This is a genomic window from Hymenobacter negativus (genome assembly GCF_017571495.1).
Lineage (GTDB): Bacteria > Bacteroidota > Bacteroidia > Cytophagales > Hymenobacteraceae > Hymenobacter > Hymenobacter negativus.
The window spans coordinates 461,372-573,372 of sequence record NZ_JAGETZ010000003.1; the positions used below are offsets into that span (position 1 = coordinate 461,372).

At 60.2% G+C, this 112,001-nt stretch carries 111 protein-coding genes and 3 tRNA genes (1 of these 114 cut by a window edge); 41 read left to right on the top strand and 73 right to left on the bottom strand.

What is annotated here, in order from left to right:
- The first annotated feature begins 432 nt into the window (after positions 1–432).
- The 4 genes from J4E00_RS30240 to J4E00_RS08770 all read left to right on the top strand — a co-directional run bounded on the left by J4E00_RS30240 (position 433) and on the right by J4E00_RS08770 (position 4,820).
- Positions 433–567 carry a T9SS type A sorting domain-containing protein gene (locus J4E00_RS30240; RefSeq protein ID WP_410779750.1) on the top strand — a complete coding sequence of 45 codons (135 nt, stop codon included), beginning with the start codon at positions 433–435 and terminating at the stop codon, positions 565–567.
- Positions 568–1,706: 1,139 nt separating this feature from the next.
- A complete protein-coding gene (locus J4E00_RS30245; protein ID WP_410779751.1) occupies positions 1,707–2,201 on the top strand; it encodes a tail fiber domain-containing protein in 495 nt (164 codons plus the stop codon).
- Positions 2,202–2,257: 56 nt separating this feature from the next.
- On the top strand, positions 2,258–3,754 hold the full coding sequence (locus tag J4E00_RS08765) for a hypothetical protein (protein ID WP_208174760.1): 1,497 nt from the start codon (positions 2,258–2,260) through the stop codon (positions 3,752–3,754).
- 70 nt (positions 3,755–3,824) lie between these two features.
- Entirely contained in the window at positions 3,825–4,820 is a 996-nt protein-coding gene (locus J4E00_RS08770) for a hypothetical protein (protein ID WP_208174761.1), read from the top strand.
- A 37-nt stretch (positions 4,821–4,857) separates the two neighbouring features.
- Here the strand turns inward: J4E00_RS08770 and J4E00_RS08775 are convergent, their stop codons facing one another.
- Positions 4,858–6,105 carry a hypothetical protein gene (locus J4E00_RS08775; RefSeq protein ID WP_208174762.1) on the bottom strand — a complete coding sequence of 416 codons (1,248 nt, stop codon included), beginning with the start codon at positions 6,103–6,105 and terminating at the stop codon, positions 4,858–4,860.
- On the bottom strand, positions 6,105–7,526 hold the full coding sequence (gene hisS, locus J4E00_RS08780) for a histidine--tRNA ligase (protein WP_208174763.1): 1,422 nt from the start codon (positions 7,524–7,526) through the stop codon (positions 6,105–6,107). Before hisS ends, J4E00_RS08775 begins: the two co-directional genes overlap by 1 nt.
- A 216-nt stretch (positions 7,527–7,742) precedes the next feature.
- On the opposite strand from hisS, the gene J4E00_RS08785 reads away from it, so the two are divergent.
- Positions 7,743–8,321, top strand: coding sequence for a helix-turn-helix transcriptional regulator (locus J4E00_RS08785; protein WP_208174764.1), 579 nt, complete (start codon positions 7,743–7,745; stop codon positions 8,319–8,321).
- A gap of 132 nt (positions 8,322–8,453) precedes the next feature.
- Here the strand turns inward: J4E00_RS08785 and J4E00_RS08790 are convergent, their stop codons facing one another.
- The 6 genes from J4E00_RS08790 to J4E00_RS08815 all read right to left on the bottom strand — a co-directional run bounded on the left by J4E00_RS08790 (position 8,454) and on the right by J4E00_RS08815 (position 18,643).
- The gene (locus tag J4E00_RS08790; protein WP_208174765.1) at positions 8,454–10,406 is read right to left on the bottom strand and encodes a M28 family peptidase; all 1,953 of its coding nucleotides are present in this window, start codon (positions 10,404–10,406) and stop codon (positions 8,454–8,456) included.
- Between the two features lie 148 nt (positions 10,407–10,554).
- Entirely contained in the window at positions 10,555–13,089 is a 2,535-nt protein-coding gene (locus J4E00_RS08795) for a TonB-dependent receptor domain-containing protein (protein WP_208174766.1), read from the bottom strand.
- Between the two features lie 594 nt (positions 13,090–13,683).
- The gene (locus J4E00_RS08800) at positions 13,684–15,105 is read right to left on the bottom strand and encodes a toxin-antitoxin system YwqK family antitoxin (RefSeq protein ID WP_208174767.1); all 1,422 of its coding nucleotides are present in this window, start codon (positions 15,103–15,105) and stop codon (positions 13,684–13,686) included.
- A gap of 229 nt (positions 15,106–15,334) precedes the next feature.
- On the bottom strand, positions 15,335–16,519 hold the full coding sequence (locus J4E00_RS08805; RefSeq protein ID WP_208174768.1) for an acetyl-CoA C-acyltransferase: 1,185 nt from the start codon (positions 16,517–16,519) through the stop codon (positions 15,335–15,337).
- A gap of 142 nt (positions 16,520–16,661) precedes the next feature.
- Positions 16,662–17,669, bottom strand: a complete 1,008-nt coding sequence (locus tag J4E00_RS08810; RefSeq protein ID WP_208174769.1) for a hypothetical protein — start codon at positions 17,667–17,669, stop codon at positions 16,662–16,664.
- Entirely contained in the window at positions 17,666–18,643 is a 978-nt protein-coding gene (locus tag J4E00_RS08815; RefSeq protein ID WP_208174770.1) for a VWA domain-containing protein, read from the bottom strand. The genes J4E00_RS08810 and J4E00_RS08815 overlap by 4 nt, the downstream gene beginning before the upstream one ends.
- Positions 18,644–18,853: 210 nt before the next feature.
- On the opposite strand from J4E00_RS08815, the gene J4E00_RS08820 reads away from it, so the two are divergent.
- The 7 genes from J4E00_RS08820 to J4E00_RS08850 all read left to right on the top strand — a co-directional run bounded on the left by J4E00_RS08820 (position 18,854) and on the right by J4E00_RS08850 (position 22,876).
- A tRNA-Ser gene (locus tag J4E00_RS08820) sits at positions 18,854–18,941 on the top strand.
- 108 nt (positions 18,942–19,049) lie between these two features.
- Entirely contained in the window at positions 19,050–19,256 is a 207-nt protein-coding gene (locus J4E00_RS08825; RefSeq protein ID WP_208174771.1) for a hypothetical protein, read from the top strand.
- A 124-nt stretch (positions 19,257–19,380) separates the two neighbouring features.
- Positions 19,381–20,265 (top strand): DUF4747 family protein, encoded by an 885-nt coding sequence (locus J4E00_RS08830; RefSeq protein WP_208174772.1) that lies wholly within the window; start codon positions 19,381–19,383, stop codon positions 20,263–20,265.
- A 1-nt stretch (position 20,266) separates the two neighbouring features.
- Positions 20,267–20,956 (top strand): hypothetical protein, encoded by a 690-nt coding sequence (locus J4E00_RS08835; protein ID WP_208174773.1) that lies wholly within the window; start codon positions 20,267–20,269, stop codon positions 20,954–20,956.
- Positions 20,957–21,464: 508 nt separating this feature from the next.
- Positions 21,465–21,737, top strand: coding sequence for a hypothetical protein (locus J4E00_RS08840; RefSeq protein WP_208174774.1), 273 nt, complete (start codon positions 21,465–21,467; stop codon positions 21,735–21,737).
- Positions 21,737–21,964, top strand: coding sequence for a hypothetical protein (locus J4E00_RS08845; protein WP_208174775.1), 228 nt, complete (start codon positions 21,737–21,739; stop codon positions 21,962–21,964). Before J4E00_RS08840 ends, J4E00_RS08845 begins: the two co-directional genes overlap by 1 nt.
- Before the next feature lie 120 nt (positions 21,965–22,084).
- Positions 22,085–22,876: a T9SS type A sorting domain-containing protein gene (locus J4E00_RS08850; RefSeq protein ID WP_208174776.1), complete on the top strand. Its 792-nt coding sequence runs from the start codon at positions 22,085–22,087 to the stop codon at positions 22,874–22,876.
- Positions 22,877–22,929: 53 nt separating this feature from the next.
- On the opposite strand, the gene J4E00_RS08855 is transcribed toward J4E00_RS08850, so the two are convergent.
- The 23 genes from J4E00_RS08855 to J4E00_RS08965 form a co-directional block, all read right to left on the bottom strand.
- Positions 22,930–23,784, bottom strand: coding sequence for a phage baseplate protein (locus J4E00_RS08855; RefSeq protein WP_208174777.1), 855 nt, complete (start codon positions 23,782–23,784; stop codon positions 22,930–22,932).
- Positions 23,781–24,290: a hypothetical protein gene (locus J4E00_RS08860; RefSeq protein ID WP_208174778.1), complete on the bottom strand. Its 510-nt coding sequence runs from the start codon at positions 24,288–24,290 to the stop codon at positions 23,781–23,783. Before J4E00_RS08860 ends, J4E00_RS08855 begins: the two co-directional genes overlap by 4 nt.
- The gene (locus J4E00_RS08865; RefSeq protein ID WP_208174779.1) at positions 24,280–25,107 is read right to left on the bottom strand and encodes a hypothetical protein; all 828 of its coding nucleotides are present in this window, start codon (positions 25,105–25,107) and stop codon (positions 24,280–24,282) included. The genes J4E00_RS08860 and J4E00_RS08865 overlap by 11 nt, the downstream gene beginning before the upstream one ends.
- Entirely contained in the window at positions 25,108–28,059 is a 2,952-nt protein-coding gene (locus tag J4E00_RS08870) for a fibronectin type III domain-containing protein (RefSeq protein ID WP_208174780.1), read from the bottom strand.
- A complete protein-coding gene (locus J4E00_RS08875; protein WP_208174781.1) occupies positions 28,059–28,349 on the bottom strand; it encodes a LysM peptidoglycan-binding domain-containing protein in 291 nt (96 codons plus the stop codon). Before J4E00_RS08875 ends, J4E00_RS08870 begins: the two co-directional genes overlap by 1 nt.
- Entirely contained in the window at positions 28,346–28,657 is a 312-nt protein-coding gene (locus J4E00_RS08880) for a hypothetical protein (RefSeq protein ID WP_208174782.1), read from the bottom strand. The genes J4E00_RS08875 and J4E00_RS08880 overlap by 4 nt, the downstream gene beginning before the upstream one ends.
- 3 nt (positions 28,658–28,660) lie before the next feature.
- Entirely contained in the window at positions 28,661–28,891 is a 231-nt protein-coding gene (locus J4E00_RS08885; RefSeq protein ID WP_208174783.1) for a hypothetical protein, read from the bottom strand.
- Between the two features lie 3 nt (positions 28,892–28,894).
- Positions 28,895–29,341, bottom strand: a complete 447-nt coding sequence (locus J4E00_RS08890; RefSeq protein ID WP_208174784.1) for a hypothetical protein — start codon at positions 29,339–29,341, stop codon at positions 28,895–28,897.
- Positions 29,338–30,378, bottom strand: a complete 1,041-nt coding sequence (locus J4E00_RS08895) for a hypothetical protein (protein WP_208174785.1) — start codon at positions 30,376–30,378, stop codon at positions 29,338–29,340. Before J4E00_RS08895 ends, J4E00_RS08890 begins: the two co-directional genes overlap by 4 nt.
- Positions 30,375–31,076, bottom strand: coding sequence for a DUF6046 domain-containing protein (locus J4E00_RS08900; protein WP_208174786.1), 702 nt, complete (start codon positions 31,074–31,076; stop codon positions 30,375–30,377). Before J4E00_RS08900 ends, J4E00_RS08895 begins: the two co-directional genes overlap by 4 nt.
- A gap of 27 nt (positions 31,077–31,103) precedes the next feature.
- Complete coding sequence (locus J4E00_RS08905; RefSeq protein ID WP_208174787.1) at positions 31,104–32,747, bottom strand: tape measure protein; 1,644 nt, start codon at positions 32,745–32,747, stop codon at positions 31,104–31,106.
- 3 nt (positions 32,748–32,750) lie between these two features.
- Entirely contained in the window at positions 32,751–32,903 is a 153-nt protein-coding gene (locus J4E00_RS08910) for a hypothetical protein (protein ID WP_208174788.1), read from the bottom strand.
- 50 nt (positions 32,904–32,953) lie between these two features.
- Entirely contained in the window at positions 32,954–33,367 is a 414-nt protein-coding gene (locus J4E00_RS08915) for a hypothetical protein (protein WP_208174789.1), read from the bottom strand.
- Between the two features lie 3 nt (positions 33,368–33,370).
- On the bottom strand, positions 33,371–33,799 hold the full coding sequence (locus J4E00_RS08920; RefSeq protein WP_208174790.1) for a hypothetical protein: 429 nt from the start codon (positions 33,797–33,799) through the stop codon (positions 33,371–33,373).
- Positions 33,800–33,805: 6 nt separating this feature from the next.
- Positions 33,806–35,005 carry a DUF2586 family protein gene (locus J4E00_RS08925; RefSeq protein ID WP_208174791.1) on the bottom strand — a complete coding sequence of 400 codons (1,200 nt, stop codon included), beginning with the start codon at positions 35,003–35,005 and terminating at the stop codon, positions 33,806–33,808.
- 2 nt (positions 35,006–35,007) lie between these two features.
- Positions 35,008–35,241 (bottom strand): hypothetical protein, encoded by a 234-nt coding sequence (locus J4E00_RS08930; protein WP_208174792.1) that lies wholly within the window; start codon positions 35,239–35,241, stop codon positions 35,008–35,010.
- Positions 35,238–35,828, bottom strand: a complete 591-nt coding sequence (locus J4E00_RS08935; protein ID WP_208174793.1) for a hypothetical protein — start codon at positions 35,826–35,828, stop codon at positions 35,238–35,240. The genes J4E00_RS08930 and J4E00_RS08935 overlap by 4 nt, the downstream gene beginning before the upstream one ends.
- A complete protein-coding gene (locus tag J4E00_RS08940) occupies positions 35,825–36,124 on the bottom strand; it encodes a hypothetical protein (protein ID WP_208174794.1) in 300 nt (99 codons plus the stop codon). The genes J4E00_RS08935 and J4E00_RS08940 overlap by 4 nt, the downstream gene beginning before the upstream one ends.
- Before the next feature lie 9 nt (positions 36,125–36,133).
- On the bottom strand, positions 36,134–36,601 hold the full coding sequence (locus tag J4E00_RS08945; RefSeq protein ID WP_208174795.1) for a glycoside hydrolase family 73 protein: 468 nt from the start codon (positions 36,599–36,601) through the stop codon (positions 36,134–36,136).
- The gene (locus J4E00_RS08950) at positions 36,598–36,744 is read right to left on the bottom strand and encodes a hypothetical protein (protein ID WP_208174796.1); all 147 of its coding nucleotides are present in this window, start codon (positions 36,742–36,744) and stop codon (positions 36,598–36,600) included. The genes J4E00_RS08945 and J4E00_RS08950 overlap by 4 nt, the downstream gene beginning before the upstream one ends.
- Positions 36,745–36,747: 3 nt before the next feature.
- Complete coding sequence (locus J4E00_RS08955; RefSeq protein WP_208174797.1) at positions 36,748–37,023, bottom strand: hypothetical protein; 276 nt, start codon at positions 37,021–37,023, stop codon at positions 36,748–36,750.
- Between the two features lie 102 nt (positions 37,024–37,125).
- Complete coding sequence (locus tag J4E00_RS08960; protein ID WP_208174798.1) at positions 37,126–38,067, bottom strand: hypothetical protein; 942 nt, start codon at positions 38,065–38,067, stop codon at positions 37,126–37,128.
- A 37-nt stretch (positions 38,068–38,104) separates the two neighbouring features.
- The gene (locus J4E00_RS08965) at positions 38,105–39,208 is read right to left on the bottom strand and encodes a Clp protease ClpP (protein WP_208174799.1); all 1,104 of its coding nucleotides are present in this window, start codon (positions 39,206–39,208) and stop codon (positions 38,105–38,107) included.
- Between the two features lie 215 nt (positions 39,209–39,423).
- Here J4E00_RS08965 and J4E00_RS08970 point away from each other — a divergent pair, with 215 nt between their 5' ends.
- The 10 genes from J4E00_RS08970 (at position 39,424) to J4E00_RS09015 (ending at position 46,771) form a co-directional block, all read left to right on the top strand.
- On the top strand, positions 39,424–39,918 hold the full coding sequence (locus J4E00_RS08970) for an ArsR family transcriptional regulator (RefSeq protein ID WP_208174800.1): 495 nt from the start codon (positions 39,424–39,426) through the stop codon (positions 39,916–39,918).
- A complete protein-coding gene (locus J4E00_RS08975) occupies positions 39,902–41,425 on the top strand; it encodes a hypothetical protein (RefSeq protein ID WP_208174801.1) in 1,524 nt (507 codons plus the stop codon). Before J4E00_RS08970 ends, J4E00_RS08975 begins: the two co-directional genes overlap by 17 nt.
- A 2-nt stretch (positions 41,426–41,427) precedes the next feature.
- Complete coding sequence (locus tag J4E00_RS08980) at positions 41,428–41,916, top strand: phage protein Gp36 family protein (protein WP_208174802.1); 489 nt, start codon at positions 41,428–41,430, stop codon at positions 41,914–41,916.
- Positions 41,917–41,920: 4 nt separating this feature from the next.
- Entirely contained in the window at positions 41,921–43,447 is a 1,527-nt protein-coding gene (locus J4E00_RS08985) for a DUF935 family protein (protein WP_208174803.1), read from the top strand.
- Between the two features lie 56 nt (positions 43,448–43,503).
- On the top strand, positions 43,504–44,973 hold the full coding sequence (locus tag J4E00_RS08990; protein WP_208174804.1) for a phage minor head protein: 1,470 nt from the start codon (positions 43,504–43,506) through the stop codon (positions 44,971–44,973).
- A complete protein-coding gene (locus J4E00_RS08995) occupies positions 44,970–45,185 on the top strand; it encodes a hypothetical protein (protein WP_208174805.1) in 216 nt (71 codons plus the stop codon). The genes J4E00_RS08990 and J4E00_RS08995 overlap by 4 nt, the downstream gene beginning before the upstream one ends.
- Entirely contained in the window at positions 45,178–45,615 is a 438-nt protein-coding gene (locus tag J4E00_RS09000; RefSeq protein ID WP_208174806.1) for a phage virion morphogenesis protein, read from the top strand. Before J4E00_RS08995 ends, J4E00_RS09000 begins: the two co-directional genes overlap by 8 nt.
- A gap of 86 nt (positions 45,616–45,701) precedes the next feature.
- Complete coding sequence (locus J4E00_RS09005; RefSeq protein ID WP_208174807.1) at positions 45,702–45,983, top strand: hypothetical protein; 282 nt, start codon at positions 45,702–45,704, stop codon at positions 45,981–45,983.
- Positions 45,984–46,036: 53 nt separating this feature from the next.
- Positions 46,037–46,561, top strand: a complete 525-nt coding sequence (locus tag J4E00_RS09010) for a hypothetical protein (protein ID WP_208174808.1) — start codon at positions 46,037–46,039, stop codon at positions 46,559–46,561.
- A 27-nt stretch (positions 46,562–46,588) separates the two neighbouring features.
- Positions 46,589–46,771: a hypothetical protein gene (locus tag J4E00_RS09015; RefSeq protein ID WP_208174809.1), complete on the top strand. Its 183-nt coding sequence runs from the start codon at positions 46,589–46,591 to the stop codon at positions 46,769–46,771.
- 38 nt (positions 46,772–46,809) lie between these two features.
- Here J4E00_RS09015 and J4E00_RS09020 read toward each other — a convergent pair whose 3' ends face one another.
- From J4E00_RS09020 to J4E00_RS09045, 6 genes are all read right to left on the bottom strand, one after another.
- Entirely contained in the window at positions 46,810–47,289 is a 480-nt protein-coding gene (locus J4E00_RS09020; RefSeq protein WP_208174810.1) for a hypothetical protein, read from the bottom strand.
- Positions 47,290–47,301: 12 nt separating this feature from the next.
- Positions 47,302–47,487: a hypothetical protein gene (locus tag J4E00_RS09025; RefSeq protein WP_208174811.1), complete on the bottom strand. Its 186-nt coding sequence runs from the start codon at positions 47,485–47,487 to the stop codon at positions 47,302–47,304.
- A 328-nt stretch (positions 47,488–47,815) separates the two neighbouring features.
- Complete coding sequence (locus J4E00_RS09030) at positions 47,816–48,028, bottom strand: hypothetical protein (protein WP_208174812.1); 213 nt, start codon at positions 48,026–48,028, stop codon at positions 47,816–47,818.
- A gap of 4 nt (positions 48,029–48,032) precedes the next feature.
- Positions 48,033–48,509, bottom strand: coding sequence for a VirB3 family type IV secretion system protein (locus J4E00_RS09035; RefSeq protein ID WP_208174813.1), 477 nt, complete (start codon positions 48,507–48,509; stop codon positions 48,033–48,035).
- Positions 48,510–48,512: 3 nt separating this feature from the next.
- Positions 48,513–48,683: a hypothetical protein gene (locus tag J4E00_RS09040; RefSeq protein WP_208174814.1), complete on the bottom strand. Its 171-nt coding sequence runs from the start codon at positions 48,681–48,683 to the stop codon at positions 48,513–48,515.
- Positions 48,684–48,804: 121 nt separating this feature from the next.
- Positions 48,805–48,996: a hypothetical protein gene (locus J4E00_RS09045; protein ID WP_208174815.1), complete on the bottom strand. Its 192-nt coding sequence runs from the start codon at positions 48,994–48,996 to the stop codon at positions 48,805–48,807.
- 125 nt (positions 48,997–49,121) lie between these two features.
- On the opposite strand from J4E00_RS09045, the gene J4E00_RS09050 reads away from it, so the two are divergent.
- Positions 49,122–49,667 carry a hypothetical protein gene (locus J4E00_RS09050; protein ID WP_208174816.1) on the top strand — a complete coding sequence of 182 codons (546 nt, stop codon included), beginning with the start codon at positions 49,122–49,124 and terminating at the stop codon, positions 49,665–49,667.
- Positions 49,668–49,731: 64 nt separating this feature from the next.
- On the opposite strand, the gene J4E00_RS09055 is transcribed toward J4E00_RS09050, so the two are convergent.
- From J4E00_RS09055 to J4E00_RS09125, 15 genes are all read right to left on the bottom strand, one after another.
- The gene (locus J4E00_RS09055) at positions 49,732–50,136 is read right to left on the bottom strand and encodes a hypothetical protein (RefSeq protein WP_208174817.1); all 405 of its coding nucleotides are present in this window, start codon (positions 50,134–50,136) and stop codon (positions 49,732–49,734) included.
- A gap of 2 nt (positions 50,137–50,138) precedes the next feature.
- Entirely contained in the window at positions 50,139–50,384 is a 246-nt protein-coding gene (locus J4E00_RS09060) for a hypothetical protein (RefSeq protein WP_208174818.1), read from the bottom strand.
- A gap of 26 nt (positions 50,385–50,410) precedes the next feature.
- Positions 50,411–50,827 carry an HNH endonuclease gene (locus J4E00_RS09065; protein ID WP_208174819.1) on the bottom strand — a complete coding sequence of 139 codons (417 nt, stop codon included), beginning with the start codon at positions 50,825–50,827 and terminating at the stop codon, positions 50,411–50,413.
- Entirely contained in the window at positions 50,827–51,030 is a 204-nt protein-coding gene (locus tag J4E00_RS09070; RefSeq protein ID WP_208174820.1) for a hypothetical protein, read from the bottom strand. The genes J4E00_RS09065 and J4E00_RS09070 overlap by 1 nt, the downstream gene beginning before the upstream one ends.
- Entirely contained in the window at positions 51,027–51,329 is a 303-nt protein-coding gene (locus J4E00_RS09075; protein ID WP_208174821.1) for a hypothetical protein, read from the bottom strand. The genes J4E00_RS09070 and J4E00_RS09075 overlap by 4 nt, the downstream gene beginning before the upstream one ends.
- Positions 51,330–51,433: 104 nt before the next feature.
- Positions 51,434–52,381, bottom strand: a complete 948-nt coding sequence (locus J4E00_RS09080; RefSeq protein WP_208174822.1) for a hypothetical protein — start codon at positions 52,379–52,381, stop codon at positions 51,434–51,436.
- Positions 52,382–52,482: 101 nt separating this feature from the next.
- Positions 52,483–53,022, bottom strand: coding sequence for a hypothetical protein (locus tag J4E00_RS09085; RefSeq protein WP_208174823.1), 540 nt, complete (start codon positions 53,020–53,022; stop codon positions 52,483–52,485).
- A 4-nt stretch (positions 53,023–53,026) separates the two neighbouring features.
- Positions 53,027–54,265: a hypothetical protein gene (locus J4E00_RS09090; protein ID WP_208174824.1), complete on the bottom strand. Its 1,239-nt coding sequence runs from the start codon at positions 54,263–54,265 to the stop codon at positions 53,027–53,029.
- On the bottom strand, positions 54,252–54,653 hold the full coding sequence (locus tag J4E00_RS09095; RefSeq protein WP_208174825.1) for a hypothetical protein: 402 nt from the start codon (positions 54,651–54,653) through the stop codon (positions 54,252–54,254). The genes J4E00_RS09090 and J4E00_RS09095 overlap by 14 nt, the downstream gene beginning before the upstream one ends.
- Positions 54,650–55,543 (bottom strand): hypothetical protein, encoded by an 894-nt coding sequence (locus J4E00_RS09100; protein WP_208174826.1) that lies wholly within the window; start codon positions 55,541–55,543, stop codon positions 54,650–54,652. The genes J4E00_RS09095 and J4E00_RS09100 overlap by 4 nt, the downstream gene beginning before the upstream one ends.
- Before the next feature lie 78 nt (positions 55,544–55,621).
- Positions 55,622–56,740: a hypothetical protein gene (locus J4E00_RS09105; protein ID WP_208174827.1), complete on the bottom strand. Its 1,119-nt coding sequence runs from the start codon at positions 56,738–56,740 to the stop codon at positions 55,622–55,624.
- A gap of 27 nt (positions 56,741–56,767) precedes the next feature.
- A complete protein-coding gene (locus J4E00_RS09110; RefSeq protein WP_208174828.1) occupies positions 56,768–57,001 on the bottom strand; it encodes a hypothetical protein in 234 nt (77 codons plus the stop codon).
- Between the two features lie 2 nt (positions 57,002–57,003).
- Complete coding sequence (locus tag J4E00_RS09115; protein ID WP_208174829.1) at positions 57,004–57,441, bottom strand: hypothetical protein; 438 nt, start codon at positions 57,439–57,441, stop codon at positions 57,004–57,006.
- 54 nt (positions 57,442–57,495) lie between these two features.
- A complete protein-coding gene (locus tag J4E00_RS09120; protein WP_208174830.1) occupies positions 57,496–57,828 on the bottom strand; it encodes a hypothetical protein in 333 nt (110 codons plus the stop codon).
- Positions 57,829–57,830: 2 nt separating this feature from the next.
- Positions 57,831–58,046 carry a hypothetical protein gene (locus J4E00_RS09125; RefSeq protein ID WP_208174831.1) on the bottom strand — a complete coding sequence of 72 codons (216 nt, stop codon included), beginning with the start codon at positions 58,044–58,046 and terminating at the stop codon, positions 57,831–57,833.
- Positions 58,047–58,112: 66 nt separating this feature from the next.
- Here J4E00_RS09125 and J4E00_RS09130 point away from each other — a divergent pair, with 66 nt between their 5' ends.
- The 13 genes from J4E00_RS09130 to J4E00_RS09195 all read left to right on the top strand — a co-directional run bounded on the left by J4E00_RS09130 (position 58,113) and on the right by J4E00_RS09195 (position 75,855).
- Positions 58,113–58,922, top strand: a complete 810-nt coding sequence (locus J4E00_RS09130; RefSeq protein WP_208174832.1) for an XRE family transcriptional regulator — start codon at positions 58,113–58,115, stop codon at positions 58,920–58,922.
- 2 nt (positions 58,923–58,924) lie between these two features.
- Positions 58,925–60,223: a tyrosine-type recombinase/integrase gene (locus J4E00_RS09135; RefSeq protein ID WP_208174833.1), complete on the top strand. Its 1,299-nt coding sequence runs from the start codon at positions 58,925–58,927 to the stop codon at positions 60,221–60,223.
- A 231-nt stretch (positions 60,224–60,454) separates the two neighbouring features.
- Positions 60,455–60,528 (top strand) — tRNA-Pro (locus J4E00_RS09140).
- Positions 60,529–60,547: 19 nt separating this feature from the next.
- Positions 60,548–60,621 (top strand) — tRNA-Arg (locus tag J4E00_RS09145).
- Between the two features lie 297 nt (positions 60,622–60,918).
- Positions 60,919–62,406 (top strand): T9SS type A sorting domain-containing protein, encoded by a 1,488-nt coding sequence (locus J4E00_RS09150; protein ID WP_208174834.1) that lies wholly within the window; start codon positions 60,919–60,921, stop codon positions 62,404–62,406.
- Positions 62,407–62,643: 237 nt separating this feature from the next.
- Complete coding sequence (gyrB, locus tag J4E00_RS09155) at positions 62,644–64,638, top strand: DNA topoisomerase (ATP-hydrolyzing) subunit B (RefSeq protein WP_208174835.1); 1,995 nt, start codon at positions 62,644–62,646, stop codon at positions 64,636–64,638.
- A gap of 150 nt (positions 64,639–64,788) precedes the next feature.
- Positions 64,789–64,986: a Rid family hydrolase gene (locus tag J4E00_RS29475; protein ID WP_317196604.1), complete on the top strand. Its 198-nt coding sequence runs from the start codon at positions 64,789–64,791 to the stop codon at positions 64,984–64,986.
- 152 nt (positions 64,987–65,138) lie between these two features.
- Positions 65,139–67,490, top strand: coding sequence for a polyphosphate kinase 1 (gene ppk1 / locus J4E00_RS09165; RefSeq protein WP_236049641.1), 2,352 nt, complete (start codon positions 65,139–65,141; stop codon positions 67,488–67,490).
- Positions 67,491–68,251: 761 nt separating this feature from the next.
- Positions 68,252–70,291 carry a T9SS type A sorting domain-containing protein gene (locus J4E00_RS09175; protein ID WP_208174837.1) on the top strand — a complete coding sequence of 680 codons (2,040 nt, stop codon included), beginning with the start codon at positions 68,252–68,254 and terminating at the stop codon, positions 70,289–70,291.
- Between the two features lie 94 nt (positions 70,292–70,385).
- The gene (locus J4E00_RS09180) at positions 70,386–72,410 is read left to right on the top strand and encodes a T9SS type A sorting domain-containing protein (RefSeq protein WP_208174838.1); all 2,025 of its coding nucleotides are present in this window, start codon (positions 70,386–70,388) and stop codon (positions 72,408–72,410) included.
- An 84-nt stretch (positions 72,411–72,494) separates the two neighbouring features.
- Positions 72,495–73,079 carry a TlpA disulfide reductase family protein gene (locus tag J4E00_RS09185; RefSeq protein WP_317196605.1) on the top strand — a complete coding sequence of 195 codons (585 nt, stop codon included), beginning with the start codon at positions 72,495–72,497 and terminating at the stop codon, positions 73,077–73,079.
- 96 nt (positions 73,080–73,175) lie between these two features.
- A complete protein-coding gene (locus J4E00_RS09190; protein WP_208174839.1) occupies positions 73,176–74,828 on the top strand; it encodes a DUF6029 family protein in 1,653 nt (550 codons plus the stop codon).
- A 70-nt stretch (positions 74,829–74,898) separates the two neighbouring features.
- Positions 74,899–75,855 (top strand): Omp28-related outer membrane protein, encoded by a 957-nt coding sequence (locus J4E00_RS09195; protein WP_208174840.1) that lies wholly within the window; start codon positions 74,899–74,901, stop codon positions 75,853–75,855.
- Positions 75,856–75,925: 70 nt separating this feature from the next.
- On the opposite strand, the gene J4E00_RS09200 is transcribed toward J4E00_RS09195, so the two are convergent.
- From J4E00_RS09200 to J4E00_RS09210, 3 genes are all read right to left on the bottom strand, one after another.
- Complete coding sequence (locus J4E00_RS09200) at positions 75,926–76,915, bottom strand: Ppx/GppA phosphatase family protein (RefSeq protein ID WP_208174841.1); 990 nt, start codon at positions 76,913–76,915, stop codon at positions 75,926–75,928.
- 91 nt (positions 76,916–77,006) lie between these two features.
- Positions 77,007–79,397, bottom strand: a complete 2,391-nt coding sequence (locus J4E00_RS09205; RefSeq protein WP_208174842.1) for a TonB-dependent receptor — start codon at positions 79,395–79,397, stop codon at positions 77,007–77,009.
- Between the two features lie 246 nt (positions 79,398–79,643).
- Positions 79,644–83,369, bottom strand: coding sequence for a hypothetical protein (locus J4E00_RS09210; RefSeq protein WP_208174843.1), 3,726 nt, complete (start codon positions 83,367–83,369; stop codon positions 79,644–79,646).
- Between the two features lie 111 nt (positions 83,370–83,480).
- Here J4E00_RS09210 and J4E00_RS09215 point away from each other — a divergent pair, with 111 nt between their 5' ends.
- Positions 83,481–84,998, top strand: coding sequence for an FAD-dependent monooxygenase (locus tag J4E00_RS09215; protein ID WP_208174844.1), 1,518 nt, complete (start codon positions 83,481–83,483; stop codon positions 84,996–84,998).
- A 63-nt stretch (positions 84,999–85,061) separates the two neighbouring features.
- On the opposite strand, the gene J4E00_RS09220 is transcribed toward J4E00_RS09215, so the two are convergent.
- The 9 genes from J4E00_RS09220 to J4E00_RS29815 form a co-directional block, all read right to left on the bottom strand.
- Positions 85,062–85,610: a metal-dependent hydrolase gene (locus J4E00_RS09220; protein ID WP_208174845.1), complete on the bottom strand. Its 549-nt coding sequence runs from the start codon at positions 85,608–85,610 to the stop codon at positions 85,062–85,064.
- A 172-nt stretch (positions 85,611–85,782) separates the two neighbouring features.
- Complete coding sequence (locus J4E00_RS09225; protein WP_208174846.1) at positions 85,783–86,025, bottom strand: hypothetical protein; 243 nt, start codon at positions 86,023–86,025, stop codon at positions 85,783–85,785.
- 330 nt (positions 86,026–86,355) lie between these two features.
- Positions 86,356–87,039 (bottom strand): SIR2 family NAD-dependent protein deacylase, encoded by a 684-nt coding sequence (locus tag J4E00_RS09230; protein ID WP_208174847.1) that lies wholly within the window; start codon positions 87,037–87,039, stop codon positions 86,356–86,358.
- Positions 87,040–87,142: 103 nt separating this feature from the next.
- Entirely contained in the window at positions 87,143–90,094 is a 2,952-nt protein-coding gene (locus tag J4E00_RS09235) for a hypothetical protein (protein WP_208174848.1), read from the bottom strand.
- A gap of 115 nt (positions 90,095–90,209) precedes the next feature.
- Positions 90,210–94,364 (bottom strand): YCF48-related protein, encoded by a 4,155-nt coding sequence (locus J4E00_RS09240; RefSeq protein WP_208174849.1) that lies wholly within the window; start codon positions 94,362–94,364, stop codon positions 90,210–90,212.
- A gap of 260 nt (positions 94,365–94,624) precedes the next feature.
- Complete coding sequence (locus J4E00_RS09245; protein WP_208174850.1) at positions 94,625–96,394, bottom strand: T9SS type A sorting domain-containing protein; 1,770 nt, start codon at positions 96,392–96,394, stop codon at positions 94,625–94,627.
- A gap of 1,076 nt (positions 96,395–97,470) precedes the next feature.
- Positions 97,471–97,929, bottom strand: coding sequence for an SDR family NAD(P)-dependent oxidoreductase (locus tag J4E00_RS09250; RefSeq protein WP_208174851.1), 459 nt, complete (start codon positions 97,927–97,929; stop codon positions 97,471–97,473).
- 110 nt (positions 97,930–98,039) lie between these two features.
- Positions 98,040–98,873, bottom strand: coding sequence for a formyltetrahydrofolate deformylase (gene purU / locus J4E00_RS09255; protein ID WP_208174852.1), 834 nt, complete (start codon positions 98,871–98,873; stop codon positions 98,040–98,042).
- 56 nt (positions 98,874–98,929) lie between these two features.
- Positions 98,930–99,097: a LuxR C-terminal-related transcriptional regulator gene (locus J4E00_RS29815; RefSeq protein ID WP_317196606.1), complete on the bottom strand. Its 168-nt coding sequence runs from the start codon at positions 99,095–99,097 to the stop codon at positions 98,930–98,932.
- 91 nt (positions 99,098–99,188) lie between these two features.
- Here J4E00_RS29815 and J4E00_RS09265 point away from each other — a divergent pair, with 91 nt between their 5' ends.
- The gene (locus J4E00_RS09265; protein WP_208174854.1) at positions 99,189–100,364 is read left to right on the top strand and encodes a T9SS type A sorting domain-containing protein; all 1,176 of its coding nucleotides are present in this window, start codon (positions 99,189–99,191) and stop codon (positions 100,362–100,364) included.
- A 299-nt stretch (positions 100,365–100,663) separates the two neighbouring features.
- A complete protein-coding gene (locus J4E00_RS09270; protein ID WP_208174855.1) occupies positions 100,664–100,993 on the top strand; it encodes a hypothetical protein in 330 nt (109 codons plus the stop codon).
- Here the strand turns inward: J4E00_RS09270 and J4E00_RS09275 are convergent.
- The 9 genes from J4E00_RS09275 to J4E00_RS09315 all read right to left on the bottom strand — a co-directional run bounded on the left by J4E00_RS09275 (position 100,946) and on the right by J4E00_RS09315 (position 110,183).
- The gene (locus J4E00_RS09275) at positions 100,946–101,755 is read right to left on the bottom strand and encodes a helix-turn-helix domain-containing protein (protein ID WP_208174856.1); all 810 of its coding nucleotides are present in this window, start codon (positions 101,753–101,755) and stop codon (positions 100,946–100,948) included. The genes J4E00_RS09270 and J4E00_RS09275 overlap by 48 nt on opposite strands.
- 100 nt (positions 101,756–101,855) lie before the next feature.
- Positions 101,856–102,755: an oxidoreductase gene (locus tag J4E00_RS09280; RefSeq protein ID WP_208174857.1), complete on the bottom strand. Its 900-nt coding sequence runs from the start codon at positions 102,753–102,755 to the stop codon at positions 101,856–101,858.
- 133 nt (positions 102,756–102,888) lie between these two features.
- The gene (locus tag J4E00_RS09285) at positions 102,889–105,612 is read right to left on the bottom strand and encodes a fibronectin type III domain-containing protein (protein ID WP_208174858.1); all 2,724 of its coding nucleotides are present in this window, start codon (positions 105,610–105,612) and stop codon (positions 102,889–102,891) included.
- Positions 105,613–105,885: 273 nt separating this feature from the next.
- The gene (locus tag J4E00_RS09290) at positions 105,886–106,302 is read right to left on the bottom strand and encodes a pyridoxamine 5'-phosphate oxidase family protein (protein WP_208174859.1); all 417 of its coding nucleotides are present in this window, start codon (positions 106,300–106,302) and stop codon (positions 105,886–105,888) included.
- A gap of 112 nt (positions 106,303–106,414) precedes the next feature.
- Positions 106,415–107,122 carry a hypothetical protein gene (locus J4E00_RS09295; RefSeq protein ID WP_208174860.1) on the bottom strand — a complete coding sequence of 236 codons (708 nt, stop codon included), beginning with the start codon at positions 107,120–107,122 and terminating at the stop codon, positions 106,415–106,417.
- A gap of 608 nt (positions 107,123–107,730) precedes the next feature.
- On the bottom strand, positions 107,731–108,441 hold the full coding sequence (locus J4E00_RS09300) for a pirin family protein (protein ID WP_208174861.1): 711 nt from the start codon (positions 108,439–108,441) through the stop codon (positions 107,731–107,733).
- The gene (locus J4E00_RS09305; protein WP_208174862.1) at positions 108,438–109,031 is read right to left on the bottom strand and encodes a nitroreductase family protein; all 594 of its coding nucleotides are present in this window, start codon (positions 109,029–109,031) and stop codon (positions 108,438–108,440) included. Before J4E00_RS09305 ends, J4E00_RS09300 begins: the two co-directional genes overlap by 4 nt.
- 50 nt (positions 109,032–109,081) lie before the next feature.
- Entirely contained in the window at positions 109,082–109,411 is a 330-nt protein-coding gene (locus tag J4E00_RS09310) for a hypothetical protein (protein ID WP_208174863.1), read from the bottom strand.
- 55 nt (positions 109,412–109,466) lie between these two features.
- Positions 109,467–110,183 (bottom strand): pirin family protein, encoded by a 717-nt coding sequence (locus J4E00_RS09315; RefSeq protein WP_208174864.1) that lies wholly within the window; start codon positions 110,181–110,183, stop codon positions 109,467–109,469.
- A gap of 253 nt (positions 110,184–110,436) precedes the next feature.
- On the opposite strand from J4E00_RS09315, the gene J4E00_RS09320 reads away from it, so the two are divergent.
- Positions 110,437–111,099, top strand: a complete 663-nt coding sequence (locus J4E00_RS09320; protein WP_213017932.1) for an HAD family hydrolase — start codon at positions 110,437–110,439, stop codon at positions 111,097–111,099.
- 256 nt (positions 111,100–111,355) lie between these two features.
- On the top strand, positions 111,356–112,001 hold the 5' portion of the coding sequence (locus J4E00_RS09325) for a M15 family metallopeptidase (protein ID WP_208174865.1). It continues 131 nt past the right edge of the window; only the first 646 of its 777 coding nucleotides appear in the window; it begins with the start codon at positions 111,356–111,358; its stop codon lies off the right edge, out of view.

Here is a 112,001-nt window from a genome sequence, read left to right on the forward strand (position 1 = left end):
CCATGGCCACGAGCAGCGGAGATGATGAGTTGACAGTGCAATACGGCACCGATTGCGAGGTTTTTAGCAACGTAATGGGCATGAACTACACCAGCGGCGACTTGCAAGTAGCCGGGCAGGCCAGCCAAAACGGTTTCGTGCCAACCTCTGCCAGCCAGTGGAAAACCCTGACGCTGCCCCTGAACCCAGCCTATATTGGGGCAAGTACGTGGGTCCGGTTCGCATTCAAAACAAAGGGTGGCAATCCATTCTACCTCGACCAGGTGCGCATCAACACCACGGCGGCGCTGAGCACGGGCCAGGCAGCGCTTGCCCACCTCGCCATTGGCGTGTACCCCAATCCGCTGACGGCCGAAACGGCGGTGCATTTCACCCTGCCCACGCCGTGCGGCCATTCGCCTTACCGACCTGCTGGGCCGCGAGGTAGGGCAGGTGCCCACCAAAGACTACACCGCCGGCCCCCAGGCCATTCGCTTGCCCGGCGGCAATGCCCTGGCCGCGGGGGTGTATGTGGTGCGCCTCACAGTTGGCGAGCAAACATATTCGACCAAGGTGCTGCTGCCCTGACGGGTGGGTCGCGCTACTCTTACTGCCAGTCAGCAAATAGGTTCTTCCATTCTTTCCTGCTTCGAATGCAAACCCATTCCTTTCGTTGGGCTACTGCCCTGTTACTATTATTGGAACTGCCCTCGCTGGGACGCGCCCAATCGGTGGGCATCGGCACACCCACACCCGACGCCCAAGCCGCGCTCGACATCAAGGCCAGCGACAAGGGCCTGCTCATTCCGCGCCTCTCTGCCGCCCAGCGCACGGCCATCGCCGCCCCGCCCCAAGGCTTACTCGTCTACCAGACCGACGGCACGACCTCAGGTGGGGTTGGCACCGGCTTCTGGTACTACGCCGGCAGCCCTGCCGCCTGGGTCTTCCTTAACCCAGCCGGCGGCGCGGCCGACAACCTGGGCAACCATACGGCCACGACCACCCTCAACCTGCAAAGCAACGCGCTGGTGGGCACCGGGGCCAGCCTCGGCACGACCGTGGGTGTAGGCGTGCGCGCCGATGGTGGCCTGAACCTGGGCCAGAATGCGACTGGCAACAACGTCTACCTCGGCTACCAAGCCGGGCAAAACAATTCGACGGGCGCCCTCAACTACTTCAGCGGCTACCAGAGCGGCGCCAATAACACGACGGGCTTCAACAACCACTTCGAGGGTTACCAGAGCGGCCTAAGCAACACAACCAGCAACAACAACCAGTTCATTGGCAATGAGAGTGGCTATGCCAACACGACGGGTACCTTCAACTACTTCAATGGCTACCGGAGTGGCTACCGCAACACGACGGGCAGCTACAACTACTTCAGCGGCATGCTGAGCGGCCGCAACAACACCTTGGGTAGCAACAACCAGTTCAGTGGCTACCAGAGCGGTTTCAGCAACTCGACGGGCAACAACAACGTGTTCAGCGGCTACCAGAGCGGCTACGTCAACTCGACGGGCAGCGAAAATGTATTTGTGGGGTATCAGAGTGGGGGAGATGGTGTCAACAGAAATGGCAATACCGCCCTCGGGGCCTACAGCGGCACGTACTACAACAATATCACGAACTCCACGGCCCTGGGCTACAACACCGTCCTCTCCACCAGCAATACCGTCAAGCTGGGCAACGACGATACCCGGCTACTGTCTTGCGCGGTCGGGCTGTCGATGTATTCCGACGCGCGCGTCAAGACCGATGTGCGGGCCGACGTGCCGGGCCTGGCCTTCGTCACCCGCCTGCGCCCCGTCACTTACCTCTTCGATGCTGCCCGGCTGGCCGCCCTCATCCAGGTGCCCGCGCGGCCGCGCCGGGCCGAGGGCCCCGCTGCCGACCTTACCCGCCACACCGGCTTTCTGGCCCAGGACGTGGAGCGCGTTGCGCAGGAACTGGGCTTCGACTTCGACGGGTTGCACCGTCCGGCCCACGCCCGCGACCCTTACGCTCTGGGCTACGCGCAATTTGTGGTGCCCCTCGTGCGCGCGGTGCAGGAGCTGAACGCCGAAGTAGAAACCCTCAAAGCGCAGAACACGGCCATGCAGGTCCAGAACGCCGCCCTGCAGACTCAGGCCGCTACGGACCGGGTAGCAGCAGCGGCTCAGTCCGCCGGCTTTGCCCAGCGCCTGCAGGCCCTCGAAGCGGCCGGCGCCGCGGCCAGCCGCTAGCTCCTGGTCCAAACAGTCGTGCCACCACTTCTTATTGCCTTTTCCGCGCAGTTCTTATGAAAAACGTTGTCCTTCTGTTGCTTATGTTAGCGGCTCTGCTGGCCCGTTCCACGCCGGGACGTGCCCAATCCGTGGGCATCGGCACGGCCACGCCCAACGCTTCGGCCGCGCTCGACATCAAAGCCAGCGACCGGGGCTTGCTTATTCCGCGCCTCACCGCCGCCCAGCGCACGGCTATTACGGCCCCGCCCCAGGGGCTGATGGTGTACCAGACCGACGGCACGCCCGGCGGTGGCCCGCAAACGGGCTTCTGGTACTACGCCGGCACGCCCGCTGCCTGGGTGTTCCTCAACCCGACCGGGGGCGGGGCCGATAACCTGGGCAACCACACGGCCACCCAGGCCCTGAACCTGGGGCCTAATCCGCTGACTGGCTCTGGAGCCTCGGTGGGCACCGCCGTGGGCGTGGGCGTGCGGGCCGACGGGGGGCTGAACCTGGGCCAGAACACGACCGGCAACAACGTCTTTCTCGGCTACCAGGCCGGTGCCACCACTACAGGCAGCTTCAACACGTTCAGTGGCTACCAGGCTGGGGCCGCCGCCACGACGGGCAGCTTCGATACGTTCAGCGGCTACCAGGCCGGCGCCCGCAATACGACAGGCAACTACAACCTGTTCAGCGGCTACCAGAGCGGCTATTCTAACACGACGGGCAGCAACAATACGTTCAGCGGCGGCTTTCGAAGCGGCTTCTACAACACGACGGGTGGCAACAACACGTTCAACGGCACTGATAGTGGCTTCAACAACTCGACGGGCAGCAACAACGTGTTCAGCGGCTACAGCAGCGGTTTCTTCAACCGGACGGGCAGCAACAACCTGTTCAACGGGTATCAGTCCGGCTACAACAACTCGACGAGCAGCAACAACCAATTCAGCGGCTACCAGAGCGGCTACAACAACACGACGGGCGACCAGAACCAGTTCAGCGGCTACCAGAGTGGCTACGTTAACACCACGGGCTTCCGCAACCTGTTCGTTGGCTACCAGAGCGGTATCAGCAACACGACGGGCTCTAGGAACTGGGCTTTTGGCTACCTGGCCGGCCCCAACGCCACCAACCTGACCAACGCCGGCGCCATTGGCTACCAGGCCACGGTCAGCCAGAGCAACAGCTTGGCGCTGGGCGGCACCGGCGTCTTCGCCGTGAACGTGGGCATCGGCACGAGCAGGCCCAGCCAGCGACTTGAGGTGAACGGCAATATACTGGCAACCGGCACCGTCAATATGGGCTGGACGCAGTTATCCGGCACGTATACCCTGCCCGGTCACATCCAAGCGACTTATACACTTACCTGCCCCAATGGCACGCGGGCGCTGGGCGGTGGCGGCGGGCACCGCGACGACAACATAGGTGCCTCTAATATTGCCATCTACTACTCCGGTCCCGACCCCGCCGACCCCGAGCACAAGTGGCGCGTCATACTCGGCAACAGTGCGAACAACGACCGCGCCGTCCGTGTCTATTGCAACTGCGCGCGCATTGCGCCATGAACCGGGCGACCAGTGCGGCGGCCGTCGTTTGGGCCCCTTGCTGCTGATTCTCCACTTTTAGCCTCGGTTTATGTTCTCAAAGGTGTTTACCCTGGCGGGCCGCTTTTTCTCACTCTTGGGTGCGCTCGTCTGGACCGCGCTGTTGGGGGTGGCTGCGCTGGCCGCCTGGCATTTTTACCAGGATGAGCACCTGCGCGGCCAGCTCGAAAGCCACGGCCAGGCCGTGACCGTGCGGGTGGAGCACACCGACCGCGACCGACGGCAGGCGTGGGACAACTTCGGCAATTTCATCTACGTGGGGTTCACCTACCACGGCCGCTCCTACGAGGCCCGCTGCGTGTCCGACACGGCTTGTCTGGCGCCCGGCGACCAGTTGACACTGCGCTACCTGCCGCAGCAGGACGTATTTGGCCAGTTGGGTCCCAGCCTGATGCACGGCCGGGACCCGGCCAAGTCACGGCTGCTGCGCTGGTCCGTCATGCCGGATGTGTCCCCCGAAAATCGGGCGCTGCTCCTTTTCGGCCTCCTGTTGGTGATGCTGTTCTTTGTTGTGAGCGGGTTGCTGGCCTCGCTCACGGGCTGGCGGGGCATTCCAACCATTGCCCGGCCGGTGGGCTTCGTTGTGCTGGCCCTGTTGGCCGGGTATTGCACCTACGACGCCGTGGCGTACTACCGCTACGCCGCGGCATTGCAGCGCGACGGCCGTCCCCAGGAGGTATTAGTGCAGCACGCCGACCAACACAATTACTTCACCGGCCCGATAGGCCGCCGCAAAGTTGGCCGCGGCCGGCTGCCTGACTACATCTACGACGCTACCTTTCTCTTCCAGAGCCAGCCCCGAGCCGTGGCAATTGAGGAGTCCGAATACGAGCGCCTGAAAGCCGGTGCCACTCGCCTGGCCGTGCGCTACGATGCTGCCCGTGACGACTTCATCGCCGCCGATTACACCCCGCGCTGGGAGCCCGTGCTGCCGCCGCTGGTTCTCTGGCTGCTGGTAGTGCTGTTGCTTCGTCGCTCCCGGAAGCCGGATGCGCAACCCACTCGCGCAGACGTTTACCAGTCCTAGCATCTCTAATCTGGAAGTCGGCTGATGACGTGACACGCTACATTCTCCGAGCCGCCAGCATGCGGGCCAACGGGGTGCCGGGCCGCACCAGCGGGCGCAGCTCGCGGTAGGGAATAATAACCGAGGTTCCCCACCGGCGTAGCATCTGGGAACCGTACGTTGCCTCCAGCCCGTCGACCGTGAGCGTCAGGGCGCCACCATCATCCTCACCGATATCGGGCAGACTTACCAACTGGCTGGGGTTTTGCCGGGCATCGTGCCATTCCCATCGGTTATCAGATGTGTAATCTGCGAACTGCTCATCGTGCAGAAGATGCTTCGAAAGCAGGCGTCGAAGAGGCAGTGCGTAACCGGGTTGCAGCTGGCTGGCAATGGTCAGAAATTTACTGGTGCGCAGGTCGACAAGCCAGCTGGTAGTCCCGTCGCTGACCGTGCCGCCAATGGGGTTCTCGGTATAGGAGGTTTGGTAGCTTAACAGGTCAAAATCGTTGAGCCGAACTTGGTCTTCGTACCACATTTTACAATCTCCCTGATAATCAGCTTGTATTTGGCGGTGGCGTGCAGCCAACGACGGCGCCAGCCGCCGCCGCAACGCCGCCCGGCCGGCCGGAGGGCTGAGCACCACCAGAAAGTTGTGGCGCTCCCAAGGCTGCTCGCAATGGTAGGACGCAAGGCCACTTCCGACCAGCAGCAGGGGCTTAAATGTGTACCGAACGGCTTGGGCATAGCTTTCGCGCATCACGATGCGTTGCGAATGGCCATCTCCCTGCCAAGTGCCAGCCAGCATGGTGCTTATCGCGCTACTCAACCGCCATTGGCTCTGAGAATCCTCCGCTCCCACCTCTAGTACCACCTGCCCCGGATGCTTCCGGTAGAAGAATAAGTCCTTTTCCCGGCTGCCCCGGTGCATGTAAAAGCTGCCCGTTATTGAGTCGGGATTTTGCCATTGTAGTACAGCTGTAGCCGCCTGGCCGCCAATAGTACCCACGTAACGGCGCACTACCCACCGCCGCCGCAGGGCGGGGTTACTCACAAATCCACTTTGCTGGGACGGGCACTTGAGTGTTTCCTCCGGCTCGGCCGCGACTACGGGAGTGGGCGTTACCGTAACGGAGGTATCGGGGTAGGAAGCCTCCTGTAATTGGCCCGCCCGAGGTTGCGCCGGTTCTGGTTTTGTCGCCATCCGGGCCGGCTCCTTTTTTGGTCGTTCGGGCTGACAGCTAGCCAAAGCAGCTACGAGAAGTAAGCCGCCAGCCAGTTGCCAGCCCGCGCGGGTCCGTTTCATTACTCCGCCGTCAGGGCTGTTACTACTTCGCCTATGGGCAGAACACGCTCTGTACCGGTTTGCATGATTTTGACCTTTACCACACCGGCCGCTATCTCTTCGGGCCCCATGATGATAACCAGCGGAATGCCCTTGGCATCGGCGTACTTGAATTGCTTTTGCAGCTTGCTGGCGTCGGGGTACAGCTCGGCGGGAATGCCAGCGGCACGGAGTTCGGCCAGCAACGGCAGGGCAGCCCGGCCGCTGGCCACGTCGAAGTGGGTGATAAGGCAGCGGGTGGGCGTTTCGCCCGTCACGGTGAACAAATCCAGCGCCTCCAGGCAGTCATATAGCCGGTCGACACCGAAGCTAAAGCCCACGCCCGACACGCCAGGCAGCCCAAACGAGCCGGTGAGGTTGTCGTAGCGCCCGCCGCCGCTCACGCTGCCCATCTGCACGTTGTTGATTTTGACTTCAAAAATGCAGCCCGTGTAGTAGGAGAGGCCCCGCGCCAACGTCGGGTCAAACTCCAGCCGGTCGAATTGCTTGAAACCGGACGCCGTGAGCAGGTCGCGCACCTCGGCCAGCTCGGTCAGGCCGCGGTAGTTGGCAGTGTCCTGGCCGTCCTCGGCTGCGCTGGGGCGGGTGCCGTCTGGCTCCACGCCAGCTGTCACAAAACCCGCCAGTAGCCGCTGCAGCTTCTCCTCGTAGCTGCCTTCTACCGTGAGCAGCGCAAAGAGCGTGTCGATGGTCAGTTCCGAAAAGCCGCGTTCCAGCAGTTCTTTGGTCACGCCCTCGCGGCCGATTTTATCGAGCTTGTCGATGGCCACGAACAAATCTGTCTCGCGCCCTTCACCGCCCAGGGCTTGGTAAATGTTGCGCAGCACGCCGCGGTGGTTGATTTTGATGGTGAAGTCATGCAGGCCGAGGCCGCCCAGTACCTGGGCCATCATCAGCACGATTTCGGCTTCGCAGAGCAGCGAGTCTGTGCCCACTACGTCGGCGTCGCACTGATAAAACTCGCGGTAGCGGCCGCGCTGGGGGCGGTCGGCGCGCCACACGGGCTGCATCTGGTAGCGCTTGAAGGGGAAGGTGAGCGTGCCGCGGTTCATGGCCACGTAGCGGGCGAAGGGCACGGTGAGGTCGTAGCGCAGGCCTTTTTCGGCCACTTTGGGCAGCAGGGCTTTCGAGCCGCTGGCTAGGTCCTCGGCGGTCACGTCCTTGGCAAAGTCGCCGGAGTTGAGGACTTTGAACAGCAGCTGGTCGCCCTCGTCGCCGTACTTGCCGGTGAGCACGGAGAGGTTTTCTAGCGTCGGTGTTTCGAGCGGCGCAAAGCCAAACGACTCGAACGTGCGGCGGATAACGTTGAAAATGTGCTGGCGGCGCGCCACCTGCGCGGGGCCAAAATCGCGGGTGCCCTTGGGAATACTCGGTTTTTGCATACACAAAAGTAGGGGCAACGCAAGCCGACAGCGAATGCAGCATACCCTAGTGGTTATATTAATCCATCGTTTCCTGTCACATAAAACTTAAAATCGCTTCTATTTGTGACGGTATCTGTCACAAAATCCTTTAATAAGAAAAATATTGTGACAACCTTTGTCACCTTTTTATCTGTTTTAATGTAAAGTGTGACAACCTTATTTTGGTGTGTCCTCATGCATTATAGCGATTCTTCCCTTCGAGCCGTCCGCAACCATTTTGGGCTTAGTCAAGCTGATTTGGCGCAGTATCTGGGTATCGACCGCAGCCTGCTCACTCATGTCGAAGCCGACCGCCGCTCCCTGCCCATGGCTGCTACCTGGCGCTTGCTGCCCTTGCTTGGGTTGATGCCACCGCCACATGGCACCGCCCCGGCCGGCCCGCTTCCGCCCGACCCGGCCGAAGTCACAGCCGCCACCCTTAACGCGTTGCAAAAGCGACTGAGAGCTTGCCGCCACGAGGCGAAGAATCTCGAATATGACTTGGAGAACCAGTTGCCGCGCCTGGAGGCTGCGCGGCACCGTCGGTCGTTGCCGGCGCGGCTGGCTGCCCTGCCACCCCGTGCGCCCCTGGCCGCCCTCCCCAACGAGGCCGCCACCCCCGACCTGGCTTGGGCTGCCCGCATGGCCGAAAGCGCCGTGCCGGATTTGGCCCGTTTCGGTGTGCCGGCCCGCGCCCTGCTCGAAGCCCGCCTGATTGGCTTGAAGGCCGAAACTGCGTATTTGGAAGAAGCATTAGGAGGGACAGGCCATTGAACAGCGTAGGGGGTGGGGCTTACCACAGCCCCAAGCCGGCCAAAATGCGCCCGCCCGAAGTTTCCCCAAACACAAAAACCCGCCGCCGGATGAACCGGCGACGGGGCTTTCGCAGAAAAAAGGTGGCCTGAGTTATTCCTTCTTGAAGTCGTATGCGCCGCCGCCCTGCTTGAGCTTAAAGGCAGGCTGGGTTGCGTCGAACTCTACACGCAGGCCGGCCGGGTCGAACTTGAACACGTCTTTGCTCACAGCTTCCATGGCGAAAGCGGGCTGGCCGGTGGCCTGGCATTTGAGCGCCGTACCCTCGCGGGTGAGGGTGATTTTTAGCGGGAACTGGGCACTGGCGTAGGTGCCAGCGTAGCGGTCGAGGTCGGTGGGAGTGGGGGTGAAGCTGCTGGGCAGGAACTCTGGTTTCAGGGCCACGCGGGTGTCGCGTGCGGCCAGGGCCCAGGCCGTGTGGAAGATGAGCTGGTCGCGGCGGGTCATGGCCGGGAAGTCAATTTTATCCACGTCGTCGGTGGCCTTGTGGTAGTCGGGGTGCTCGCCGCTGGTGTAGAAGATGACCGGAATGTTGTGCTTGGCGAAGTTGTAGTGGTCGGAGCGGTAGTAGGTGCGCTCCGGGTCGTTGGGGTCGTTGAGCTTGTAGTCCAGTGCCATCGGGTTGTATTGCTGGTTGGCCGCTTCGCTCACCGTGTGCAGCTCGTCGGAAAGCCGGTCGTCGCCCACCAGGTACACGTAGTCGCCCTTGCCGATGTGGGCTGAGTCGACCCGGCCCACCATGTCGATGTTGAGGTCAGTCACGGTCTTTTCGAGGGGAAACACGGGGTGGTTGGTGTAGTACTTTGAGCCCAGCAAGCCTTCTTCTTCGCCGGTATTGGCCAGAAACAGGATGCTGCGGCGCGGGCCATGCCCGTCCTTTTTGGCCTGAGCAAAGGCGCGGGCCATTGCCAGCACGCTCACCGTGCCCGACCCGTCGTCGTCGGCCCCGTTGAATACCACGCCGTCCTTAATGCCCAGGTGGTCGTAGTGGGCCGATACCACCAGCACTTCGTCTTTCTTGTCGCTGCCTTCGAGGTAGCCCAGCACGTTTTCGGTGGTGAAGGTTTCGGCTTTCTGCACCAGCTGCACCGTAGTAGAGGCGGGCTTGAAGGGCGAAGCAATGGCCTTGCCGGTCTTGGCCACCGCTTTGTGGTACTGGCTCAGGCCGGCCGGGGTAGTGCCCAGCAGCTTCGCGCCCAGCTCCAGCGACACCAGCATCACGTTCAGGCCCCGCCGCGGCTTGCCGCCCACAAACGAAAGCCGCTCCTGGTCAATCAGCTCCTTGTAATTGGCCGGGACTTTGGCAAACGCCTCGGCCGTGGGCAGCACCATGATAACGGACCGGGCCTGCAAAGAAAACACCGCCTTTTCGCGCGCCTGCAGCCCTTTGATGTCGGTGCTGGCATATGCGCTGGGCTTGCCATCTGTTCCAAGCAAGGGTTTGCCCTGCGCATTCAGCGGCTCGCTCAGCAGCAGAATAACGTCTTTGCCGCTGTAGTCGGGCGTACCTGAAAAGTCCGAATACGCGTCTTCCTTGATGCTGTAGCCAATAAACACCGGCTGTAGGGCAGTGGGCTGGCCGAACGTGTCGTCGGTGCTGAAGGCGTAGAAATCCTGGTTGCCCCGGTAGGTTTTGCCGCCTACCACCTGAGTCGAAGCCGCCGCGTCGAGCGCTGCCCGGTTCATGTCGAAATGCTGGAGATATGGGTTGTCGGAGCCCGTGACCGGACCGGCCAGGCCATCAGCCGCAAAGGCTTTGGCGATGTAGTCGGCAGCCATCTTCTGGCCCTTCTTGCCGGTTTCGCGGCCCTCATAAGCGTCAGAAGCCAGGATACTCAGGTCAGCTTTCAGGCCCTCGGGCGTGATGCTGTTGGCGTAGGTTACCGACCAATCGGTAGGCGGCGCTACTGGGGCCGGCGCGGTGGCCGTACGGCCGGGTTTGGTTTTGGTTTTAACCTTGCCCGTTGGGGTAGAGGTGGTGGGCTGAGCGGCCAGCGTACCAGCCGCCAGTAGCAACGCAAAAGTCAGATGCAGAAGTCTGGACATGTGGGGAAAGGGTGAAAGCAGTTTTGCAGAAAGGGTGAGAAAAGCAGTGGTTTGAAAGAGCAGAACGGGTACCTCGAATTTCTAATTTGGCGCGTTGCCCGATTGGTAGTGGGGCGGGCCGAATTGAAAATTTGGAGTACCCGTTCTATCAGCCGCCGAAGCCGCCACCGCCCTGGGGCGCGGCCTCAATGCGGCCCGGCTTGGCCTTGCTGGCCCCGATGTACCAGGTGAAGCCCAGCCAGCCCACGCGGGTTTCGTCCTTGCTATAGCGGGTGTTATTCAGCACATCGGTGGCGATTTCGGTGCGGTAGGCATTCATGTTGAACAGGTCCGATACGCGGAGGGTGAGGGCGGCGCGGTCGGAGAACAGGCGCTGGCGCAGAGCCACATCAACCTGGCCCCAGGCCAGTTGCCGGCCCTGGGCCGTGAGCGAGGCCGAGCGCACGTTACCGCTCAGCTGCATCTCCAGGGTGGGGCGAATCGTGAAGTTGTTAGCCAAGCGGGCGGTACCCACCAGCGCCGTGCGGTTGCTGGCAATGCCGTTGCCGGCAATCTGGGCGCGGTAGAGGCTCGTGCTGGCATTCAGGCGCCACCACTTGGCCAGGGGCTGGTTGAGGCTGAACTCGGCCCCGAGGTTGGTGGTAGTACCCAGGTTGTCGTAGGTTTCGGCGGTCACGAGGCCCGCGCCGGCCCCGGCCAGACGAGTGGCCACCGTGTCGATAAAGCGCAGGCGCTGGATGGAGTTGGTGGTGATGCGGGCAAACACGGTGCTGGTAATCGTGGCCTGGCCCACCGTCAGCTGGTGGCCCAGCTCGATGTTGTTGCTGAATTCAGCCTGCAAGCGCGGGTTGCCGAGGCGGTAGCTGCGCGGGTCCTGGTAGATGGCCAGCGGCAGCTGCTGCATGAAGTTGGGGCGGTTGAGGCGGCGGGCGTAGCTCAGCTGCAAGCGGTTTTGGCCGGGTTCCTTGCCAAACTCCCGGTTGATGGTGGCCGAGGGGAAGAAACTGAGGTAGTCCTGAGCCAGGCTGCCACGTTGGGCAATGCCCTCGCCGCCCTCAATGGTGCCGCTGAGGTAGGTATATTCCGAACGCAGGCCTGCTTGGGCGCTCCATTTCGTGCCTAATGGGCGCTGCACTGTTACGTAGCCGGCGGGCACCACCTGGTTCGAGGTGTAGGTGAGCGAGCGGGCGGGGTCGTTCACGAAGTCGTCGGGGCGGCTTTCGTTGGGAGCATAGCCGAAGGAGTTGCTGCCGTGGTTGCTTTGGCGCTCTACTTTGGCGCCCAGCTCCAAGCGGCCCTTGCCATCGGCAAAAGGCCGGGTGAAGTCAAGCTGCCCGTACTGCACGTTGCTCAGCAAATCGAGCTGCTGGCGAGTGCCTGGCTGCGGCACCCCCACCGAGCCGGCCTCGGCATACTGGCGCTGCACCACCGGTACTGTGGCATCAATCACCACACCGCCGAAGAAGGCTGTCAGCTCGCGCCCTTTGTGCTCTTCCCAGGTGCGGCGGTAATTGCCGTTGTAGTTAAAAACTTTCACCTGCACATCAAGGTCCTGCCGGCCGAGGGCGCGCTGGACGGGCCCGTTGTCGGTTTGCTGGGTGAGTTCTTGGCTTTCGCCTTCAATGTTGCGCTCGGTGCCGGCGTTCACGTTCAGGCCCAGGGTTTGGTTTTTGGGCAATTCGAGGTCCACGCCCGCCCGCAGGGAGTGGTTGCGGTGGATTTCATTGCCAACGGCTACCTGGGTGGTGCGCACTGTTTCGGTGCTCAGCAAGGCCGTCTGCTCGGAGTGGCCTTTGCCCAGGTAGGTGACGTCGCGCCCATCGTAGCCGGCTTGCCAGGTAGCCTTGCCCACCTTGCGGCTCAGGCTGAGGTTGCCGCTATATTTGTCGCTGGTGCCCAGGTTGATGGCGGCGGTGCCATTGGTGCCGGAGCGGGTTTCTTTCTTGGTAATTAGGTTGATAACTCCGCCGCCACCAGCCGCGTCGTACTTCGCCGAGGGGTTGGTAATTACCTCCACCTGGGCAATGCGTGAGGCCGGAATCTGGTCGAGGCGGGTGCCACCGCTGCCGCCATTGCTCACGCCGGCCGGCTTGCCGTCAATCAAAATCGTCAGGTTGGAAGAGCCGCGCATCGAGACGGTCCCGTTCACGTCCACGCTCACCGAGGGCACATTTTGCAGCACGTTGGCGGCTGTGCCGCCCACGCTGCCCAGGTCCTTTTCCACGTTAATCACGCGCTTGCCCAGCTCTTCCTCCACGGCCGCTTTCTGGCCCGTCACCACTACTTCGTTCAGCTTGGTAGCCTTCGCGGTGGCCAGCTGAAGGCCCGAAAGCTGAATAGTCGGCGCGGCCGCTGTGAGGGTGAAGCGGCGGCGCAGCGCCTGGTAGTTCAAGTCCTGCACCCGCAGCAAGTAGGTGCCCAGCGGCAGCGCCGAGGCCTTAAACGTGCCCTGCTCTGTTGTCTGGGCCACGGCCACAAACGTAGAATCCGCAGCGCGCAGCAGCAGCACATCGGAGAAAGGCACGGCCTGGCCACTGCCGGCTTCTACCAAAGTACCGCTCACGGCACCGGAGCCGCTAGTTTGCGCAAATGCCCCCAGAGGAAGTAGCAAGGCGCTAACGGTAAGGCCGGGTAAAACGCGGCCCAGGCTGGAAAATGCAGAAATCGTGTGGAAAGTTTTCATGGTGCAAGGGTGATTGATTGGGGAGCGGTCAAGCATCTCGGGTCGGGCAGCGGCCGCGGTTCCGCTGCGGAGGAGAGGTGCTCACCTGCCGTATTTCCCGGTGAATGGGAGCTAACAGGGTAGTAGCGGGTCGTCTTTGGTACACGCTGACGGCAGCTACTGGGCTTTGTATGGAACAAATGTAAAGCAGGTACTTTGTAACGCAAGGTACTGTTTGCAAAAATTATTGTTAAACAAAATTTTGTTTTTCATTATAATCTGGTTGTCAGACTATAAAGTCCAGTAAAATATTTTAATCTTTTACGCCGAGCAAATTTTTTGTTGACTCTAGCACTCACAGGGCAGATGCAGCAAGTGCCAGCGGAGTTGCCCGAAGCCAAGGGTAGTTGACAGAAATTGATAACCAACGCAGCGACACATGACCCTTGGCGGCTCGTATTCGGGGCGGCCGGGCAGTCCAGCATTAGAATCCGGACGCGCAACGCTAGCAACGAGCCGCAAAGGGTCGCGTCGCTACGTGGCTTGCATTGAGCACGAGCACAAAAAAAGCCCTGACCAGTTGGCCAGGGCTTTTCAATTGCGCCAAGATGGCTGCTATTTGCGTTTCAGTGGGGGCCGGGGCTTGGCCTTGGGTTGCCGCACAGGGTCGGTCACCTGCTGGCCGTTGCGGTAGGTCACGGTGCGGTCTACCGTCGTGCCGTCTGCTTTGTAGTAAGTCCATACGCCGCTTTGCTTGCTGTTGCGGTACTGCCCGCTCACAGCCAGCGTGCCGTCCTCATGGAATTCTTTGAAGGGTCCCTGAAGCTGGCTGCGCACGTAGGTGGTTTCCTTGCGCAGCTTGCCCGAAGGGAAATATTCTTGCCCAATGCCGCCCATAAATCCATTTAGGTAGGGCTGTCGGGTCTGCACCTGCCCGTTCTCAAAATAGGTGAGACGGTCGCCGACCAGCCGGCCACTGGGGCCGTAGGTTTCGGCCTTGCGCACAGCCTTGCCATCCGGGTAGTATTCACGCCAGGTGCCAGCGGGGCGGTTGTTCTTGTACTGCTCTTCGGCCTGTACTACCTGTCCGGCGGCATCCTGGTAGCGCGTGATTTTGCGGTCACGGCCGTTGTTGCTGTAGTCGGTGTCTTCGTGCAGGTGGCCATTTTCAAAGTATTCCAGTCCGTGGCCGGTAGGCGTGCCGTTGCGGTAGGTGAGCTTGGTTTTCACCTGCCCGCTCTCGTAGTAGCTGGTGGCCGGACCATTGAGATTGGTGGTGCCGGTGGGCGGGGCCACGCGCTTGGTCAGGTCATCGCCGAGCTGGTTTTTGATGTTGCGCTGTACCAGCGGCGCAGGCACGTAGGTGCTTTCCGTTTGGAGCTTACCGCTGGCATAGTAGCTGCGGTAGCTCCCGCGTCCGGTTTTGTCGGCCAGCACTTCCACCTCAACCTGGCCATTTGAGTAATACGTTTTGTAGGGCCCCGACAGCAGGCCTTTTGTGAAGCTGCCCTCGCTCTGCACCGCCCCATTGGGGTAGTAGAATTTCACTGCCCCGTTCGGTTGGCCGTTCTCGTAGCTTATTTCAGCCTGGGTTTTGCCATCGGGGTACACGGCCTTGAGCGCGCCGTTGGGCTGGCCCTTCACCAGCGTCGTCTTCAGCCGAACGGAGCCGTCCGGATGGTAATAAGTCAACTCTCCATTCGGCTCATCATCCACAAAAAAGCCTGCCTGCGCCACTTTGCCGTCGTCGTAATAGGTCTTAAAAGGCCCCTGCCGGATGCCGTCGCGGTAGGTTGCTTCCAGCCGCCGCGTGCCGCTGCTATGAAACTCCACATAAGCCGAGTCACGCCTGCCGGCATTGAAGCTGGTTTGCTGCTCCAGCTTGCCGGAGCGGTAAAAGCGCTTGTAGGTGCCCTGAGGCACAGTATCGGCTGCTACCAGCGCCGTGTATACCTCGCGCTTATACACTTTGGTCGAGTCAAAATACGTCACGAGTCGACGCAGCCGCTGGCCCTGCGACGGCAGGGACAGCGTCAAAAAAAGAAAAGGCAACAGATATTTCATAGGCGCAAGAACGGCGGGTTACCCTTAAAAATTTCGCGCAAGGTTTCGCAAGGTTAAAAGAGGTTTTGCAAAGGTTGGAAACACAACGTTTTGCAAGGCAAGGAATGAGGAGTCATGCAAAATGAAAAGAGGTTTCGCAAAGCTGACGTCAAGCCAGCCTTGCAAAACCTCTTTTCATTTTGCGAAACCTTGCGGGATGGGGCTACAGCGCCTCCACCACAATGGAACTGGCCCCGCCACCGCCGTTGCAAATGCCCGTCACGCCGATTTTGCCGCCTTCGTTTTTCAGCACACTCATCAGGGTGGTCACGATGCGCGCCCCGGATGCGCCCAGCGGATGGCCCAGGCTCACGGCACCGCCATACACGTTAACCTTCGTGCCTTCCAGGTTCAACAACTGGTTGTTAGCCAGGCTTACCACTGAAAAGGCTTCGTTGATTTCATAGAAATCCACGTCAGCTGCCGTCTTGCCGGCGTTTTTCAAGGCCTTCGGAATCGCCAGCGAGGGCGAAGTGGTGAACCACTCCGGCGCCTGCTCAGCATCGGCAAAGCCCAGAATTCGGCCGATGGGCGTGAGGCCCAGCGCGTCGGCTTTCTCGCGGCTCATCAGCAGGATGGCAGCGGCGCCGTCGTTCAGTGTCGAAGCATTAGCAGCCGTTACGGTGCCGTTTTCTTTGATGAAAGCCGGTTTCAGACCCGGTACTTTGGCGAAGTCCACTTTGCTGTACTCCTCATCGTCTTCAATAACCGTGGTTTTACCGCGGCTTTCGATGGTCACGGGTACAATTTCGTCTTTCTTTTTGCCGGCCTTGGCCGCGGCGGCGCTACGCGTGTAGCTCTCAATGGCGTGGGCATCCTGCTGCTCGCGGGTAATGCCCATTTCCTTGGCCGTGTGCTCGGCCGCATTGCCCATGGCGTAGTCATTGTAGGGGTCCCACAGGCCGTCCCGCACAAGGCCATCAATCATCTGGCCGTGACCGTACTTAGCACCAAAACGAGCCTTGTCGAGGTAGTAGGGCACGTTGCTCATGCTCTCCATGCCACCGGCCAGAATCACATCGGCCTGCCCCAGCATAATGGCTTGAGCAGCAAACATAATTGCCTTCGAACCCGAAGCGCATACCTTGTTCACGGTCGTGCATTCCACGGTATTTGGCAGGCCGGCTTTTTTGGCTGCTTGCCGGGCCGGAGCCTGGCCCAGATTGGCCGAAATCACGTTGCCCATAATCACCTGCTGTACTTCCGAGGCATCGACGCCAGCTTTCTCCAACGCGCCTTTCAACGCAATGGCACCCAACTCGGTAGCCGACAGCGACGCCAGCGCCCCGCCAAATGAGCCAATCGGCGTGCGAACGGCGGAAATAATGACAACTTCTTTGGTTTGCATATTCAGTTAATTAAAAGAGTGGGGTGGGACGTTGAATCTGGCCGCAAAAGTACGGATTTAGATTGCCCCACCCAGCCTTTCTCACTAACAGTTGTTAGCCGAAGCAAGTTGCGGCGCAAGTTGGCCTTTCACTAAGCTGCACTCACCATGTTGGTTTGCTTGGGTCAGGCTTCTGCGCGGCGGGACGGGTGATTTGCTGTAAATACTGTTGCTCCTGGGCTCGTAGGGTTTCCAACAGCTGTCGGGCCTGGGCGGGGCTTAGATTCATGGCTTGCAGGCGCTCGCGCTGGGTCTGGAGTTGTACATCGGCCGGGGTAGCCGCGTCGGTGCCGGGCCGGCTGCTACGGACATTGGGGGTAGCAGCAGAGGAAGCGCTAGCTGGGTCGAGGCCCCGCTGGGTACCAGGAGTCGTACCGGTAGCGACGGGCTGCGAGGTGCCAGCGCCGGGCTTGCGGCCACCATTAGCAGCATTGCCCGACGAAGCTTGGGGACGCTGATTATCGGGTTGGCCCTTAGCATCTGGTCGGCGTTCGGGCGGCGTGGTAGGAGAGGGGGGAGATGTAGCGTTGTCGTTGACGCTGCCCTGACGGTCTTCCCCCGCTTTTTCGGCCGGTTTATTTTTCTCGGCGGAATGCTGTTCTGGAGAGGGGTTGGGTTTATCAGGAGCCGATGCCTTAGGAGGAGCCGTTATCTGCGGGCTATTTGGTCGATGAGCGAGATAGTCACTCAATACCTCATAGTCGGCCCGCGCGCCACTATTGCGCGGGTTCAGCAACAGCGCCTGGCGCAGTAGCCCCAACGCCTGCGCCAATTCACCGCGTTGGGCCAGCAGCACCGCCATTTGCTGCCGCGCCACGCTGCCCAGGGTGGTTGGGCTACCCACCAGCAGGCGTCCGTATGTGCTATAAGCGGCCTGCTGCTGTCCGCCCCGTACCTGCGAATGAGCCAGATTGAGCACCAGCCGTGGGTCGGGTGTCTTCGCATTTTGCGCTACCAGCGCATCAGTAAATCCCTTCGCCGCACGCCGTGCATCGTCGCGTGCGTAGGCGGCGGTGGCATCGGCCACGGCCACGTTGCGGTCGCGCACCCGGGTCAGCAGGCCCAGTACCGGCCCACTAAATAGTAGCATCAGCAGCGCGAAGTATTTCATGGCCGAATAAGGGTAACAGTAAGCACAGCATCAAGCGCCAGCAACAACAAGGCTGCCGCCAGTGGATAGCGATAGCGGTTATCTGCCACGGCCACAGTACGTACCTGTTCGGCTGCCCCTTGCATGCCCCGCAAAGCCCGCAGCAAAGGCCCGAACCCATTTTGCTGATTGGTGAGCTCCACATACTGTCCTCCGGTTTGAGCAGCTAGTTGCAGCAGGGTGGCTTCCCGTAGGCGTGTTTGCACGGCTTTGCCTTTACCGTCCGTCACAAAACCGCCGGCTGCTTTAGGAATTTTGGCTCCTGCTGCCGTTCCCACGCCTACGGTATAGATGCGGGCACCAGTGCGGCCCAGGGCCCGTAGGGCCGGCTCCAGGTTTTCACCAAAGTCTTCCCCGTCACTCACCACCACCAGCGCTGTGGTCCTGGGCGCACTCGTAGGAGCCCCTGCAATAGGAGCCATGCGGTCCAGTACCAGCTCCAAAGGGGCCCCCAGGGTGGTGGGTCCGGGCGGGAGCAAGCTGGTTCGCAGCGTGCTGATAAAGGTTTGCACGGCTCCTTGGTCATAGGTAAGTGGGCATTGCACTACCGCTTCAGCTCCAAAAATCACCAAGCCCAGCCGGTCGGCCGGAAACTGTGCTACCAAGTCCTGTAGTTCGGCCTGGGCCCGGAGCAGGCGGGAGGGAGCCACATCCGGTGCATCCATCGAGCGCGATACATCAACCAACAGCCACACGTCTTTGCCCGCGGTACGCACCGGTTGCTGGCTCACACCCATGGCCGGGCCCAGTGCCGCGGCGAGCAGTAAAACGCCAGCCAGCACGCGTAGCAGTGCCTTCCAGCCCCGGTGCCGTGCCCGTCCGCCCAACGCCAGCGCCAGTCGGTTGCTACGGCGCCAGTGCCGGACCAGCAGCCCCAGCGCCAAGACTAGTCCCAGCGCGGCCAATACGAAATCAGAATATGCCCAGCTAAGCAATTGTCGTCAAAATGAGTCCCAATATTACGACCACCAGCCGCACCGGCTATTATTAGCTTTGGCTGATTGAGTGAACGAAATGGCCCTGACTCTATATCTAGTCCGGTGAAGGCATTCCGAATAATTTAATAAATTTTTTTGCGAAAGTATGGTCTTTTCAGTTCGGCTAGTATATTTGCACCCGCTTCGGACGGAAGCGAATGCCGACCTGGAGAGGTGGGTGAGTGGCTGAAACCAGTAGTTTGCTAAACTGCCGTAGCTCTAAAGGTTACCGGGGGTTCGAATCCCCCCCTCTCCACACCTAAGCCGAAAAAGCCCCGAATACAGCGTTCTGACGCGTGTTTTCGGGGCTTTTTATTTGGTGTGCGTGCAAGTGTGCGCGTTGGTATAAAAAACCGCTAGAAAAATGGAGCCCAAACCCCAAAAATTCCTTTTCAATGGACTCGATGGTTTCGCGGGCTTCCGCCGGGGCCAGACCTATCAGCTCACATCCGACGTGTGGGACGACGGCAGCGGCACGGTGACGGTGGAAATGCCGCACGCGCCTTCAGCGGGGCGGACGAAGTTTGATGCCCAGCAGTGGAAAGAGTGGTGGGAGAAGGCTACAAAGTAACTCTTTCCAATTATTGGAATTTTGTCCAAAAATAGGAAAAACAGTTTATTAAATTGGACTTGTGTAGGTTTGGCTTATTCGGTCAATATATCTTACAAAACAAGCCTTTTCACTCTCCAATCTAATGTCAAAACAAGACGCTTCCGTTAAAACCACATTCAACCTCCTTAATGTCAAGCTACGAATGCCTGAAGCCAAAGAGGCGAGCCAAGATGATTATGTGGGCTTAATCACGCAGTTGGCCAGTCGGAGAATTCGAGCTACTGTAACTCAAAACATTGGTGTGATTATGAAGCGATGCATAATCGAGCGTATTGGTGATAATATCATGCTATATGGCATTATCACTCGTTACACGCCACTGACCTCAGGGAAGCTGTTAAACTTAGAGGAGCCTGACCAGAGCGAAGAAGACCAAGAAGGCTTGCCTATAAATCGCGTTCCTAACCCAAAAGATGTTGCCTTCTTCTTCAGCCCGTCGAACCATCGACTAGCTATTTCTAAACGAGGTGGCCCTCTTTCTATTAAACAAGCGCATGATTATTTTGTAAAAGCATTCAAGCAAATACTTAAAACGGGCCAACTTGTAGATGTAGACATTGAGCAGGATGGGGATACATTTCGAGAAATACTTGATGCCCCTCGAATTAAGCGTGTTCGCATTGAAGTGTCTTATACTAATAATGACATGTCAAAGGAGAACGCAGCTGACTTAGACCAAAAAATGAAATCTGGAAATGTCGGTCGTTTTGTAATTGAGGCTATATCGGACGGCGCAACGGAAGGACTGGACGTTGCCAAAATTCCATTTTTGCAAGGTGCGTTTGAACTAGCTCAAAGTAATGGCAAGGTTAGCGCAACTGTGATAGATGCTAAAAGCCCTACTAAACGGGGGCGCACAGTGGAGACGGAAGAACACCCACGCGAAGAATCAGTGGTTTCTGAGAAGCCAGGAGATGTGGTGCGTGACATGTATGCCAAGCTGAAAAACTTATTTCCTAGGGGATAACATGGACGAGCTTTCTGAGCGTCGGCGTTTGGCTATACAGCAAGCTGCTGAGGTTGTCCTTAGCCGTATGGCTAAACAGCATGCAATGGGGGTAACTGGGTTGTTGTCAATCTACCCGAAAGACAAACTGCTATGGGGCTCTGTTTTACCAGCAATAGTGACCATCATCGTCTTTGGATTAATTGTGGTAACTGGTGTTAACATTGACGACTTCCTGAAGCGAACAGTAGATACTAGTGTGTCGATTCTACCGAATCTGCTTGGTTTCCTGTTAGGGGGCTATACAATTCTGATAGGATTTGGTAATGCATCACTCTTGAAATCTGCTACTCACATTATAGAAGGTCGCCGTATCAGTCTTTTCCAGATGCTCAGCACAATTTTCGCGTTGACTATCTACTTACAGTCGATTACGTTGGCTGCTGCTGTAATCGCCCAGTTTACTCTTTCGATTCCTTTGTCGGCAGGAACGGGTTTTGTAGGAATGCTGCATGATGCTGTCCCTACAATCAATAAAGTATCAGTAGTAGTATTTCTTTTCCTGCTTTTCTATAGCATTTTGTCATTGAAAGACACGGTAGTCAATGTGTTCAACTTTGCTCAGCGGTACCACTACACCCTAACAGAAGAGCGACTATCTGACGAATACGAGGCACGCAAGAAGGGCAAAAGCAACGACACACAGCAGTAGCCGTTCTTTGTAAAAAAAACTGGCTTGTCATAAATTCACAAGGCTCCTTTTTTGACATCTTTTTGTTGTACTCTTGTAAACTTTTGATGAGGCATTAAGCAGCCTTATTTGAGTTGTTTGGATTGTAAATCAGGTCTTTGTCTAAAAAAATGCATATGAAACTGAATATTTTTTTTGCTGCTTCCCGCCTCCGTGCGGCGTGGGGAGTGCTAACTGCTGACCGGTGCGTAGTGCTAACTTACGACCCTAGCAAACCAGTAAATGTGCTTGGCAATCTTTACTTGTGTGCTCCATCACAGGAAGTGCCCGAGCGCTTAGCAAATGCTACACTAATTGCTGTTGAGTGGGATAATATGGACAACTCCGGTGGCCAGCAAGATGCCCTTCGTCAAGCCAATGAAATTCTAGCTCGGTCTCACTGTCAATAGCTTTTACCATCTATCATTGAATAAAAAGCCCCAGCTCTCCACTGGGGCTTTTTCATGCCCGCTCCCTACCTTGCCTACCGATGACCCTACACGACTTCAACCAGCTCTCCGAGGAAGTGCAGTACGCTTACGTCTTTCAGCGGGGTACGTACCTGGCCCGACGCTGGGATGACTTCCACCTAGCTGTAAATCTATTCCAAGTGCCGGGCGGCTTCTTCGTGGAAGTCAACTTCGATACCGAGAAAAACGAAATCGAGTTTCTATTCGCCTTCGAAGCAGGCAGCGAGGATGACCGGCTGCCGGACTACGCCATGTTCGTGAAGCTGCCAGACTGGATGCCAGATACCGAGTAATGGGCTACGGTGAATTTCACTACGGCATTGGCGACCTAGTGCAGGTGGCCTACAATGCGCCCGTGCGCACCATCACGGCGCGGGGCTGGCTGCTAGTCAGCTATGCTCAGAGCAACCGGCGGGAGGATGCCTACCAACTGGATGATGGGCACTGGGATTGGTACTGGGCTGCTGAACTCTACCCAATTGGTCAGGCTCCTCGGCCGGTGTTCGTTTATACGGGATAATAAAAAGCCCCAGCTGCTGGACACGGCTGGGGCTTTACAGGCAAGTATGAAACGGTGCTGAAAGATAGAGCGTGCGGCTGTATATTTCTGCCCCCATTCACAAACCACTTTCTATTGTTCATGAAAAAACAACTCTACCTCTCTGCTCTCGCCATGCTATTGGCTGGCTCTGTTCAAGCCCAAGTTACACCGGAAAAAGTGTATCAAGGGCAAGGCGAAATTATTCGGCTCAGTAATGGTGACTATAAGTATCAGACGACTCAGCTGGCAACCAATCAAGTGAATGTTTACAACTTAAACCACTCTGTATATAAGCAGTTGACCGTACCATCATTAGGCACAGCGTATGAGTTCCGAGGCGTTCAGTACGTTTCAGACGCATTATTTGACGTAAATGCTAATAATGTTGAATACATCGCCCATTATGGTTCAACCAATGTCAATGGTGGGCTCGGCAAGTCAGTTGTTTATTCGGAAACAGGTAGTCAACTAGCCGTGCTGGATTCGTCAAACTACTATGTTTCGATTTACAATACTCCAGCAGGCGCTAAGATGCTATCGACGATAAGGACGTATAGCAACTCCTACACGTTGACTCGGGAATATACCCGGGTGTACAGCTTGGCTGGTCGTTTGGCTCTTCGGGCCGCTACCCCGCAGCTGGAGGATGCTTCGGGCGCGTACCCCAACCCGGCTCAAGCCTTGGTGAATCTACCTTATTCATTGCAAGCAGGCCAAACGGGCAGCCTCAAAGTGTACGATATGGGCGGCCGCCTTGTGGGGGCCTACCAAATTGACAGCCACATCAACCGACTCGAAATGGGCACCCGGGACTTGCGCGCCGGTGTGTACACGTACACTGTTGAAACGGCTGCTGGGGTAACAGCGGGCAAACGCTTTGTTATTCAGTAGTACCGTCCAAACAAACAAAAAGCCCCGACCAAGTTGGCCGGGGCTTTTTGTTGTTAGACATATCCCACCCACTGACGCATGAGCACCGTTGAGAAGGGTTGCATGTTGTTGTGAGGCAGGTCGCCGCCCATTGGGTCCTCTTCCACATACCCGCGGTCCCGTACAGCATTATCACCGCCAGTATTCGGCAGTGCCTTAAAATCTTGGTAGCGGGCAAAGCGCTCGGAGGTATGCCGGTGGGAGGGCATTTCTGGTACCGTCAACCGGTGGGTCTCTGCACCACCTTGCTTGCCTACAGTGTCATAGGCTGATTTATTGGCATCACGTCCCAGCAATACGCGGCCGTTGTAATTATCCGTACCACCGCTGCCATTGCATTCGTGCCAGCCCCAGGCACTGGTACCAGGCAAGCCTCGCCCATCGGCGTCATAGTCAGTAGGCACATATCCAACCGAGGCCAAAGGGGCAATTTCTCCCAGGTAGCGCACCGAAGCGCGCATTACGTGGTCCCAGCGCAGGCCGCCCCAAGTATCAAAGGGAATAAACTCCCCACCCGTGTAGGAGGGGTCGGCATCTACTAGCACGGCTACCCGCTCCCGGATGCAGGTTTTCGTACCACCCACCTGGTAGGTGCGCTGGTCGAGGAAGTCGTAGCCGCCCCGCTGCAGCTGCATGGGCAGCGTGACGCTCCCCGCCCCGTAAAACCGCAGCAGCTGGCCATCGAGAAAGACGATGCCCGCCGACACGTTGTAGGACGGGCCGCTGCCGCTCACCTGGCAGCCGGACACGATGAAGGCTCCCCGGCCCAGGTAGAGCGCGGCCACGCTGGCGGTGGTTTCACTCTGCAGGGTTACCAAATCGTCGTTGGCAATGGGGCGGCCCCCCAAATCAAATTCTAAGGTTTTCATACAAAAAGTAAGCGGTAATGCCGCGTGGCCAACTTGAAGTGGCGGATGCGGGCGTTGAGTTGGTCGGTGCGTTGGGGGTTGCGCAGCAGCACGGGCACGCGCACAGTGAAATCGGTCTGGGTGCTGAATTCAACGTACCCGTAGCAGTAAGTCCAGGGCGGGCTCTCCGCCGCAAACAGCAGGTACACGTCGGGCTGCAGCTCGCTCACGAAATTGAGGTAGAGCGGTATCAGCTCCGTGTCGCTGTTGTCAATTCGAATGCGCCGCAGCAGCGGGTCGAATTGGTCGTTTAGGGCACCTTCCAGCACAATGGTTTGACTGTTGTAGGCCAGCTCGATGCGCGTAGCCTCCGCATAGAGCAGAAAGGTGGCGTAGAGTTGACGAAGCGGCGCCAGCAGCGCTGCGAGCCAGGCGCGCAGCTTCGGTTTGCGTAGCAGCGCGGGCAGCAGCAGCGTGCTCAGGTAGTCGAAATCGACCTTATACCGGATATTGGCGTTAGGTGGCATTGGGGATGAAGGTTAAGGTGTCGGCCAGGGTGAGCCCAGCCGTTTCTTCGGTCACGATGTAGCCGGCCGCCGTTTCGTACATGCGGGCAAACACCGTCGGCGCCGTTAAGCCCACACGGGCGGCCACTGTCACCAGCTGCACGTCCTGCACGCCGGGCACGGCCTGAATCGCATCTTCCAGCCGGGCCACGTACACCAGGCCATCAAAGGCCAGGTTTGCCAGGTAGCCCTGCACGGCGGCCAGCACGGCGGCTTTAAAAGCCGGCACGTCCAGCAGCGGGTCGTAATACACCGCGCCCGTGAGCTGGAGCCGGTCAGCCTCCCGGCTCACCACTTCCAGCCGAGTGCCGGCGAAGCGCAGGCGGGCAAAGTAGCCCTGTACCTGCACCAGCTCCGCGTTGCTGAGCGCCGCCAAGGTGCCAGCCGAGGCCCCGTTCTTGGCCACCTTGATGAAGAGCTTGCCAGTCTGGTCGTTTTCCTTGGCCGTGGCACGGGTCACAATTCGGGCGCCCGTGGTACCCGCTGCGTAGCCGGCCCGGCCGGTGGGCAATATCACCAGGGGGTCTCCCAACTGGAATTCCAAGGCGCGGGCCGCGTACCAACTGGGCACGCCGGCGGGGGCGGCGGCAATCAGCGCATTGACGTCCGCTTGGTGGCGGTCAAAGATGGTTTCATGTGCCCACAGGGCCACGGCCACCACGTACTCGATGAGCTTGTAGATGGCCGTGGCGCTGGGGCTGGTGAGCCCCGCCAGCTCGGTGCGGGCGGCGCGGTCTGCCGCAATGGCGGCTTGAATGTCGGAGATGGAACGTGCCATTTATGCGAGGGTGAAGCCGGCGGCTAGGACTAGGTTTTTGATGTTGGACTTGGCGGCCGGGCTCAGCGCACCGCTATAAATCCCAAGGGCCGCCACGCGCATATCACCGTTGTAGCCAGGGCCGTTTGCGTAAGTGTTAAGCCGGTACGTTTGCACCCCGCCCGCAATGGGAGTAGGCGCCGGGCCGGTTCCTTGCAAAACCCCGTTGACATCGAGTTCCGTGGAGCCCGCTTGCGCGGTAAAAATCAGCAGCGCAAAATGTGGCCGGCCGACCAGGGAAGCGGACGGCGGAATGGGCGCGCCGGCCCCTTGGACAAACACCCCGTCGCCGCGCACCAGGAAATAGCTGCTGCCCGTGCTCCAGACCACCGCCCCCGGACCGGCGATGGCGGCGATGTTTACAAGCATCACCACCGTTTGCAGGCCAGCGGCGGCACTGGGCAGCGCAAACGAAGTGGTCAAATACGAGGCGTTGTTGGACGCGGTGCTGAGGACCGGGTGGCCGTCGAAGGTATCCAGTATGGGGGCATTGGCGGGGCTATCAGGCACAAGCGGCAGCCCACCGGGTACCTGATTGGGCACGTTGTCAATCACCCCACCCGATTGGGTAACGCCAGTCGCTAAATCAAAATAAGCCACTAGGTTGTTGGCGGGGAATTTGAGCACCCCTGCGCCAGCCAGACCACTGACCGTGCCATCCGAGGGGAGCGTGTCCGCAAACGTAAACCAGGCGGTTAGCTGGGCATTGGTCAGCGCTTTTTTGAAAAACATCAACCCCCGTAAAAACCCGGATGGCTCAGGTGACAAGCCAACAAACACCGGCTCGTCCACAAAGTCGCCAGGGGCGCCGCCGTTATAGTCCGCCGCGGTGCTTAACACCCCGTTGACCCACAGGGCCAACGGCGCATTGCCGGCCCGGTTCATCAGCACGGCAATGCTGAGTTGTTCGCCGTCATTAACCAAAATGGGCAGCGTCACCGAGCAGGCGGCCCCGCTGCTGTCACGCTTGCGAAACTGCACGGCCCGGCCCTGAATGAACAGGGCGAACGTGCCAGGGGTGCTGCTGCTGGTCGATTGCTGCACCAGCACGGCCGGTACGTCGTAATCGCTCAGGCGCACCTGGGAGATTAGGGTAGCGGCCGTGATGCCAGCAATATCGAACACATCGAACTGGAACCCCTGGAGTGGGAAATCCCACCCGCTGCGGTTCGTAGCCCAGGCGTCCGGCGCACTGGCCAGCGTGCGGTTGGCCTTCGGGCCGTAAGCAGCGCCTCGGTAATCCTGCACCGCCAACACGTTTTGTTTCTGGTAAACCAGCGAGTAAGGTTGCGGCCCAGCTGGAGCGCCTTCCACCGAGAGGCCGGTAATGATGCCGGTCTGGCCACTGGCGAGTAGCTGCGCGCCAGCCGCCCACAGCGGGGCTTCCACCTGCCGGCCGGCCAGGGTCTTGTGCAGGCCATCCGTAAAATACGTGGTATTCAGGCCGGCACCCGCGCCCCCAATCCGGTAATCCGAGGCGCTATCTACCACCACCGACACGCCGAAAGCAAACGACTCGGTCAGTATCCATTGCCGCACTTCGGCCGATATTGCCTGCACGGTGGCAATGGGAATGGCTGGATAAAACGCATTTGTGTCGTAGGCTGTGAGCGTGCCCAGCATCACATAATCACAGGTCGCCAGCGCGGCGGCAATGGCTGTTTTCAGGTCAGCAATAATCTCTGCGGTTGTGTGCCCTTGGCCGGCATCGTTAATGCCGAAGTAGAGCTGCGCAATGGTTTTGGTATAAGTCGTGTTTTTGACGTGGTTCTGAATAGACGGCAACTGACTCAGAATCTTGTCACCTGGGGTTGCGTAGTTCGTCCCCTTGTGGAAAACGTTAGCGTCCAGTAAGGTGGCTTGGATGTCGGGCCACGACGGATTGCGGCTGGGCTCGGCATTGGAGGACTCCGAGTCGCCAAACGTTGCTAAATCGTAGGTGGTGGTGTTAACGGTCACGTCAAAGCTGCCGCTGCTGCTTGCGGTCCCGCCCGGCGTCGTAATGGAAAACACCCCATCCGTCGCCCCTGCGGGCAGCGTGAAGGTGATGCTGGTTGACGTGCTGGCCGTCACGTTGCCAAGGGGAATGGCAACACCGTTCAGCCGCAAGCTGGTAAAGCCGCTGAAGTTGGTACCTGTAATGGTAACAGCCTGCCCGACCGGGCCGCTGGCCGGGCTAAAACCGGTGATGGTGGGGGCCTGCGCTGAAGGTGCTGCCGGCGTGGCCGTGGCAGGCGTTGACAGAGCGCCGTCGCCGGCGCTGCTGGTGGCAAAAACTGTGAACTGGTAAGCCGTGCCGTTCCCCAGCCCGGTGACCGTTGCGGTGTGGGTCGTCGCCGAATAAGAGCCAAACACCGAATAGGTAGGGGCCCCAACGGGCCGAAATTTCACCGTGTAGCCCGTGATGGCTGCGCCGCCGTTATTGCTGGGCGTGCCCCAGTTCACAACAGCCTGCGCATTGCCGGCCGTGGCGGTCACGTTGGGCACTTGGCCGGGGGCAGTGATGGCAGGTGCCACCGTACCCGTGCCCACATGCTGAGTCAGCCAGATAAGCCATTCCCGTTCGGTCGCAAAAGCCGGGTGGGTGGCGTACTGATTGACGGACACCGGCACAAAGGCGCTGGGCTGCGGGCGCGGGTTGAACAGGAACAGCCACTGGCCGTCCACGAACGTAAAAAAGTCGTTGCTGTCCTGGGCCACATAGAGGTCGCCTTCAATGCCGAGCGAAGCGTCCGGTGCCCCGCCGTTCAGCTCGCCGGTGTAGATGTTGTTGCCGCGCAGGCGGCCTTCCAACAGGCCAATGGCGGCAATCAGCCGTTCCTCGAAGGCGCGGTGCTCCGAGGCGGTGATGTCGCTGGCCGACGCCAGCAACAGGTTCAGTTGCTCCAGTAAAGTATCCGTTAGGGCAGACATTACGCGTTGTAGTCTAAGGGTGAATAATCGCTGCGGCGGTAATCGTAAATGCGGGGCTGGGGCTCGGGCGGCTGCGCACCGGTGTTGATGCGCTGGGCCCGGCTGGCGAAGTAGGCCGCCGTGGGCAGGTCGGCCGCATCAGCGGCCGGTACCGTGAGTGTTTGCCCGGCCGTGAGCAGGTCGGTAATGGCCAGCCCGTTGGCGTCAGCCAAATCGAAGAGGGCGGCCACGCTGCCGAGTTCCTGCACGGCCACGTCGACCAGGCTTTGCCCTTGGGTGATGAGGGTCATGGGCGGACGGCGTTAAGGCGGGCGGCGCTCAGGTCGGCGAGGTCCAACGTGAGCACCTGGTACCCGTCGCGGGTGAGTTGAATGGTGAATTCCCGTTGCAGGGCGGCTGCCTGCACCGGCCCGTAGGGCGCGGCGAGGTAGCGTTGCAGGCCGATGCCCACCAGCGGGGCCTGCCGCCACTCGCCTTGGTTGGTGAGCTGCAGCAAGGCCAGGTGCTGGGCATCGCTGGCGCCCACGGCCAGGTCGCCGGCATCGGTGAAAGCCAGGTCGTAGTCAGGGGCTAAAAGCAGGTCGGTGGCGGTGGGCATGGGTTAAGAAATGCGGCCGTTGGTGAGCGGCCCGGTTTGGGTGGTAGCACTGCCGAGGGTGGTGACGGTGCCCGTGACCGTGCCCGAGCGCATCATGGTGGCCATGATGCCGACCAACTCGCGGGCAAAGTCGGCGCGGGCTTGTTGCCGGGCGGCCGGGCTGCTATCGGTGCGGGCGGCTTGGTCATCCAGCAGGGCCAGCACGGCGGTTTCGGCGGCTTGGGTATTGAGCATGGCTTAGGCGGTGAAAAGTTGAGCGGCCCGCTGGGCGAGGGCCTGAAAAGCCGGGAGGTTGATGGGCGGGCCACTGGGACCGGTGCCCGTCGTGACGGAGAGCTGCCCGATGGCGGCGAAGAGGTCGGCGAAGAGCTTCCCGGCGCTGTCGGTGGCCGTGCTGAGGGTGAATTGCGCCACCTCCGACACCATGGCCACGTAGCAGTGGTTCGGGTCGTTGTCGACCAGGCCCACCACCACAAACGAGCCCTCTTTGGGCCAGAGCACGAAGCCGCCCACCCCTTCGACGGTGCGCAGGGCCACATCGAGCAGCACGGGCGCGCCCGCTTCGGCCGGCTGCACGTCGCACACGCCTTTAGCCCGGTCAACCGTGAGCACGGTACCGAGCAGGGCTTGCGTAGGGATTTCGCCACGTATCATCTGCTGGATTTGTTCGCGGAGGGTGCTCATGCTTTGGGCCCGAGTTTGAGTTTGCGCCGGCTGCCGTTCACGCCGAAGGTTTTGCTCACGGCATCAATGAAATAGTCCCCGGTCCGCTCCTTATAGTCGGGGTCGGTGATGCGGGCGATATCGCCGTGCTCGGCAGCGGGCAGGCCGAAGGAGGTGAGCCCGCCCCGATAGCCATCGAAGCGCAGGCGGGCCGCTTCCTGGTTGACCCAGGCCAGCAGCTGCGCGGTGTTCAGGCCCGGCGGGCCGATGAGCGTGCGTAGTTCGCCCTTGGCGACGCCCGCGCTGAGGGCCGTCACGAGTACGGTGGTATCCCCTTTGGCTTTCTTGGTTTTCACCACACCCGAAGCGTCTACCTGAATCTTCTTGCCGTCCGGCTGCGTGCTCGTGGCGCGGAAGTGCAGGGCCACATCGGCGGCGTTGGTATAGGCCAGGTCGCTGTCAATGATGTTTTGTCGAAATCCGAAACGGTGAGTGGCCGCGGTGGACTCATCGTAAGGTTTGCTGGCCCATAATACACCGTTGCGGAAGAAGAAGCTTTGCCCAAAACGCTTTTTTAGGTCGTCAAACACCTGGGCGCCGGTAGCTTGGTTAATGAGGTACTTGCCTACGACCAACTCACCCAGCGTGTGAATAGGGAAGGAGAGACCAGATTGGTCGCGGATATACTCCATTAATTGGCGCAACGTGACCGAGCGCCAGCTGTGGGACATGGTTTGCCGTTTTAGCTTCCACATCTGGTCTTCGCACTTAATTTGGAGCGGCGTGCCCGGCTTCAGCTCCGACACGTAGCCGGTGAATTCCGTGCGCAGGTTGCCGTCGTAGCCGTAGCGGATGCTCACCGTGTCGCCCACGCCGATAAGGTCCGGCAGCGGCGTTTTTACGTTCTCGTGCAGCACGTTGAGGTTGCGCGGCAGCGTGATGGTGGCCGTGTCGGTGAACTTGGCCCACGCGCTTTCTATCTCGACCTCGTGGACGATGGTAATGGGCCGCAGCGCGCCAATCTGAATCGATATGCCGTTTTCCAGGGTGAACATCACAACACAAGCTCAATAGGGTCATCGGACAGGCACTGCAGCTCGTAGGCTTGCAGGTTGATAAAGCCGGGCAAGGACTCGTAGCGGACATTTTTCACCACCAGGTTGCTGATGCCGAACACCTCCTGCAGCCAGCCCGATACCGGGATGCTGACGCCCAGGGCGCACAAGTCGCGTAGGCGCTTTACTTCGGGCAAGGGGTAGGCCATGCGGTCCACGGCGTTAAGGTCGGTGGCCAGGATGCCGCGAATGGTCACGCCGTAGTCGCCCTGGTTGATGTACTCCTTCACCGTACCCTTACGGCCGACGATAGGCGTTTCCAGAATGTTGAACGGCTCATCGACCGTCACCAGCGGGTCGAGCAATACCAGTCCGTTGGCGTAGTCGCCCGTGGCCGGATTCTTGGCCGAGTGCAGCTGCACGGCAACGAAGACCGGCAGGCCAAACATGTTGGTCAAGCCCACGGGCTCAGCGGCTCCGGCCTGGCTGGCGTAGAAGCCATCGGTGCCCTCCTGGCCCTGCCCGGGGGGCAGCTGGAACCGCCGCACCGATGAATACCCGAAGGCCTCCGCCGTGAGCGCCCGCAAGTCGATGGGCAGGTAGTTTCCACCCAGCGCGGTGCTGGCCTGATTGGTGCCCACGGCGTAGCCCCGGTCCTTCAGACTGTCAGCAGTATTCGATGGGGTGAGGCCGTAGGGCATTAGGTGTTAGCTGTTAGTTATTAGCTGTTAGTTAGAAGCCAATGTGTTCACGTCGTTGAGTTCGGCCATGAAGAAATCGCGGAACATGTCGGCCGTCTGCTTCGCGGCCTGCTGCTGGGTGCCGGCCGTGATGGTCGTATTTTCAAAGGGGCGGTTCACGGTCAGGTAGATGTTGGTGATGCCCTTGCCACCCACACCCGCCACGCCGCCGGCGCTGGCTGCTGCCGTCAGCGCTGGAGCCTTGCCCTGCGCCCTGCCGGCTTGTTTGTTCAGGAACGTGCTGGCGGCATCGGTGCCCATGGGCTTGTCGTCGCCGAAGAGTTTGATGGGCTTGATGCCCTCTTTCCAGCCCTTTACCACGCCGGAGGCAATGTCACCGCCTACTTTGGGGCCATCGGCCAGCGAGGACATGGTTTCGGAAAAGCCCTCTTTCAGCTTTGACCAGTTCATGGTCATCAGGCCTTCGAGGATTTTGCCCGTGCCACCCAGAAACTTGCCGGCCGCGTCGGCAATGCCTTTGAAGGCCGCCACCGCGCCGCCCCAGATGGCCGCGTAGTATTTCTGAATCCACTCATGGGTCTGGATGAATTTGGCAATGCCCTTAATCAAGTCCCACACGACGGTCACGACCTTGCCCGCCAGCGTAGCCGCGATTCGGAGCACGGGCGCCAGCAAGCGGATGACGTTGGCCAGGCCATTAAAAACGGTGGTCAGGATGCTGCCCGCGTCGGCATTGCCGAATAGCTGCTGCCGGATGCGGTCGAAAGCCTCAAACAGCGGCTCCATCGCCGTAACGGCTGGCTGGAACATCTCCTTGATTTTGTCGGTGTTCTTTTGAATGAAGAGCAGCAGCTCGTTGCCGCCGTCGACAATGCGGCCGATGAAGGGGTTGACGGCTTCGCCCATCTTGCCGCCCAGGTTCTGCGCAAAGCCCACCAACGACGACCACCGGCCGGCCACGGTCTGGCTCTGCTTATCCATCAGGTCGCCCCACTTGCCGCCGGCCCCGCCCAACTCATCAAATGACTTGTCGAGCATAGCAAAGGTGATTTTGCCCTGCTCGCCCATTTTGCGGACCTGGCTCACGTTAACGCCCAATTGGGCCGCCAGCGACTTCATCACCGGAATGCCCGAATCGTTGAGCTGGTTGAGGTCTTCGCCCTGGATGATGCCCGAGAGCTTGTTCTTGCCGTAGATGCTCACCAGCTCGCCGAAATCCTTGCCGGTGGCCGAGCTGATGTTGCCCAGCTTGGTGAGGATGGGGTTGAGCGACGTGGCATCTTCGCCGAAGGCCAGCAGCTGCCGGCCCGCGCTGATAACCTGCTCATCATCGAACGGGGTGAGGTTGGCAAACTTCTGCAGCTGGCCAATCACCGCGTTGCCCTTCTCGGCCGAGCCGGTGAAGGTTTCGAATTGAATACGGGTCTGCTCCATCTGCGTGCCCATGCCCACGATGGCCTTGGCCCCGGTCGCAAAAGCCGCCGCTAACCCCAGCTTGCCCACCAGCCCCATCACGCCCGACAGGGCACCATTCGCTTGGCTGGTGTCGATGTTCAGCTTGTGCGGCTTGTCGACCTGCTGGCCCAGTTGGGTAACGCGCTGAATGGCCGAGGCAACCTTGGGCCCGAGCAGGTCCTCCAGCGTCAGCTTAAAATTCAGAACGTTTGCCATGGCTTAGTAGGAACTGACCAGGAGCGCGGCCGTGACGCCGCGGGCCTGGGGGTTGCGGCGCAGCCAGTCGGCTTGCTGGAACTTGGCCGCGAACACCTCATCGCTGAGGTTTTCGGGGTCGGGAATGTGCAGGAAATGGGAAATCAGTGCCGCCATTTTTTGCAGCTCGTCGTCCTGGGGTCGGTCCGAGACGACGGGCGCGGCGGCTAGGCGTTTTTTACGCTCACGTCGAACATGTCCAGCAGCGAAGCCGCCGCAATGGCCGCCGTGAGCTGGGCCTTGTTCTCGGCGACCGGGCCGGTGAGCTTCAGGCGCTCATCGCCACCGACGTAGCAGTTTTTGAGGACGAACTCGCCGGCCTCGACAATCTGCGACTTCATGGATTTGGTCAGCCCGTAGGCCACCACGTTGCGGTCAGCGGGTTTCAGATAGGCCACGCCCGTATCAGTGGCGCTAATCGTCACTTCGATGATGTGCAGTTCGCCGTGCTTGGCTTTGAGGTCGGCAATGGCTTCGGGAGACAACTGGCCTGCAATAAGCGGAACGCCTATTTCCCGTAAAATGGATTTAGCGGCTGCTTCAGGGCTGGACAGGTCGAGGGGAGTTTCAACAGCATTCATATTTTACAAGCCTTCGATGTGGGAGATGATGAGGGGGAGCTCCACCTCGATGTTGGTGTCGCCGGTTTTGATTTCCCGCTTGTTTTCGGTGAATTCGGCATTATGGAGCGTGTGGGTAATCAGCTGATTGACCGGGTTCACGTAGCTGATGACGATGGGGAAGGATTTAATGTCCAGCAGGCTGCCGCCGGGCGGTAGCGCCGCCTGAATGCGCTCCACTTCCTTCATTTCGAGGGTAATGGAGGCGTTGGGTTCGCGCTTGCCGATGCCCCGGCTCACGGGGTTGTTGCCGGCGCCGTAGTTGTTCACCTTCTCCTGCTTGACGCCGTAGGAGATGGCCGTAATGCCGGCCACGGTTTGGCCCAGCAGTTGGGCGCGAATGTCAGCCCACGCATACGCGGTGCCGTTGATGAGTGGAACGAAATCAGCCATGGCGAATTAGGAGATTTTGGCCGCGAGGCCGAGCGAAACATTGATTTGACGGCCGACGCCCACGGGCACCAGGCGCACACGCACGGCCAATTGGGAGGTGCTGACCACGTTCTGCGCCGGGTCGATGTACACCCCCAGGGCCGAGGCCTCGCCGGTCTGCTGCAGGCCCGCTGTAAGGGCGGCTACGACCTTGCCCTGCAACTCGCCGATGGCCTGCGCCACCAGCGTGCCGTCCGCATTCACCGGCAGCGGGCCGTTGAGGGCCGGCAGCAACGCGGTGCGGGTGATGATGGCCGCCTTGTTGGTGGTCCGCACGTTTTCCAGGTAGGCGTAGTCGCTGCTGGCCACCGTGCAGGTGGGCGAGTCGGAGAAGTAGAAGCCGTCGATGCCCGCGTGCTGGCGCACCACGATGAACCCCTTGTCGGCCACATTGCCCAGGTCACCGGGCAATAGCTCGCTCAGGGCCTTGCCGTTGGTCAGGCCGGCGTTGAGGAAACTGCCGTCGCCGGTGAGGTTGAACTTCTGCACCCAGGCAATGGATTCGTTCACGCCAGCGGCGGAAGTAGCACCCAGGGCCGTGCCAATGGCGGGCTCGCCCGGGGCGTTGCCGTGGTCGGTACCGGCCACCACCGCCACGTACTCGCTGTTGAGGGCGCGCAGGTCGGGGGCGGTGCTCAGGTCGGCTTGCAGGCTGTGGCCACCGAGCAGCACGGCAACGGGGCGGTGCTGCAGGAACTCTTCGGCAGCCAGGGCCTGCGCTTTGGCTACGGCGGTTAGCACGTCGGCATCGAGGCCACCGGTCACCACGGGCGTATAGCCCGAGGCAGGGTTGAGCACGACGGCCAACTGCTTCACGCGGCCGTTGGCGTTGGTGAGCAGCGTTTTGGCACCACCTGCCAGCGTGCGGTCGCAAATGTCGGCCATGGGCACCGTGCGGGCCACGGCCATGAACAGCAGCACCGCACCGGGCGACTGACGGAAGAACTCGCTGATGTGGCGGTAGGTCTTCGTAAAGTTGGTGGCGGTGGCGGTGATGCCAATGGCTTCGGCCGCTTGAATGCTGCGCAGCTCATAGACCGTGCCCAGCGCGAGCTTGCCGGCAATGGCAACGCCCTGCGTGATGAGGGCGCTGATGCCGTCGCTGGTGGGCTGTTGCCGGCCCAGGCCGCCGGTTGCTTTCGTAATGTTGATGTCGGGCAAGGCCATAACTAAGAGGGGATTTGGTCGGCTTCCGCGGGAGCGTCCGAGCAGGTGAAAGAAGCAGTAGCGGCGATGCTGGCGGCGACCGTGGCCAGCTTGCCCAGCAGCGGCAACCAGTCGGCCGGGGCTAGGTCGTAATGCGCGGCCGTGGTGATGCCAGCGGCCAGGCCCCCGGCGATGAGGCGCACCCGGCGCCAGAAGCGCGGGGTAGGGGCCGAGAGGCGGTGCCAGATGGTTTTCATTTGCGGCGAAGGATGAGGCACAGGGCGATGCCGCCCATAAACCCAGCCAGCAGCCACAGATAGGGCCAGGTGCTGGGGTCGTACCAGATGACCGGTTTGCAGTCGCAGGGCGTCAGGCGCTGATAAGCAGCTTTAGCCTGGGCTGTGTGCGGCGTTTTGATTTCGTCCCGGGTGAGGCGGATGTTGTAGACGTTGCCCTGCTGCCAGATGCGGCCGTGCACGCCCAGCGTATCGAAGCAGAGCGTATCCGGGAAAATGGGCCGCTGGCGTAGCAGGCGGTGAATGTTGGACTTGGCGGCTTTGTGCTGGGCTGTGTCGAGCGAGGCGCTGAGCTTGTTGAGCAGCGAATCCAACTGCAGCGAGTCCCGCTGTTCCCGCACCACGTTGGGCACGGCCACGTACTTGGTTTGGAACTCCACTTTGGCCACGGTGACCGTATCGTGCACGGTGACGGTCACCGTGTCAGTGGTCACCAGATGCGGATTATCTGCTACCAGCTGCGCGAGCTTCTGCTCAGGCGTAGAGCGGAACACTGAGCAGCCCGAGAGCGCACCTGCGAGGAATAAAGCAATGCGGAGGTTTCTCATTTGGCTGCTTGTTTGGGAATGCCGAGGGCCCCACGAATGGCGGCCATGTCCACTTTCACGTCGTTGAGTGCCTGCAGCACGTCCTTTTGGTTCTGGTCCTGCGCGCTCAGGCGCTGGTACACTTCGGCCTTCGTTTTCTCCGCTTCGGCCATGTGCAGGCTGAGGGTGGTTTCGGTGGCCGTCTGGCGGTGTTCGGTGTTGATGGCGTAGCCAAAGGCGGTGCTGCTCAGGGCGAGCGCCACCCCGGCCACCCATTTCACCCAGTCCGCCGAAACGGTAGTAGTAGGGGCGGGCATGGGGGAGAGTTAGCGGGTGGGAACGTCGTCGTATTTGGTCAGGCCGTAGCGGTTGACGACGGCCACCAGCGTAGCCCCATACTTGGGGTCGGTAGCGTAGCCGCAAGCCTGGAACAGGTGCGCCTCAGCCACGAAATCGTCGGACGAAAACAGGCGCTTGTAGCGGGGCAGTCCTTTGAGGAAGGCCAGTCGGCCGGTGAAGTAGTCGGCGGGCGAATCGTAGGCGCGGAACGCGGCCTGCACGATGATGCTTTTGCCGTTAATCACTTCGCGGGTGGGCAATACCAGCACCTTGCCTTTCCAGGTGGAGCCGGCCTTGATGCCGCCGAAGTTGTTGGCCTTTTTGGTGAGGCCTGACTCGCCCCAGCCGCTTTCAATGGCAGCCTGGGCCAGGCAAACCGAGGCACAAAGGCCCGTGCCGTGGCAGGTGCGTTGGGCGTCGGCGGCGTATTTGGCGAAAAAGTCAGCGGGTTTCATCGCTTGGGGAAGTAGGGTACCAGGGTAGGGTTGCCGCCAGCGCGGGCTTTATTGCGCTCGTATTGGCGCTGGGCCTGCTCCATCGTTTGCGGCGGCCGGGTGGCACACCCGACGCAGAGCAGCAGGCCCAGCAGCCACTTCACGGCTTACTTGGCAGGAGTAGCGGGCGCAGCAGGCGCTTCCGGAGTGGCAGGCGCTTCGTCTTCCAAGTCTTTATCACCCTTTTTGATGGTGGTGATTTTCTCGTCCAGCACCTGCTTGGCATCCTCGCCTTCGCCTTCCACTTTCTTGCGGGCCATGTGCTCGGCGTGCTTCTTGTTGAAGTAGTGGTCGCCGTTTTCCAAAACGTATACCGCTTTCAGGTCGGGGCAAGCGGCGAACGTGTCACGGATGCCGGCTTTGTTGTTGATTATCGTGGCCATGAGGTTGCTTGGTGGTGTGCCTGTAATAGGATTGTCTGGCGCCTCAAAAGCCCGCCACGGCGTACCGGGCGGGCTTTTCAGTTGTCGGGTGCGCTGCCTCGCTTACAGCGTGTAGAGTGCGGTTTCGCCGCCGTAGCCGTAGTTGGCGTCGGCTTTGCACAGCATCTTGATGAAGTACATCTCGCTGTTGGCTTGCAGCTTGGCGATGGTCACCGTGGCGTCGTCTTTCGAGTTCATGCCGAACCACAGGTTCGAGGTCATGTCGGGCGCGCCCTTGGCCCAGAAAATGGTATTGTCGGGCATGCCGTACAGGTACACCATCTGGCGACCGCCAAAGCGCATGATGCCGGCCATGGTGTTGTCGACACCCTTAAAGCCCTGGTTGCGCTGCCATTGCTCCCACAGCTGGGCCGTTTTGTAGCTCACGAACACCTTCAGGGCTGGGTCGTAGATGATGGCGGCCGGCACACTCTGTAGGCTGCGCTCCAACTCGCCGTTGATGTTGGTGGCGGTCAGCACCACCGGCGAGGCCACCTTGGGCACGTCGCTATCCGCGATGGCCCGGGTAATCAGACCGTCGAAGTACTTCAGGTTGTTGGTGGTCACGGCCGTGTTGCCGCGCATGATGGCACCACCCAGCCACTGGTTGTGCTTCTTCATCACCTCCTGCAGAATCACCGATTCCACGGTAACGGGCAGGCGGCGGTCAATCAGCGTGGGGTTCAGGTTCACGGCCTCCCAGTGGTCCTCAAAGTCCCGGGGGTTGAACTCCTGGTAAATCATGTAGTCGTTGGGGTCGAGCACGCGGGCGTCCACCGTGATGGTGCCCTTGCCGGTGCCCGAGCCACCCGAAACGGGCGTGGCCACGCGGTCCTGAATGAAGTCCTCGCCCACGTTCATGCGCGGGATGGTGTACTTCTTTTTGATGCCGTCCTTGACGTTAATGTGCCCACCCTGCACGATTTCGTTGCCGATGGCAGCCTTTACAATAAAGCCGCTGGCGACTTCGCCGGCGTAAGTGGTGTCCTGAATAGTCAGTGCCATGTTGAGCTACTGGGGGTTAAAAAGCGTGAGGGTGAGATTATTGGCCGGCGAGCTTGGCCTGCACTTCGAGCATCGCCCCGGCGGCCGTCAGCGGCATGACGCCCTCGGCGTTGGCGCTGATGATGTTATCCGTGAGGGATTTGCGGGCCGGGATGGCAGCTAGCACGGCCGTGGTGCTGGCCAGGTTGGCGGTGGCCAGCACCACGTAGTTGTCTTTCTGGCTAGCCGTGATTTTGCCGGCCGCAATGGCTCCGTCAACCAGGGCGTTTACTTTGGCCGTGGTGTCGGCAGCAGCAGCAGCCGTGGCGGCATCTTCCTGCTCTTTCAGCTTGGCAGTAGCGGTAGCCAACTCATCGGTGGCAGCCTTAGCGGTGGCCTCAGCGGCTTTTACCTTGGCTTCGGCATCGGCCACGTCCTTTTTGAATTTGTCGCGCTCGGTGAAGGCCGCTTGTACAGCGGTGGCAACGTCGGCGTCGGAGGTATTAGCCGTCACGGTGCTCATGCCCGCAGCGGCGAAAATGGGAATCAACAAATTTTTCATATCCGTAGCGGAGAGAATGGAGGCGTAATAGGAATGGAGTGAGGCGGTTGGCAGGTCAGCCGGTGGGGCCTGCGCGGTGGTGGTTTCGGGCATGAAGCCCGTGGCGAAGCCGAGGGCCACGGCCGTATCGGCGTCCATGTAAGTGGTCACGCGCATCATTTCGGCGCACTTTTCAACCGTCTGGCCGCTGGCGCTGGCGTAGAGCTGGGCCATGCTATGGTTGATGGCCTTCTGTTGCGTGATGCCGTTTTCCAGGTCGGCGACTTGGCCAGCCACCATGCTGGCACAGTCGTGAATCATCAGCTTGCCGTGCTTGGCAATCAGCCGCTTGTTGCCCGCCATGAACGGCAGGGTTGCGGCTGAGCCTACCAGGCCCACGCAGTAGGTGTCGACCTTGAGTGCGCTGGCTTTCAGCATGTCGTACATGCTCTGGCCTTCCTGCCAGCTGCCACCGCCGCTGTTGATGCGAACGGCTACGCGCTTTTCACCACTGGCCTCCGCTTCGGCCAGGCGCAAGCCGAATTCGGCGGCGCTCAGGCCCGTGCCCGAGTTCGGGTCGAAGCCAATAGCGGAATAAATCTGAAGCGTGGGAACGGACATAGGGGGCCGCGCATTGGAAGCGCAGACCAAACTTAGTACGGGTATTTAGATAGTATTTTTCTAAGTCGGTAACCGTGTGGAAAAGCCCCATGATTCGTTAGGGTTTTCCACATGATTCCCTAAGATTATCCCAGCCTAAGCACCCGTAAACGTAGCTTCACATTCTAATAAGTGCCCATAGGCTCACGCGTGACGCCTGCAAGGGCTTTTGCATTATGCCCAGCAACCCCAACAAAGAACGCGCAGACAGCCAAGGCAACCGGGGTAAAATCCGGAAGCAGGTGCTGCGCTTCATTAAAAAGGAGCTGCGCACGCCCACCGTGCAGGAGCTGGTAGACCTTACCGGCCTGTCGGACAAAACGGTATCGGCCCATCTGGAACGCCTGAAGCTGGGCGACGGCAGCCCCAACCCGTACCAGGCCCTCACGCACGACGTGATGATGAAGCTCTACCAGCGGGCCACGGGCTACTCGCACCCGGCCGTCAAAATCATGGCTGTGAGCCAGGGCAAGGGCGAGGCCTCCATTGTGGAAACCCATGACTACACCGAGCACTACCCGCCCGACACGGCAGCGGCGAAGCTGTGGATGCAATTGGTGATGGGCTTCAGTGAGAAAACCCAGCACGAGCACAGCGGCGAGGTAGCCAACCCTGCCCCGCCGGTCATTGCCCAAATCGTTCGCTACCGGCCTGATGATTCGCCTCTCTGACCCTCAATTTGATATTCTAGAGAGCCGGAAGCAGGTAAATCTATTCCTGGCCGGGCAAGGCAGTGGCAAAACCCACTTAGCCGGCGTCATCTCCTACCTCTATTTGTCGACGTTCCCGCGCATGCGTGGGCTCATCGCGGCCAACACGTACTCGCAGCTCACGCGCTCCACGCTGTTCCGGATTCGGGAGGTGTGGAAGGCCGAGTTTGGCGTTGTGGAGTACGACGAGAAGAAGAAAAAGGGGCACTACGTGGTCGGCAAGCGCCCACCCAAGCACTTCACCACCTTCTACGAGTTCGACAGCTACAACAACATCATGTGCTTCAGCTGGGGCGCGGTGGTGTACATCGGCAGCCTCGACAACTACAAGGCCCTCGACGGCATGGAGATTGGCTGGGCGATGCTGGATGAGACGAAGGACACCAAGGAAATAGCGGTAAAAGAGGTGATTGTGGGCCGCCTGCGCCAGCCCGGCATGTACGTGAACGAAGCCGGCGAGCTGGTGGGCGACCTGACGCCCGAGCCCTTCAACCCGCTCTACATCTTCACCTCGCCGGCGAAAGTGCCGTGGATAAACGAGTGGTTCAGCCTCGATAAGTTTCAGCCCGAAATCAAGGCCACCATCTACCTGCCGCCCAAGTATTTCCGTCAGGAGGTAGGCAACAAGTTGGTGACCATTAGCGCCAGCCACCTGAACCGGCACAACCTGCCCAGCAACTACATTGATAACCAGTTCTCCAACATTGGCAAGGACCGGCACGGCATGCTCATTTTCGGCGACCCCTTCGCACGGGCCGGCGGGGAGTTCTACAAGCATTTTGACCGGGCCAAGCACGTGGGCAAGTTTGCCGACCGCTACGACCCGAGCCTGCCGCTGCACCTGACGTTCGACCAGAACGCCATTCCCTACAATACCCTGTGCATTCACCAGCAGTACGGCAACACCGACGTGCAGCTGGCGGAAATCTGCCTGGAAAACCCCAACAACAGCACCGGCAAGGTGTGCGCGGCCTTCCTGAAGTCTCGGTTTGGCAAGCACGAGGGGAGCCTCTTCATTTATGGCGACCCCAGCGGTAAGAAGCGCGACACCCGCAGCGAGGAGGGCACCAACGACTATTCCATCATTCTCAAAGCGCTGGCCGACCTGCACCCGCAGAGTCGCATCATCACCAAGGCCCCGCCGGTGGCCACCCGGGGGCAGTGGATTTCGGCCGTGCACGAGCGCGAGTTGGACGGGCTGCAGTTCCTCATTGATGAGAACTGCACCAACACCATCAACGACTACACCTACCTGAAGGAAGCGCCCGATGGCACCAAGCTGAAAGAGGTGGTGAAGGACGAAAACACGGGCGTGAGCTACGAGAAGTTCGGCCACACGAGCGACGCCAACGACTACTACTACACCACTGCATTCAAAGAGCAGTGGCGCCGCTTCCACAAACCGCAGGCTGCGGTGGCCGACTCCCTGCCCTCATCTGCGCGCCCCGTGCGCGCCAACAGCTACTAATTATGGCATTCCTCACTACGGCCGACTACGGCCTGCAAATCCGTGCCGAGATACGCGGCCTACTCACAGACGGCGACGATACGCTGCTGACCGCGGCGGCTTACGCAGCGCAGGTGGAAATGGAGAGCTACCTCCGGGGCCGCTTCGACGTGGAGGCCATTTTTACGGCGCTGGGCCCAGCGGCAGCGGTACCGGCTGACGGCGACACGCCCGAAGTGCCAGCCCGGGCCGATGCGCGCAACCCGCAAATTGTGATGTACCTGGTGGACATGGCGCTCTACCACCTGCACAGCCGGCAGAACCCGCGCAACGTGCCCCAGATTCGCCAGGACCGCTACGACCAGGTGATTAGCTGGCTGAAGATGGTGCGCAAGGGCGAGCTCAGCGCCGGCCTCCCGATTGAGCCGCCTACGAATCCGGACGGCACGCCCGACCCCGACAGCATCCTGCCACGCGGCGGCTCCCTTCCCAAACAAGTTAACGCCTACTAATATCATGGCACTCATCGACGTATTACGTGCGGCCGCCAGTCCGGCCCGCGCCGGTTTCGCCGCCAACAAGCCGGACGGCATCACCTCGCAGTCGTTCCCGGTGCAGGTGCGCCGCATCCGCCAGGACGTGGGCAAGTGGCGCGAAGCCCTGGACCGGGCCGAAGCGGTGTTTTATCCGGACAGAACAAATCTGTACAACATCTACGCCGATGTGGTACTGGACGCGCACCTGAGCAGCGTCATGCAGACGCGCAAAATCAGCGTACTGGGCAAGCCCTTCAAGCTTGTGGACTCACTTGGCAAGGAAAACCCGAAGCTCACCAAGCTGCTGATGCGGCCCTGGTTTCGGCAGGCCTGCGAGCTGGCCATGGACAGCAAGTTTTGGGGCCACAGCCTGATTGAGTTCGACACGCCCGTGGATGGCCAGTTTCACAAAGCCACGCTCATCGACCGGCAGCTGGTTTTCCCCGAGGCGGGCATTGTGCGAACGATGCCGGGCCTCGTGAGTGGTACCGACTACCGCAACGACCCGCAGTATGCCCCGTGGATTCTGGAAGTGGGCGGCGTGCGCGACCTGGGCCTGCTGCTGAAGGCCTCGCCCTACGTCATCTATAAAAAGAACGTGGTGAGCGCTTGGGCCGACTTTACCGAGATGTTCGGCATGCCCTACCGCGCCGTGAGCGGGGACATGGACGCCGCCCAAATCGCAGCAGCGGAGAAGATGATGGCGCAGATGGGCCAGGCCGCTTACGGCATCTTTTCGGGTTCGGAGATGAAGGTTGATTTCATTGCGCCCTCCACCGGCAACGATAAGATTTACGATGGGTTCATTGCACGGGTCAACGGCGAGATGAGCAAGCTGGTGCTGGGCCAGACGATGACCACCGACGACGGCAGCAGCCAGAGTCAGGCCAACGTGCACGAGCGGGTAGCGGACGCCTATACTCGTGACGACGCTACTTGGCTATCAGAGTGGGTGAATGAGTCGCTGCTGCCGTTCCTGCTGCTGCACGGCTACCCGTTGGCCGGCTATGAGTTCCGATTCGACGACAACGAGACACTGGGCAAAACCGAGATGTTTGCCATCGTCAAGGGCATGCTGGAGCAGGGCCTGAAGGTGAGCCCCAAGTACCTGACGGAGACGTTCGGCGTGGAATTGGAGGCAGAGCCGGCGGCCGGAGCGGAAGCTGGCACGGGTGAGGGGGCGGCCGAGAGCCAAGGCCCGCCGCCCATCCTGGGCTACCACATCGAGGAGGGCGTTGTGAGCCGCAACGAAGCCCGGGCCCGCCTGAGCCTGCCCGAAGAAGACGACAGCGAAGCCAAGGCGCAGCAGAAGCTAAAGGGGCAGCTTTCCGTCCTGCAGGCGGCCACCACCGCCGGGCTGCCGTTGCCGGTGGCCCTGAAGATGGCCGGCCTCACTGACGTGGTGGGCGAGTTGCCGGAGCCTGTGCCGCCGGGAAAGCCCCAGGGCCTGCCGGCCTTCCCCACTCGGCAGGCCCGCCCCAACCCAGCGCAGCAGCCCCAAGAATAGCCGACGTTCGGGCCGATGCCGGCCTGTTCAACCTCGACCAGCTGGCCGACCGGCTCATGGCCATGCTCCACTCGGGCCTATTGCCCGACGATGGCAGCATTTACGAGAGCATGGCCGACTTCTTTACGCACCATTTCGACCAGGCCCTGACGCTGGGCTGGCACGCCGTGGACCCGAAGCTGCGCCAGTACTTGAGCGCCAACGTGCAGCGGTTTTCGGGCTTCAAAACCTACGCTGTGCAGCAGGCGATGCGCGAGAAGCTGACCGATGCCGAGGGCAACATTCGACCTTTCGCTGATTTCCGCGCCGATGCGCTGGAGGTAAACGACCAATACAACGTCCGCTACCTCCGTACCGAGTACGAGCAAGCCATTGCCGCCGCTCAGATGGCCAGCAAGTGGGCCGATTTCGCGCCGGGCAGCCTGCTGCGCTACGATACGGCCGGCGATGACCGCGTGCGCCACGACCACGCCATTTATGATGGCATCGTGCGCCCAAAAGATGATGCGTTTTGGGATTCGCATTTTCCACCCTGTGACTGGGGTTGCAGGTGTGATACGGTCGAGGTTGATGACGACACGCCCGTAACCCCCGCCACTGAGATTAAGGGGCTGCCAAAGGTGCCCGAGGAATTCCGGACCAACGCGGGCAAAACGGGCGAGGTGTTCGGCCCAGAGCATCCCTATTTCGATGTGTCCCAGCGCGTGGCCAAGAAGCTCAACGCCCGCGCTAAGGCCAGCACCACCCCGCCACCGCCCAAGGCCCCGGCGCCCTTCGATGCGGCGGACCTGCAGAAGCTGCAAGCCATGGGCATTACGGTGAAGGGCGGCGTCGACGCGGCAGCCATCATCGAAAACGCCCGGGTGCTGACCGGGGCCGACCTGCCCCAGCTCGCGGCAGATATGGAAGCCGTAGCCAAAAAGTATCGATTCAAGTGGGATAATCCGCGGTGGCTCATCAAGAGCGGCAAGGGCGGCGAGAATACCGTGCTGAAACTTGACTATATGGCAGAAACCCGTAACGAAACGCTACTACTGCAACGCCTGATTGTGTTGGAGAAGGGCAAGCTACACGCCGTTCACGAACTGCTTGACCTGCCCGAAGCCATGCAGGGCAGCGGATTCTCGCAGATGGTGAACAAAGCGCTGTACAAGCAATACCAGGCGGTGGGCGTGCAAACCATCCGCGTGCATGCGGCGCTCGATGCCGGCGGGTACGTCTGGGCAAGAGTCGGTTTCTCTGCCACTAAAATGGCCGAGCTTCAGGAGTTGCTGGAAGGGGCGCGGGCTGCTGGCGTGGTGCCATCCGGTGCGCTCGACTTCTACGAGAAGCAGCTCAGTACCCACATTGCTAACAAGCCCCGTGAGCCGTTCCCAATCTGGAAATGGGCGCGCACGGAACACGGCAAAGATTTGTTGTTAGGTAGCTCGTGGCATGGTCAATTAGACCTGAAAAACGAAGAACAAACCGCTATCTTTGAGAGGTATTTGAACGCGCCGCCCAAACCGAAAAAGCCCAAGAAATGAAGACCGGCGAAAACATCACCATGGCCATGATTCCCGAGTTTGAGTTGCCGGCCGATATGGAGCGGCAGGCCAAAATCTGGGCTGCACTGGACGACCTGGACAATGGCATGGAGGCGGCAGAGGTGTTGATGATGTATGGCCTCACGTCGGCCGATTTGGACCCTCACCGCGCCGCCTGGCGCGAGCGTCACCCCCTGCCCGTTCATGCCTAACGACCTGGAACGCTTCGGCAGCAACCTGCGCGGCTACTTGAAAACGGTGCCGCGTGAGATGGGACGCGTTGTAGTGCAGGAGTCGGCCGAGAACTTCCGCCGGCAGGGCTACGAGAACGACAATGGCACGGTGGTGTCTTGGGCACCCCGTAAAAACGTCGACTACACGACGCGCAAAGGCAAACGCAAGCCCAACCCTCGCCAGCGGGCTATACTCATCAAGTCGGGCCGTTTGCGGCGGTCTGTGCGGATTGTGGCCACCAGCAGCAGCAGCGTTACGGTGGGCTCATCAGAAGCCTACGCACAGGCCCAGCAGGAAGGCAACGACCGGGGGCTGAAGCCGCGGCCGTACATCACCCTGGGCCGCAAGGGCAAGGAGAAGCTGACCCGTAAGATTGCGGCCGGCATAACTTCGCTCCTGAGCAGGTAGCTCCATTTAAATGTCGCCAAAAACGACAATATTGGAGGCGTACCGCCGGTACCTTTGAAACCTCACTGTGTCAGCCGCTAAATACCATGGATGATTATAGCATTTACCTGGAAGAATTGGCGGCAACTATTGAGATTACTGGCCCCGTTTGGGGGATGTACTCTTTAAAGCATGGCACGAGCAGGGGCGCAATTATTGAGCAACTGGCTTCCGAGTTTCGCCAGATACGCGAGCGCTTTGGCGTGCTGCCTGCGGAGAATGATTTTATTCGCCTGTCTAATGAAAAGAAGCGCTTCAAGGTAACGTATCGGGAGTTTATGCACAGAAACGACATGCGCGTGGTGCGCTTCATCGTGGAAATGCACTAGCTGCCAAACCAGCTCCATTGACTAACTCCATCAACTAGCCCCCCATAAAGTCCGTGAGCACTTTCGCCCCCGTGTACGCCATTCTCGCCGACCGTATCGCCGACCAGATACCCGATTTGGGGTGGGTCGACCTCGACCAAGGCCAACTCGACCCCGACGCACTGGAGCAGGAATACCCGTTGCCCTTCGACGCCGGCGTGGTGCTGATTGATTTTGACGAGGTGGACTGGCACGACATCGGCCAGGGCATCCAGCGCGGCGATGCGCAGGTGCGCGTCACGCTGGCCATTCGCGTGGTGGCCGATAGCTACCAGCGCAGCAGCCAACGCGGCGCGGCGCTGGCGAAGCTGGAGTTGCTGGGCGACGTGCACGCGGCGCTGCATCACTTCGATGGCGCCGGCGCATTCGGCAAGCTGGTGCGGACCTACTCGCGCAAGGAGGTGAGCCAGCTGCCCGGGGTGTGGGTGTATTCGATGGGCTACAAGGTGCTGCTCACTGACTCGGGCGGGTATGATGGGGCTACTGAGACAGTGAGCGGGCTGGAGCAGGCGGGCCGGCCGGCGTTTGTGCTACCTTAGGGGCTCACTTTAACCACATTGAATCCCATGGCGCAAAAAGTAATCACAGTTGTTGTCGCTCCAACCTTTACGGATAAGGAATTAACTGAATTCGATTTCCCCGAGGTAAGCAAGACCTTAAAGGAAGGATACTTTGTGAAAGACGTACATAGCGTTGTAACAGAAGGGCCAAAGAGCAGAGTAACATTTGTCTTTGTCCTGCAGCGCTAAATAAAAAATCCCCGCCGACAAATGTCAGCGGGGATTTTTTATTTAGCTGCAGCGGCTTCTGCTTGTTCATCCTGGGCTTGCTTCCGGCCTTTTTGTTGACCGGCTGAGTAGCCACCAAGTATACCGAGAACACCGGTTACAACTGGCGGGCCAATCTTGGTGATGATAAGTTCTGCCAACTCCGCGTGTCCGAAAGCTGTAAGTCCTATCAGCGACCCTCCTCCTAACACAGCGACTACGATACCTGCCGTTGTGTATTTGTTGTACCGAAGCTTCTTCATATCCAAGGTGTGGCGTCGCGCATCCGCACGGTCACTCACTTGGGCTTGCAAAGCGGCTTGAGCATAACGGTCGTTATACTCAAGCTCTTTCAGCTTTATCTCCTGCTCCCGTCTTTCATTATCAATCTGCTTGCCTTGATTGGTAATAAACTGGTCGAGCAGTTCAGGCGTTACCTGTACCGGAGCTTGAGGAGTAGAAGGCCGGTTTTGTTGTAAGCCCCGGTTGTTGGTAGACATTAAGGGGGGAGGCTATTTATAGTTCAGTTCAATGCTGCCAAACGAGGCATCCCCCAGCTTAGGGGCAATTACGCGACTGCTTCCAATTTTGCTTTTCTCCTGTGGAGACATGCTGAGGTACTGGCGGGCAGAAACGAATTTGTGGTTACTTGAGCGCTGCGACAAGGCGCTGTCGCTCATACTTTTCATGTTTTTCATAAGGGCGATGTTTTTTTTGGCCGTGAAAGGCAGGTTTTTAGGTGCCCAAAAGAGTGGTTTTGACAGGCGCAGTACCCCTACGCTTTGCCTAAATCCGTGTAAACATACGCATAAAGGCGGTATGTGGATAAATTCCGGACTTTTTTCTTGTATTGTCCTGACGCCTTCCGTATGGACTCATCAAACGAGCGCGCGCACGCACGCGTTCCTTATAGTGTGGTCGCCTAAATACTTCTTGAAGAAAGTTATCCACACCTAAAAAGTTCTAATGACGAATGCCGTCTGGGCCCTTTTATTTGAGCGACCTCTGACCCTTTCTGCAGGCCACTCATGCGGCTTTAGCTTCTTCGGGTTTCGTCCAGATAATGCCCTCCACCGTGGCCATGCTCAGGCAGAACTCATCGGCCAGCTGCGAGATGACGTACTCGCGGCTGTAGAGCCGGGGCCGGGGCTTGTTGGTGTAGCGCTCACGGAAGGCCTGGCGGATGCGGTCGTGCCGTTTCTGGGTATTGGTTTTGCGCGTTCTGGCGGCGGGGCACATGGGATTAAAGCAGAAAGTAGGCAGCAGTAGCCCAAGCCACGAGGCCCAGGATGGCCAGCCAGGTGCGCTGGCGGCCGTTGAAATCGTTGCGGGCGGTGGTAGTGGGCGACTGGTAGCCGTAGGTGTATTGGTCCCATGCTTTGCGCAGGGCAATGCGGTCAAGGGCGGAGCCACCACTTGGATAAGGCATGTCTACATGCTCACGCCAGGCCAGCCAGAGCCGGGTAAAGTTGTAGGCCTCATCGTGCACCAGGGGAAACAGCAGCAGCGCCGGCAGCGGCTCGGTGGCCACGTACCAGGCCGAGCCGGTCCAGTGGTAAAGCAGCAGCGCCACCGGGCCGATGAGCACCACGGCAGCGCGCTGCACGCCCATTACTACATGCTCATTCAGGGTAAAGGACTCTGCACCGCGGCGGGCGTAGAGTACGGCCTCCACGAAAGCACTGGCAGCGGCAAAAATGAGGTACAGCGTCGCTACCATAAGCTACTTTTTGCGGCTGAAGCCACCGAGTACCAGCGGGACGACAGGGAAGGCCAGCAGCGCCAGGCCGAAGCCGTAGAAACGCTTATTTCCCTTCTCGGGCACCTTGGCCACGGTGCAGGTGAGGATGAGGGCACAGGCCAGCAAAAAAGGCCATATTTTCCAGTTTTTCATACGTCAGGGCTCGGCGATTGAAACGGTTGTTGAGGCTTCGAAATTCCTCCCTTATTTAATGAAGGGCAAGAAAATGCGGGTTTCATTTGCCGAGCTTGCGGTGGGCTCAGAAGTGAGCCGACTACGGGCGCCGCTTCCGGATGCCGTAGGTGGCGCACAGGTCGCGGACGTGGCGGGCGCTTCTGAGGCCCAGCAGCGTGGCGAGCTGGCCGGCGGTGTGGTTGGGCCGAAGCTCGCGCAGGCGGTTGACGAGGGCGCAGCTGTGGTACTGATAGGGGCGGCGTGGGCGGGAGAAATCGAGGCTGTATTGCATGGCGGCGAGTGCAGAAAGTGGGCGTAAGATTTTCGGAGTTTGTCGGAGTTTTTGGCTCGGTTTTGAGGCCGTTATAATTAATCTGGTAGCTTGCCGTTCACCTGTTTCACCAATCCCACCCGACCATGCCCCGACAGAAGTTTACCGGCTTCGTGGATGCCCGGCATCAGCGCATTTATGCTGACAGCTGGCTGCACCTGCCCTCCTATGACCGCGAAGTGCCCGAGTGGCTGGAGCGGAGCTACGTGTGGCGCGTGGTGGGCTTTTCCCGGCGCTGCCTGAAGCTTGAGGCCTATGGCATCCCGGCCGAAGTGGAGTTGGTACACGAGGGCGGGCGGCATGTGCAGGTTTTCCATCCGTCCCAGCTGGCGGTGCTCTCCGACTACCCCGAGGAGTGGGGCTGGTGGCAGGGCGCGGGCTGGGGCATTTTGCTGGCGTATGGGCGTGATGGTGGCGTGCGTTTAGAAGGGCGGAGGCGGCACGACTGGCTCCACCTTCATTTACCGGCTGAGGCAGCAGCAGACCCCGAACGGGTGCGGCGGTGGTTGCAACACGCCCTATTTGCCCAGATTCACCCGGTCAAGGCGCAGCGGCTGACCCAGCCGGATGGCTACTTTCCACAGGCCGAAGTCGACGCGATGGTGCGACGCCTACGGCGGGCTGAGAAGTGAAATGTCAGGGGTGTAAGGGGTCCGCATGTCAGGGGCTCGTTTGATAAGTTTATCAATCGTTAAATCATGGCCTGCTCCATGCGTCTGCGTGGGCATGGAGCAGGTTCACCATTTCGGGCATCGTGAGGCGGAAGCGCTCCCGGCGGCGGGTAAGCGTCAGGGCATCCAGCACAGGGTTTTCGCGCTCCTTATCCAGCAGGGTGCGCAGCTCGGGCAGTTCCACAATCAAGTCCCACCCATTGCGGGGGCGGGGGCCATAAGGTCCGCGCCGCCCGTGGTTGATGCGCAGCCGGCGGTGCCTATCGAGCACGCTGGTAAAATCGGCCTCACTCATCCCGTACTGTGCCAGCAGAGCGGCCCGCGCTGCGCCGGGAAAGGTGTAGCCGGGCAGCGCGTCCAACGTGGCACGCAAGGCAGGAAAATCAAAAAGCAAGTCCCAGGCGCGAGATACAGGAGTAACGAGTGGCATGGTTAGCGTGCGCGTTGAGGGAAGCGATTACGGGCTGGGACGCGGCCCACGGTGTAGGGCTGGCCGGCCTTGTGCGGGTGCGTGGTGAACACGAGGCCAGCGCGGTGGCTGCATTCGGCATCGATGGCCAGGCGGCGGGCAATGGGCAGGGCGGCGAACTCGCGCACCGTGTAGCCCGACGTGCGGTAGGGCTTGCTTTGGGGTTTTTCATGCTCCGCCAGCAGGGCAGCGTCTATTGGGTCAATCATGGTGTAAAAGGTGTAAAAGGTGTGAATCAGGCGGCCCGGCGCATCTCGGGTGCCCAGATGCCCAGCCCCTTCGCTTTATTGCAGCGCTTGCACAGGCATTGCAGATTAGCCCGATGATTCCCGCCGCCCAGCACCCGGGGTATGATGTGGTCAACGGTGAGCTGCCGTCGACTCCCGCAGTTGGCGCAACGGCCCACGGCCCGCACCTCGGCATACAGCGCGGCGCGTTCGGGGTCGTCCATTGCCAAGCGCGGGGTGGGCTCGGGCAGCATACTGCGACTGGCTACCCGGCGGGGGCTGTTGCGCTCGGTATCATGGCGGGCGGGCGGCGTGTAGTTGTCAATGGCTGCCGTAGCTTTCACCCAGGGGATGCGCGCACCGACAAACCAGTGGCCACCGGTGCGGGGGCATGTTTTGCGAATGAGGCGGCGGATTCGCTTCATTAGTTCCCAATGCAGCAGGTGGAGCACAGTCCGCCGTTGTAAGCGTGTTCGGTGGCCGAAATGGGCATGTCGCATTCGTCGCAGCTTTTCATGCGGGCCACGGGTGCCTGCTTTGGGGGCAACCCTTTGGCGGCATGGCGGGTAGCAGCATTCTCGGCTCGGGTTTGACCAATTGAGCGAGCGGGGCGTAGTGTTGGCTTCATTTCGATTCGGGGGCGGTGACGATGGCAATTGCCTCGTCGGGTGTGGTGACAATGTGGTAAGTGCCGCCGCGCCACTCGTCGCGGAATTTGGCCTCGCCCTCGGTCAGCTGCCGTTTGCTCTCGGGCAGGCTGCCGTCCTTTATCTCCATGATGAAGTCCCGCTTGCGGAAGCCCACGAGGATGTCAAAGCAGTTGGGCAGCGTGTGCAGGTGCAGGACGGAGGCCCCGATGCCGCGCAGCGCCGCCACTACGGCGGGCTGGTTGGCATCTACTCGGGCAACGGTGGTGCGGCGGGGCATTGGGTTAGATGGAATTTTACCGAAATTTCGGATTAATTCAATCTACTGATTTTCAGCATCTTGTAATGTACTGAAAAATCAGTAGATTGAAATCGCGTAAATTTTTACGCGATTGCGGCGGCGGTATCGCGCAGACCGGTGCAGTCCCGAATGGTCAGCAGTTCGTCGGATAGCTCGCGGTAGCTGGCTGCGTCGGTGAGCATCACGGAGAGGCCCGCCACGTACTGCAGGCGGTGCATAATCTGCTGGAACCAACCCGCCACCCGGCGGTCCTTCATGCCGTCGTTTAGCTCGTTTTCTACCCGCTGGGCTACGGATTGCTGCTCGTACTCCCCGGCGGCATTCTTCCGGTACACCCCGGCCGCCTCGGGCAGCTGGCTGGTCTTGAGATGGTTGGCTGAGCACTCCCGCACCACCTCGGTGAAGTAGTCCCATTCATCGGGCAGCGTCGAGCCGATGCGCTCAATGGTGCGGTATTCGCAGAGCGGGGCGAAGTAGTGGCCGATTTCCGCCAGCAGCGTGTAAGGGGCCAGGCTCTCGGCATCTTCCTTGTGTATCAGCTTCCACGGCCCGCCCGGTTCGCCCGGTTCCCAGTTGGCCAGGTAGTCGGCTAGGTCGGCGGGGTGCATGGCTTCGGCCAATTCGTCCTCGGTGCCGGGCACGAACTCGGCAATGCGGCGGAGGCGGTTCTCCACGGCGTAGCGGTGCAGGTCACCGTCGAAGCTGGTAAAGAACTCGCCCAGGGCGTTGCAGGCACCCACTACGCACAGATGCAAGTCGTGTAGCGAGCTATTGACCACCGACAGGAGGTAAAATTGTTCTTGGGCGGCCCGTAGAACTTCGGCCTTCTCGCGGTCTGCCGGGCTGCGCTTTATTCGCCAGTCCGAAGGGGCAACCGTTAGCCGGTGGAACTCGCCAAGGGTTTCCTGCGGGTAGGCCGCCACCTCCAACGAGTGCAGGCGGTCCATGTAGCCATTGAAGAGGTGGGCCAGATTGCACAGGGGCATATCTTCTTCGACCGAAACGATGTGTTCAAAAATGCGGAAGCGCATGGTGGTAAGTGGTTTGTGGTGAATGGTTTTGATTTTCCCTTCTGGGTGATTTTTAATCGGCCCACTTTTGGGCCGATTGGCTGACATTGCGTTTCGTAATCTCAGGTAGCAAAAGGATGCGGGCTGGGCTTGGGCTCAGCCGGGCCGTGGGGCATCCAGCCCCGGCCGGTGAGGATGCCGGGGCTGCGGGCCTCAATCCTGGCCGTGAGCGAGGCGGCCAGTTCGCGGCCTTCGCGGCGGTTGTGCCAGCGCATGAATTTTTCCAGCACGGCCCGGCGGTCGGCGGGCGCGGTCAGCGGATGGTTCACCAGCTGCAAGAGGCGCTCGGTTTCGGCCTGCGTCACCGAGAGCGAATCTTCGGGAGCTTGCTCCATGGCCGCCCACTTGTTGAGGCCTTTTTGCAGTTCGTCTAGCAGGGCCTCGTCATTGCCAGCGTGCTCGCAGTACACCAGATTAAACACCTGCTCCCCGTCAGGGAACCAAACCTTTACGGCCCGCCGGATATGAAGCCCGCCGATGTATGAGCCAAGGGTGGGGAGGTCGGCCACAATCTCATGCACCGAGGCGTAAAACTGCGGGTGGTAGCTGCGGGCCATCGCATCGGCCTGCTGAGCGAGTTCTAGGGTAAGTCCGCGTGTCATTGGATTATTCGTTGGCGTGAGGCAGTCGGACAGTCATAGCTCCACCAGGCAGCATATCGGCCGGGATTGCGTCAAAATCACTGCTGGCCGTAAGGGGTGCGAAGCCATCGGGGGCGATGTCCCGGCCATCCTTGCGTGGTATTTTCTCGGAAACGATGCGGGCCAGGTCGTTGCAGCCGTAGGCCTCGTAGAGCTGGCGGGGCTTCTCATCCAGGGGCGAAACCGGGTTGGACATCGTGCCCAGCACCGGGTCGGTGTAGCGGTAGCTGCCCCGGCTGTAATGGAGCCGCACGCCGCCGGGCGGGGTGGGAAAGCCGGTTTCGGGCTGTTCCTTCACCTTCTTCACGTAGAAGTCCACGGCCGTATCGGTGGGGTCCGTTTCGTAGTATGGCCGGTTGATGACTATCACGTTATCCACCTTGTTGCCCCACATTCGGCCGCCGCTGACTTTGTACTGGTCGGGCACGATGAGCTCCGCGCCGGGTTTGGGGCGGGCATCGCCCGATGGATGGGCGCAGACAATGCCACACAGTTCGTTGTCTTCGGTGAAGTCGCAGAGGTAGCCAAGTAGCTGCTTCAGCATCTCATCCTCGCGCCCGCCGTAGTCGGTGAGGCTGTCACCCAGCGAGTTCCAGGGGTCAATCAGGTAGCCGTTGATGCCGTGCACCTCTTTGCAGTGGGCAATCACGCCCGCCACATCGGCCAGGTTTTCCGCCTCGCGCGGGTTGATGATAAAGAAGTGTTTCAGCACCCACTTGGCGGCCTCTTCGTACTGCTCAAAGCTCATCCGGTGGTACTTCGGGTTGCAGGTCTGCCCGACGTACATCTGCACCAGGATATTCACCAGCTTGCGGGCCGGCATGTTCTCGGGGCAGAGCAGCGCCCACTTCCACCCGTCGTACCGGCTTTTCACCAGCATGAGAAAGAGCATAATCCAGCTCTTACCCGAGCCGGGCCAGCCGGTGACAAGGCTCACCTCGCCGAGCATCCACGACCAATACTGCGCGATGGTGGGGAAGTGGGTGGGCGAGCCGTTGGGGTCCAGCGTGTGCCAAGCGTGTATCATCTTGGCCAGCACGTCGGCCGGGTCAAGCAGGGCCTGCGCGGCGTCGCGCTTGGCTGGGGCCTGTTTGGCGGTAGTGGTGCCAGCGGGCTGCACACGGGCGCGGCCGGTGGCGCGGGGCATCGGTGCGGGGCCAGCGGATGGCTGGGCGGCCATTGGGTTGAAGCTACGCGGTTGCATTGGGGAGACGATTTTGCAGCGTGGTTTGAAGGGTAGTGAAGAGGTCGAGGTTGGCGTAGTAGCGCTTATTGGCCTGCTGCAATTCGGTCTTGTAGTAGTCGCGCTCAATGCCCATTTGGGTGTAGCGCATTTGCGCGGCGCTCATCTCCTTGCGCATCTCGCGCACCTGCTGGCCGTGGGTCTGGGCCAGATTATCTACTGCGACGAAGTAGTGCCCCATGGCACTGAGCAGGGCGCGGTCGGCTTCGTAGCGGGGCCACTGCACCGGGTCGGCGGGCTGGCTCTCAGTGCGCAGCTGGAGCATTTCAATGAGCGGGCCCAGCTTGGTGGCCGCGTGTTGGAGTTGCGCCTCGGAATCTTCCAGGGCGGTTTTACTTGGGAGGTTCATACAGTAGCAGGGGCTGGGGCCTTCCGTGCGAAGAGGTCGGCCGTGTTGTAGGAAGTGGTGGGAGTGGCCACGGGGGCCGGGGCTTTGGCCTGCTGGACCTGCCATTCTTCGAAGGCGCGGGCGGTGCCGGGATTTTCGACGCCTGACCAATCGCCCTGAATGGCGGCTTCGAGCATGACGATGGCGAAGGCTTCGGGCTTGCGGCCCAGCTTCAGCAAGGCCATGCGGTGAGCGTTCAGGGATTTGCCGGATTGCTTCGAGCCAGTGAGGAACATGGCCCACAGGTTGGCGAACTCTTCGCCAGGGTGGGGCAATTCAAGGGCGGCAATCTCTTCGGGGGTGGCACCGGCTTTTTTCACCGATGACTTTTTACCAGCAGAGCGAGCGGGTGAAGCGGCGGGAGCCGCGCCTTTACTCTTCTCTTCTTCTTCTTCTTTATATATAATAGGGGGTTCAAAATTTGAACCCTTTCCTGCACCCTTATCTGCACCCTTAGCGTCATTTTTAGCCGTTGAGGGTTCAGAATTTGCACCCTCTTTCAGGACTAAGGGTTCAGAATTTGCACCCTTAGAGGGTTCAGAATTTGCACCCTTTTTGCCTGAGAGCAACTGGTAAATGGTCACGGCTTTCGGGCCCTGGCCGCCGGGCGCGGTGGCGATGAGCCCACGCTCTTCCAGTTCGTCTCGGTAGCCCCTGAATGAATTCTCGGCCCCTCCGCAGAGCCCCACCATTTCGGGGTTGGACTTGCCGAACTGCGCCGGCCACGGGCCACCATCAGCTATTAGGTTAGCTACATATAGCAGCTTCAGATATAGCCGCGTGGCACCGGGCGAGAACTTGCTCGCGCTGTCCAGCTTTTGAAAGAAAATGACGTAATCCAGGTAAGTCACGAGGGAGAGAGAGAAGCGGTGAGCGGCCTAGTGGCGAGATGGTATTGAGTTTTAATACCATCTCGCTGGCTGGGTCTGCTAGGCGGCGGCTTGCAGCGCCCGCTTCTTGCTGCTGCGCATCGCTGGGCGCATTGGCTGCGTCTCGGCCACCATGACCGGGGCTACTTGCTCGGCGCGGGTGGTGTAGGCCACTACCTGTAGGAGCTTCACCTCGTAGTCGGCATCCTCCTTCTTTTTCCACTCAGCCTTTACATTGAGGGGACGCTCAGGCTCATCATCCCAGCGCAGGGGCACCGAGCCGTAGCTTTTCTTCGACATATCGAGGCGGCCCAGTATCATGGTATGGCCGTAGTGAGCATCCCCCGGCTTGCCCCAGGTCGTCTGGCTCAGGTACACCGCCCCATCAATCAGCTCCTTGCCACTGGTGACCTCTTTCAAGGCGATGCCGGTACCGGCGGGGAAGGCGGCGCTCATGTGCTTGCCTTCGGGCACGGCCCAGTAATGCAGCCGGCTGCGTTGCTCAGGGGTCAGGGCCATATCGCCCAGAAAGGGCACGTTAGGGTCATTCACGCGGGGAGCGGTGGTGAGGGCCTTATCGGCGCCCAGCCAGTGGCCCTGGCGTAATTTGTCCAACTCTTGCCGTTGTAGCTCGGTCGCGTGGTAGACGGCAAGTTGCGCCATTATCTTCTTCGTGGCTTTGGCTTGCTTGCGCTGGTAGGCCCGCAGTCCGCGCAGCACCACGGCAAAATCATCCTCAATGCCAAAAGCGAGTACACCGATGGCCTTTTCCGTGCTGTCAGCCGGCGGGTATTGCATGGCGTGAGCCGTCCACACGTCATGCCCTGGGTGCGCTTCCTTCAGTGCGGCGTAAACCCCGCCGTAGGCTTCGGGCTCGTGCAGTTGGCCCACGGCCCACTGATAGACACGCATGGGAAGGGTGCGGGCTTCTAGGTGCTCGTACTGCCGTTCGCCCCGCTTATCCAGGCGAATGGTATCATCGTCCATGTTCTTAAAAGTGATGCCCTGCCGCCAGTCAGTGCGGTAGTCAGCACCGCCCGTTGCCTCGTCGGCTAGCAGCGACTCTACGCGATATTCAATGGTGTTATACTCAGGCTGGTAATCAGCGGCAGCTTTCAACCATGCAAGGTTAGCGTACCCAACAGCTTTGTAGTAACGGGCGATTTTAGAGTGGTTCATGGTGTGGGGTGAAATGAGGTGAAAAAGTTATCGGTTGATGTACAGCGGGTTGGCAAGGCGGCGGCGGCGGTTTTCCTCGTGGGCAATCACGAGCGGGGCCTCTTCGGCAAAGCGGGGCTCTTCGGTCACGATTTCCCGAAGGCGGCGGCGTACCTGCTTCATCGGCACGGCTTTAAGGATTTCGGCGACGGGCCGAAGCCGTGCCGTCAGGTCGGCCATGTCACGCATGCAGGGGCGGGCGGGGGTCCGGTTGATGTACACTGCTAGGCCGCTTTGAGGTAGGAGAATTCAGCCTCGGGGTAGAGCAGGCGGGCCAGGGCTTCGGGCTGACGCTCCAGCTTCAGGCAGTCGGCGTAGTCGGTCAAATCGACCTCCACCAAGCACACCGGCGGGGTACCGAACCACATCTCCCGGTAGAGGGCGCAAGGGAAGCGGCGGTAGTCGCGCTCGGTGAAGGCCACTACTTGGGCCGTGGCTGCTACGGGCAGCACGTAGGCCACCACGTTCACCACGCGGCCATCCAAATCGACGGTGCAGCAGGTGCCGGCAATCGGCAGCACGGCCCCTTTGGGAAAGCCCAGCATGGCCGCTTTTACATGCAGCTGGTCGCCGCCGCGCAGGGTGTCAATGGAATGCTTTACGCCTTTGGCTAATGCGTCTGGCAGGCTGATAGTCAAGGGGTTGTGAAATTTATTAGACATGAGTGTGTTTGGTTGTGAGAGAGAAGGTGTTGAGAAAGAGCAGGGGAGGGGGCGCTACCGATTCAGGTAAGCGTGGCGCGTGAGGTAGGCATCGACGGCCGACTGCCGGACGCGGGCCCCACGGGCAAAGCCAGTGTCACCGGCGGGAATTTTGGGGGCAATAGCGGCCCGTTCAGGCTTGCCATTGGTGGCGGCGCGATACGGCTTGCCATACACAAGCTGGGCCATGTAGCGCTCCGTGAGCTTGGCGTAGGCAGCGGCTTCGGGAATGGTCAGCCACGGGTCGGGCGCGGGCAGATGACGCAGGTAGTCGGCTACCGCCTGTTCCAGCAGCGGCGCTAGAAGAGGCGTGAGCACCTCGGCCGGGATGGTGAAGGCGGTGCTCATGGCTAGGCGACGAGAGTGTGAGCGGCCTGCCAATCGGCAAAGCCGGCGGGGTTAGTTTCCCGGGCTAGCTTTTCGACCTCAGGCCAGTACTTGGAGGTCGTGCGTTCCCGCAGCACGATTTGCGAGAGGTCAGGCACCGACGTGCACCGGGTCCGGTCGGCCAGGATGCCGAGGAAGCCAGGCGGCATCAGTTGGCGCATTTTCACAGGAGTGTCCATAAAAAAGTGTGGTTACCTTGCGGCGTGTGTTAATGATGATGACAAATTTAGCGAGATTACTTTCCAATGGAAAATAAAGTTGCCAGTAAACAGAAAGAAAAGTCGCTAAAAAACTCTAATGAATTGAGTTTTAGCGACAAAATTTTAGCCATACGCGACAAGTTTTCACTCTCTCAGGCAGAGTTGGCGGCTATAGTCGGGGGTACAGGCTCATCAATTGGCCTTATCGAGAGGGGTAAAACGACCTCGCCAAGCGCAGAATTCTTGTCAGCTTTAGCAACTAAACTTTCTATTAACCCTTCGTGGCTACTGACTGGCAATGGGCCAATGCTTCTTTCAGAAGCGCCTCCGAGCTTGCCTCAAAATATTTCTTCGTATCCTCCCGACCAGAATAATGTCCAAGCGGTGGGGCTGCTCTCGGAAATTCCAGTTATTGAACTGGGAAGGGTCAGCTTCAGAGCACGCGCATCCTTTAACTATGCGCAATTGCAGCGATTCATGAATAGTGACCTATTTGATAAGGTCCTATTTCGGCTGCCCCCTGGTCGCACCGTCGAAGACTATAAGGATGCGTTGGTTTTCGACATCGAAGGCGACAGCATGGAGCCCAATCTGCGCGATGGCCAGCAGGTCATTGCCTGGCCCGTACCGGAAGGCAAATGGGAGTATCTACACAATACTGCGTGTGTCGTTGACTACGACGATACAGTGACCGTGAAGGCCATTTATAGCAATGACCTGTTCAACACAGAGGGCCTAACCCTACATGCCACCGGCGGCAAAGGCGGCTCGTTTACCGTGGCCCGAAAAGACATTCATTCGATTTGGGAGGTGCGGGAATTTTATGGCGTGGTGCCTTTTCGCTTGATTCCGTAGCCATGGCCGAGCCTAAAATTCGATTCTACCTGCACAGCAAGGCCGCTAGTGACGGCCGCCGCCCGGTTTACCTTTCGGTGGGCATCGGCGAACCGCGCCCGGTGCGCCAGGCTACGGGCGTCGTGGCCCACCCTGACCTGTGGGCAGCGGAAGCCCCGCACCTGGATAAGCGCACCGATGGCTACCGCAACCACAACGAACGCTTCGATGACCTGCGCCTTTTCACCCGCAAGCTCGTGCGCCGGCTAGCCGAAGATGGCGGCCTAACTAACGAGGCCGTGGCCGTGGCCCTAAAGAACCAAGTGGCCAGCTACACCGGCCGGCCCGCGACTGTGCCCCGCGCCAAGCCCGAGAAGCCCGCCGGCCCGCTTACGCCTGAGCAGCTGCAGCACCGCCCGCTACGCGAGGCCTACCACGCGTGGCAGCAGGAAAACGCGGCCGAGTTTTCGGCCACCTACCTGGCCAAAGGCAAGCAGTATTTTGACTGGATGGAGAAATTCGACCCAGAAGCCACGCCCGCCTCGGTGGATGATAAGTGGGTGAAGCGCTACACGGGTTTCCTGGTGACCGACTCCCCATTATATAATAACACCATCCACCAGCACATCAACGCCCTGCGCTCGGTGCTGCAGCAGGCGGGGCTTAATACCCGCTGGCTGAAAAATAAATGGAAGCACAAGGCCAAAAAGGTCTACCTCACTTTCGAAGAGCTGGAGCAGCTCGTGGCCTGGGAGCCGCCGGCGACTCGGCCGGGGCTGGCGCGGCAGCGCGACGTATTCGTGGCCCGGTGCCTGTGCGGCCTGCGCTGGAGCGATGCCAACCAATTGCTGCGGCCGCACATTCGAAAGGGCCAGGTGACCAACCAAATTCGCCTCGACCAGCAGAAGACGCGGGCCGCCGTGCAGATTCCAGTACTCGAATTATTGCAAACCATCCTCGACCGCTACGCCGATTGGCCCGGCGACAAGGCCCTGCCGACGATAAATCAGCAGGGAAGTGGGGCCGCGATAAAAGAAATTTTGCAGCTGGCCGGCATCGATGCGCCCCACGTTCGGGTGCGCTACAAAGGCACCGTGAAGCACGAGGAAGTATTGCCCAAATGGAAGGCCGCGGCCACCCACACGGCCCGCCACACCTATGGGGCGCTGCTGGCCAAAATGAAGATTGACCCGCTGACCATGCGCGACTTAATGGGGCACGGGGATTTAAAATCCACCATGGAATACGTGCACCTCGAAGCCGACGCCACCGAGCAAACCTTGCTCACGGGCTGGGACAAATTGCGCGCGCACACTGACTAAAAAAGTGTGCGCGAGTGTGCGAGTGTGCGCGTTTTGGCAGGCGCTTTATGTAGTTTCTTGAAGCGCCGATTTGGTACTTTGCACAAGCCTGACCTACTTTTGCATCAGTAAAAGATATTGAAGAGGGAAAACAATCGGTTTCCCCCCTCTCCACTATAATGTTGGGCTGCGAAAGCTGCCCGCTGGGGCTCCAACCAGCAGGCTGCCTTCAGGGCTCAGCATTATTTTTTTCGGGGTGTAGCGTAGCCCGGTATCGCGCCTGGTTTGGGACCAGGAGGTCGTAGGTTCGAATCCTGCCACCCCGACATTAGTTTCCCCGTTTTCGACCCCGTAGCTCAGCTGGATAGAGCAACTACCTTCTAAGTAGTCGGTCTTTGGTTCGAATCCAAACGGGGCCACAGCAAAAGTCCTTCCCCATTTTGGGGAGGGACTTTTGCTTTTTATACCCTTCGTAATGATTTTTCCTGTTCAAAAAACAGAAAATCAGCAGCTGATTACTATCCTAAAACGTTGTAATCTAACGCAACCACAACTCATTCAAAACCGTTGAATTAGGTGAAAACCCACTTTTCGCCCTATATTGGGCCATCAATTAGTAATTTCACCTGGGTAAAATCCCCAGTGCAGGATTTCAAATCATCCACCCGTTCAAAATTTTCCTCTTCACCACTTCATCTAACATCTTAATAATTGCCATGAAAAAAACACTACTTTTCTTGGGTTTGCTGGGCCTCGCTAGCCAAGCCCAGGCGCAGGGTCCTTGGACGCTGGTAAATACTGCTAACAGCAATATCTTTGGTCAGTACAATGTAGTGGACGTCCACACCTTGTCGCCTACTCTGATGTGGGGTGTTACCTCCGAGCGTTCCGCGACAGCCACGATTCCGAATACTTTCATTGTTACCAACAATTCTACTGGTGCTGGTGACCAATATGACTTTTCTACCGTTACAGTAACTGGTAACGCTACGGTGGGTAATATCTCCGGCATCTCGGCCTCTACGGCTGTTGCCGCTGTTTATCCTGGTTCGACGTTTACAGGCGGTACTAATTACGGCGGGGAAATCCTGAAAACGATTAACGGTGGACAGAACTGGCTTAAAAAAACCACCGCCGCACATTTTACAGGGCCTGGTACTTTCTGCAACTGGGTACACATGTTTAACTCTACTACTGGGGTAGCGCTTGGTGACCCTGCCACTGCTGGTGGTGGATTTGAGATTCTACGGACCACTGATGGTGGCGAAAACTGGAACCGTCTCACTTCGGGCGTGCCGGCTGCACTTCCTGATGAGTACGGCAATGCAGGTTCCTTCTTTGCTTCCAACTCGGCTCCTGGTACATTGTGGACTGGTCTGGCCTCCTCGAATGGTACCAATACCGTGCGAATTTTCAAGACGACTGATTTTGGCCTGACTTGGGTAGCTTCCGGTCTGATCCCGAACATTGTAGGTGCTGTATCGCAATTGGCATTTAAAGACAATAACCTCGATGGCATTGCTTATGGCTTCACAATTGTGAACAGTGCTATCACCGCCCTCAACGTAGCTAAGACGACTGATGGTGGTATGACTTGGACGGCTATTACCCCAAACAACACTGCTGCTGGCAGCTTCTTCCGTAATTCAATCGACGCTGTTGGTAATACTTTCTACAGCACTGGTCCTCGTTATGCCGTGGCACCCTCTACGCAGGTTCCTGAGGATTTCGGTTTCTCGTCAAGCACTGATGGCATTAACTGGACCAACATCACTGTTTCAGGTACTTCTTTGAGTACTCCTGGCTACTTCTTCTGCATGGACCTCATTCCTACGGCTTCGCCTAATACGGTGGTTGGCCACGGTGGTCTATATACAGACCCGAGCGGCGCAGGTGGGGTTTACAAGTACTCCAGAACTGCATTGGCTACCCGTGATGCAGGGCTGCAAAGCTCACTCAACGTGTACCCTAACCCCAGCACTTCGGGTGTGTTCAAAGTGGACCTGGGCTCGGACTTGAAAGCCGGTGCTAAACTCACAGTAGTTGATGCCCTCGGTCGTCAAGTTGCTGGCCAAACACTGACGGCCTCAGCCATCGGCTCACGCACCATCAGCCTCGACCTGAGCGGTGAGAAAACTGGTGTGTACACCTTGCAGGTACGCACGGATGCTGGCATTGCCACCCAGAAAGTGGTAATTGACTAAGGCTTCCTAAGCGCATAAAAAAAGGGCCCTTCTCCTGCGAGAAAGGCCCTTTTTTTATGCGCTTTTTCTCCTGTGTCTGAAGTGGTTTTTGGTTCAGGAAGAGGGTATTGAGAAATGAAAAATTCCTGGGATATAAGCCGCAAAAACTACTCAAAATGGGATTAAATATGTACTTTTGAGTGTTCAGTACCTAGCAGCCCGTTGGGCTGTTTTATGACCTGATTTAATCCCGCCCTCATGAGCGAAACAACCGCAAAAATTCCGCAGCCGGACTATACCGCTGACAGCATTCAAGTACTCGAAGGATTGGAGGCCGTGCGCAAGCGGCCCAGCATGTACATCGGCGACACGGGCCTGAAAGGCCTCCACCATTTGGTGTGGGAAGTGGTCGATAACTCGATTGACGAAGCCCTTGCCGGGCACTGCGACCTGATTAATGTCACCATCAACGAAAATAACTCCATTACCGTCCGCGACAACGGGCGTGGCATTCCAGTAGACTGGCACGCCAAGGAAGGCAAGTCGGCCTTGGAAGTGGTGCTGACTGTGCTGCACGCTGGTGGCAAGTTTGACAAGGGCTCCTACAAAGTATCCGGCGGCCTGCACGGCGTGGGCGTGAGCTGCGTGAATGCGCTCAGCACCGACCTGAAAGTAACCGTGCGCCGCAAAGGCCACATTTATGAGCAGGAATATAAGATTGGCTTCCCGCAGTACGATGTGAAGGAAATCGGTGACACCGACGAGCATGGTACTGAAGTACAGTTCCTGCCCGATGCCAGTATCTTCTCCGAAACAGAGTATCGCTACGATACGGTGGCTTCACGCCTGCGTGACCTTTCGTATCTGAACAAAGGCATCCGCATCACCCTCACCGACCGCCGTGAAAAGGTGGAGAATGGCGAGTTTCGGGGCGAAGAGTTTTACTCCACGGGTGGCCTGCGCGACTTCGTGCAGTACCTCGATGGTGAGCAGCGTCCTTCCTTGCTCGCAGAGCCCATTTATGTGGAAAGTGAGAAGGGCGGGACGCCGGTAGAAGTGGCGTTGCAATACAATACTTCGTACCAGGAAAATGTCTATTCCTATGTCAACAACATCAACACCATCGAAGGTGGTACGCACGTAGGCGGTTTCCGCTCTGCGGTGACCCGTGTGCTGAAAAACTACGGTGATAAGAATAAGCTGTTTGAAAAAGCCAAGGTGGAAATCACCGGTGATGACTTCCGTGAGGGTCTCACAGCCGTTATCTCGGTGAAAGTGGCCGAGCCACAGTTTGAAGGCCAGACCAAAACCAAGCTGGGCAACTCTGAAGTGAGCGGCGCGGTGAACTCGGTGGTGGGCGAAATCCTGACGCAGTATCTGGATGAAAACCCCAACCAGGCCAACCGCATTATGGAGAAAGTAATTCTGGCTGCCAAGGCCCGCATCGCCGCCCGTAAGGCCAAGGATATGGTGCAGCGCAAGGGCGTGCTATCGAGCAACAGCCTGCCGGGCAAGCTGGCCGACTGCTCAGAGTCGGACCCCGAAATCTGTGAGTTGTACCTTGTCGAAGGTGACTCGGCTGGTGGCACGGCCAAACAGGGGCGTAACCGGGCATTTCAGGCGATTATGCCGCTACGGGGCAAAATTCTGAACGTGGAGAAGGCCCAGGAGCATCGCATTCTGGAAAACGAAGAAATCCGGAACATGATTACGGCGTTGGGCGTGAGCTTCAACGAGCGCAAATCACTGGCTTTCACTACTGATGAAGAAGGCACCGAAACCGGCCCGCTGAACTTCGACAAGCTGCGCTACCACAAGGTCATCATCATGACTGACGCCGATATTGACGGCTCACACATCCGCACGCTGATTTTGACCTTCTTCTTCCGTTACATGCGTGAGTTGGTGGACCGGGGCTATATCTACATTGCCCTGCCGCCGCTCTACCTTGTGAAGCGAGGCAAAGAGGAGCGGTACTGCTGGACCGAAGAGGAGCGCGCTCAGGCACAGGAAGACCTTGGCCGAGGCAAGCCGGAAACGGTGAACGTGCAGCGCTACAAAGGACTGGGCGAAATGAATGCCGAGCAGCTCTGGACTACCACGATGCAACCTGCTACCCGCACGCTGAAACGAGTAACCGTAGAATCGGCTGCTGAAGCCGACCATTTGTTCTCGATGCTGATGGGCGATGAAGTAGCTCCACGCCGCGACTTCATCGAACGAAACGCCAAGTACGCTAAGCTAGACGTTTAAGTCCCAATTATTTAGAAAGGCCCGCTGCAAAGCGGGCCTTTTCTTTTACACGTTATTATTGAAATCATGCGTCAACTTATTTCATCTGGTGCTCCCTAGAAGCCGATAGTAGGGTATTATCGTGCCGTACGGGTGGGCAATGCGGTGGAAGTGGCTGGCACTACTGCCCAAGATGGCGACACCGTAACCGGCGCTGATATTTATACCCAAACCAAGCGGGCGCTGGAGAAAATAGGAGAGGCGTTGCATGCCGCTGAGGCTCCGTTTGCTGATGTAGTGCGTACGCGCATCTTCGTCACCGACATATCGCAGTGGGAGGCCGTTGGGGAGGTACGGCGAGTTTTTTAGCGAAATACGACCGGCGGCTTCTATGTTGAAAGTTAAAGCGCTGATTGACCCACGGCTATTGGTTGAGATTGAAGCCACAGCCATTATTTCTGCGTAAAGCATTATTCCAAGGGCTGGATTCACGTATTTTGCCCTGTCATTTCCTCGCTACTATGAAGCTCTTTAAATCCGCCGACCTTATCCGTAAAAGCAAGTACATCAGCCGCGATTTGAGCTGGATGCGATTCAACTACCGGGTGCTCGACCAGGCCCAGGACAGTACCCGTAGCCTGTTCGACCGACTTAAGTTTCTGGCCATTACCAGCTCCAACCTCGACGAGTTTTTCATGATTCGGGTCGGTTCGCTGTATAATTACCTTGACTACGGCAAGGAGCGGATTGACTACTCTGGGCTGCGTGAGTTGCCGTTTCGCCGCAAGCTGCTCGATTTTGCGCACCGGTTCATCAACGACCAGAGCCTTACCTTTTTGAATGAGCTGAAGCCTAACTTCGAAAAAAACGGCTTCAACATCCTCAAGATGGCCGACCTCACGGAGTTGGAAGTGAAAAAAGCTGACGGCTATTTCAAGAACACCGTGTTTCCGCTGCTTACGCCAATGGTGTACGACTCGTACCACGGCTTCCCGCTGATGATGAATCAGATGCTCATCTTCGGTGTGGTAACGCGCACTGGTGGCAGCAACATGGGGCTCGATGGCGAACCGGAAAAAGGGCAGGAACGCCTCACCTTCGTGCAGATTCCCCAGAACCTGACGCGCTTTTTTGAGCTGACGCGTAAGGATAAAGTGATGTTTGTACCCATTGAGGAAGTGGTACGGGAATTTTTGCCGCGCCTGTTCCGAAATGTCGAAATCGTATCGGCCAACTTGTTCCGCATTACCCGGAACGGGGATTTCACATTGGAAGAATCCGACGATATTGACAATGACTTTATCAAGGAAATTCAGGTGGGCCTGAAAACACGTAAGCGCGGCCGCGTAGTGCGGGTAGAAGTGGAGCCTAATGCTTCGCCGGTGCTGATGGAAGTACTGCGTGAGCGTTGGAATATTGATAACGGTAACGTGTTTGTTATCAACTCGATGATAGACCTGAAAGGGCTGTGGCAGATTGTGCGACATCCCAATTTTCGAGGCCGGGCAGCCAAAACACCTGCTTCGGTGCAGCCGCTCAGCTTGCCCGAGGGCGCCGACGAGAACCTATTTGAATACCTCAAGCACCACGACGTTTTACTGCACCACCCATACAACAGTATCGAGCCCATGGTGCGGCTGCTGGAGCAGGCAGCCGTGGACCCGCACGTTCTCGGTATTAAGCAGACGATTTATCGCCTGGCCGATGATTCCCGGGTTTCGGCGGCGTTGCTAAAGGCAGCGGAGAATGGCAAACACGTTTCAGTGCTGTTCGAGGTGAAGGCCCGATTTGATGAGGAAAAGAACATTCGCGAAGGAGCAAGGCTGGAAAAAGCCGGCTGCTTTGTGATTTACGGGGTGAGCAAGTACAAGACGCACACCAAACTGCTCATGATTATCCGTAAGGAAGGGGAAAAGGTGACGCGCTATGTGCACATAGGTTCGGGCAACTACAATGAGCAGACCTCGCGCCTCTATACTGACGTTAGCCTGCTGACGACCAACGATGTGTATGGTCACGACGTGTCAGAATTCTTCAACGTAATTACCGGACACTCACAGCCCGACGACTATGAATACCTCATCACCGCGCCGAAGGACATGCGCCAGCAACTCATCCACTTGGTGCGGGAAGAGGTGAAGCATGCGAAAAAGGGGCTGCCCAGCGGCATCGTGATGAAGATGAACTCGCTGGAGGACAAGGAGCTGATTGACGAGTTTTATCGGGCGGCCAAGGCTGGGGTACCCATTCGGTTCATCGTGCGCGGCATTTGCTGTCTGCGACCCGGGCGGCCCGGCTTGAGCGAGAACATTGAGGTGCGCAGCATTGTGGGCGAGTACTTGGAGCACACGCGCCTATTTTATTTTCACAACGGAGGCGATGCCAAACTATATGCCGGTTCAGCCGACATCATGGTCCGCTCGTTTGACCGGCGCATCGAGGCACTGTTTCTGATTGTGAATCCGCAGCTCAAGCGCGAAGCTATTAATATTCTGATGATGAATATGATGGACAACCAGAATAGCTATGTGATGCGCGAGGACGGGGCCTATATACGACAACGGCCCGCCACTGGCGAGCCGGTAGTGAACGTGCATAAGGACTTCTTCAAGCGTGACGAGTCCCAATTGACCAGCGCCACGCCTGAAGGGTTGTTGACCTTATTGAACTTGCAAACGGCGCGCCGCGAGGAGCTCGCCGCGGCCGTCAGCGCCGCTGAGGAGCAGGCAGCTGTAGATGCCAGCTGCGAGGCCATCGGTGCGGAAACGGACGAGGCCTTCGGCGAGGGTGACGGGGAGGAGGATATCGCGGACACGGCGGCCATCGGCCATCGAGACGAGAACGAGGTGAGCGCCGCGGCTATTAGCCGGTAGCGTGTAGGTTAGCTCGCTGATAATACCAGCAGCAGCTGGATTGGGCCACGGCTGGCTGAGCACCGATTCGGGTGCTTTGCTGGCCGTGGTTGCCAGGGCACGCTGGGAGGCGTCGAAAGTAACCGTAATGTAGGTGGAATCCTGCGTGCCTTGCTCATAGAGGGCATAGCGGATGATGGTGATGCCCGGCATGTTGTTGGGCGTATAGTCGAGCACCATGCTGTTATCCGTGCTGCCATTGGTCAGGGTGATTTGAGCAGGGGCTGTAGTCGTGGTGGGCGGGTAGCAGTTTACGCCAAAGCAGAAGTTGTTCTCGGAGCCGGGTACTTCGGTCCGAACTTGACGCTGCAGGCCCAGCCGCAGGCTGCGGCCAGAGTTGTTGGTAATAATAACATCGGCCTGCAAGGGCAGGGACTGAGAAAAGCCACCTCTGATGGTGACGGCCGGAGCACCGCTCATGGTAACGCCTTGCAGACGGCCGGCCTGGCTGGCAGTGGCCGCGCCGAGCAGCAGCGCGGCAGAGAGTAAGAATTTGTTCATGCTATGTAAGGTGGTGAAGGGGGTGAACGAATAAAGTGCCTGAAACAAAAATACGTGGGAAACGGCAAATTAGCTGCCTGGTAACGTGGGATGAGGCTATATATCTTAACTTTAAGGCGCCACGAAGACAAATTCACCCCGAGAGATGCGACCGTCAGGTCACAATTTTTGCCAATTTCCTCATACTTTCTTCTAAATATTCCTTTCTCTTCAGCTAATCCATGAAAAAAACTCTCCTCGCCACAATTTGCGCATTGGGAGCATTGGTCAGCCGTCCGGCGGCTGCCCAGTACTACGTTTTGCCAAACCTGCAGGCCGGCCAGAACCCGGGTGCACTAAATACCGACGATGAAACCCGCCACGATGTGTCGTTGGCGCCATGGAATCTAATTCTGACCGGCTCAAATAACACCCAGAGTACCCCTGAGTGGACGGCAGTGCAGACGATGCCCTTTGGTTTTCAGATGAACGGGCAGACGTTCAACAGCTATAAGGTATCAAGCAGCGGCGTGCTGACCTTCAGCACCGGCGCTACGGCGGTGCCCAGCACCCAAAACCGGGCCTTGCCCGATGCAGCGATTCCCGATAACTCGGTGTGTGTGTGGGGCACGCTGATGACCAATAACTATGACTACATCGTAACCAAGACCTTTGGTACGGCTCCCAACCGCCAGCACTGGGTACAGTTCAATTCGATAAGCATTCCGGGAGGCAGCACCAACGTGGCTTACGCCAATGGGGTCATCTACCTGTGCATCGTGTTTGAAGAAAGCACGAATAAGGTGTATACCGTGTGGCAGCGCTCGAATACCGAGCCGCAGACCCTGACGGTGGGCATCCAATTATCGGCTACGCAGGCGGTTCAGGCACCTGGTTCGCCAGCCGTAACGGTCCCCAACCTGGCCGACCTGACGCCTGCCGACAACGGCTACTACGAGTTTGGGCCCGGTACTCAGGCCGTGCGCGACATCTCGGGCCGCGCCATCCGCTTGCCCCACACGGCAGCAAAACAATCGAACGTGACCATCCAAGGTGCATTTCAGAACCTCGGAACCCAGACAGTGACGAACGTTACGGCTAACTACCGGATTAATAACGGGCCAGTTGTTTCGGCCCCAATGACGGGCTTGAATGTGGCCTACCTTGATACGGCAGCATTCGTTCATCCCACGGCCTGGGTGCCCACCACAGGCGGGGTGCACCGGGTACGGGCCTGGTTTTCTAATATTAACGGCGGCATCGACCAGAATTTCACGAACGACACACTACGGGCAACCGTAGTAGTGGCCGACTCTACAATGCAGCGCACGGTGGTAGAAGAAGACTTCACCAGCAGCACCTGCGGTCCTTGTCGCTTGGGCAATGCTAATACCCGGGCCCTCAACACGCCGGCGCAGCAGCCGAAGTTTGTGGAAATTAAATACCAGCAAAACTTCCCGGCTCCCGGCAACGACCCCTACTACACTGCCGAAAGCGGGGCCCGCTTTGGCTACTACAGCGGCTCGTATATTCCTTATATGCTGCTTGATGGAGGCTGGAACGAGAACTCGCAGAGCTATACCATCAGCATTCTCGACCAGTTCCGGGCCCGGCCCGCTATGGTTCGCGTGGGCGGTAGCTACACGCTACGCAACAACGTGGTAGCGGCCACGGCCTCGGTGAAGCCGCTGTTTCCCATTCCAGCAGGCCGCTTGGTAGCACACATGGTCGTGACGGAGCGCGAAACCCAGCTCAATGCGCGTACCAATGGCGAAACCCGCTTTTTTGACGTGATGAAGAAAATGCTGCCCAACCAAAACGGTACGGTATTGCCGGCCCTGGCTTCGGGCCAGGCTTATGCCCTGACGCAGTCTTTCGATGTCACTACGCTGCCCAGCACGCAAGCAGTGGAGCATTTCGATTCGTTGCGCGTCGTGGTTTTTGTGCAGGATTTGGTGACGAAAGAGGTGTACCAGGGCGGCTACCTAACCCTGCGTAATCCACTGGCCACCCGCACGGCCCAAACCGGCCCGGTCTTCGCCCTGGCACCAAACCCAACGGCTGGCCGGACCACTCTTTTCGTGACGTTGGCACGTTCCGAGAATGTACGTGTGGAAGTGCTGGATGCCGTAGGCCGCCGCGTGCTGGACCGCCCGACGCAAAGCCTAGCCGCCGGTCCGCAGGAGCTTACGCTGGAACTGGGCCACCGCCCCGCCGGCCTTTATACAGTGCGGCTGAGTACTAGCCAAGGCGTCCGCACCAGTAAGCTTACTATTGAATAATGAAAAGACTGGCCCAGCTGTAATAGCTGGGCCAGTCTTTTTTGTATTAGTTTAGCAAAACACTTAGGCTTCCATTTCACTAAAACACAGTTTCATGAAAAAACTATTACTCCTGACCGGCTTGTCGCTTGGCGTACTTGCTGCTCAGCCGGCCGTCGCCCAGTACTACCTGGTGCCCAATCTCAACGCCAACCAGAATCCAAGTGGGTTGAATAACGATGACGAGTATCCCGTAGGTGGAGGCTTAGGCACCGGCTGGACCACTTTGCTGACCGGGACGGCTGCGTCTTTCACCGCGCCAATCTGGTCGTCGGTAGCCACCATCCCGTTTACGTTTCAATTCAATGGGCAGGCAGTAACTGACTATAAAATTGCTACCAGTGGCGTCCTAACCTTTACAACCGCTGTGACTGCGGTGCCTTCGGCGACCAATGCTACGCTGCCTAATGCTCAGATTCCCGATAAATCAGTTTGCGTATGGGGCATGGCGGCTAACGCAGGCGATTACATCATCACCAAAACCTTTGGTACGGCTCCCCGCCGGCAGCATTGGATTCAATTTAACTCCTACAGCAAGCCAGCAAACACAACCATTTTCACCTATTGGAGCATCGTGCTGGAGGAAGGCACCAACAACATTTACGTGGTTGACCAGCGCTCAAACGTAACGACCGGCCTCAACCTGACGGTAGGGGTGCAGGTGAATGCGACAACGGCCACGCAGGTAGCAGGTTCGCCCGCTGTCAATTCCTTGACAGTGAGTGGTCCGACTCCGATAGACAATACATATTACTCGTTCATCTACGGCACGCCTCCCACCCGCGACCTGGCTTTGCGCACGTTGACGCTGCCCACGGTAGCTTCGCGCCAGAGCCCAATCCCGGTAGGCGGGACGCTGCTCAACCTGGGCACGCAAGCTGTTACCAGCTACACGGTGAACTACAAAGTCAACAACGGCACGACGGTTTCCGGTAACGTGACCGGGGCAAATATCAATTCGCAGGCTGGGGGAACATTCAGCCATCCGACGCCGTGGCAGCCAACGGCTGGTGGCAACTACAACCTGAAAGTATGGCTAAGCAACCCCAACGGTGCCGCAGACCAGAATCCCAGCAATGATACACTGAGCGCCTTGGTATTTGTGGGAGACTCAACAATGCGTCGGAAAGTGGTGGAGGAATCGTTTACAAGCAGCACCTGCCCTCCTTGCAACCCCGGCAATATCAACGTGCAGGCGGTGAACCGTGCCAACCCGGGCAAGTACGTGGTAATCCGTTACCAGCAAAATTTTCCGGCGCCCGGCAATGACCCGTACTACACCGCTGAGAGCGGTGCCCGCTTCAACTTCTATGGCCTGAATGCTATCCCATACCTCATGCTGGATGGCGGCTGGCAGGATAACTCCAACTCGCTGACTACGGCAGTGCTGACTCAATACCAGAGCAAGCCTTCGGTGATGCGGGTGGGTGGCAGCTACACCCTGACGGGTGGCAACACTGTAACGGCCACGGCATTCGTGCGTCCGTTCCTGAACTTCCCGGCAGGTCGCCTGGTGGCTCACATGGTGGTAACGGAGCGCCGCACGGTGCTGAATGCCCGTACCAACGGGGAGGTAGAGTTTCATGATGTGATGAAGAAAATGCTGCCAAACCAAAGCGGTACCCCGCTTCCGGCATTGACATCGGGCCAGAACTTTGCGCTGAACCAATCCTTCAACGTAAGCACCTTGCCCACTGCACAGGCAGTAGAACATTTTGATAGCCTGCGGGTGGTGGTATTCGTGCAGGATGTAATAACCAAGGAAGTATATCAGGGCGAGTATATGACGCTCCGGAACCCGCTGGCTACGCGCACTGCTCAGGTAGGAACGGCTTTCCAGCTGGCTCCAAACCCGGCTTCGGGCCGCACCACGCTCTTCGTAAACCTGACCAAGCCCGAGACGGTGCGCGTGGAAGTGCTGGACGTGGTGGGCCGCAAAGTGCTCAGCCTTTCTTCGCTGCAGCTGGGTGCCGGAGCGCAGGAGTTGCCCCTGAACCTGGCTCGTGCAGCAGCCGGCATCTACACGGTTCGTCTGACGACCAGTGCCGGTGTGCGTACGCAAAAACTGACGCTGGAATAGCGTTTACGCAGTATCTTTAGCAAGCCCGGTCTGGTGCCACCCAAGCCGGCCGGGCTTGTCTTTTCTCCTCCCTTCTCTTCTCACGTGAAAAAAAATCTTTCCTTGCTCGTGCTAACGGCCGTATTGGCCCTGGGCACGGGCGCGCGGACCTACGCGCAGTCGGGTTCATCGGCCCCGGCTCAGGCGGCCACGCCGAACGATGCCGACCTGAAAACCCGCAAGCTGCCCGCCGTCACGGTGCGCACGCTGGATGGCAAGGCCCTGAGCACGGCGGCGCTGCCGGGCGTGGGGCAGGGCAAGCCCGTCATCATCAGCTTTTGGGCGACGTGGTGCAAGCCCTGCATTGCGGAGCTGACCAACATTCACGAGCTGTTTCCGGATTTGCAAGCCGAAACGGGCGCTACGCTCATTGCCATCAGCATTGATGATGCGCGCAATGCTGCCAAAGTGGGGCCACTAACCAAAGGTCGGGGCTGGACCTATCCCGTGTACCTCGACCAAAACCAGGACCTGAAGCGGGCCCTGAACGTGAACAACATCCCGCATACCTTCCTGCTGGACGGGGCAGGTAACATCGTATGGCAGCACAATGCCTATAATGAAGGCGACGAAAACCACCTGCTCGACCTGGTGCGCAAAGTGGCCAAAGGCGAACAGATAAGCCAATAGTCGACCAATCATTGCCGACCCTGCCTATTGTTTTACTTCCCGAATACCAGTCGTAAGCCTTAACTTTCGACTGGTATTTTTTATGCTATTTATTTGATGACACACATTTACCGTAAGCTGCCGGTAGGGCTCGCACTACTGATAGCTCCACTGGCGGTCCAGGCTCAGACTGGCAATGTACTCGACGGTGCTCAGGTCCACGGCGATTTTCAGACCGATGTGCAGAGCTATAAGGCCGACCCGGCCATTGGGGCCCCGGAAGTGCGCGAGCGGGTGCGCAGCAACACCTTCGCCAACCTGATTCTTTCGGCGGGCAAGTTCTCGGCCGGCGTGCGCTATGAGGCCTACCTGCCGCCGCTGCAGGGCTTCGACCAGCGCTACAACGGCCAGGGCATTCCGTATCGCTACGCCACTTACGACGCCGGCCGCTTTGCCGTGACGGTGGGCAACTTCTACGAGCAGTTTGGCTCGGGCTTGGTTTTCCGGGCCTACGAGGAGCGCAACCTTGGCATTGATACTTCCATCGACGGGCTGCGGGTGCGCTTGCAGCCGGTGCGGGGCGTGCGCATTACCGGTTTGGCGGGCAAGCAGCGCTACTTTTTCGACAAGGCGCCGGCCATCGTTCGGGGCGCTGATGCGGAAGTGAGCTTGAATGAACTCGTGCCGGGCCTTGACTCGGCCGCGACGCGCCTTACCGTGGGCGGCTCGTTTGTGAGTAAGTACCAGGCGGCCGACGACCCACTCCTGATTCTGCCCGAAAACGTAGGAGCTGGGGCGGGCCGCGTGAGCATCAGCAACGGCGGTTTCGTGTTCAATGGCGAGTATGCGTATCGGGCGAATGACCCGTCGGTTGCCAACGGCTTTATTTATCGGAAGGGCGAGTCGTTGCTCGTGACGACCAGCTACGCCCGCAACGGCTTCGGCATTGTAGCCGGCCTCAAGCGGGTTGATAACTTCGACTTCCGCACCGACCGCAACGCCACGGGTATCCTGAACCGGCTCAACTTTCTGCCCGCCCTCACCAAGCAGCATACCTACCTGCTGGCAGCCAGTATTTACCCCTACGCCACGCAGCCACTGGGCGAAGTCAGCGGCCAGCTGGAGTTGACGTACCACTTGCCCAGCGGACCCATCGGCGGCCATTACGGCACTGACATTGCGGTGAACTACTCGGCGGTGAACAACCTGGAAACGAATCCGCTGAACGACGCGAAGACCACAAAGCAGGGCTACACTTCCGACTTCTTTAAAGTGGGCGGCACGCCGTATTTTCGCGATTTTAACGTGGAAGTGCACCGGCGCTTCTCCACCAAATTGAAGGCCAATGCCATGTACGCGCACTTCGTGTACAACAAAGATGTGGTGGAAGGCGTGGCCGGTTTCGGCACCATTACTTCCGACCTGGGCGTGATAGATGTGGCCTACAAGTTCTCGCCCAAGCACAGCCTGCGCGGCGAACTACAAACCCTGCAAACCAAGCGCGACCAGGGTTCGTGGGCGGCGGCTCTGCTGGAATATACGTATTCGCCCCACTTCTTTGCAACGGTGTATGACCAGTACAACTACGGCAACGACGACCCTACCAAGCAGATTCATTACCTGGTGGGGCAGGTGGGCTATATTGGCGGGACCACGCGCATTGCGGCGGGCTACGGCCGGCAGCGGGCGGGCATTGTGTGCGTGGGCGGTGTGTGCCGCTACGTGCCAGCCTCCAACGGGGCTACCTTGAGCATCACCAGTTCTTTTTAAGCAACTAATAGGCCGCCATAAACAGTTGAGCCTTATGCCGACTGTCGGCTGCCATGTATCGAATTCTGTTATGAAAAATACTTCTTTTGCCTGGATGGCGTCGGCGGTTTTGGCGCTGAGCGGTTTGGCCGCATTGCCGGCTTGCGATGTCGTTGATAATCCGACGCGGGCGATAGTAACCTCAAGTCTCACCCCGGTTGAGCAAGCGCGGCTAGACTCGGCTGAAGCCACGCAAACTGCCCTGCCGTTGACGCAGAACGTGCTGATTGAGGACTACACCGGTCAATATTGCGGCAATTGCCCCAGAGCTGCCCACATGGCCGACTCGATGCGCCAGAAATACCCCGGCCGTGTGGTCGTAACCGAAGTGCACGTTACGGATTACTTCGCTGCGCCACGCCTGCCGCATTTTCCAATTGATTTCCGGGTGCCTGATATTTCCCTGCCCCTGCCCAATACTGCAGCAAGCACGGCCATCACACAGGCATTTGACCTTGAGAACCGGGGACTGCCTCAGGGAGCCGTGAACCGGGCCCGTTTCACCGCCGCCAACAACGACCCGGTGGCTACATTCTCACTATGGCCAGCGGTGGTGGCAGAGCAGCTAGCCCTGGCACCCACGGTAGAGCTGCGCGCCACACCGCTCTACAATCGTACTACCCGCTTTTTGCGCCTGAAAACGGCAACCAAGTACCTTACGGACATGGCTGGGCGTAATATGCGTTTGGGCATTACCATGGTAGAAGACAGCCTGATTGGTGCCCAGAAAGACTACACTCTGAACCGCACTGCCAACCCTGAGCAGACGACGGAACACTACGAGCATCACAACGTGATGCGTGCGGCACTGGCTGGAACATTTGGTACGCTGCAGGTAACCGGGCCCACGTCCGGCCAGCAGTTCAGCGACTACCTGGGCTACAAACTGCCTGCTGACTGGAACGACCGGCATTGCTCCGTCATTGTGTACATCGCCGACGCTGATACCCGGCAGATTGTGCAGGTAACGCAAGTGAAGCTGCCGTAAACGCCAAACCTTGGCTATAACAAAAAGGCCCCGGCAACTGCTGCCGGGGCCTTTTTGTTATTTATAATCATCATTCGATGCCGGCCGGCTGGTTCTGCACATCAGGCACCGGGACGTGGGCGGGGTGGTTGTGCTCGGAGTTCATCTCATCGAAATGCTCTTCGAACAAGGCCTGGAGCATGCCGTCTTTCAGGCCAATGTCGGGCACCACCATGTTGTTGACGTTGGCCCACTGCATGGCGGAAAGGTAGATGTGGCCGGCTGGGATGATGACGTCGGCGCGGTCGGGGTTGAGCATGGCCACGTTCACGCGCTCGGTCATGCTCAGGCCGGAGAGGCGGTTGAGCACGCCTTCGATGCTGCGCCGGGTGACGGGCTTGTCGGGGGCGGCGGGGGTGAGGCTGTAGATTTTGTTGATGTTGCCGCCCGTGCCAATGGCGCGGGTAACGTGGTACTGGCGGGCGTTGTGGCGCACCCAGGCTTCCATGCGGGCCCACAATTCGGCCTGGGCCTCGGTGCCTGCGTTGCCGCTTTCTTCCTGCTGCATGCGCCGGATGGAGCCAATTTCGAACGACTGCGCGGCCACCTTGCGGCGGTCGTGGTAGATGTTGAACTCGGTGCTGCCGCCGCCCACGTCGATGTGGAGGTAATGGCGCTTGTCTTCCAGCACGTGCTCGATGACACGGTTGATGTAGAACGCCTCGTCCTGGCCGTCAATTACCTTGATTTCCATGCCCAGTTCTTCGCGCACGCGAGCCGCAATAGCCGCGCCGTTGCTGGCCGAGCGCATGGCGGAGGTGGCGCACACGAGGTAGTGGGCCACGCTGTGCACCTCCATTAGCAGGCGCAAAGAGTGCAGAAATTTAACAAACTGCTCTTCTTTGGCCGGCGAGATTTCGCCGGTGGCAAACACGTCTTCGCCCAGGCGCATGGGAAAGCGCACGTACTCTACGCGCTTTAGGCGGTAGCGCCCTTCGTAATAAAGCACCGCTGAAATCTGACACCGAACGGCGTTGGACCCAATATCAATGGCGGCGAGCTTACGGAGGGGAAAATTCATGCAATAAAATGGGAGTTAGGATGCGCTGAAAGCCCAAAGATAGGGCGATTGTGCGATGGCTGCGGTCTGGCGGTGCCGGCCCGGGGCATTGCTAAAACGTGAGCCGATAGAACGGCACCGGCAGGAAGCCCTGTTGGTAGGCCGTGCCAATGGCATTGGTGCGCGGGTTGTAAGCCTGTAGAAATACGTTCTGAGTGCCGGCCACGTTCTGGAGGTCCAGGGCAATTTCGTGGGTGAGGCGGGCGCGGTTGATTTTGTAGCCCATTTTCACATCGGCCCGGAAGTACGACGGCTGTTGCACCGAGAAGGCGCGGTCGTACTCGTATACGGCGCTGCGCCGGGCTTCGGAAGCCTGCAGGTTGATGGGCGTGATGAAGCGGCCGCCGGTGGTGGCAGTCTTCAGGCTAATGGTGAAGGTATTGCCCTGGCTACCCAGTCGGAACTCGCGTCCGGCCAGGGCATTGGCCGCAAACCGGGTGTTGAAGGGCGTGTTGCGCTCCACGCCGTCGCTGCCCTTGTATTTCGATTCGAAGAGCGAGCCGGTGAGCAGGAAATAGTAGCCCCGGGCAAAGCTGCGTTCCAGGGTCAGCTCTAGGCCGTAGTTGCGGCCGGTGCCTTTGTTCACGAGGTTGCCCTTGTTGGTGGGGGCAAAATCGACGCCCTCAGTGAGCTGGGAAAAGTAGCTGGCCGTGCGCTCCACGGGTGCGTCAAAAATCCATTGGTGGTAGCCCTCGATGCGCAGGTGCAGGTTGTCGGCCAGTTGGTGGTCATAGGCCAGCACGAGGTGGTGGCTGCGGGTGAAGCCCAGGTCGTGGTTGGTGCGGGCATAGCGGCCGTCGGCCTGCTGCGTTTGGTAGAAGTAGGTGAGCAGCGGCTGCAGGGTGCTGTGCAGCCCGTAGGCCAAGCTGAGCGTGGTGGCGGCCGAGGCCTGGTATTGCAGGCCCAGGCGGGGCTCGGCTACCGTGCTGCCATTGAGCTCAAAGCGGGAGGCGCTCAGGCCGGCATTCAGGCTCAGCTCAGAGGTAAAGCGGTGTTTCCATTGTACATAGAGCTGCGAAAGGGCCGTGGTGCCGTTGGCATCGCGCTCGATGCGCCGCACCGGGTAGGTGAGGCCATTGCCGTATCGGTACTGCAGCAAGTCGATGATGAGGCCGGCCGACACCCGGTCGCGGGCGCTGAGCTTATGCGTCATCGACAGGTTGGCCGAGAGCTTGTCCTGCGTGAAATCGGCGTATGAGTTGGGGATTGCAGCCAGCACGCGGCGGCCGGTGGTGGCATACAGAATCGTGTCCTGCTCAAACTCCTGCGTGGTGCGCGAGGCCGACAGCGTGAGCCGGGCCAGGGTGCGGTCGTTGAAGCGGTGCTCGTAGCTGGCGGCGGCAATGCCGGTGCTAAAATGCGGGCGCGAGTTGGTGTTTTCGTTGCCATAAGTATCGGCTTTGGTCGAGTCCACGTCTTTGCCCAGGAAGGTAATTTTGCTGCGGCCGGCCAGCGTCCAGACGCTAAGGGTGCCGTGCGGCCCTACCGGCAGGTCGGTCTTGAAGGTGAAATCCTGGTATTCGGGCGTGCCCGCAATGTTGTAGCCGACGGCTTTCAGCAGCGAAAACAGGGAGTAGCGGTAGTTTATCAGGTAAGACGCCTTCGATTTGGACGAGTACGGCCCTTCGGCACCCACTTCGATGCCGTTGAAGCCCACCTGCCCCAGAAACTCGGTTTTTTCGTCGTTGCCCTTGCGCAGGCGCAGGTCAAACACCGAGCCCAGGGCGTTGGCGTACTCGGCCGGGAAGGCACCGGTCAGGAAGTCCGACTTGGCCAGCAGGTTGTTGTTGAGCATGCTCACCGGGCCGCCCGTGGTGCCCTGCGTGCCGAAGTGGTTGGGGTTGGGAATGTTCACGCCATCCAGGCGCCAGAGCAGCGAAGCGGGCGAGTTGCCGCGCACCACAATGTCGTTGCGCGAGTCGTTGGCTCCGCTCACACCGGCAAAGTTCTGGGCCATGCGGGCCGGGTCGCCTAGGGCACCGGCGTAGCGGTTGGCATCAAGCGGCGAAAAGGGTCGGGCCGACACGGTGGCCATTTCGTTGTTGGCCACGGTGCGGTCTTCGCCGCGCTTGTAGGTTACGGTCACCTCGTCGAGCTTGGTCAGGCGCTCAGTGAGGCTGAAATCGAGCACGGTTTCTTTGCCGGCGCTCACCGTCACGTCGTTAAGGATTAAGTCTTCGTAGCCCACGCTGCTGATGCGTAGCCGGATGCGGCCCACCGGTACGCCCGTGAGCCGAAAGCGGCCGTCGGCATCGGTATTGGTGCCCAGGGCAGGCGTGACGCCCACGACCACCACCGTGGCTCCGATGACCGGGGCTTTGGCGGCGGCATCGAGTACGGTGCCGCGCACAATCTGGGTGCCCGGGCCCGATTGGGCGTGTCCGGCAGGCGCCAAAACCAGTGTGGCGAGCAGCAAAACGATAAAATGGAAGAGGTTGCGCATCGTCTTATGAGAGGTTAGTGAACCCATCAAAGGTGATGCGCTTGGCAAAGGGCGGAAAGCGGATTGGCGTTGAAGCGGCAGGCGGGCCGGGTGAAGCGTCGGATAAGGAGGGTAGAAATATAGGAATTCGGTATATGCGGTAATCTTTCCAGTAAAAAAGCCCCGACTGCAACTGCAATCAGGGCTTCAGAATTGAAAAGGGTGGGCTCCCCCGCGTTAATCAGACCCGGGAGAGCTGACAAGCGGTTACTTGTCGATGCGGAAACCGAGGCCGAACTGCACTAGCGTGGCCTCGTCCGATTTCTGGTAGGAGATGGCGAAGGCCAGGGTTTCGACCACCGGCGCGATGTAGAAACCGCCGCCGTAGCCCGCGTGCCAGCCGCCGGGCGAAGCGCCTTGGTAGTAAACCCTGCCTTGGTCGTAGAAGCCGAAAATGCCGTAGTAGAAAGGCAGGAAACCGTTTTTGACCTGGCCGAGGGCGAGACGCAGCTCCGTATTGTAGTAGAGGCTGGCGTCGCCGCTGAAGCGGTTGCGGTAGTAGCCGCGCAGGCCTTCACGCAGGCCGATTGATGCAAATTTGTAGAAAGGAATATCGGCGTCGGGGCCGTAGTTTTTGGCCCCGCCACCCTTCACCACCAGCGTAACCGGAATGCCGATTTTGGCCGTGCCGTAGTATTCGGCAAAGCCTTGCGTGAGGCCAAAGGTGCTCTTGTTGCCGTTGAGCTGGCGGTAAGTGTCGTGCTGGGCGCGGATGCGAACCCCGCGCCGGGCAAAGGCCTGGCGGTCGCGCAGGTCAAGGTCGAATACACCGTTGAGGCCAATAAGTTGCTGCGTGTCGCTATTGGGGCGAATGTCGCCGGAGCCGGGTGTCTGGTTGAGTACGCCGAGGTAGCTGTCGGGAGCGAAATCGGTAACGTAGTATTCGAACGTCGGCCCCACGCGCAGCACGCTGCGTTGGAGGAAAACGCGCTCCAGAAAGCCATTCAAGGTGACTCCCCGGTAGCGGGCCCGGTAGAATTTAGCGTCGTACTTATCCTGGTCGAGGGCGGTGTTGTTGCCCAACCCGAAGAAGTTGTAGAAGGGGAAATAGTTGCCGTAGCTTGCCGCGGCGCCCACGTCAATCTTGCCAATGGCGTAGCGGTGGCGGGTGCTGAGCGTAAGCTGGCGCTGGCCGCCGGTGCTCACTTCGCCCAGAATGGAGTACTGATTTTTGAAGCCCGGCTTGCGGAAGCCCTGGGTGGTAAATGAAATACCCGCGCTGGCCGTGAAGCCGTCGTTGCGGTTGTAGCCCAAGCCAATGCTGGGCTTGTAGGAGTTGAATTCGAACTGCTCCCGGTCGTAGGCGTTCACGCCGGGCCGGGTGCTGGTGCGGTTGTCCGATTCCTTGCCGAGCTGCAGGTCGGTATCGGGCACGTCGTACACTTTGGTGAGGGTGCGCAGGCCGCTGGCGCTGGAGTTGTCGGCAATCTTGTCCTTGCCCTCGCCACCAATCACGCGCACCAGAATGCTGTGGCTGCCACCGTCGCCGGTCACGGTGAAAATATCCTTGCCATCGAGGCCGTAGAGGCACACCTCGTCGGTTTCGTTGGGCTTAAAGGTGCGGTCGAAAAGGGCAGTGCCTTTGGGGTTTTCGGTATCGCCGGCGCGGTCGAACATCTGCACGCGCACCTGGCCGTCGGGCAGCCGGTTCACCTGGAATACCTCGCCTTTGTTGCTGCCCACCACGTCCACGCGCTTAGCCAGGAGGAGGTAGTATTCGTCAATGGCTTTGGGCAATTCCTGAATGCGGGCCTTCAGCTTGCGGTTGATGTCTTTGCCGGATAGGTCCTGGATTTCGGCCGGGAATTTGGCTGTGGCTTCGTCGATGACGGCGGGTGTGATTTTGGCCTGAAGGTACTTGGCGGCCTCCTGCCACTGCTCGCGGCTCAGGTTCTGGAGCAGAAAGCGGTCGAGGTGGCGGGCGGGCCAGTTCAGGCTTTTCATGTCCTGGAATTCGGTGTTGAAGCCTTCGATGCTGGGCACGGCCCACTCGCGGTTGGCCAGGTAGGTGAGCAGGCCATTCCAAAGGGTAAAGCTTTGGTCCCTATCGCGCGGAATGGGGCGGTAGAGGATGCCGCCGTCCTTCTGCTTGTAACCAGCCCATTTCCAGTTGTCTTCGTGCTTGCCGAAGTCGGCCACGAGCATGTCGAAGGCGCGGGCGCGGGCCAGGGCGGGGGCGTCCACGCGGTTGTCGTGGTCCTTGTACAGCTTGCGAAACAGCCCGAAGCTGCGCGTTACCTCATCGGAGCCACCGAAGCCGGGCAGGTTGGCCTTGGGGTCTTTGGGAGAGTCTTCGAGGGTGCCAAGCAGGCCGGCATACTGCTCGCGGTAGGGGCCAAGCTGCTGGTTGTCGGGCAGGCGGTAGAGCACGGGTCGGGCGTGCAGAATGTCCGTCTGGTCCAGCATGTAGCTGATAGGCAGGTTGGAGTACGGGTTGGCGGTGGCCGTCACGTCGCGCAGAATGTCGGCGGCAAACGAGTTGCGCAGCTCCGGCGGTAGAATCTTGGTCACGTCCTTGTCCACGGAGCGGAACACGTACTCGGCCGAGTCGGCGGCAATGAGCTTGAGCGACGTGGTCTGGCGTCCGCCGCCTTTGCCGGTGGGGCGCATGCCGCCTTTTTCACGGCCCAGGTCCAGCGTGGGAACGGTCACGGGCTTCAGCCACGACGAGCGGTAGATACGGCCCACGAAAAAGTCGCGGCTGCCAGTGGGTTTGTATTCCGGGCCGGGCACCACGGTGGTGGTGGCCTGGAAAGGCACATCAGGCTTGGACTCGGCTACCGTTTTGGCCACGCCGGGACACTCGGTAATAAACGGGTTTTGCGGCGCTTTAGAACCGGCCGCATCGGTGCAGGCCGAGCGGAACAGCGTAGCCGTGTAAGCGTCCTTGGTGGCTTGGTTGCCGTCGGAGAAGGTATAAACGTGCGTCTTTACTGTGCCGTCGGCGAAATATTCCAGAGTGGTATAGCCCTCCTCGCTTTTGCTATAGAGCGACTGCCCTTTGGCTCCCACGTGCTGGTCTTCGATGAAGCTGCCGCTGACAATGTGGTAGTTGCCCTGAAAAGGAGTGACTTGCAGACTGAAATCGTGCGCGGCGGCGTAAATCACGCCGGGGTTGCTGCCCAGGGTGTTCAGCAGCTCCTTGCGAAGGTCTTGGTAGCCGGGACTGGCGAGGTCGCGCGGGGTGCCCACGTTCTGCCGGTAGGCGGCGTAGATGGTGCCGAATACGGGCGGGCTCAGGTGGCGCGAAAGGGGCTCGTGGCCGCCGTACACACCGTTGGTTACCACCGGCTGGTGGCCTACAAGCAGTAGGTTCTTGCCCTTGGTGTCGTCAATTAAATCCTGCATCTGCTCGCGGAATTCCTCCTTCGTAAGCGTCTTGCAGTCCGTGTCGGGCGCCTCGGGCCGGTCGAACGGGTGCGTAAACCACGGCGTGTTGATGGCCACCAGGCGTACCAGCGGGGCCACGTCCACCACTTCCGGGCCGGGGCATCCGTTGGATGGGATGAAGGCATTCTGGCCGGGCAGCTGCTTCTCGATGTACTTCTCCAGGCGGCGCACGGCTTTCAGACCGTCGCGCCCTGAGTTGGCCCAGTCCTTATCGCCGGGCAGGAAGTAGATTTTACCCTTCGGCAGGCCTTTCACCAAGGCAATGAGGGCATCGGCACGGTCACGCTCGGCTTGGGCCAATGCGGTATCGCTCTTGGCCACCAAGCCGGTATTGCCCACAATATCACCGAGGTGCACCACGGTAAAAGGCCCGGTTTGCTGCTCCAGCGTCTGGCGAAGCAGCTTGAGGCGGGCCGGCGGCAGCTCGGCCTGTGCGGTATTGCCCAGCAGAAAAACAGTATGAGCCGGCGTTTGGGCAAAAACAGGCGTAGCGGCAGCAAATCCCAGCCCGATGAGCAGGGCGCGAACGTAGCGAAAAGGCATATATGAAGAGTTAAGGCCTACTTCTACGGCAGATAGCAAGGCGGCGGTTAATTTCTGCCAACACTTAGTAATTTTCCTTTTTTGTTTATTCACCTTGCCACCCGATTTCTGATGGCTACTGCCCCCGAAGTACTCGTTGCCGGTGCTGGTCCTTCAGGCCTGCTACTGGCCTTGGAGCTGTGCCGCCACGGCGTGCGCCCGCGCATCATCGACCCCCTGTCCGGCCCCTCACCGCTCAGCCGAGCCGTGGTGATGCACGCCCGCACCCTGGAACTACTCGACCGCCACGGGCTGGCCGAACAGTTTATTGCGCGGGGTGAAATCGGACGCGGGGTGGCCCTGCGCCGGGCGGGGCGGGTAGCCGCTACCGCGCGGCTGGGCCGCATTGGCGAGGGATTGAGCCCGTTTCCTTTCGTGCTCATCATCTCGCAGGACCAGACGGAAGGCCTGTTACGAGAAGCATTGGCCACGACGTATGGAGTACAGGTGGAGTGGGGCACTTCGCTGGTTGGGGTGGCGCAGGGAGCCGCTAGCATTTCGGCTTCGCTCCAGCAAGCCGATGGCGTGACGGGGCAGGTTCACATCGCCTATGTGGTGGGTTGCGATGGTGCCCATTCGGCGGTGCGACACGCGCTGGGCATTGGCTTTCCCGGCGGTACCTACGACCAGCAGTTTTTCGTGGCCGACACCGTCACTGAGGGGCTGGATACGGATGCTGATGCTGGCCGGCTGCTTGAAATTGCCCTGGCACCGCGCACCTTTAATGCCTTCTTCCCGATGCCGCAGAGTCGTACCCGTATTATTGGGCTCCTGCCAGCGGGCGTGGCACTGGAAGCAGTAACCTTTGCCGATGTGCAGCCCGCCCTAGAAGCTGCCGAGCACATTCGGGTGCGGGAAGTGAGCTGGTTTGCCACCTATCGGGTGCACCACCGGGTGGCTGAGCGGTTCCGACAGGGGCGGGCTTTCCTAGTGGGTGATGCCGGCCACATCCACAGTCCGGCTGGTGGCCAAGGCATGAACACGGGCCTCGGCGACGCCGTGAACCTGGGCTGGAAGCTGGCTGCCATGCTTCGTCAGAACGCGCCCGAAGCCCTGCTCGATACCTACGAAGCCGAACGGATTTCCTTCGCCCGCCTGCTGGTTGCTACTACCGACCGGGCCTTCACGGCTGTTACGCGGGCTTCGGCCTGGGTCAGCTTCATGCGCACGCAGGTGGTGCCGCGCCTGCTACCGGTGGCGTTGCAACTGCAGTGGGTGCGCCGGCTGATGTTCCGCACCATCTCCCAAACCGGTATCAAGTATCCGCATTCGCCATTGAGCGGCGGGCGGGTGGGCGCAGTAACGGGTGGCATGCGTCTGCCCTGGACCGCTGGCCCACGCTACGCGGCTTTGCATCAGCCGGGCTGGCATTTGCTTAGTGTTGGGCCGGTGCCGGCGGCATGGGCCCAGGCGCATGGTGTGACTGCTACGGAAGTCGCCGCTGCGGCCGGTGAAAAGCCCGGCACCGTGTACCTCGTGCGGCCCGATGGCTATGTAGGGCTGGCTGCTCCGTCGTTCAATGAAGCCGAATTCTCATTGTACGCCCGGCACTGGGGACTGGCAAAACGCGATGTAAGAGACGAAAAATAAAACGTTTCGGCAAGCCCCGGCCTACGTTGCCCAGCATAGTCGCAAGCAACCTGCAGGCTTTCGTTACTTCGCTCTGACCTGCCGAGCGTACCACAGCTGTTGTAGCCAAAGCAGCAGCAGGCACGGCAGCCCCACCCACACGGCCTCGCTGGCTAGCACCCGCAGCCCGCGCCCGCTCAGGAAAGCCCGGATGCTGATGGGCGATACTTTGATGGGCCGGATACCGAAGAAGTAGCGCTTCAAATCCCAGGGGCTAAAAAACGCCACGCCCAGGCCGCCCGTCGTCATGGCATCGAGCAGGCCGTGCGAGGCCGTAGCCAGAAAGAGAAGCAAGGCCAGGCGCCCGGCCGGAGGCCGGTTGGCCGCACGGCGCAGCTGGCCCAGCCCGGTGCCCACCGCCGCTACCACTACCGCCGCCAGCAGCGAGTGCGTTAGGCCCCGGTGGCCCCACAGGCTGTCGTAGGGCACGCCCAGGCGGTAGCCCACCGAGTCCACATCGGGCAGGGCGGCGCAAATGGCGGCGGCTACCCAGTAGGGCCAGTGCCGCCGGTCGGGTAGCAGAAGTTTGCCGAGGGTAGCGCCTAAAGCTGCGTGCCCGAATGCGGAAGCCATACAAATAAGGAGGATAAAAAACGCAGCTGGTCCGCTTACCAAGAGGGGCGGACCAGCGGAAACCGGGAATTACCAGCGACGAATAATGCCGTAGCGCTCCAGCAGCCACAGGGCTACGAAAAGCGCGGCGATGATGAGGGCTTTGGGCCAGAATTCGCCCCAGAAGCCGCCCTTAGAGCGGGGTGTCATCGGGCTGCCAGGTGAGTACCATATGGTGCACGGGCAGTACCACAAATTCGGGGTGGTGGCGGAGGTCTTCGTGGTTGCTCAGGGCCCAATCGAAGGCTGCTTGCTCGGTTTCGAAGGCTTCGGGCACGCCCGCAATCGGCCGGAGCATCATGTGGTTGTGTTGATGGGCGGCGTCGTGCTCGTTGCGTAGGCCGAGCAGTTGGTATTTAGTGACGATTCTGTACATGCCGCTAAGGTAGAAAAGAGAAGGTATTCAAAAGATGATTTTTTATGCGTAACGTCCTTGCAAATGGAGCCCGGCAACCGGAGAGTAGCGCGAACTTTCAGTTCGCGTCCTAGAACGATAGCCTAACGGCGTGGGAGTGACCTGAAGTTGGCCTGCCTCCGCTTCCTGCCTGCTTTTCGCAAATAACTTCGCGACGACTGCAAAAAGCCCCGACGCTGCACAGCGTCGGGGCTTTTTGCATTTCGAGGGTTAGCCGCTGAGTGAGGGTGGAGTAGCTGGGCTGACCTTCGGTTGCCGCGTTGCGCTACATTCTACTCACAATGACTGGCACTACCCAACCAGCTCCCGTAGCACTTTGGGCACGCCGGTGCTGGCGGGCTCGGCCACGTAGCGCACGCCGCGCCGGCCGGCTTCGGGCTGGTGTGGGTCGATGACGAAGACCGGACAGGTGGCCGGGGCGTAGTGCAGTAGCCCAGCCGCCGGGTACACTTGCAGCGAGGTGCCCACAACGAGCAGCGCATCGGCGGTGGCGACAATTTCGGCGGCTTCTTCAATGGCCGGCACCATCTCGCCAAACCACACGATGTGTGGGCGCAGCTGGCTGCCGTCGGGCGCGAGGTCACCGACATTAATATCGCCGTCGCAGTAATACACGGTGGCTTCGTCGGCCACGGAGCGCATCTCATTCAGCATGCCGTGCAGGTGCAGCACGGTGGTAGAGCCGGCGCGCTCGTGGAGGTCGTCCACGTTTTGGGTGATGATGCTGACGCGCCAGTTCGGCTCTTCTTCGAAGCCCGCCAGGGCCAGGTGGGCGGCGTTGGGCTGCACGGTGCGGGCCTGGGCGCGGCGCTGGTTGTAAAACTCCAGCACTAGGGCCGGGTTGCGGGCAAAGCCTTCGGGCGAGGCCACGTCTTCGACGCGGTGCTCTTCCCAGAGGCCATTGCTGTCGCGGAAGGTGCGGATGCCGGATTCGGCCGAGACGCCGGCGCCGGTGAGGACGACGAGGTGTTTCATGTTAGTAGGACAAGTTGGGAGGCAAAGGTAGCCGCCGCCAGTTGGCAACCAGCCTGTGCCAGCTAGCCAGTTGCCAGTTGCTTGTGCCTGAAATGTTAGCCCCTCATCTGGGTTCCGTTCTGGCCTGGGGCCGTTTCTGAGGGATGCGCTGGGCCACGGAGCTAGTAGGGTCAAAATGCAGCACGAAGCGGTTACCAAGGCTACCGGCTTGGGCTACCTGAAACGGGTAGCTGGTGGTGGAGGTGAGCTGAATGGAGCGACCGGTAATGGCATCGTGCAGAAAGCAGCTTAGTCCATTCATATGCGCGTATTGGGCCACGGTCAGCACGTATGCGCCGGGCTGGGCCACGCTTCCCCGTAACGGGATGGAGCAAGGGCCAGTAATTGGGGGCAGCCCGTTGATGGCCAGCGTATCGCCGGTGGAGCTGAGGGAACTGAGGCTCGTTGTGCCACTGGCGTTCACGAAGGGCTTTACGGCATCGTAGTGCGCGTTGGTGCCTAGCGTAGCACCGGCTTCGAAGTACACGGTGGTTTCATCGCCGGTATTGGTGGCCGCATGCAGCAGCGTCAGGCGCACTACTGGCCGGGTATCGGCCGCCAGGCGGTTTAAGGCGGGCGCCGCAGCATAGGTAGCCGAGCGGGCCGCATCCGTAAAAGTGAGAGAAACGCTGGTGTTACTGTTGCTGAGGTGCACCAGGAACCCCTGCCCCAAGGCAATCAGCGGATTGCCCATCCCGTTGATGTAGCTGCGATACTGCCCGGTATAGGGCCCGCTGCTTTGGAAGACGTACATGGCATCGTCCAGGCCAGTGGGTCGGACCAGGCGGCGCCAGTCGAGAGTAGCGGGGTAGGGGTTGCCCAGCAGGTGCCAGCCGGCATCAGCCGAGGGCCCACGGGTCAGCGTGGTGCTGTAAGTGCCGCTGTTCAACTCGCCCACAAAATCTACGGTCTGGTTGCCCGCCAGCTGCACGGTGTAGCCGCGCAACACTTCCAGTGGCGCGGCGTTGCTGGCGGGCGAGAAGTAGCCTTGCTCAAAAGTTGCCGGGCTGCTTGAGGTTGTCGCAAGCCGGGTTTCATCGTAGCCCAGCACCGTGGGAAAGGGCTGCACGAGCCCCGGCGTGGGGGAGGTGTTGTAGGCAGCGTTGGTGACGGGCACGAAGCTGGCCGTTGCCAGGTCGGCAACGGTGGTGGCGCGCACGGGGGAGGATAAATGTCGGTAGCCCATCCCTGCATTCAGGCTGGGGTCGAGGTAGCGCTGCACCGTGGCAGTGCCCAATACCACGCCGCCACCGTTGGCTACCTGGGCCGTGCCGGCGGGGCCGGAAAGCAGCGTGAGCATCTGGCTGCCGAGTTGCAGGTTGCCGGCGGCCAACTGCAACGTCTGGGCAATGCGAAGGGGAGCAGTGAGGCTGAGCCCGGCGGCGTTAGCCACGGTGAGGGCGCGCACCTGCGCCGGGAGTCCGGGACCCGTTTGTTGGGCCGCCGTGCCGTTGTAAACGTAGGTCGCATCGGGGCTGAAGCGGCGCGGACCGGCTACCTGCACGGCTCCGCTGGCCCCGGTTTCGGCAATGCCCGCCGGATGGCAGATGCGCAGCTCGGCCCCAACAGCCAGCTCAAAGCTGCCCGGCCCGGCCAGGAGCTGGCATTGCGCGTCAAGCACGCCGCCGCTTTGAACCAGGAGGTTGCCGGTTACCTGCAGCTGGCCACTTAGGGTGGCGCGGCCGGTTTCGGTGATGGTAACGTGGTGGTAGCTGCCCTGAATGGCCTGCGTGGTACTCACTACCAGGTCGGGGAAATTGGTGGTGAGGCGCGCCGTGAATACACCATCTTCGCAAGTGGTGGGCAGGGGTGGCGTGTTGCCAAAACGGAGCTGCCCGTGGTAAATGCCCGTTACGGCCCCGGCTTCACTGCCAGCATCGAAAACCAGGCCCGTGCCGCCGCTCGACGTATTGCCCATTGCCTGGCGTACCCATAGCCAACGGCCCAGCTGGTCGTAGCAGCTCACGAAGGCATTGGAGCAAGCCGGCCCGCTGCTGAGTTCCTGCCCGCCAACCGTAGCGCTGCCCCGAAAATGCCCCGTAATGCCCACGTTGCCCTGCCCGGTAATAGCCACGCTCCGGGCCTGGTCTTCTTCCGTACCGCCAAAGGTATTGGCCCAGCTCACCGCGCCCACCGAGTCGAATCTGGCCACAAATCCATCGTAGTTGCCCTGGCTTGCGGCCGCTGTTGCACCTAGCTGCAGCGTGTTGCGGAAGCGGCCAGCCACGTACACCGCTCCCTGGGCATCGGTGACGACGCTGGTGCCGGTTGCATCGGTTCCGGCGGCCGCGCTGGTCCACAGCCAGGTGCCGGTGGCATTGAACTTGGCCAGCAGTCCGCCCGTGGGGGCCAGGGTGCCGGCCACGTACACTTGCCCGGTGCTGGTACTAGCCACGCCACCCACCAGACTATTATCCAGGTTTTGGGCCCATAGCAGCGTGCCCTGAGCATCTAGCTTTGCTAGGAACGCGGCTCCGGGCCCGGCACTGGTGAACACATTGCTACCGATGGTGATGGTGCCCTGATACTGACCGGCTACCAGAGCGGCCCCGGCCCCGTCCACAGCTACCGCGCCGGCATAGTCCGGCCCCGTGCTGCCCGCTGACCGCACCCACAGGAGCGCACCCGAGCTGGCATATTTGGCCAAAAAGGCATCGTCGCCTCCCACACTGGTCAGCGCCATGCCATCGAAGGTGGCGCTGCCGCTGAAGTAGCCAGCCACGTACAGGTTGCCGGCGGCATCGCTGGCGATGGCCGTGGCCCCGTCGCGCCCGGCTCCCCCGGCCTGTTTGGCCCATCGCACCTGCCCGGCGGCATCGTATTGGATGAGCAGCACGTCATCGCCGCCCCAGCTAGCCAACGATTGCCCCCCAACCGTCAGCGTGCCCTGGAACCGGCCGGCTACCGTATAGCTGCCGTCGGCCGCCCGCGCAATACCCTGCCCGCTGGCCGGGCTGCCACCCGATGCGGCCCACTGCCAGTCGGGTACCTGGGCTTCGGCAAGCGGCCCAGTCAATAACCAAAGGAAAACAAACCATGGCAGGAGGCCTGGCAGACGGGATGGTAAATGGGTAGTCATCGTTAACATATCCACCACGTGGGCATACCTCTATTCTGTGGGCAGCTTAGACTTATTCAAGCACGACACGCCGGGTATAAACCTGCTTGCCGGCCAGAATGCGCAGGGCATAAACGCCGGTGGGCAACGGCTGCACATCCAGCTCCGTCTCTGAGCCCTGAGGGCCGAGCGGGATGGCCAACTCCTGAACCGTTTGGCCCAGGGCATTGAGCAGGGTGACCTGGGCTCGGGCCACGCCCGGCAGCGGAGGCAGGGCCAAGCGAAAGTTGCCGTGGGCCGGGTTGGGGAAGAGGTTCACGTTGGCAGTGCTCAGGACGGTAGCCGTGGCCAGTACCCCCGCCGGGCGCAGCACCAGGCTAAACCGCGTGTGGCCGGCGGTAGCCGTGGCCAGCGTGAAGGAATATTGCGTTTGTGGGGCCAGCAGCTGGCGCGTGCCGGTCAGGGCATCGGCCAGGTAGAGAGTAGCCCCGCCCCAATCGGCTAAATCAGCTACCTCAAAATGAAAGCTGCCGGGCTGGGGCACGTCCAGGGTCAGGGGAATAATTTCCTCCTGACTGCCCAGCAGGGGCCGGCCCTGGATGGCCAGAGGCGCACTGCCGCTGCTGAGCGAGGCTAGGTTCAGACCGGTGGCGTTAGCCAGCTTGGGGGCGTCATATTCGGCGTCGACCCCCACCGTGGCTCCGGCTTCGGTGTAGAGCCAGGTTTCATCCCTGCCACCGGCCCCGCTTACCAGCAGGCGCAGGCGGGCCCGCGTGTCAGCTGTGCCCCGGCCAAAGGCGGGCTGGGGCCCAAAGGTGGTAATGCGGTTGGCGTTGGTCAGGTTCACCTCGCCCGACAAGCCCGGGGCGGCCGTGCGCACGAAGTAGCCCGCGCCGGCGGGGATGATTGGCTCGCCCAGCCCCCGGATGCACGAGCGGTAGGTACCCGTGTAGGGCCCCGTGCTTTGAAACACGTACGCCGCCGCGCCCACGTCGGGCCGCTGGGCTGCAGTCACCGTGCTCCAGTCCAGGGGGCTGGGGTAGGGGTTGCCCAGCAGCTGCCAGCCCGCATCGGCCTGCGGGCCCCGATTGAGGCTGCTGCGGCTAACGGGGCCGCTGGTGAAAGTGCCCGTGAAATCAACCAGCACGTTATTCGGCACCTGGGCCGTGAAGCCCTGCCCTGGTACCATGGCCGTGGCCAGCGAGGCGGGCACGGTCCAGCCCTTGTCGAAGTCGGTGATGGTCGTGGCCAGCGAGGTGCTTAGCCGGTTCTGGTTGTAGGTGAAGAGCGTAGGAAAGGGCGTGACCAGATTGGGGGCTGCCGACGTATTATAGGCCGTATTGAGCACGGGCGTGTAGCCCGGGCTGACCAGGTCGGCCACGGTCGAGTTGCTCATCGGCGAGCTGTAGTGGCGGTAGCCGCTGCCAGCCGGGTTCCGTACGTTGAGGTAGCGTTGCATGGTGCCCGTGCCCTGCACCAGCCCGCCGGTGTTGTCAATCAGGGCTGTGCCGGCTGCGCTGGAGAGCAGCGTCAGGGGCTGGCTGCCCGTGGTCAGGTCCCCCGCCGTCAGGCGCAGGACCTGGGCGATGGATACGCCCTGGGTGAGGGTGAGGCCCTGATTGGCATTATCGACCGTCAGGTTGCGCACCTGACTGGGCAGGCCCGGGCCTGTCACCTGGGCCACCGTCCCGGTGTAGGCGTACGAGGCATCGGGGCTGAAGCTGCGGACCCCGGCTACCTGGATGGCCCCACTCGCGCCCGTGGTGCTGATGCCCGCCCCGTCGCAGATGGCCAGCGTGGCCCCGGCCGCCAGCGTGAAGCTGCCGGGCCCGGTCACGGCTGCGCAGCCGGCACTGCTGCCCGTGGCCAATACGCCGCCGTCCTGCACGAGCAACGCTCCGCTTACCTCAAAGTTGTCGGTGAGGGAGAGACGGCCCGTGCTGGTGACGGTTATGTTGCGGTACACGCCGCCGGGCAGGCTCAGCGCGGTGTTCACCACCAGGTCGGGCACCACGGCGGGAGCAATGGCAATATCCTGGCCGTTGTCGGACCCAAGCACCAGGCCCTGGGCCTGCACCACCCGCAGCCGGTACTTGCTCCCCGTTGGTAGATTGGCTGGCAGTGTCACAGCCAGCGGCGAGGTCAGGCCCTGGCCCACCACCTGCACCTGCCCGGACCGGAAGCGGCCCAGGGCATTGCTGAGCTGAACCTCAAAGTTTTGCTCACTGGCCAGGAAAGGACCTTCGGTAGCAAAAGCAACAGCCAGGCTTTCACCTGGCGCGTAGCTAGTGCGGGCGAGCGGCGCCGTGTTGATAAACTTCTCCGAGTAGCGCACTATCATCCCGTTCTCGCCCACTACCCAACCATTGTAGCGGTCAATAAAGCTACCTGAGGTCTGCCCCAGGCCGACGTTCACCTGCGGGGTCCAAGTAAGGCCCGCGTCGGAGGTGTGGTACACTTGGCCGCCGTATACCCAGCCCTCCTGCAGAGAGTTGAACGTTACCCGACCGCTAATCTGCTGATTTGCGGTGTTTCTAATGGGGGCCCAGGTTTGGCCGCCATCGGTGGTGCGGTAAAGAAACTGGTCGCCGACGAAGCCCAACTGCGACGTGACGAAGTACAGGTTTGTGGGTGGAGTACCGAAAGTGAAGACGGGTATTGGCACGGGCTGCCAGGTAGCCCCCCCGTCCATCGTTTTAATGCAGACGCCTCCAGTACCCCGCGCATAGGCGGTGGTGTTATCGCCCCAGCTCACGACTTGCAGGTTTTGGGTAGTGCCGCTGGTGCCGCGCTGCCAGCTTTGGCCTCCGTTGCGGGTATACCATACCTCGCCCAGATTGCCCACCAGCAGGCCGAAGCGGCAGTCCCGGAACTGTAAGTCATTGACCGAGGCAGCCCCGGTCAGCGGCAGGCGCACCCAATTCTGGCCCGCGTCCACGGTTTTGAGCACGTAGACCGGCTGGCTGGCCGGGCCGTAATCCCGGCCAGCCAGGTAGGCGGTATCGGTATCGGGGAAGGAGCCAACCAACAGGCCGTTAATAGACCAGTCCACGCCGGGCGCATGGCTGGGCACGTCCATCGCCTGCCACGTCTGGCCGCGGGTCGCCGTGCGAAACAGGTACTTGAGCAGGGAATTTCCTCCAATGGCCCAGCCGTGCACGGGGTCGGGAAAGCCGACCCGGTCGAAGGTCTGAACGTTGTCGAGCCGCTGGTCGCGCCGCTGGCCGGTCAGGCCAAAGTTGGTGGTGGTCATCAGCATGCCATAGGCACCAGCCGAAAAGCCTACTCCCGTGGGCCGAAGCTTGGTGCGCCCGTAGTAAAGCATCCCCCGGCCAATTGTCCAGGTTTGGCCGCCGTCTGCGGTAATGAAAGAGTCGGTGAGTCCGTGGAGTCCATCGGCAAAATTCAAATCCGTCACTTCAGGATAGTAATTGAGTGACGGATTATAAATATGCACAATCGTCCAGCTAGCGCCACCATCGGTAGTATGGAAGAAGTTAGGTACCGAGCCCCCAAAGCCACCGGCGACCCAACCATTCTGCGCGTCCAGGAAAAAGACCTTATTAAAGGCTATGCCCATCGAGACGGGGGTCACGTCGGTGAAGGTCTGGCCCCCGTCGGTGGTTTTGAGCACGGAGTTGTAGCCGGTGAGGTAGCCCACCAGGGGGGAGACAAACTGCACCGCCGTGGTCTGGGGGGGAACGGTGATGCCCGACCAGCCCAGCCCCCCGTTGTGAGTAACCTGCACGCGGGCCGGCCGATTGTAACCCGGCGCGTTCCAATAATAAAAGACGTAGCCCTCGCTCGCCGAAAAGAAACGGATGCTTTGCATTACCACAAAATCAGATTCCCCCACCAGCTGGGTACTCCAGGTCTGGCCCCCATCCGTTGTCCTGCGCACCTCGCCCCGACCAGGCAAACTGATAGAGGGGTCGTTGGTAGGAGTATTGCAGGCCACCCAGCCAAGCTGCGGGGTCACGAAGCTCACGGCCATCAGGTCATAGGTCATGCCCAGATACAGCTGGCTCCAGGTCTGGCCCTGGTCGGTGGTTTTCATCGCCGCGCCGTAGCGGCCCACGGCAATGGCCGACTGGTCGTCGAAGACGTGAATATCGGTCAGGTCATAGCCGGCTGGGCGCGGGGCCTGCCACTGCCAGTCAGGCGCCCCCGGCACGGTGAAGGGCACCTGGGCCTGGGCACCGGGCACCCACCCGAGTAACGCAGCCACGAGCAGGACGGCAATAACATAACAGCGGCGCACCGCCAGGAAATGAATCGCCGCAAGAAGATGAATAAAGACCGGCATGGCAACCACAGAGTAAGGAATAAATAGGATTCGCTGGTACCTCCAATCGCCCCCACCGCAGCCCAATGATAGGCCGTGATGGGGGCGGAAGTACCAAGGCACCCCGCACCCAGGCGGGCACGGGGTGCGCATGCAAGTGGAATAACTGCCAGGGCCATAACTCCTGGCAACCAGCGGACAGATTAGTGTTTTACCTGAACCGTTTTACCAACCGATTTTCCGTCGGGCAGCACGGCCCGCAGAGTATAGGTTCCCGTAGGCACCTCTCTCACATCGAGGCGAGTGTGAGCTTCTTTGGTGCTGGTTTGCTGCACCGTCCGGCCCAGCATATCCGTTAGCATCAGCTGTGCGGCACCCTTCTTCAGGTCCAGATCAACGTGCAGCTCATTGCCGGCCGGGTTCGGGTAGGCCACGAGTGGCTCTGCCGAGGATGTAGCGGAGGTGCTGCCCAGAGCCATGCGGTTTACCGTACCACCTACGTTTACCTCGAGGCAGTTAGCACTGTTTCTGATTATCACGTTTACGCTCTGGCCTACTACCTCGGCGTTGGCGAAAGTCACGTACGGGGTGGAAATAGTTATGTGCTGGGGGTTGGGGTTGTTAGTGCTAGACCACTCATAGCTGATACCTGCTCCCGTGCCCTGCTCGCAGCCAGGATTGTTCGGGTTGGTAACCTCGAAATATTTTTTCTGCGACCCGTAGCGCTCAATCAAGTACGTGGAGGCCGAACAGCCGTTTTCGCCAGACACCTTAACCGGTAGGGTACTCCCACCGGTGCCGCAGCCGGCAACGCGTACGGTTACGTCACCCGCTTGCACATTGGCAGGCACGGTCACCGTAATCGAATTGTCGGTGTCGGTGGTGGTAGGCCAACCGGCGGGCAATTGCCAGTCAAAAATAGTATTTGCCGGCAACAGGCTAGAGGCCACCGTAAACGTAACGCTAGCCCCCGGGGTCAGGCAGCCGGTGAGCGAAGGTGTAATGGGGTTGTTGGTAGTCGTTAGCTGGCGAGACACGCGGAAGGCATTGGACGTACTAGCGGCGCACTCGCCCCCACCACTGTTTTTAGCCGTCACGCTGATGTCGGCCACTACCGCACTGTTAGGAGTGATAGTAGCCGTTTGGGTGCCAGCAGTAGCGTAGGTTACCCCGCCCGCTACCGGTGTCGAATTCGGCAGGCTCAGACTCCACCCGGTGGGAATACCGTTCCACACGTAGGTTACCCCGGTTTCCACGCTGAAAGTAAACGTGAACGCTGAGAAGTCGGTTTTGCAGGAAGCAGCCCCGCCTGGAATCAGTGTTACCGTCCGAGGCTTCACGTAGATGGTTTTGGTCATGTAAGCGGTATTACACCCCCCAATCGTGACCCTGAGAGTAAGGCTATTGCCGGTAAAGCCCGCGGTGGGCAGTGTTAAAGCAAGTGCGCTGTGGTCACCAGAATAATCCACTGCAAAATTTCCAGGGAAAGCGCCTGCATCTGTACCCCAAGTGTACGTATCGATACCAATTTGGGCGTTGATAAGTGCAGGGGTGCTGACCAGCGGAGGCACCACAAAGCCATAGGTTTTTCCTAGCTCCACGCAATCGGGGCCCAGAAACTGGCTGTCAGCAGGCTGGGGGAAAGTCTTGTTGATTATCAGGTCATGGGGAGTTGGGCCACAACCGCCAGCGGAAGAGTAGAAAATGAGCTTGCCCCGCCCGGGGCCCGTTGAGGTAACGGTAATGGTGTAGACGTTGCCCGACGATAACGGATTAGAGATGGCGATATCTCCCCGGGTGTCCCAGTTGCTAAATGTCTCCGAGGGGTTCATGGTATAGCTGTAGGCAACAGCAGCAGTGCTGCCTTGGCAGACGGGGCCAGTCACGGAGTACTGCGCCTGAGCGCTAATTACAGTACCCAACAGGGCAAAGACCAGCACCAGGCGGGCGGCCATTGTAGAGAAGGTTTTCATATAAGATTTCGGAAGTTAAAAGGGTTGACTCGTAACTTCGGACGCCGTTTTTGAGCGGTGCATCCTTGCCCCGGCACGCTTTTGCAAGCATGCCGGAACCGGCAATCCGAAGCGGGTGGGACCGGCATGTCTGTGCCGGCCCCGATAGTCCTAGGAAGGCGGAACGAGCGGCCCCCTGCGCCAACAGGGGTGTCTGCTCGTCCGCCGGCCTTCGGTGCTCGGCGCCGCGGGTGCGAAAAAGGTACCGGCTGCGCCCTAAAGACGCGGTACGGTTGAAGAAGGAAGTGGCCACGCCATCAGCTCTTTGCAGATGAACTAGGCTCCCGGATATAGCCGGCTACCAGCCGGCTACTGGGGCAGCCCCGCCCGAACCGGACAATTGCCCGGGAAACATCCCGGCGGGAAAAAAGAAAGTTTGTTTTCATAAACGCAGAAAGAGGCGAGGTATCGGCAATAAAAAACCCGGATAGCATCCTTAAGAGGAGACTGACCGGGTATAGGCAGGCGGTATCAGCAGGCTGAGCTGCCAGTAGCTAATAGGTGCCAGGAAACAGATTAGGAGCCGGGATGCATAAGTCCGGAACTCCGTAATAGAAGCACGTTGTGCGGCCGGGAGAAGAGCCGGGCTTGCGGTAATAGGGTTGCGCATGGGTTTCGGGGTAGAAAAACCGGCGATTGTAAAACTGCTGCTTTGGGTTCCACCCGCTCCAGATTCTCATCTGGTGGGGTAAAAAAACAAACCTGCGGGAGAGGAACACAGGCTTTGAAAGGAAGGGCGAAAGAGCTTCTGTGGAAAGCCTTGGAAAGATAAGAAAATTTCTATTGTTGCAGCAGCGTTTTTAAATGAATCTTACAAATTTTCCCTTAAAGCACTGATAGGCAATATGGTAATTAAATATATTGATTTTATATAACTTTTCGCAGTAGTTTTTACTACTTCTAAAAGGCCTCAGCAAATTCGAAGAGAAGTGGGGGTATTAGAGCTGCTACTCTGGGTAAGCCTGCTGGGACATGGGCTTAAAAAAAGACCCGCAGCGGAGCTGCGGGTCAGGGTAAATTGCTGTGGACGCGCGGCGCTATAGCTGCCCGCCAGTCACGTAGTAGCTGAAATCATCCTGCTTGGCCAGGCGGCGCCAGGCAAACCACCCACCGGCCACGCCAGCCATCACAGCGGCGGCCAACCACGCCAGGCCGGAGCCCGAGGCGCTGAGGTCGGAACCAGCCGCGCCCAGCGGCTTGCCGGCCCCGCTGCCCGCGCCGTCGACCCACACGTCGATGCGTCCGCCGAAAGCGTTGGCAGCTTTGGTGAGGCGCTGCATGGCGGCCGGTTGGGCCGCATCGGCTGCTACAACGAGGACTTCGGCCCCGAGCTGCCGGCAGTCGATGGCTAGTTGATTGAGGTCTTCGACGTGGCGGGCGGCCAGCACCAGCCGGGCACCCTGCCGGGCAAATGTGTGAGCCGTGGCCCGGCCAGTGCGGCTGGTGGCATCGGTAATAACGACGGTGGCGTTGCGGAGGGAATGCTGCGTGAGCATAAGAAAACTGGTGGGGGTGAGAAGGGCGATGCTGCTGGCGAAAATATTAGCAAAGTTGCCGATTTTCTGCGACTAACCTACGCAAAAAGACTTGCCGCTGGCACTTCGGCCTAATCAAAAATAACCGTCTTGTTCTGGTTCACGAATACCTGCTCGTCAAACACCATTTTAAGGGAGCGGGCCAGCACAATTTTCTCCACGTCGCGGCCGGCCTGGGCCATTTCGCGGGCGCTCTGGGTGTGGTCGATGGGGATGACGCTTTGCGCGATGATAGGGCCCTGGTCAAGCTGCTCGTTCACAAAGTGCGCAGTGGCCCCGATGATTTTCACGCCCCGCTCGTAAGCCTGCGCATAGGGGTTGGCGCCCACAAACGCTGGTAGAAAAGAGTGGTGGATGTTAATCAGCCGGTTGGAGTAATGTGCCACAAACTCCGACGACAGGATGCGCATGTACTTGGCCAGCACCACAAACTGCGGTTGGTATTGGGCCAGGGTGGCCAGCACCTCGGCCTCATGCGCCTCGCGGCTGATGCCCTGGTGTGAGATGAAGTGAAACGGAATGTCGAACCGGCGGGTCAGGTCACCAAGCACTTCGTAGTTGCTGATGACGGCCAGCACCCGCGCATTGAGCTCGCCAAAGGCATTGCGCACCAGCAGCTCGCTGAGGCAGTGGTGCTCTTTGGTCGCCATCAGCACGATGTCTTTGGGGTGATTATCCGAGAAGCGAATGCTGGAGCCGGCGGGCAGCACTGCCTGCAATTCGGCCAGCAGCCCGGCGGGGTCGAAGTCGCCGGCGAACTCGGTGCGCATGAAAAACTGGTTGTTTTCGCGCTCCACAAACTCGCCGTTGCGGAGGATATTGAGCTGGTGCCCAAACAGCACGCCCGTGATTTTATAAACCAGCCCCGGCTCGTCGGGACAATGAATGAGGAGAAAATGCGCCATGAAACAGAAAAAGCGGGAGCTGTAAAAGTAGCTGCCGAAGCCGCAATTCCGGGACCCTATAGCTCGCCTCGAGCGGTGCGGCTCACCAGCTCGGTGCGCGAGCCCACGTGCAGCTTTGTGTAGATGCGCTTGACGTAGCTGCGCACGGTTTTGGGGGAGAGGCCCAGGCCGGGCCCACCAAACCGGCCCGTACCCCCAAATGCGGGGTGGGGGTGGTTGGCAATGGGCTAGGACGGGTCGGACTTTTGTCCGAACTTGTCATTGCTTCCCATTTGGTGGGCAGAACCTTCCTGTTTTCACTCGTTTTTCTGCTTTATGAAAAGAAACCTACTCCTTGCCCTCCTGGCTTCGGCGGGCGCCAGCACGGCCGCGCAGGCCCAGTCGGCCATTGTGCTCAACCAAACCAACTTCCCGGCCCTGGCCAGCACCGTGGAACTGTATTCGCAAGCCGGCACGGGCGGCGTGACCACCCCCACCACCGGCGCCAACCAAACGTGGAACTACACCAACCTGACTCCCCTGGGCCAGCCAACCAACAGTACCTACACCGCGCCCATTGCTATGTCGCCCTTCACCGGCACTACCCGCGCCTATACCTACAACATCACGCTTGGCATTCTGAGCGTGCTGGGCACCACCTACGAGGCCCTGACGGCCACGGGGTTGCAGTACCAGGGCTTTCGCATTATTACGCAGCGCTTTGGCCTGGGCAGCATCACGGGTAGCAGCACCGATTCGGTGGTGGTGCCCACCCAAACGGTGCCGGTGGGCACGGCTCGATTCGTGTTTCCCACCACCACGGGCACCGTCAACCGCCAGAGCTACCGCATTGCCACCACGGGCCTGCTGACGGTGGGGCTTGTTGGCCTCAACCGGGCCCCACTGCGCCTGGTGCAGCGCGTGAGCAGCGTCGACAGCGTGGCGGGCTGGGGCACGGTGCGTATTCCAACGGCTACCGGAACGGCTTCGGCGCCCTATCCGGCGCTGCTGCTGCGCCGCCGGGTGGTGGAAGTCGATAGCTTTTACCTGGGCACGGCGCCCGCCCCGGCACTCCTGCTGGCCGCGCTGAACCTGCAGCAGGGTGCTACCACCTACAACATCAGCGACGATTTTTACCGGGCCAATTCTTCGCAGCCGCTGCTCTCGCTGGGCTATCCCACCAGTGCCCGGGTAGCCCCCAACGCGGTGTATTACTCCCGCGAAACCACTGTAGTGGCCGGCACCCAACCAGAGCTAGCTGCCCAGGTAGGCGGCTTAGTTGCCTACCCCAACCCCGGCAACGGCCGCACCCTGACCCTGGGCGCTGGCAACGGCAGCCGTCAGGCCGTGCAACTCACCGTACGCGACCTGGTGGGCCGTACCTGCGCCCAAGCTTCGGCCTATACTGGCGAGCCGACCAGCGCCCTAACCGGGCTGCCCGCTGGCGTATACCTGGTAGAAGCCGAGGCCACCAATCGTGCCCGCAGCACCGTGCGCGTCACGGTGGAGTAGCACATGCTTGGCAGCTGTCCATTTGGTGGAGTGCTGCATTTATAAGCACTGCGAAGAGCCTTATTACTGGCGAACAGATTGCGGCAAATCCTTGAATAAGCGGCTCGCTGAACCAGGCAGAACTGGTTTGGCGTGCCGTTGGCGTTGTAGCTAAAACAGCGAGCCAGCCAATCGAGCCAAGCCCTTGAGGTAGCCTTGACGTCTTCCAATGGCCCAATAGGTCGAAGCCATAAGTCAATCATAGGAATGAAAAGACGCCCCGAGATGGCTGCTGATTGCTGGTTTGCTGCTGGCCCGGCATGGCCCAAACCAGCGCCATCGATGGCGCTGACGTATGCGCAGCGCCTGGCAATGCCGGTGTAATGGTCTATACCAGACGCTGGCTTCTATCGAAGCCTACCAAAACGATTTTCGGGGCGCTTATAAGAGCCCTCGCGCCCGAGCTGCGGCAGCACCTCTACCTCGTGTTTAAGGAAGCCGTGACCAATGCGGTGCGCCACGCCCGTCACGCCACCACTCTGCGCGTAAGCCTGGCCCGCCACGCTGGCCCGCTGGAAAGGGGGGCGGCTGGTGGTGCCAGGCTAGAGCCGGGAGGGGGCCACGCCGTACATTTTCTTGAAGGCAAATGAGAAGTGGGAGAGGTCCTCGAACCCAACTTCCAGGTAGGCTTCCGATGGAGCTTTGCCCTTCTCCTTGATGAGGAAATGGGCTTCCTGCAAGCGGCGCTGCTGGAGCCAGCGGCTGGGCGAGAGCTGGAATATCTTCTCAAAGTCGCGCTTGAAGGTGGCCAGGCTGCGGCCCGTGAGATAGGCAAAGCGCCGCAGCTGCACGTTGAAGTGAAAATTGCGGCTCATGAAAGCTTCGAGGTCGATTTTGCCTGGCTCAGCAAAATCAAACAGCACGTCCTGCAGGTCGGGGCGGCTTTTGAGCAGGAGCATGATGGCCTCCCGGACTTTGAGCGAAAGCAAGCCTTCGTTGCCGGGCTGGGCGAGCTGCTCGTAGGGCTGCAGCGAATCCAGGTAGCTTTTGAAGAGGGGGTTCAGCTCTAGCTCCACGACGGCTTCCCGGCTGGCGCGGTGCTGCGCGGCTTGGTAGCCGTATTCGAGGCTGAAGCTGCGGAGCGTCTGCTGGTCGAGGGCAATGGAGAGGGACTTGAACTCGCCGTTTTCGGGGGGCTGCTTGCGAAACTTCACAAGGTGGTTGCGCTTGCTGAGCCGCAAATCGCCCTCGCGGAAGACCTGCTCCCGGTCGCCGTCGTTGGTGAAGAGCGTGCCGGCTACCTGGTAGCTCAGGATGTGCTCGGGCACAAACTGCTCGCCCTCCCGACTGACGTTGAAGTAGCAGGAGTAAAGGATTGGGGACCGTGGCGGGTCGGTGGCGAAGGCAGGCATGGTGGCGGCAAGTGGGCAGTGGAAACCAAAAGAACGTCGTGGAGAGCTGTTTCGGCAAGCTCCCCACGACGCACTTTGTTACATAGATGAGGTGCGGCAGTTACTCAGCCGCGCGCTGATGCTCTGGCTTTACGCCGTAGAACTTGCCCATTTCGGTTTCCAGGAAGTTCTCGGCTTCGTCGTGGTCGGTTGAGAGGGTGACGGGCAGCCACTGCTCGAACTCAGCTTTGCGGTCGGCATCGGCCTGGCGCAGGAAGGCGGCGGCTTCGCTGCCCAGCACCAGGTGCACAGGCGGGTTGGGGTGCTCTACCAAGTTAATCATAACCTGGGCGGCTTTGGCGGGGTCGCCCATGGGCACGAAGTTGCCGCTGGCAAAAAAGTCGGCCCGCTGGTTTACCAGGTCGTAGCCTTCGATGGTGGGGGCGAAGCTCATGGAAGCACCGGCCCAGTCGGTGCGGAAGCCGCCGGGCTCTACCGACGTGACGTGGATGCCCAGCGGGGCCACTTCCTTGGCTAGCGCTTCGGTGAAGCCGCCCAGGCCAAACTTGGCAGCCTGATAGATGGAGATGCCGGCATTGCCCACGCGGCCGCCAATGGAGCTGATTTGCAGGATGTGGCCGCTGCGCTGTTGCCGCAGGTAGGGCAGCACGGCCCGCGTGATGGCAATGGGGGCGTAGAGGTTGGTTTCGAGCTGGCTGCGCACCTGCTCTTCGGTGTAGGCTTCGGCGGCGCCGGTGATGCCGAAGCCGGCGTTGTTCACCACCACGTCGAGGCGGCCGAAATGGGCCACAGCGGCGGCCACGGCTTCCGTGATTTGGGCCTGGTTGGTGACGTCGAGCGCCAGCGGCAGAATCCGGCTGCCGTACTGCGCGACGAGGTCGGCGAGCTGCTCGGGCTGGCGGGCGGTGGCGGCCACGCGGCTGCCCTGGGCCAATACTGCTTCGGTGAGGCTACGGCCGAGGCCCCGCGAGCTGCCGGTGATAAACCATACGTTGTCCATGTTTTCTGGGGGTTAGAGTACAGGACAAAGTTCCGGCGGCAACGAAGGGACTGCTTTGTTGAAAAGCTCAAGTTTGGTTTGTTGAAAAGCTCAGAATGGCGTAGGAGAGGGACTTGTCCCCCGCCCCTATGAGTTATTCGCGGCTGACTTTTAACTGCTGTTGCTGGCCGTTCTGCTCCACGGTGAGAAGGTAGATGCCGGGAGCTAGCTGGCTGGCTTTGGCAATTTCCAGCTCCTGCGTGCCGGGCCGGAGGTCGGCGGGCTGTTGGAGGAGGATGCGGCCCCAGGCATCGCGCAGGGTGAGGCGGGCGGGGCCGGCGGTGTGCACCTGCACCGTTAGCGTTTGCGCAAAGGGCACCGGGAAGGCAGTGGCCACGAGTGAGCCCTCAGTGGCGCTGGCTTTGGTGGCTACCGTGCGCACCGGCGAGACGCTGGCCGAGCCATCGGCATCGACCTGGCGGAGGCGGTAGTAAACCACGCTGCTGCCGTAGTGGGGCAGGTTGGCGTCGCGGAACTCGTAGGCCGACTGCCGGGCGGTGTTGCCACGGGCGCCCACCTTGCCCACGGCCTGGAAGGTGCGGCCGTCGGGGCTGGCTTCGATGGCGAAGTAGGCACTGTTCTTTTCCGAAGCGGTGGCCCAGCGGAGCAGGGCAGCCGGGCCGGTGGCTTCGGCGGTGAAGCTGGTGAGCTCGACGGGGAGGGGCGCGCCAGTGCTGCCCAGCGTCCAGACGGAGAGGTGGGTGAGGCCGACTTTGGTGAGGGTGCTGGGGCCCTCGACCAGCGCGGGCGCCTGGTGAGTGGTGCCGGCGTTCAGCTGCCAGGGGCTGCCGGTGCTGCTGCTGTAGAGGCCCAGGCTGGCATCGGCGATGCCGTTGCGCTCGTGGTCGAAGTACTGGAAATCCATGGTCAGGTCGAGGCCGGTTTCGGTGTCAGCATTCAGCACAAAGGTGCGGGTGATGCCGGGGCGGCTGCCCACGCCGGGGGCGGCACTGCCGGTATGGCGCACCGTCTGCACAATGCCCGGCGTGTTGGTGGAGTTGGCATCGGCGGAGAGGCCCAGCCCCAGGCCGCCGAAATCGGACGGCAGGCCCACGTCTACGAGGTCGCGGTAACGGATTTCGCCCAGCACGTAGCTGCTTTCTTTTTCCGAAATGCGGGCCGTGCTGGTGAACTCGTTGAACGGGTTGTCGCTCCCCATGTCGATGTAATTGTTGCCGGTGCCGAGTACGCCCTGCGTCAGGGTGAGCTGGTGGCGGAGCAGCATGTAGGAGGTGAGCGTGGCCGTGCCGGGGCCGTTCATGGTCAGGTCCCAGATGTCGCCCAGGCCGGTGACCTGCTGCGGGCCGCTGCCGCGCAGCTCAATGTTGCCGCCGTAGTAGCGGAAGGTGCCATTATCCAGGTCGGTGAAGTTGCCAGAGGCGCGGCAAATCAGGTTGCCCGATACGGCCAGGGTCCCGGCCAGGTGCTTGATGCCGGCGTACTTGTCGACGACCAGGTTGCGGGCTTCGGCGGTGAGGCCGGCGGTAGTCAGCTCGGGGTAGGTGCCGCTGGGCACGTTGCCAATGTGGGCGTTCAGGCTGGCCGTGGGCACGCCATTGCTCCAGTTGGCGGTGTCAAACCAGTCGGTCGAGGTGCCCAGCCATTCGGTAACGGGGGCCGCGTCGTCGGTGGTGGCGCAGAGGGCGAAGGCGCCGTGGGTGTAGTTGCCATTGCTCCACACGCGCACGTAAAGCACGGTGCCCGGCACGAGGCCGGTGAGGCGGGCGTACGACATGGAGAAGGGGCCGTTGTTGTCGTCGCAGGTGAGCTCGGTGAGGCTGCCGCAGGTGCCATCGTACACAGCCAGGCCGGTATCGGACACGTCGCTGCCGGCAACCGGGCCGGTTTCGAGGGCCACGATGCCGTTGGCGGGCACCACCACCGAGTACCACATATCGTCGCCCCGGTAGTCGGCGCAGGTGGGGTCGGCTACGCCTGCGGAGCGCGAGGCGTCGAGGTTCGACACCACCGTGGGGGTGCAGGTGGTGCCCACCGGGAGGGCCACGGCGCCGGCGCACTCGTCGTTGGCGGGGCTGGCGAGGGTGGTGAAGCTTACCGAGGCCGAGGGCGTGGTGAAGCTGCTGCCGCAGCCGCTGGCTACCGTCACGGTGTAGGTGGTGCTGGCCAGCAGGTCGGAGAGGGTGATGGGCGAATTGCTGCCGGTGGCCGTTTGGGCCGTGCCGCCGGCGGGAGTGTAGGTCACCTGGTAGTTGCCGTAGGTAGCGGCGGGCTCGGTGAAGGATACTTCGGCCCGATGGGCGCGCACGTTGCCCACAGCCAGGTCGGTGGGGGTGGCGCAGGGCGGCAGCTCCTGGGCGCACACGCCGTACTGGCCCTGGCGGGCGTTGGAAGCAACCCAGGTGCGCACCAGCAGCGTGGCGTTGGGCGTCTGGTTGCTCAGCACAATCGTAGCGAAGCTGCCGCAGTCGAACTCGGTAAGGTTGCCGCAGGTGCCGTCGTATACACTCAGGCCAGCGCTTCTGACGGGGCTGCCGGAAACGTTGCTGGTGTTCAGGCGCAGGTTGCCGCTGGCCGGCACCGTCACCCTAAACCAGACGTCGTCGCCCTGGTAGTTGGCGCAGGCGGGGTCGGCCACGCCCGTGCTGGGCGTGGCGCCCACGTTGGTGGCCAGCACGGGGGTGCAGGCAGTGCCCACGGGCAGCACGGTGGCCCCGGAGCAGTCATCGTTGACGGGGGCCTGGGCAAAGGCGGCCGGGCTGGCCAGCAGGAGCAGGGCGCCCGCAAGGGTCAGCAACTGGCCGCGCAAGGGCCTGATGCGAAGGGAAAAGGAGGGCAGCTGGGGTAAATAGTTTGTCATTGACACAGAAAGAATGAGCGGAGTGCAGAAGAATGGCGCTGCAAAATTTGCTCTGTCTGCGTTATGCTCAAAATGCTTTCTTGTCCTCATTTGAGGGTATAGGGGCGGTGGTGACCCAGCTTTTTAGTTCTGACGCGAGCGGCCACAGCGGCGGGCTTGGTACTTGCCTCGCCGACAGGAAAAAAGCCGCGTAGCGACGACAGAAACCCTGGTCGGGTCTGTCGTCGCTACGCGGCTTTTTTGCAACTGGGGCTGGAAAGGGGGCGGCGCGGGCTACAGCGTCACTTCGCCTTCCTCTTCGCCGTGCCAGAACTTGACGCGCTTGGCCTGCACCCGAACGAGCACAATACCGGGCGTGTCGATGCCGTCCTTAAACCAGCGTTTCAGCTCGGGCAGCCAGTGCTTTTCGAGGGTGGCGCGCTGGCGGATGAGGGTGGCCGTGCCTACCACGGACACATACAGGTAGTCGGGGCCGGAGAAGCCCAGGCTGACGTGCGGGTTCTCCGTGATGTCGCGCACGGTGCGGGAGCCGTCGAAGGTGAAATAGTAAGAGTTGCCGTCGTACTCCACGTCGCCGTTGTTGCTCATGGGGCGGGTGCTGAGCTGGCCGCGGTTGGTGTGGGTGGTGAGCAGGGTGATGTCGAGCTTGGCCATTTTGGTGGCGACGGCTTTGAGGGTGGTTTCGGCCATGAGGGGGTGGGGAAGGGATGAGTAGGGAGTACGTTGGAACCGGAGGGGTTGTTCATGAAAAAAGCCCGCTGCGAGGCAGCGGGCTTTGAAGGGAGCCGGGCGGCGGGCCGGCTTAGGGCTTGGAGGGGGATACACCGGTGCTGGGGGTGGAGCCGGGGCGGTCGACCACGGCACGGGCGGCGGTGATGCGGTTGTAGAAATCGACATCGCGGCGCTTGTACTTGCGCAGCAGGCGCATGAGGCGGTCCTGGAGCAGGCTGCCCAGCTCGGCAAACTCGGCTCGGAGGCTGATGCGGGTGGTTTTGCCGTCGATTTGGGCTTGGCGGGGCGAGGTTTTGAGGTCGTTGAAGGCCGTGATGGCGTCTTGCAACTCCTTGGTGCGGGCCTTGTCGAGGCCGTAGTCGTCTTCGAGCACGGCTTTGTGGTTGGGCAGCTCTTCGAGCAGGGCCGTGGCCACGTCGGAGAGGCGGGAGCCGCGGAGCTTGCCTAAGCCGTTTTCATTGTAGTCGGCCAGGGCTTGCAGGGAGGGGAGTTTTTTTTCCGAGGCGTAGGCGAACACGTCGCCCGCAATTTCGGCGGTGACGATGGCCAGGGTTTCGCGGGCGATTTCTTTCTCCGATTTGTCGCCGGCAGGGGCCCCCGACTGGGCGGTGCGTTGGGTGGCCGTGCGCAAGAGTTGCATGTCGGCAATGATTTCGTCGAGCCGCTTGGCGACGGCTTGTAGGGCTTTGTCGGCGGCGTAAGGGGCGGGGTCGGCTTTGAGGGCAGCGGCGAGGGTTTCGGCAGCGGTGAGGCGGTTGTCCTGTTTGGCGGTTAACATGTGATTGGGGTAGGCAACAATGAAAAAATGGGAGAGCGAAACAGGAGCCGGAGCGGGGAATGTTGCGGCCCGGGGGCGGGAAGGCGGGCCCAGGCCGGTAGGGCCTGAAGCCGGGACGAGGACGCCCAAGGCGGGACCGGGGAAAGGCGCGGCGGGAGCAGGGAGCGTTGGAACCGGACCGCGGAAAAGTGAGGTGGGACCGGGGAGAAGCGTGGCGTAGCCGGGGAAGGCTGGGGCGGGGGCGAGGGTAGGCGGGGCGGGGCCGGAGGAAAGTGTGCTGCTAGTTAAGGAGAATTGTTGAGGTTATTGCTAAGACCTACAGCGTCGCTAGATAAGTAGTAACCCGAAACCGGGATGGGGCGAAGAAAGGCGGCAGGGCAGCGCTATAGGACGGTTGAAACGAGAAACGCGCCGCCGCTCCGGTTACAGGAGCGGCGGCGCGTTTGCAGTGGCGCGGATGGTGCGGGGCTGTGCCCCGTGCTGGATTAGTTGTAGGCCTCTGGCCTACTCGCGTTGAACGATGCCTGGCCAGCTCGGGCGACTACGGGCCAGAGTCCCGCCGATAGTTGGCACGGGGCGGAGCCCCGCGCCATCCTAGTTGTTCATGCTTAGTGGTTAATGGGGCACTCGATGAGTAGGAAGCGGGTATCGGCGGCGGCTTCGATGCTGATGTGGTCCGTTTCCCAGATGCCGAGGCTGTCGCGGAGGCCTACTGCCTGGCCGGCCACCGTGACAGAACCGCTGATGACGAACAGAAACAGCACCTTATTCAGCGGCCGGAAGGTATAGTCCACCGTTTGGGCTTCGGTGTAGTAGCCGAGGGAGAGCTTGGCGTTCTGGTTAATCCAGCAGTGGGCCTGGCCTTCCTCGTTGCTCACAATGGTGGTGAGCTGGTTGGTGCGCTTGGCTTCCGGGAACTGGCGGCGCTGGTAGCGCGGGCCCACGTTCTGGAGCTTGGGCTCAATCCAGATTTGCAGGAAGTTCACGTCGGTGTCGCCCACGTTGTGCTCCTCGTGGCGCAGGCCGCTGCCGGCGCTCATGATTTGCACCCAATCCTGGTGCACCACTTCGGTGTAGCCGAGGGTGTCTTTGTGGTTCATGCTGCCGGCCAGCATCACCGAAATGATTTCCATATTGGCGTGCCCGTGGATGCCGAAGCCTCCGCCGGGCTGCACCACGTCGTCGTTGAACACGCGGAGCAGGCCGAAACCGCTGCGCTCGGGGTCGGGGTAGGGGCCGAAGCTGAGCGAGAGGTGGCTTTTCAGCCAGCCGATGTCTTTGAGGCCGCGCTCGGCGGCGCGGGTGAGGCGGGTTTTCATTGGGCGGTGGTGGTTACGGGCAACTCATGTTGGAAGGCAAACTCGGCCACCGGCTTGCGGGCGCGGGGGGCCGCTTCGCGGCTCAGGAAGGGCTCTTGCAGCTGCTCGGCCGGACCCAGGTAGCCCAGGCCCATGACCACGGCCGGCGCCAGCTCCTCGGGCAGGTTGAAGTCGCGGCGGACTTTCTCGCGGTCGAAGCCGCCCATCACGTGGCCGTAGATGCCCAGCGCGGTGGCTTCGAGGAAAAGGGTGGCGTTGGCCGCGCCCAGGTCGTGCATGGCCGCGCCGTTGGGCTGGCCGTTTTCGTGGCGGGTATTGGCCAGGGCAATGATGAGCACGGCGGCGTTTTTGGCCCAGGGCTGGTTGCCGGGCATCAGCGTATCCAGGATTTTCTGGAAGGCTTCGGTATCGGCCTTATGGGCGTAGATGTATTGCCAGGGCTGCGCGTTCATGGCGCTAAAGGCCCAGGAAGCGGCTTCGAAAAGCTGATTCAGGGTGTCCGGGGCAATGGGCTGGGCCGAAAAGGAGCGGGGACTCCAGCGGTTGCGGATGAGCTCGTGAACGGGATAGGTGGTGTTGGCAGGTTTCATTGGGTTGGCTTGGTGCAAGGGTAGGGTGACGGCAGACCGGGATTGTATTGCTAGGCTTTCAACGGTTTGCGCTTCATTGGTTTGCCCGGCCGGGGGCGGTTGGCAATGCGCAGCCGGCTGGCCGGACGGGGCTTTTCAACAGGGCCAGCCTGGCACAGCTCCATATTCAGCCCCAGCAGAAATCGGATGACGCCGTGGGCCTCGCGGGGGATGAGGGAATAAGCAAAGGATTCCAACAGCTCCGCGGCATCGGCCAGGGTTACCGGTCCCAGCGCCAGTCCCCGAAGGTGTTGGCGGGCATACTGCATTGCCTTATGCGGATAAATCCGGCGCAGCACTTGCCGCACCGCAGACGTGCGAAAGGTGGGAATGGCCATCATAAAAGCGGTAAAATGAAGCCCGCCAGCCGTAAATTCCGGCGGGCTCCCGGTTAACTTAAAACTCCATGGGCACTTCCATCAGCAGCAGCTCGGCCTTGCTGTCGGCGCTGATTTCCAGCTTGTCCGTGTCCCAGATGCCGAAGCCGTCGCGGCGGTGCAGGGCCTGGCCGTTGATGGTCACGTCGCCTTCCAGCACGAAGGCGTAGACGCCGTTGCCGGCGCGTTTTACAGCATAGTCAGTCGTGAAGCCCTTATCGAGGTTGCCGAGGTGGAACCAGGCATCTTGCTGGATGTGCGGGTTGGTGCCGTCGCCGGCGGGCGATACCACTTGCAGCAGCTGGTTGTGGCGGGCCTCCGGGGCAAAGGTTTGCTGGCCGTAGTTGGGCTTGATGCCGCGCTGGTTCGGAAACACCCAGATTTGCAGGAATTTCACTTCCTGGCTGGCGTTGTGGTTTTTCTCGGAGTGGGCCACGCCGGTGCCGGCGCTCATCACCTGCACGTCGTGCTGGCGAATGACGGTTTTGTTGCCCATCGAATCCTGGTGCTCCAAATCGCCGGAGAGCGGTATGGAGATGATTTCCATGTTGTCGTGCGGGTGCTTGCCGAAGCCCATGCCGCCGGCCACGGTGTCATCGTTGAGCACGCGCAGGGCGCCGAAATGTACCCGCGAAGGGTCGGAGTAGCCCGAAAAGCTGAAGGTGTGGTAAGAATTGAGCCAGCCATGATTGGCGTGGCCACGGGTATTGGCGGGGTGCAGAACGGTGTTAGCCATGATGTAGGCAGTAGTTGAGGTGCGTTTGTATGACAAATGTACATACATTTAATGTTACTACATTATTGCCAGGGAAATTGTTCAACCAAATCTGTTTTCACCACTGGCCCCAGCTACAAAAGGCGCAAAAACAACCACTGGCCAAACATTCCACCGCGTGAGCAGTCTCACCCCAGGCTCCGGAAGATGGCTCCCGGCCATTATTCAGCCAATACCTTTGCCCGCAGCCAACCCCACACCGAAACGGCCCCTCATGATTCGCACAGTAATTTTTGATATGGACGGCGTCATCATCGACACCGAGCCCAGCCACCACCACGCCTTCTTTACGCAATTTGCCGAGCTGGGCATTCCGGTCACGGAGGCCGAGTACGCCACCTTCCTGGGCAAATCGACGCGCAACGTTTTCCAGCACCTGAAAGAGAAATACCACCTCTCGCAGGAGGTCGAAACGATGCTCCAGCGCAAGCGCGAGCTGTTCAATAAGTCTTTCGACGAAGACGCCAGCCTCGACCTGCTGCCCGGCGTGCGAACCCTGATTGAGGACCTGCGGCAGCACAACGTGCAGCTGGTGGTGGCCTCCTCCGCCTCCAAAGCCACTATTGCCCGGGTGTTCGACCGTTTCGGGCTGGGGCCTTACTTCGCCCACCGCGTGAGTGGGGAAGACTTTGCGCAGTCCAAGCCCGACCCGGCCATTTTCCTGCAAGCCGCCGCCGTAGCCGAAACGCCCGTCACCGAGTGCATCGTCATCGAAGACTCGGCCAATGGCGTAGCGGCGGCCAGGGCGGCCGGCATCTACTGCATCGGTTATGCCAGCGAGCACTCGGCCGGACAGGATTTGCACCAGGCCGACCGCGTGATTCAGCACTTCTCGGAGCTGACAGCAGCGAAAATTCAGGCCTTGCCGGGCACCTGAAGCAAGGGCCGTCTTCAGGCGGCAGCCGGTACTGCAGCTGCTTGAGCTACTGGGAGGTTGGTCGGCGCCGGGGCCTGCTACAAGCTTGCGCCCGGAATTGAGGAAGGTAATTTGGGTGAAGAATTTTATTATCAGAATATTTTAATAAAATTGCATAACTCGTACGACGGACTTGGCTGTAAAGCCTTGGCCATAAGTGCGGGGCGGGCCCGGCACTATCTGCCGGGTGCCTTACCCTTTTTCCTTCCCTTCCAATATGCAGGTTCTCCGATTACATTCGAAAGGTCCCACAGTCCGGCAGTGGCAGTTGTTTCTCATTGGGCAGGGCCTGCTTGCCGGGGAGGCCGATGGCGTCTTCGGCACCAACACGGAGAAGGCCACCATTGCCTTCCAGAAACGCCGCAAACTCAAACCCGACGGCGAAGCGGGCAATATGACCATTGGGGCGGCCATGCAGTTGGGTTTCAAAGTGCTCGGCGACGAAGATGACGCCCAGACCGGCATCAACTGGCCGCCGCCGCCCAATTTCCAGCCACTGGTAGGCACCCTGGCGCGTCAGCAGCTATTCGGTAAGTTCCGCTTCGTGGCCGCCCCAACCCGCGACAACCCGGAAAACATCAAAGTGCTCGACAACTGGGCCAGTCAGCACATCGGCATTGCGCATTTGCCCGCCGTGGGCAGCCCGGTACCCGCTAAGATTGAATTTCACAAGCTAGCAATTCCGCAGGTCGAACAGCTGTGGCAGGACTGGCAGCAGGCCGGGCTCCTGGGCCACGTTCGGACCTGGGACGGCTCCTACGTGCCGCGCTTCATCCGGGGCAGCCGCACGCAGCTCAGCAACCATGCCTTCGGTACGGCCTTCGACATCAACGCGGCCTTCAATCGCCTGGGCACCATTCCCG

What these genes read in the sequence shown, in the direction of transcription:
- J4E00_RS09025 (WP_208174811.1), bottom strand. Translation starts at nt 47,487, where the DNA reads ATGAAAAACATGAAAAGTATGAGCGACAGCGCCTTGTCGCAGCGCTCA.
- J4E00_RS09310 (WP_208174863.1), bottom strand. Translation starts at nt 109,411, where the DNA reads ATGATGGCCATTCCCACCTTTCGCACGTCTGCGGTGCGGCAAGTGCTG.
- J4E00_RS08785 (WP_208174764.1), top strand. Translation starts at nt 7,743, where the DNA reads ATGCATTATAGCGATTCTTCCCTTCGAGCCGTCCGCAACCATTTTGGG.
- J4E00_RS09290 (WP_208174859.1), bottom strand. Translation starts at nt 106,302, where the DNA reads ATGGCCGAAACCACCCTCAAAGCCGTCGCCACCAAAATGGCCAAGCTC.
- J4E00_RS09125 (WP_208174831.1), bottom strand. Translation starts at nt 58,046, where the DNA reads ATGGACACTCCTGTGAAAATGCGCCAACTGATGCCGCCTGGCTTCCTC.
- J4E00_RS09020 (WP_208174810.1), bottom strand. Translation starts at nt 47,289, where the DNA reads ATGTCTACCAACAACCGGGGCTTACAACAAAACCGGCCTTCTACTCCT.
- J4E00_RS09245 (WP_208174850.1), bottom strand. Translation starts at nt 96,394, where the DNA reads ATGAAAACCTTCTCTACAATGGCCGCCCGCCTGGTGCTGGTCTTTGCC.
- J4E00_RS09320 (WP_213017932.1), top strand. Translation starts at nt 110,437, where the DNA reads ATGATTCGCACAGTAATTTTTGATATGGACGGCGTCATCATCGACACC.
- J4E00_RS09230 (WP_208174847.1), bottom strand. Translation starts at nt 87,039, where the DNA reads ATGAAACACCTCGTCGTCCTCACCGGCGCCGGCGTCTCGGCCGAATCC.
- J4E00_RS09015 (WP_208174809.1), top strand. Translation starts at nt 46,589, where the DNA reads ATGGCGCAAAAAGTAATCACAGTTGTTGTCGCTCCAACCTTTACGGAT.
- J4E00_RS08855 (WP_208174777.1), bottom strand. Translation starts at nt 23,784, where the DNA reads ATGAAAACCTTAGAATTTGATTTGGGGGGCCGCCCCATTGCCAACGAC.
- J4E00_RS08805 (WP_208174768.1), bottom strand. Translation starts at nt 16,519, where the DNA reads ATGCAAACCAAAGAAGTTGTCATTATTTCCGCCGTTCGCACGCCGATT.
- J4E00_RS08900 (WP_208174786.1), bottom strand. Translation starts at nt 31,076, where the DNA reads ATGCCCTACGGCCTCACCCCATCGAATACTGCTGACAGTCTGAAGGAC.
- J4E00_RS09305 (WP_208174862.1), bottom strand. Translation starts at nt 109,031, where the DNA reads ATGAAACCTGCCAACACCACCTATCCCGTTCACGAGCTCATCCGCAAC.
- J4E00_RS08840 (WP_208174774.1), top strand. Translation starts at nt 21,465, where the DNA reads ATGACCCTACACGACTTCAACCAGCTCTCCGAGGAAGTGCAGTACGCT.
- J4E00_RS09045 (WP_208174815.1), bottom strand. Translation starts at nt 48,996, where the DNA reads ATGCAATACAGCCTCGATTTCTCCCGCCCACGCCGCCCCTATCAGTAC.
- J4E00_RS08965 (WP_208174799.1), bottom strand. Translation starts at nt 39,208, where the DNA reads ATGTCCGTTCCCACGCTTCAGATTTATTCCGCTATTGGCTTCGACCCG.
- J4E00_RS08880 (WP_208174782.1), bottom strand. Translation starts at nt 28,657, where the DNA reads ATGCCCACCGCCACCGACCTGCTTTTAGCCCCTGACTACGACCTGGCT.
- J4E00_RS09080 (WP_208174822.1), bottom strand. Translation starts at nt 52,381, where the DNA reads ATGCGCTTCCGCATTTTTGAACACATCGTTTCGGTCGAAGAAGATATG.
- J4E00_RS09210 (WP_208174843.1), bottom strand. Translation starts at nt 83,369, where the DNA reads ATGCCTTTTCGCTACGTTCGCGCCCTGCTCATCGGGCTGGGATTTGCT.
- J4E00_RS08825 (WP_208174771.1), top strand. Translation starts at nt 19,050, where the DNA reads ATGGAGCCCAAACCCCAAAAATTCCTTTTCAATGGACTCGATGGTTTC.
- J4E00_RS08795 (WP_208174766.1), bottom strand. Translation starts at nt 13,089, where the DNA reads ATGAAAACTTTCCACACGATTTCTGCATTTTCCAGCCTGGGCCGCGTT.
- J4E00_RS09030 (WP_208174812.1), bottom strand. Translation starts at nt 48,028, where the DNA reads ATGTGCCCCGCCGCCAGAACGCGCAAAACCAATACCCAGAAACGGCAC.
- J4E00_RS09060 (WP_208174818.1), bottom strand. Translation starts at nt 50,384, where the DNA reads ATGATTGACCCAATAGACGCTGCCCTGCTGGCGGAGCATGAAAAACCC.
- J4E00_RS09215 (WP_208174844.1), top strand. Translation starts at nt 83,481, where the DNA reads ATGGCTACTGCCCCCGAAGTACTCGTTGCCGGTGCTGGTCCTTCAGGC.
- J4E00_RS08960 (WP_208174798.1), bottom strand. Translation starts at nt 38,067, where the DNA reads ATGGCACTGACTATTCAGGACACCACTTACGCCGGCGAAGTCGCCAGC.
- J4E00_RS09090 (WP_208174824.1), bottom strand. Translation starts at nt 54,265, where the DNA reads ATGCAACCGCGTAGCTTCAACCCAATGGCCGCCCAGCCATCCGCTGGC.
- J4E00_RS08940 (WP_208174794.1), bottom strand. Translation starts at nt 36,124, where the DNA reads ATGCCCGCCCCTACTACTACCGTTTCGGCGGACTGGGTGAAATGGGTG.
- J4E00_RS08990 (WP_208174804.1), top strand. Translation starts at nt 43,504, where the DNA reads ATGGCCATGCTCCACTCGGGCCTATTGCCCGACGATGGCAGCATTTAC.
- J4E00_RS09195 (WP_208174840.1), top strand. Translation starts at nt 74,899, where the DNA reads ATGAAAAATACTTCTTTTGCCTGGATGGCGTCGGCGGTTTTGGCGCTG.
- J4E00_RS08985 (WP_208174803.1), top strand. Translation starts at nt 41,921, where the DNA reads ATGGCACTCATCGACGTATTACGTGCGGCCGCCAGTCCGGCCCGCGCC.
- J4E00_RS09150 (WP_208174834.1), top strand. Translation starts at nt 60,919, where the DNA reads ATGAAAAAAACACTACTTTTCTTGGGTTTGCTGGGCCTCGCTAGCCAA.
- J4E00_RS09225 (WP_208174846.1), bottom strand. Translation starts at nt 86,025, where the DNA reads ATGTACAGAATCGTCACTAAATACCAACTGCTCGGCCTACGCAACGAG.
- J4E00_RS09315 (WP_208174864.1), bottom strand. Translation starts at nt 110,183, where the DNA reads ATGGCTAACACCGTTCTGCACCCCGCCAATACCCGTGGCCACGCCAAT.
- J4E00_RS08975 (WP_208174801.1), top strand. Translation starts at nt 39,902, where the DNA reads ATGATTCGCCTCTCTGACCCTCAATTTGATATTCTAGAGAGCCGGAAG.
- J4E00_RS08955 (WP_208174797.1), bottom strand. Translation starts at nt 37,023, where the DNA reads ATGGCCACGATAATCAACAACAAAGCCGGCATCCGTGACACGTTCGCC.
- J4E00_RS08890 (WP_208174784.1), bottom strand. Translation starts at nt 29,341, where the DNA reads ATGAGCACCCTCCGCGAACAAATCCAGCAGATGATACGTGGCGAAATC.
- J4E00_RS08830 (WP_208174772.1), top strand. Translation starts at nt 19,381, where the DNA reads ATGTCAAAACAAGACGCTTCCGTTAAAACCACATTCAACCTCCTTAAT.
- J4E00_RS08885 (WP_208174783.1), bottom strand. Translation starts at nt 28,891, where the DNA reads ATGCTCAATACCCAAGCCGCCGAAACCGCCGTGCTGGCCCTGCTGGAT.
- J4E00_RS08945 (WP_208174795.1), bottom strand. Translation starts at nt 36,601, where the DNA reads ATGAAACCCGCTGACTTTTTCGCCAAATACGCCGCCGACGCCCAACGC.
- J4E00_RS09285 (WP_208174858.1), bottom strand. Translation starts at nt 105,612, where the DNA reads ATGACAAACTATTTACCCCAGCTGCCCTCCTTTTCCCTTCGCATCAGG.
- J4E00_RS08770 (WP_208174761.1), top strand. Translation starts at nt 3,825, where the DNA reads ATGTTCTCAAAGGTGTTTACCCTGGCGGGCCGCTTTTTCTCACTCTTG.
- J4E00_RS09180 (WP_208174838.1), top strand. Translation starts at nt 70,386, where the DNA reads ATGAAAAAACTATTACTCCTGACCGGCTTGTCGCTTGGCGTACTTGCT.
- gyrB (WP_208174835.1), top strand. Translation starts at nt 62,644, where the DNA reads ATGAGCGAAACAACCGCAAAAATTCCGCAGCCGGACTATACCGCTGAC.
- J4E00_RS08935 (WP_208174793.1), bottom strand. Translation starts at nt 35,828, where the DNA reads ATGAGAAACCTCCGCATTGCTTTATTCCTCGCAGGTGCGCTCTCGGGC.
- J4E00_RS30245 (WP_410779751.1), top strand. Translation starts at nt 1,707, where the DNA reads ATGTATTCCGACGCGCGCGTCAAGACCGATGTGCGGGCCGACGTGCCG.
- J4E00_RS09120 (WP_208174830.1), bottom strand. Translation starts at nt 57,828, where the DNA reads ATGAGCACCGCCTTCACCATCCCGGCCGAGGTGCTCACGCCTCTTCTA.
- J4E00_RS09265 (WP_208174854.1), top strand. Translation starts at nt 99,189, where the DNA reads ATGAAAAGAAACCTACTCCTTGCCCTCCTGGCTTCGGCGGGCGCCAGC.
- ppk1 (WP_236049641.1), top strand. Translation starts at nt 65,139, where the DNA reads ATGAAGCTCTTTAAATCCGCCGACCTTATCCGTAAAAGCAAGTACATC.
- J4E00_RS09040 (WP_208174814.1), bottom strand. Translation starts at nt 48,683, where the DNA reads ATGAAAAACTGGAAAATATGGCCTTTTTTGCTGGCCTGTGCCCTCATC.
- J4E00_RS08850 (WP_208174776.1), top strand. Translation starts at nt 22,085, where the DNA reads ATGAAAAAACAACTCTACCTCTCTGCTCTCGCCATGCTATTGGCTGGC.
- J4E00_RS09190 (WP_208174839.1), top strand. Translation starts at nt 73,176, where the DNA reads ATGACACACATTTACCGTAAGCTGCCGGTAGGGCTCGCACTACTGATA.
- J4E00_RS08835 (WP_208174773.1), top strand. Translation starts at nt 20,267, where the DNA reads ATGGACGAGCTTTCTGAGCGTCGGCGTTTGGCTATACAGCAAGCTGCT.
- J4E00_RS08765 (WP_208174760.1), top strand. Translation starts at nt 2,258, where the DNA reads ATGAAAAACGTTGTCCTTCTGTTGCTTATGTTAGCGGCTCTGCTGGCC.
- J4E00_RS09095 (WP_208174825.1), bottom strand. Translation starts at nt 54,653, where the DNA reads ATGAACCTCCCAAGTAAAACCGCCCTGGAAGATTCCGAGGCGCAACTC.
- J4E00_RS09070 (WP_208174820.1), bottom strand. Translation starts at nt 51,030, where the DNA reads ATGAAGCCAACACTACGCCCCGCTCGCTCAATTGGTCAAACCCGAGCC.
- J4E00_RS09275 (WP_208174856.1), bottom strand. Translation starts at nt 101,755, where the DNA reads ATGCCTGCCTTCGCCACCGACCCGCCACGGTCCCCAATCCTTTACTCC.
- J4E00_RS08920 (WP_208174790.1), bottom strand. Translation starts at nt 33,799, where the DNA reads ATGGCTGATTTCGTTCCACTCATCAACGGCACCGCGTATGCGTGGGCT.
- J4E00_RS08925 (WP_208174791.1), bottom strand. Translation starts at nt 35,005, where the DNA reads ATGGCCTTGCCCGACATCAACATTACGAAAGCAACCGGCGGCCTGGGC.
- hisS (WP_208174763.1), bottom strand. Translation starts at nt 7,526, where the DNA reads ATGCAAAAACCGAGTATTCCCAAGGGCACCCGCGATTTTGGCCCCGCG.
- J4E00_RS08930 (WP_208174792.1), bottom strand. Translation starts at nt 35,241, where the DNA reads ATGAAAACCATCTGGCACCGCCTCTCGGCCCCTACCCCGCGCTTCTGG.
- J4E00_RS09005 (WP_208174807.1), top strand. Translation starts at nt 45,702, where the DNA reads ATGGATGATTATAGCATTTACCTGGAAGAATTGGCGGCAACTATTGAG.
- J4E00_RS09065 (WP_208174819.1), bottom strand. Translation starts at nt 50,827, where the DNA reads ATGAAGCGAATCCGCCGCCTCATTCGCAAAACATGCCCCCGCACCGGT.
- J4E00_RS08790 (WP_208174765.1), bottom strand. Translation starts at nt 10,406, where the DNA reads ATGTCCAGACTTCTGCATCTGACTTTTGCGTTGCTACTGGCGGCTGGT.
- J4E00_RS09270 (WP_208174855.1), top strand. Translation starts at nt 100,664, where the DNA reads ATGGCCCAAACCAGCGCCATCGATGGCGCTGACGTATGCGCAGCGCCT.
- J4E00_RS08910 (WP_208174788.1), bottom strand. Translation starts at nt 32,903, where the DNA reads ATGGCGGCACTGATTTCCCATTTCCTGCACATTCCCGACCCCGAAAAC.
- J4E00_RS08870 (WP_208174780.1), bottom strand. Translation starts at nt 28,059, where the DNA reads ATGTCTGCCCTAACGGATACTTTACTGGAGCAACTGAACCTGTTGCTG.
- J4E00_RS09135 (WP_208174833.1), top strand. Translation starts at nt 58,925, where the DNA reads ATGGCCGAGCCTAAAATTCGATTCTACCTGCACAGCAAGGCCGCTAGT.
- J4E00_RS09205 (WP_208174842.1), bottom strand. Translation starts at nt 79,397, where the DNA reads ATGCGCAACCTCTTCCATTTTATCGTTTTGCTGCTCGCCACACTGGTT.
- J4E00_RS08905 (WP_208174787.1), bottom strand. Translation starts at nt 32,747, where the DNA reads ATGGCAAACGTTCTGAATTTTAAGCTGACGCTGGAGGACCTGCTCGGG.
- J4E00_RS09200 (WP_208174841.1), bottom strand. Translation starts at nt 76,915, where the DNA reads ATGAATTTTCCCCTCCGTAAGCTCGCCGCCATTGATATTGGGTCCAAC.
- J4E00_RS08860 (WP_208174778.1), bottom strand. Translation starts at nt 24,290, where the DNA reads ATGCCACCTAACGCCAATATCCGGTATAAGGTCGATTTCGACTACCTG.
- J4E00_RS08980 (WP_208174802.1), top strand. Translation starts at nt 41,428, where the DNA reads ATGGCATTCCTCACTACGGCCGACTACGGCCTGCAAATCCGTGCCGAG.
- J4E00_RS09280 (WP_208174857.1), bottom strand. Translation starts at nt 102,755, where the DNA reads ATGGACAACGTATGGTTTATCACCGGCAGCTCGCGGGGCCTCGGCCGT.
- J4E00_RS09130 (WP_208174832.1), top strand. Translation starts at nt 58,113, where the DNA reads ATGGAAAATAAAGTTGCCAGTAAACAGAAAGAAAAGTCGCTAAAAAAC.
- J4E00_RS09175 (WP_208174837.1), top strand. Translation starts at nt 68,252, where the DNA reads ATGAAAAAAACTCTCCTCGCCACAATTTGCGCATTGGGAGCATTGGTC.
- J4E00_RS09055 (WP_208174817.1), bottom strand. Translation starts at nt 50,136, where the DNA reads ATGCCACTCGTTACTCCTGTATCTCGCGCCTGGGACTTGCTTTTTGAT.
- J4E00_RS09250 (WP_208174851.1), bottom strand. Translation starts at nt 97,929, where the DNA reads ATGCTCACGCAGCATTCCCTCCGCAACGCCACCGTCGTTATTACCGAT.
- J4E00_RS08810 (WP_208174769.1), bottom strand. Translation starts at nt 17,669, where the DNA reads ATGAAATACTTCGCGCTGCTGATGCTACTATTTAGTGGGCCGGTACTG.
- J4E00_RS09295 (WP_208174860.1), bottom strand. Translation starts at nt 107,122, where the DNA reads ATGTTAACCGCCAAACAGGACAACCGCCTCACCGCTGCCGAAACCCTC.
- J4E00_RS08775 (WP_208174762.1), bottom strand. Translation starts at nt 6,105, where the DNA reads ATGAAACGGACCCGCGCGGGCTGGCAACTGGCTGGCGGCTTACTTCTC.
- J4E00_RS08915 (WP_208174789.1), bottom strand. Translation starts at nt 33,367, where the DNA reads ATGAATGCTGTTGAAACTCCCCTCGACCTGTCCAGCCCTGAAGCAGCC.
- J4E00_RS08845 (WP_208174775.1), top strand. Translation starts at nt 21,737, where the DNA reads ATGGGCTACGGTGAATTTCACTACGGCATTGGCGACCTAGTGCAGGTG.
- J4E00_RS08865 (WP_208174779.1), bottom strand. Translation starts at nt 25,107, where the DNA reads ATGGCACGTTCCATCTCCGACATTCAAGCCGCCATTGCGGCAGACCGC.
- purU (WP_208174852.1), bottom strand. Translation starts at nt 98,873, where the DNA reads ATGGCGCATTTTCTCCTCATTCATTGTCCCGACGAGCCGGGGCTGGTT.
- J4E00_RS09220 (WP_208174845.1), bottom strand. Translation starts at nt 85,610, where the DNA reads ATGGCTTCCGCATTCGGGCACGCAGCTTTAGGCGCTACCCTCGGCAAA.
- J4E00_RS09035 (WP_208174813.1), bottom strand. Translation starts at nt 48,509, where the DNA reads ATGGTAGCGACGCTGTACCTCATTTTTGCCGCTGCCAGTGCTTTCGTG.
- J4E00_RS09085 (WP_208174823.1), bottom strand. Translation starts at nt 53,022, where the DNA reads ATGACACGCGGACTTACCCTAGAACTCGCTCAGCAGGCCGATGCGATG.
- J4E00_RS09075 (WP_208174821.1), bottom strand. Translation starts at nt 51,329, where the DNA reads ATGCCCCGCCGCACCACCGTTGCCCGAGTAGATGCCAACCAGCCCGCC.
- J4E00_RS08970 (WP_208174800.1), top strand. Translation starts at nt 39,424, where the DNA reads ATGCCCAGCAACCCCAACAAAGAACGCGCAGACAGCCAAGGCAACCGG.
- J4E00_RS09300 (WP_208174861.1), bottom strand. Translation starts at nt 108,441, where the DNA reads ATGAAAACCCGCCTCACCCGCGCCGCCGAGCGCGGCCTCAAAGACATC.
- J4E00_RS09000 (WP_208174806.1), top strand. Translation starts at nt 45,178, where the DNA reads ATGCCTAACGACCTGGAACGCTTCGGCAGCAACCTGCGCGGCTACTTG.
- J4E00_RS09115 (WP_208174829.1), bottom strand. Translation starts at nt 57,441, where the DNA reads ATGTCTAATAAATTTCACAACCCCTTGACTATCAGCCTGCCAGACGCA.
- J4E00_RS08995 (WP_208174805.1), top strand. Translation starts at nt 44,970, where the DNA reads ATGAAGACCGGCGAAAACATCACCATGGCCATGATTCCCGAGTTTGAG.
- J4E00_RS09105 (WP_208174827.1), bottom strand. Translation starts at nt 56,740, where the DNA reads ATGAACCACTCTAAAATCGCCCGTTACTACAAAGCTGTTGGGTACGCT.
- J4E00_RS08875 (WP_208174781.1), bottom strand. Translation starts at nt 28,349, where the DNA reads ATGACCCTCATCACCCAAGGGCAAAGCCTGGTCGACGTGGCCGTGCAG.
- J4E00_RS09050 (WP_208174816.1), top strand. Translation starts at nt 49,122, where the DNA reads ATGCCCCGACAGAAGTTTACCGGCTTCGTGGATGCCCGGCATCAGCGC.